Origin of the sequence: Rhizobium sp. WYCCWR 11128 (genome assembly GCF_013416305.1) — a bacterium.
Classification (GTDB): domain Bacteria; phylum Pseudomonadota; class Alphaproteobacteria; order Rhizobiales; family Rhizobiaceae; genus Rhizobium; species Rhizobium indicum.
Genome location: NZ_JACCEZ010000002.1, coordinates 170,585 through 281,268, shown reverse-complemented (window position 1 = coordinate 281,268; position 110,684 = coordinate 170,585). Strand labels below are relative to the sequence as shown.

Annotated in this window: 116 protein-coding genes, 1 tRNA gene and 1 pseudogene (2 of these 118 running past the window's edge); 71 read left to right on the top strand and 47 right to left on the bottom strand. The window is 61.4% G+C overall.

Features of this window, described 5'->3' with window-relative positions:
* The 9 genes and pseudogenes from HX898_RS09015 to rsmI all read right to left on the bottom strand — a co-directional run.
* Window positions 1-928: the 5' portion of a site-specific integrase gene (locus HX898_RS09015; protein WP_180194480.1), read on the bottom strand. Its footprint begins 509 nt before the window's first position; 928 of the gene's 1,437 nt are visible here — the first part of the coding sequence; it begins with the start codon at window positions 926-928; the stop codon falls past the left edge of the window.
* A 2-nt stretch (window positions 929-930) separates the two neighbouring features.
* Window positions 931-1,347 carry a hypothetical protein gene (locus HX898_RS09010; protein WP_180194479.1) on the bottom strand — a complete coding sequence of 139 codons (417 nt, stop codon included), beginning with the start codon at window positions 1,345-1,347 and terminating at the stop codon, window positions 931-933.
* Window positions 1,337-3,544: a hypothetical protein gene (locus HX898_RS09005; protein WP_180194478.1), complete on the bottom strand. Its 2,208-nt coding sequence runs from the start codon at window positions 3,542-3,544 to the stop codon at window positions 1,337-1,339. Before HX898_RS09005 ends, HX898_RS09010 begins: the two co-directional genes overlap by 11 nt.
* Window positions 3,544-5,403, bottom strand: a complete 1,860-nt coding sequence (locus HX898_RS09000) for a hypothetical protein (RefSeq protein ID WP_180194477.1) — start codon at window positions 5,401-5,403, stop codon at window positions 3,544-3,546. Before HX898_RS09000 ends, HX898_RS09005 begins: the two co-directional genes overlap by 1 nt.
* 689 nt (window positions 5,404-6,092) lie before the next feature.
* Window positions 6,093-6,320: pseudogene (locus tag HX898_RS08995) on the bottom strand (magnesium chelatase domain-containing protein); the annotation flags it as partial.
* Between the two features lie 221 nt (window positions 6,321-6,541).
* Window positions 6,542-7,489, bottom strand: coding sequence for a glutathione synthase (gene gshB, locus HX898_RS08990; protein ID WP_180194476.1), 948 nt, complete (start codon window positions 7,487-7,489; stop codon window positions 6,542-6,544).
* Window positions 7,490-7,584: 95 nt separating this feature from the next.
* Entirely contained in the window at window positions 7,585-8,091 is a 507-nt protein-coding gene (locus HX898_RS08985) for a cupin domain-containing protein (RefSeq protein ID WP_180194475.1), read from the bottom strand.
* A gap of 133 nt (window positions 8,092-8,224) precedes the next feature.
* Complete coding sequence (locus HX898_RS08980; protein WP_180194474.1) at window positions 8,225-8,593, bottom strand: YraN family protein; 369 nt, start codon at window positions 8,591-8,593, stop codon at window positions 8,225-8,227.
* Window positions 8,583-9,500, bottom strand: coding sequence for a 16S rRNA (cytidine(1402)-2'-O)-methyltransferase (gene rsmI / locus HX898_RS08975; protein WP_180194473.1), 918 nt, complete (start codon window positions 9,498-9,500; stop codon window positions 8,583-8,585). Before rsmI ends, HX898_RS08980 begins: the two co-directional genes overlap by 11 nt.
* A 259-nt stretch (window positions 9,501-9,759) precedes the next feature.
* Here rsmI and dnaN point away from each other — a divergent pair, with 259 nt between their 5' ends.
* From dnaN to HX898_RS08935, 8 genes are all read left to right on the top strand, one after another.
* Entirely contained in the window at window positions 9,760-10,878 is a 1,119-nt protein-coding gene (gene dnaN / locus HX898_RS08970) for a DNA polymerase III subunit beta (RefSeq protein WP_003544738.1), read from the top strand.
* Between the two features lie 54 nt (window positions 10,879-10,932).
* The gene (locus HX898_RS08965; RefSeq protein ID WP_180194472.1) at window positions 10,933-11,844 is read left to right on the top strand and encodes a DUF72 domain-containing protein; all 912 of its coding nucleotides are present in this window, start codon (window positions 10,933-10,935) and stop codon (window positions 11,842-11,844) included.
* A gap of 95 nt (window positions 11,845-11,939) precedes the next feature.
* Entirely contained in the window at window positions 11,940-12,539 is a 600-nt protein-coding gene (pmtA, locus tag HX898_RS08960) for a phospholipid N-methyltransferase PmtA (protein WP_017990040.1), read from the top strand.
* A gap of 1 nt (window position 12,540) precedes the next feature.
* Window positions 12,541-13,122, top strand: coding sequence for a histidine phosphatase family protein (locus tag HX898_RS08955; RefSeq protein ID WP_138388387.1), 582 nt, complete (start codon window positions 12,541-12,543; stop codon window positions 13,120-13,122).
* Between the two features lie 6 nt (window positions 13,123-13,128).
* Entirely contained in the window at window positions 13,129-13,836 is a 708-nt protein-coding gene (pyrF, locus tag HX898_RS08950) for an orotidine-5'-phosphate decarboxylase (protein ID WP_138332241.1), read from the top strand.
* 28 nt (window positions 13,837-13,864) lie between these two features.
* Complete coding sequence (locus HX898_RS08945) at window positions 13,865-14,152, top strand: DUF1330 domain-containing protein (protein ID WP_012759832.1); 288 nt, start codon at window positions 13,865-13,867, stop codon at window positions 14,150-14,152.
* A 217-nt stretch (window positions 14,153-14,369) separates the two neighbouring features.
* Window positions 14,370-15,350 (top strand): complex I NDUFA9 subunit family protein, encoded by a 981-nt coding sequence (locus HX898_RS08940; protein ID WP_138388388.1) that lies wholly within the window; start codon window positions 14,370-14,372, stop codon window positions 15,348-15,350.
* Window positions 15,351-15,634: 284 nt separating this feature from the next.
* Window positions 15,635-15,787 (top strand): hypothetical protein, encoded by a 153-nt coding sequence (locus HX898_RS08935; RefSeq protein WP_003544729.1) that lies wholly within the window; start codon window positions 15,635-15,637, stop codon window positions 15,785-15,787.
* A gap of 245 nt (window positions 15,788-16,032) precedes the next feature.
* Here the strand turns inward: HX898_RS08935 and HX898_RS08930 are convergent, their stop codons facing one another.
* Window positions 16,033-16,830: an undecaprenyl-diphosphate phosphatase gene (locus HX898_RS08930; RefSeq protein WP_138388389.1), complete on the bottom strand. Its 798-nt coding sequence runs from the start codon at window positions 16,828-16,830 to the stop codon at window positions 16,033-16,035.
* Between the two features lie 232 nt (window positions 16,831-17,062).
* Between HX898_RS08930 and HX898_RS08925 the strand changes: the two genes are divergently transcribed.
* The 9 genes from HX898_RS08925 (at window position 17,063) to HX898_RS08885 (ending at window position 27,261) form a co-directional block, all read left to right on the top strand.
* The gene (locus HX898_RS08925) at window positions 17,063-17,755 is read left to right on the top strand and encodes a glutathione S-transferase family protein (RefSeq protein ID WP_003544722.1); all 693 of its coding nucleotides are present in this window, start codon (window positions 17,063-17,065) and stop codon (window positions 17,753-17,755) included.
* Between the two features lie 12 nt (window positions 17,756-17,767).
* A complete protein-coding gene (gene queG, locus HX898_RS08920) occupies window positions 17,768-18,925 on the top strand; it encodes a tRNA epoxyqueuosine(34) reductase QueG (RefSeq protein ID WP_171599858.1) in 1,158 nt (385 codons plus the stop codon).
* Window positions 18,925-19,797, top strand: coding sequence for an SDR family oxidoreductase (locus tag HX898_RS08915; protein WP_138388391.1), 873 nt, complete (start codon window positions 18,925-18,927; stop codon window positions 19,795-19,797). Before queG ends, HX898_RS08915 begins: the two co-directional genes overlap by 1 nt.
* 406 nt (window positions 19,798-20,203) lie before the next feature.
* Window positions 20,204-20,566, top strand: coding sequence for a septal ring lytic transglycosylase RlpA family protein (locus HX898_RS08910; RefSeq protein ID WP_003544717.1), 363 nt, complete (start codon window positions 20,204-20,206; stop codon window positions 20,564-20,566).
* Window positions 20,567-20,710: 144 nt separating this feature from the next.
* Complete coding sequence (locus tag HX898_RS08905) at window positions 20,711-22,000, top strand: RsmB/NOP family class I SAM-dependent RNA methyltransferase (RefSeq protein WP_138388392.1); 1,290 nt, start codon at window positions 20,711-20,713, stop codon at window positions 21,998-22,000.
* Between the two features lie 213 nt (window positions 22,001-22,213).
* Window positions 22,214-23,491 (top strand): imelysin family protein, encoded by a 1,278-nt coding sequence (locus HX898_RS08900; RefSeq protein ID WP_138388393.1) that lies wholly within the window; start codon window positions 22,214-22,216, stop codon window positions 23,489-23,491.
* A 47-nt stretch (window positions 23,492-23,538) separates the two neighbouring features.
* Complete coding sequence (locus HX898_RS08895; RefSeq protein WP_180194471.1) at window positions 23,539-25,077, top strand: di-heme oxidoredictase family protein; 1,539 nt, start codon at window positions 23,539-23,541, stop codon at window positions 25,075-25,077.
* Entirely contained in the window at window positions 25,077-26,177 is a 1,101-nt protein-coding gene (locus HX898_RS08890; RefSeq protein WP_180194470.1) for an imelysin family protein, read from the top strand. Before HX898_RS08895 ends, HX898_RS08890 begins: the two co-directional genes overlap by 1 nt.
* A 4-nt stretch (window positions 26,178-26,181) precedes the next feature.
* Window positions 26,182-27,261, top strand: a complete 1,080-nt coding sequence (locus tag HX898_RS08885; protein WP_180194469.1) for a DUF1513 domain-containing protein — start codon at window positions 26,182-26,184, stop codon at window positions 27,259-27,261.
* A 56-nt stretch (window positions 27,262-27,317) separates the two neighbouring features.
* Here the strand turns inward: HX898_RS08885 and HX898_RS08880 are convergent, their stop codons facing one another.
* Window positions 27,318-28,394 (bottom strand): DUF2252 family protein, encoded by a 1,077-nt coding sequence (locus HX898_RS08880; protein ID WP_180194468.1) that lies wholly within the window; start codon window positions 28,392-28,394, stop codon window positions 27,318-27,320.
* A 267-nt stretch (window positions 28,395-28,661) separates the two neighbouring features.
* Here HX898_RS08880 and HX898_RS08875 point away from each other — a divergent pair, with 267 nt between their 5' ends.
* The 3 genes from HX898_RS08875 (at window position 28,662) to guaA (ending at window position 31,401) form a co-directional block, all read left to right on the top strand.
* Window positions 28,662-29,111 carry a PaaI family thioesterase gene (locus HX898_RS08875; protein WP_003544704.1) on the top strand — a complete coding sequence of 150 codons (450 nt, stop codon included), beginning with the start codon at window positions 28,662-28,664 and terminating at the stop codon, window positions 29,109-29,111.
* Window positions 29,108-29,746: a 5'-methylthioadenosine/S-adenosylhomocysteine nucleosidase gene (locus HX898_RS08870; RefSeq protein WP_138332231.1), complete on the top strand. Its 639-nt coding sequence runs from the start codon at window positions 29,108-29,110 to the stop codon at window positions 29,744-29,746. The genes HX898_RS08875 and HX898_RS08870 overlap by 4 nt, the downstream gene beginning before the upstream one ends.
* Before the next feature lie 92 nt (window positions 29,747-29,838).
* The gene (gene guaA, locus HX898_RS08865) at window positions 29,839-31,401 is read left to right on the top strand and encodes a glutamine-hydrolyzing GMP synthase (protein ID WP_017962899.1); all 1,563 of its coding nucleotides are present in this window, start codon (window positions 29,839-29,841) and stop codon (window positions 31,399-31,401) included.
* 303 nt (window positions 31,402-31,704) lie between these two features.
* Here the strand turns inward: guaA and HX898_RS08860 are convergent, their stop codons facing one another.
* A complete protein-coding gene (locus HX898_RS08860; RefSeq protein ID WP_180194467.1) occupies window positions 31,705-32,304 on the bottom strand; it encodes an NADPH-dependent F420 reductase in 600 nt (199 codons plus the stop codon).
* A 119-nt stretch (window positions 32,305-32,423) separates the two neighbouring features.
* Window positions 32,424-33,158, bottom strand: a complete 735-nt coding sequence (locus tag HX898_RS08855; protein ID WP_180194466.1) for an SDR family oxidoreductase — start codon at window positions 33,156-33,158, stop codon at window positions 32,424-32,426.
* Between the two features lie 263 nt (window positions 33,159-33,421).
* On the opposite strand from HX898_RS08855, the gene HX898_RS08850 reads away from it, so the two are divergent.
* Window positions 33,422-34,318 (top strand): LysR family transcriptional regulator, encoded by an 897-nt coding sequence (locus tag HX898_RS08850; RefSeq protein WP_180194465.1) that lies wholly within the window; start codon window positions 33,422-33,424, stop codon window positions 34,316-34,318.
* Between the two features lie 79 nt (window positions 34,319-34,397).
* Here HX898_RS08850 and HX898_RS08845 read toward each other — a convergent pair whose 3' ends face one another.
* The 4 genes from HX898_RS08845 to HX898_RS08830 all read right to left on the bottom strand — a co-directional run bounded on the left by HX898_RS08845 (window position 34,398) and on the right by HX898_RS08830 (window position 37,858).
* Window positions 34,398-34,928 carry a dihydrofolate reductase family protein gene (locus HX898_RS08845; RefSeq protein ID WP_180194464.1) on the bottom strand — a complete coding sequence of 177 codons (531 nt, stop codon included), beginning with the start codon at window positions 34,926-34,928 and terminating at the stop codon, window positions 34,398-34,400.
* A 380-nt stretch (window positions 34,929-35,308) separates the two neighbouring features.
* Window positions 35,309-35,854, bottom strand: coding sequence for a YbhB/YbcL family Raf kinase inhibitor-like protein (locus HX898_RS08840; RefSeq protein ID WP_180194463.1), 546 nt, complete (start codon window positions 35,852-35,854; stop codon window positions 35,309-35,311).
* Window positions 35,855-35,892: 38 nt separating this feature from the next.
* Window positions 35,893-36,747 carry a helix-turn-helix domain-containing protein gene (locus tag HX898_RS08835; protein ID WP_180194462.1) on the bottom strand — a complete coding sequence of 285 codons (855 nt, stop codon included), beginning with the start codon at window positions 36,745-36,747 and terminating at the stop codon, window positions 35,893-35,895.
* 184 nt (window positions 36,748-36,931) lie between these two features.
* Window positions 36,932-37,858, bottom strand: a complete 927-nt coding sequence (locus HX898_RS08830; protein ID WP_180194461.1) for a LysR family transcriptional regulator — start codon at window positions 37,856-37,858, stop codon at window positions 36,932-36,934.
* Between the two features lie 78 nt (window positions 37,859-37,936).
* On the opposite strand from HX898_RS08830, the gene HX898_RS08825 reads away from it, so the two are divergent.
* Window positions 37,937-38,461 (top strand): hypothetical protein, encoded by a 525-nt coding sequence (locus tag HX898_RS08825; RefSeq protein ID WP_180194460.1) that lies wholly within the window; start codon window positions 37,937-37,939, stop codon window positions 38,459-38,461.
* A gap of 97 nt (window positions 38,462-38,558) precedes the next feature.
* Window positions 38,559-38,849 (top strand): AbrB/MazE/SpoVT family DNA-binding domain-containing protein, encoded by a 291-nt coding sequence (locus HX898_RS08820; protein ID WP_168291189.1) that lies wholly within the window; start codon window positions 38,559-38,561, stop codon window positions 38,847-38,849.
* On the opposite strand, the gene HX898_RS08815 is transcribed toward HX898_RS08820, so the two are convergent.
* Window positions 38,846-39,739 carry a LysR family transcriptional regulator gene (locus HX898_RS08815; protein ID WP_180194459.1) on the bottom strand — a complete coding sequence of 298 codons (894 nt, stop codon included), beginning with the start codon at window positions 39,737-39,739 and terminating at the stop codon, window positions 38,846-38,848. The two genes, HX898_RS08820 and HX898_RS08815, sit on opposite strands and share 4 nt — an antisense overlap.
* 105 nt (window positions 39,740-39,844) lie before the next feature.
* On the opposite strand from HX898_RS08815, the gene HX898_RS08810 reads away from it, so the two are divergent.
* A complete protein-coding gene (locus tag HX898_RS08810) occupies window positions 39,845-40,219 on the top strand; it encodes an Atu4866 domain-containing protein (protein ID WP_180194458.1) in 375 nt (124 codons plus the stop codon).
* A 142-nt stretch (window positions 40,220-40,361) separates the two neighbouring features.
* Entirely contained in the window at window positions 40,362-41,096 is a 735-nt protein-coding gene (locus HX898_RS08805; RefSeq protein ID WP_180194457.1) for an SDR family oxidoreductase, read from the top strand.
* 31 nt (window positions 41,097-41,127) lie between these two features.
* Here HX898_RS08805 and HX898_RS08800 read toward each other — a convergent pair whose 3' ends face one another.
* The gene (locus tag HX898_RS08800) at window positions 41,128-41,691 is read right to left on the bottom strand and encodes a methylated-DNA--[protein]-cysteine S-methyltransferase (protein ID WP_138388407.1); all 564 of its coding nucleotides are present in this window, start codon (window positions 41,689-41,691) and stop codon (window positions 41,128-41,130) included.
* A 272-nt stretch (window positions 41,692-41,963) separates the two neighbouring features.
* Between HX898_RS08800 and HX898_RS08795 the strand changes: the two genes are divergently transcribed.
* The 4 genes from HX898_RS08795 to ybaK all read left to right on the top strand — a co-directional run bounded on the left by HX898_RS08795 (window position 41,964) and on the right by ybaK (window position 44,742).
* On the top strand, window positions 41,964-42,563 hold the full coding sequence (locus tag HX898_RS08795; protein ID WP_180194456.1) for a 2'-5' RNA ligase family protein: 600 nt from the start codon (window positions 41,964-41,966) through the stop codon (window positions 42,561-42,563).
* Window positions 42,564-42,666: 103 nt separating this feature from the next.
* The gene (locus HX898_RS08790; RefSeq protein ID WP_138332216.1) at window positions 42,667-43,728 is read left to right on the top strand and encodes a succinylglutamate desuccinylase/aspartoacylase family protein; all 1,062 of its coding nucleotides are present in this window, start codon (window positions 42,667-42,669) and stop codon (window positions 43,726-43,728) included.
* 160 nt (window positions 43,729-43,888) lie between these two features.
* Window positions 43,889-44,239: an ArsC family reductase gene (locus tag HX898_RS08785; protein WP_138388409.1), complete on the top strand. Its 351-nt coding sequence runs from the start codon at window positions 43,889-43,891 to the stop codon at window positions 44,237-44,239.
* 29 nt (window positions 44,240-44,268) lie between these two features.
* Window positions 44,269-44,742, top strand: a complete 474-nt coding sequence (gene ybaK / locus HX898_RS08780; RefSeq protein ID WP_130703749.1) for a Cys-tRNA(Pro) deacylase — start codon at window positions 44,269-44,271, stop codon at window positions 44,740-44,742.
* A gap of 50 nt (window positions 44,743-44,792) precedes the next feature.
* On the opposite strand, the gene HX898_RS08775 is transcribed toward ybaK, so the two are convergent.
* Window positions 44,793-45,236, bottom strand: a complete 444-nt coding sequence (locus tag HX898_RS08775) for a helix-turn-helix domain-containing protein (protein WP_180194455.1) — start codon at window positions 45,234-45,236, stop codon at window positions 44,793-44,795.
* A gap of 83 nt (window positions 45,237-45,319) precedes the next feature.
* Between HX898_RS08775 and HX898_RS08770 the strand changes: the two genes are divergently transcribed.
* A complete protein-coding gene (locus tag HX898_RS08770; protein WP_180194454.1) occupies window positions 45,320-46,003 on the top strand; it encodes a glutathione S-transferase family protein in 684 nt (227 codons plus the stop codon).
* 124 nt (window positions 46,004-46,127) lie between these two features.
* Complete coding sequence (locus HX898_RS08765) at window positions 46,128-47,381, top strand: aminopeptidase (RefSeq protein WP_138332211.1); 1,254 nt, start codon at window positions 46,128-46,130, stop codon at window positions 47,379-47,381.
* Here the strand turns inward: HX898_RS08765 and HX898_RS08760 are convergent.
* Complete coding sequence (locus tag HX898_RS08760; protein ID WP_138332210.1) at window positions 47,329-48,240, bottom strand: EamA family transporter; 912 nt, start codon at window positions 48,238-48,240, stop codon at window positions 47,329-47,331. The two genes, HX898_RS08765 and HX898_RS08760, sit on opposite strands and share 53 nt — an antisense overlap.
* Window positions 48,241-48,320: 80 nt before the next feature.
* On the opposite strand from HX898_RS08760, the gene HX898_RS08755 reads away from it, so the two are divergent.
* Window positions 48,321-48,821: a MarR family transcriptional regulator gene (locus tag HX898_RS08755; RefSeq protein WP_011650088.1), complete on the top strand. Its 501-nt coding sequence runs from the start codon at window positions 48,321-48,323 to the stop codon at window positions 48,819-48,821.
* Between the two features lie 3 nt (window positions 48,822-48,824).
* Here the strand turns inward: HX898_RS08755 and HX898_RS08750 are convergent, their stop codons facing one another.
* Window positions 48,825-49,418 (bottom strand): NAD(P)H-dependent oxidoreductase, encoded by a 594-nt coding sequence (locus HX898_RS08750; RefSeq protein ID WP_138332209.1) that lies wholly within the window; start codon window positions 49,416-49,418, stop codon window positions 48,825-48,827.
* Between the two features lies 1 nt (window position 49,419).
* Complete coding sequence (gene xseA, locus HX898_RS08745) at window positions 49,420-51,000, bottom strand: exodeoxyribonuclease VII large subunit (RefSeq protein WP_138332208.1); 1,581 nt, start codon at window positions 50,998-51,000, stop codon at window positions 49,420-49,422.
* Window positions 51,001-51,340: 340 nt separating this feature from the next.
* On the opposite strand from xseA, the gene HX898_RS08740 reads away from it, so the two are divergent.
* Complete coding sequence (locus HX898_RS08740) at window positions 51,341-51,586, top strand: hypothetical protein (RefSeq protein WP_138332207.1); 246 nt, start codon at window positions 51,341-51,343, stop codon at window positions 51,584-51,586.
* Window positions 51,587-51,705: 119 nt separating this feature from the next.
* On the opposite strand, the gene HX898_RS08735 is transcribed toward HX898_RS08740, so the two are convergent.
* A complete protein-coding gene (locus tag HX898_RS08735; RefSeq protein WP_138332206.1) occupies window positions 51,706-53,574 on the bottom strand; it encodes a hypothetical protein in 1,869 nt (622 codons plus the stop codon).
* Window positions 53,575-53,734: 160 nt separating this feature from the next.
* Between HX898_RS08735 and HX898_RS08730 the strand changes: the two genes are divergently transcribed.
* Both HX898_RS08730 and HX898_RS08725 read left to right on the top strand, forming a co-directional pair.
* Complete coding sequence (locus HX898_RS08730) at window positions 53,735-54,745, top strand: glycosyltransferase (protein WP_138332205.1); 1,011 nt, start codon at window positions 53,735-53,737, stop codon at window positions 54,743-54,745.
* Window positions 54,742-55,119: a GtrA family protein gene (locus HX898_RS08725; protein WP_138332204.1), complete on the top strand. Its 378-nt coding sequence runs from the start codon at window positions 54,742-54,744 to the stop codon at window positions 55,117-55,119. Before HX898_RS08730 ends, HX898_RS08725 begins: the two co-directional genes overlap by 4 nt.
* A 103-nt stretch (window positions 55,120-55,222) precedes the next feature.
* Here the strand turns inward: HX898_RS08725 and HX898_RS08720 are convergent, their stop codons facing one another.
* Window positions 55,223-56,209, bottom strand: coding sequence for a Gfo/Idh/MocA family oxidoreductase (locus tag HX898_RS08720; protein ID WP_138332203.1), 987 nt, complete (start codon window positions 56,207-56,209; stop codon window positions 55,223-55,225).
* A 178-nt stretch (window positions 56,210-56,387) separates the two neighbouring features.
* Between HX898_RS08720 and HX898_RS08715 the strand changes: the two genes are divergently transcribed.
* Together HX898_RS08715 and HX898_RS08710 are read left to right on the top strand one after the other, a co-directional pair.
* Window positions 56,388-57,335 carry an aldo/keto reductase gene (locus HX898_RS08715; protein ID WP_138332202.1) on the top strand — a complete coding sequence of 316 codons (948 nt, stop codon included), beginning with the start codon at window positions 56,388-56,390 and terminating at the stop codon, window positions 57,333-57,335.
* 14 nt (window positions 57,336-57,349) lie between these two features.
* Complete coding sequence (locus HX898_RS08710; RefSeq protein ID WP_138332201.1) at window positions 57,350-57,793, top strand: GNAT family N-acetyltransferase; 444 nt, start codon at window positions 57,350-57,352, stop codon at window positions 57,791-57,793.
* Window positions 57,794-57,801: 8 nt separating this feature from the next.
* Here the strand turns inward: HX898_RS08710 and HX898_RS08705 are convergent, their stop codons facing one another.
* Entirely contained in the window at window positions 57,802-58,455 is a 654-nt protein-coding gene (locus HX898_RS08705; RefSeq protein WP_138332200.1) for a hypothetical protein, read from the bottom strand.
* Between the two features lie 113 nt (window positions 58,456-58,568).
* Between HX898_RS08705 and HX898_RS08700 the strand changes: the two genes are divergently transcribed.
* Window positions 58,569-59,066 (top strand): ferritin-like domain-containing protein, encoded by a 498-nt coding sequence (locus HX898_RS08700; RefSeq protein ID WP_072639965.1) that lies wholly within the window; start codon window positions 58,569-58,571, stop codon window positions 59,064-59,066.
* Between the two features lie 45 nt (window positions 59,067-59,111).
* On the opposite strand, the gene HX898_RS08695 is transcribed toward HX898_RS08700, so the two are convergent.
* Complete coding sequence (locus HX898_RS08695; RefSeq protein ID WP_138332199.1) at window positions 59,112-60,020, bottom strand: LysR family transcriptional regulator; 909 nt, start codon at window positions 60,018-60,020, stop codon at window positions 59,112-59,114.
* A gap of 125 nt (window positions 60,021-60,145) precedes the next feature.
* On the opposite strand from HX898_RS08695, the gene HX898_RS08690 reads away from it, so the two are divergent.
* Window positions 60,146-61,141, top strand: coding sequence for an aldo/keto reductase (locus HX898_RS08690; RefSeq protein WP_180194453.1), 996 nt, complete (start codon window positions 60,146-60,148; stop codon window positions 61,139-61,141).
* A 91-nt stretch (window positions 61,142-61,232) separates the two neighbouring features.
* A complete protein-coding gene (locus tag HX898_RS08685) occupies window positions 61,233-61,592 on the top strand; it encodes a nuclear transport factor 2 family protein (protein WP_180194452.1) in 360 nt (119 codons plus the stop codon).
* A 54-nt stretch (window positions 61,593-61,646) separates the two neighbouring features.
* On the opposite strand, the gene pheT is transcribed toward HX898_RS08685, so the two are convergent.
* The 5 genes from pheT to infC form a co-directional block, all read right to left on the bottom strand.
* A complete protein-coding gene (gene pheT / locus HX898_RS08680; RefSeq protein ID WP_180194451.1) occupies window positions 61,647-64,070 on the bottom strand; it encodes a phenylalanine--tRNA ligase subunit beta in 2,424 nt (807 codons plus the stop codon).
* A 16-nt stretch (window positions 64,071-64,086) separates the two neighbouring features.
* Window positions 64,087-65,169 (bottom strand): phenylalanine--tRNA ligase subunit alpha, encoded by a 1,083-nt coding sequence (gene pheS, locus HX898_RS08675; RefSeq protein WP_180194450.1) that lies wholly within the window; start codon window positions 65,167-65,169, stop codon window positions 64,087-64,089.
* 150 nt (window positions 65,170-65,319) lie between these two features.
* Window positions 65,320-65,724 (bottom strand): 50S ribosomal protein L20, encoded by a 405-nt coding sequence (gene rplT, locus HX898_RS08670; protein ID WP_003544622.1) that lies wholly within the window; start codon window positions 65,722-65,724, stop codon window positions 65,320-65,322.
* A gap of 38 nt (window positions 65,725-65,762) precedes the next feature.
* Window positions 65,763-65,966, bottom strand: a complete 204-nt coding sequence (gene rpmI / locus HX898_RS08665) for a 50S ribosomal protein L35 (RefSeq protein WP_012759782.1) — start codon at window positions 65,964-65,966, stop codon at window positions 65,763-65,765.
* A 310-nt stretch (window positions 65,967-66,276) separates the two neighbouring features.
* Window positions 66,277-66,813: a translation initiation factor IF-3 gene (infC, locus tag HX898_RS08660; RefSeq protein ID WP_072640862.1), complete on the bottom strand. Its 537-nt coding sequence runs from the start codon at window positions 66,811-66,813 to the stop codon at window positions 66,277-66,279.
* Between the two features lie 177 nt (window positions 66,814-66,990).
* Between infC and HX898_RS08655 the strand changes: the two genes are divergently transcribed.
* Entirely contained in the window at window positions 66,991-67,830 is an 840-nt protein-coding gene (locus HX898_RS08655) for an alpha/beta hydrolase (RefSeq protein WP_180194449.1), read from the top strand.
* 165 nt (window positions 67,831-67,995) lie between these two features.
* Window positions 67,996-68,595: a transglutaminase-like cysteine peptidase gene (locus tag HX898_RS08650; RefSeq protein WP_062941438.1), complete on the top strand. Its 600-nt coding sequence runs from the start codon at window positions 67,996-67,998 to the stop codon at window positions 68,593-68,595.
* A gap of 294 nt (window positions 68,596-68,889) precedes the next feature.
* Here HX898_RS08650 and mbfA read toward each other — a convergent pair whose 3' ends face one another.
* Window positions 68,890-69,873: an iron exporter MbfA gene (mbfA, locus tag HX898_RS08645; RefSeq protein ID WP_138388424.1), complete on the bottom strand. Its 984-nt coding sequence runs from the start codon at window positions 69,871-69,873 to the stop codon at window positions 68,890-68,892.
* A gap of 172 nt (window positions 69,874-70,045) precedes the next feature.
* On the opposite strand from mbfA, the gene HX898_RS08640 reads away from it, so the two are divergent.
* Window positions 70,046-70,513, top strand: coding sequence for a truncated hemoglobin (locus tag HX898_RS08640; protein WP_138388425.1), 468 nt, complete (start codon window positions 70,046-70,048; stop codon window positions 70,511-70,513).
* Window positions 70,514-70,558: 45 nt separating this feature from the next.
* Here HX898_RS08640 and HX898_RS08635 read toward each other — a convergent pair whose 3' ends face one another.
* The 3 genes from HX898_RS08635 to HX898_RS08625 form a co-directional block, all read right to left on the bottom strand.
* Window positions 70,559-71,470 carry an EamA family transporter gene (locus tag HX898_RS08635; RefSeq protein ID WP_138388426.1) on the bottom strand — a complete coding sequence of 304 codons (912 nt, stop codon included), beginning with the start codon at window positions 71,468-71,470 and terminating at the stop codon, window positions 70,559-70,561.
* Between the two features lie 72 nt (window positions 71,471-71,542).
* The gene (recX, locus tag HX898_RS08630) at window positions 71,543-72,118 is read right to left on the bottom strand and encodes a recombination regulator RecX (RefSeq protein ID WP_180194448.1); all 576 of its coding nucleotides are present in this window, start codon (window positions 72,116-72,118) and stop codon (window positions 71,543-71,545) included.
* 9 nt (window positions 72,119-72,127) lie between these two features.
* Window positions 72,128-73,153, bottom strand: coding sequence for a histone deacetylase family protein (locus tag HX898_RS08625; RefSeq protein WP_180194447.1), 1,026 nt, complete (start codon window positions 73,151-73,153; stop codon window positions 72,128-72,130).
* 133 nt (window positions 73,154-73,286) lie between these two features.
* Between HX898_RS08625 and HX898_RS08620 the strand changes: the two genes are divergently transcribed.
* Window positions 73,287-73,898: an HAD-IA family hydrolase gene (locus tag HX898_RS08620; protein WP_180194446.1), complete on the top strand. Its 612-nt coding sequence runs from the start codon at window positions 73,287-73,289 to the stop codon at window positions 73,896-73,898.
* Between the two features lie 15 nt (window positions 73,899-73,913).
* Here the strand turns inward: HX898_RS08620 and HX898_RS08615 are convergent, their stop codons facing one another.
* Both HX898_RS08615 and HX898_RS08610 read right to left on the bottom strand, forming a co-directional pair.
* Window positions 73,914-74,432 carry a GNAT family N-acetyltransferase gene (locus HX898_RS08615; RefSeq protein ID WP_180194445.1) on the bottom strand — a complete coding sequence of 173 codons (519 nt, stop codon included), beginning with the start codon at window positions 74,430-74,432 and terminating at the stop codon, window positions 73,914-73,916.
* A gap of 24 nt (window positions 74,433-74,456) precedes the next feature.
* Entirely contained in the window at window positions 74,457-75,023 is a 567-nt protein-coding gene (locus tag HX898_RS08610) for an XRE family transcriptional regulator (protein WP_168314699.1), read from the bottom strand.
* Between the two features lie 138 nt (window positions 75,024-75,161).
* On the opposite strand from HX898_RS08610, the gene tenA reads away from it, so the two are divergent.
* The 3 genes from tenA (at window position 75,162) to HX898_RS08595 (ending at window position 78,210) form a co-directional block, all read left to right on the top strand.
* Window positions 75,162-75,860 carry a thiaminase II gene (gene tenA, locus HX898_RS08605; RefSeq protein WP_138388430.1) on the top strand — a complete coding sequence of 233 codons (699 nt, stop codon included), beginning with the start codon at window positions 75,162-75,164 and terminating at the stop codon, window positions 75,858-75,860.
* Between the two features lie 76 nt (window positions 75,861-75,936).
* Window positions 75,937-77,769: a translation elongation factor 4 gene (gene lepA / locus HX898_RS08600; RefSeq protein ID WP_180194444.1), complete on the top strand. Its 1,833-nt coding sequence runs from the start codon at window positions 75,937-75,939 to the stop codon at window positions 77,767-77,769.
* Window positions 77,770-77,970: 201 nt separating this feature from the next.
* Window positions 77,971-78,210, top strand: a complete 240-nt coding sequence (locus tag HX898_RS08595) for a type II toxin-antitoxin system CcdA family antitoxin (protein ID WP_032992288.1) — start codon at window positions 77,971-77,973, stop codon at window positions 78,208-78,210.
* Window position 78,211: 1 nt separating this feature from the next.
* On the opposite strand, the gene HX898_RS08590 is transcribed toward HX898_RS08595, so the two are convergent.
* The 3 genes from HX898_RS08590 to HX898_RS08580 form a co-directional block, all read right to left on the bottom strand.
* Window positions 78,212-78,664: a GFA family protein gene (locus tag HX898_RS08590; RefSeq protein WP_138332182.1), complete on the bottom strand. Its 453-nt coding sequence runs from the start codon at window positions 78,662-78,664 to the stop codon at window positions 78,212-78,214.
* 192 nt (window positions 78,665-78,856) lie between these two features.
* A complete protein-coding gene (locus HX898_RS08585; RefSeq protein ID WP_180194443.1) occupies window positions 78,857-79,405 on the bottom strand; it encodes a sugar O-acetyltransferase in 549 nt (182 codons plus the stop codon).
* Between the two features lie 11 nt (window positions 79,406-79,416).
* Window positions 79,417-80,193: a type 1 glutamine amidotransferase gene (locus tag HX898_RS08580; RefSeq protein WP_180194442.1), complete on the bottom strand. Its 777-nt coding sequence runs from the start codon at window positions 80,191-80,193 to the stop codon at window positions 79,417-79,419.
* 204 nt (window positions 80,194-80,397) lie between these two features.
* Between HX898_RS08580 and HX898_RS08575 the strand changes: the two genes are divergently transcribed.
* Complete coding sequence (locus HX898_RS08575) at window positions 80,398-80,691, top strand: SelT/SelW/SelH family protein (protein WP_003544579.1); 294 nt, start codon at window positions 80,398-80,400, stop codon at window positions 80,689-80,691.
* Window positions 80,692-80,700: 9 nt separating this feature from the next.
* Here HX898_RS08575 and HX898_RS08570 read toward each other — a convergent pair whose 3' ends face one another.
* On the bottom strand, window positions 80,701-81,123 hold the full coding sequence (locus HX898_RS08570; RefSeq protein ID WP_180194441.1) for a BA14K family protein: 423 nt from the start codon (window positions 81,121-81,123) through the stop codon (window positions 80,701-80,703).
* Window positions 81,124-81,291: 168 nt separating this feature from the next.
* Between HX898_RS08570 and HX898_RS08565 the strand changes: the two genes are divergently transcribed.
* The 10 genes from HX898_RS08565 (at window position 81,292) to HX898_RS08525 (ending at window position 89,369) form a co-directional block, all read left to right on the top strand.
* A tRNA-Leu gene (locus HX898_RS08565) sits at window positions 81,292-81,378 on the top strand.
* A gap of 724 nt (window positions 81,379-82,102) precedes the next feature.
* The gene (locus tag HX898_RS33515) at window positions 82,103-82,387 is read left to right on the top strand and encodes a poly(hydroxyalkanoate) granule-associated protein (RefSeq protein WP_138388439.1); all 285 of its coding nucleotides are present in this window, start codon (window positions 82,103-82,105) and stop codon (window positions 82,385-82,387) included.
* A gap of 547 nt (window positions 82,388-82,934) precedes the next feature.
* Window positions 82,935-83,708: a glucose-1-phosphate cytidylyltransferase gene (rfbF, locus tag HX898_RS08560; protein ID WP_180194440.1), complete on the top strand. Its 774-nt coding sequence runs from the start codon at window positions 82,935-82,937 to the stop codon at window positions 83,706-83,708.
* The gene (gene rfbG, locus HX898_RS08555) at window positions 83,699-84,763 is read left to right on the top strand and encodes a CDP-glucose 4,6-dehydratase (protein ID WP_180194767.1); all 1,065 of its coding nucleotides are present in this window, start codon (window positions 83,699-83,701) and stop codon (window positions 84,761-84,763) included. Before rfbF ends, rfbG begins: the two co-directional genes overlap by 10 nt.
* Window positions 84,760-85,995, top strand: coding sequence for a class I SAM-dependent methyltransferase (locus HX898_RS08550; RefSeq protein WP_180194439.1), 1,236 nt, complete (start codon window positions 84,760-84,762; stop codon window positions 85,993-85,995). The genes rfbG and HX898_RS08550 overlap by 4 nt, the downstream gene beginning before the upstream one ends.
* Window positions 85,992-86,534, top strand: coding sequence for a dTDP-4-dehydrorhamnose 3,5-epimerase (gene rfbC, locus HX898_RS08545; RefSeq protein ID WP_180194438.1), 543 nt, complete (start codon window positions 85,992-85,994; stop codon window positions 86,532-86,534). The genes HX898_RS08550 and rfbC overlap by 4 nt, the downstream gene beginning before the upstream one ends.
* Window positions 86,531-86,656: a hypothetical protein gene (locus HX898_RS33420; protein ID WP_281411922.1), complete on the top strand. Its 126-nt coding sequence runs from the start codon at window positions 86,531-86,533 to the stop codon at window positions 86,654-86,656. The genes rfbC and HX898_RS33420 overlap by 4 nt, the downstream gene beginning before the upstream one ends.
* Window positions 86,657-86,732: 76 nt before the next feature.
* Window positions 86,733-87,881 carry a DegT/DnrJ/EryC1/StrS family aminotransferase gene (locus tag HX898_RS08535; RefSeq protein ID WP_180194437.1) on the top strand — a complete coding sequence of 383 codons (1,149 nt, stop codon included), beginning with the start codon at window positions 86,733-86,735 and terminating at the stop codon, window positions 87,879-87,881.
* A gap of 32 nt (window positions 87,882-87,913) precedes the next feature.
* Window positions 87,914-88,672, top strand: coding sequence for a CmcI family methyltransferase (locus tag HX898_RS08530; RefSeq protein WP_180194436.1), 759 nt, complete (start codon window positions 87,914-87,916; stop codon window positions 88,670-88,672).
* A gap of 22 nt (window positions 88,673-88,694) precedes the next feature.
* The gene (locus tag HX898_RS08525) at window positions 88,695-89,369 is read left to right on the top strand and encodes a GNAT family protein (protein ID WP_180194435.1); all 675 of its coding nucleotides are present in this window, start codon (window positions 88,695-88,697) and stop codon (window positions 89,367-89,369) included.
* A 6-nt stretch (window positions 89,370-89,375) separates the two neighbouring features.
* On the opposite strand, the gene HX898_RS08520 is transcribed toward HX898_RS08525, so the two are convergent.
* Both HX898_RS08520 and HX898_RS08515 read right to left on the bottom strand, forming a co-directional pair.
* Complete coding sequence (locus HX898_RS08520) at window positions 89,376-89,708, bottom strand: hypothetical protein (RefSeq protein WP_180194434.1); 333 nt, start codon at window positions 89,706-89,708, stop codon at window positions 89,376-89,378.
* Between the two features lie 184 nt (window positions 89,709-89,892).
* Complete coding sequence (locus HX898_RS08515) at window positions 89,893-91,512, bottom strand: GumC family protein (RefSeq protein ID WP_180194433.1); 1,620 nt, start codon at window positions 91,510-91,512, stop codon at window positions 89,893-89,895.
* A gap of 135 nt (window positions 91,513-91,647) precedes the next feature.
* On the opposite strand from HX898_RS08515, the gene HX898_RS08510 reads away from it, so the two are divergent.
* From HX898_RS08510 to HX898_RS08455, 12 genes are all read left to right on the top strand, one after another.
* Window positions 91,648-92,697, top strand: coding sequence for a glycoside hydrolase family 5 protein (locus tag HX898_RS08510; RefSeq protein ID WP_180194432.1), 1,050 nt, complete (start codon window positions 91,648-91,650; stop codon window positions 92,695-92,697).
* 2 nt (window positions 92,698-92,699) lie between these two features.
* Window positions 92,700-93,980: a hypothetical protein gene (locus HX898_RS08505; RefSeq protein ID WP_138332168.1), complete on the top strand. Its 1,281-nt coding sequence runs from the start codon at window positions 92,700-92,702 to the stop codon at window positions 93,978-93,980.
* Between the two features lie 160 nt (window positions 93,981-94,140).
* Window positions 94,141-95,160: an acyltransferase gene (locus HX898_RS08500; protein WP_180194431.1), complete on the top strand. Its 1,020-nt coding sequence runs from the start codon at window positions 94,141-94,143 to the stop codon at window positions 95,158-95,160.
* A gap of 209 nt (window positions 95,161-95,369) precedes the next feature.
* Window positions 95,370-96,254, top strand: a complete 885-nt coding sequence (gene purU, locus HX898_RS08495; RefSeq protein ID WP_138388450.1) for a formyltetrahydrofolate deformylase — start codon at window positions 95,370-95,372, stop codon at window positions 96,252-96,254.
* 113 nt (window positions 96,255-96,367) lie between these two features.
* Window positions 96,368-99,289 (top strand): aminotransferase, encoded by a 2,922-nt coding sequence (locus tag HX898_RS08490; protein ID WP_138332165.1) that lies wholly within the window; start codon window positions 96,368-96,370, stop codon window positions 99,287-99,289.
* Between the two features lie 521 nt (window positions 99,290-99,810).
* On the top strand, window positions 99,811-100,005 hold the full coding sequence (locus HX898_RS08485) for a hypothetical protein (protein ID WP_003544544.1): 195 nt from the start codon (window positions 99,811-99,813) through the stop codon (window positions 100,003-100,005).
* Between the two features lie 229 nt (window positions 100,006-100,234).
* Window positions 100,235-101,230 carry a P1 family peptidase gene (locus tag HX898_RS08480; protein ID WP_180194430.1) on the top strand — a complete coding sequence of 332 codons (996 nt, stop codon included), beginning with the start codon at window positions 100,235-100,237 and terminating at the stop codon, window positions 101,228-101,230.
* Between the two features lie 56 nt (window positions 101,231-101,286).
* A complete protein-coding gene (locus HX898_RS08475) occupies window positions 101,287-102,207 on the top strand; it encodes a LysR substrate-binding domain-containing protein (RefSeq protein ID WP_180194429.1) in 921 nt (306 codons plus the stop codon).
* A gap of 149 nt (window positions 102,208-102,356) precedes the next feature.
* Window positions 102,357-103,883: an ABC transporter substrate-binding protein gene (locus HX898_RS08470; RefSeq protein ID WP_180194766.1), complete on the top strand. Its 1,527-nt coding sequence runs from the start codon at window positions 102,357-102,359 to the stop codon at window positions 103,881-103,883.
* A 274-nt stretch (window positions 103,884-104,157) separates the two neighbouring features.
* On the top strand, window positions 104,158-105,105 hold the full coding sequence (locus HX898_RS08465; RefSeq protein ID WP_138332160.1) for an ABC transporter permease: 948 nt from the start codon (window positions 104,158-104,160) through the stop codon (window positions 105,103-105,105).
* A gap of 3 nt (window positions 105,106-105,108) precedes the next feature.
* Window positions 105,109-105,972 (top strand): ABC transporter permease, encoded by an 864-nt coding sequence (locus tag HX898_RS08460; protein ID WP_138332159.1) that lies wholly within the window; start codon window positions 105,109-105,111, stop codon window positions 105,970-105,972.
* Window positions 105,973-106,008: 36 nt separating this feature from the next.
* Window positions 106,009-107,400 (top strand): amidase, encoded by a 1,392-nt coding sequence (locus tag HX898_RS08455; protein WP_180194428.1) that lies wholly within the window; start codon window positions 106,009-106,011, stop codon window positions 107,398-107,400.
* Here HX898_RS08455 and HX898_RS08450 read toward each other — a convergent pair whose 3' ends face one another.
* The 3 genes from HX898_RS08450 to HX898_RS08440 form a co-directional block, all read right to left on the bottom strand.
* Window positions 107,401-108,258, bottom strand: coding sequence for an NlpC/P60 family protein (locus HX898_RS08450; RefSeq protein ID WP_180194427.1), 858 nt, complete (start codon window positions 108,256-108,258; stop codon window positions 107,401-107,403).
* A gap of 11 nt (window positions 108,259-108,269) precedes the next feature.
* Entirely contained in the window at window positions 108,270-108,620 is a 351-nt protein-coding gene (locus tag HX898_RS08445; protein WP_003544522.1) for a MarR family winged helix-turn-helix transcriptional regulator, read from the bottom strand.
* Between the two features lie 178 nt (window positions 108,621-108,798).
* Complete coding sequence (locus tag HX898_RS08440; protein ID WP_138332156.1) at window positions 108,799-110,190, bottom strand: M17 family metallopeptidase; 1,392 nt, start codon at window positions 110,188-110,190, stop codon at window positions 108,799-108,801.
* 144 nt (window positions 110,191-110,334) lie between these two features.
* Here HX898_RS08440 and HX898_RS08435 point away from each other — a divergent pair, with 144 nt between their 5' ends.
* On the top strand, window positions 110,335-110,684 hold the 5' portion of the coding sequence (locus tag HX898_RS08435; protein WP_138388459.1) for a tetratricopeptide repeat protein. It continues 487 nt past the right edge of the window; only the first 350 of its 837 coding nucleotides appear in the window; its start codon is at window positions 110,335-110,337; its stop codon lies off the right edge, out of view.

Below are 110,684 nucleotides of genomic sequence, written 5' to 3'. Positions count from 1 at the left end.
GAAATAAATCGACACTTATCGGAAGCCCACGCGACCTACAGCCTTTCTCTAGCACTGTTGCAAATAGGAACTTCCGCCCTTTTTCTTGTAGGTTCTTTAGATCATCAATAATTAATCTTCGCGTTGCATCATTTCCTGGGTCACTCCCGCAAAGCTGAGTAAGGTTTTTGATGTTAGAATATTCGGGGCGGTGAAATTCTTCCAGGAAGGCGGCAGTCATGGACGAGCCAGTAAGATCGCATGCGCCACCCGCACGCGCTCCGCCGAGGCTCTTTAGCGATGCTATAAGATAATAAGTGGGTGCGGACATCTCCGTCCCCACCCATTCCAACGCAGCATCCCTAATCTTTTTCGCTTCGTCGCTACTTGGTGTTGGTCTTTCTCTGCGGCTCCGTTCTTTATTTTGACGGATTGCCGCACGGATGTCTTGTTCCTGGAACGAACCCTCTACGCCGAGACTTGGCTCAACACGGTTTCGCCAAGACAGCATCCCGGACCTTACAGGCTCTTTGACGCCGATCACGCCTTGTATCAGCTGCAGACGATGCTCTAGGACGAAAAGGAACGAGTAGATTACGTTTCGCTTGCGCCGAAGCGTCTTCAGGAAACTTACGCGGGCATCCTGCGGTCGAAGATAAACCACAGCTGCGTCTCGCTTCGCTCCCTGATCGAGATACCTAACTAAATCGCTTTCTATAATGGTGTGGCAGGAGATGGAATTAGAGGACAAATAGTCCCAGAACTCTGCGAGCCAAATGCTTTCTTGCCGCAGTGTCTCTCTACTTTTTCCGTTTTTTTTTCGGTGTGCAAGATACGCTGCAATGAGCAGAACGACCCCGCTCGTTTGGTTGACAACAGCTGGATGATCCTCGGAGAAAAGGCCTTCGATAGTCGAGTCGTTCCGGACCACATGAGACAGAGATGGCAAGGTCACTTCCGGTACAGTTGAATGATGTTCGAACGATCATTGGCATCCAACCTTCCAACGACCTCCAGTTTGTCGGAAAGCTCCCGGATCAAGCTTTCCATCTCTGTGTTTTGTTTTGCCAACGCAGAAATTTCTCTGGCCTGCGCTCGAATTCTCATCCGCAACCCTGTGATCGAGTATTTGTCGATTTTCTCGAACACGGTTCGCAGTTCCTGAGCCAGTTCTGGATAGTTTCCGCTTGGCGCGTCAACAGACTTGCTGATCCAGCTTTCAAACTCTCCGGGGCGCTCCCAACTCCGAAACTCATCAATCGTTTCCGGATACCAATGTGTTGGGCGTTTCCCGTGCTCCAGCAAATCGGCGACCTTACTGAGTTCCGCAATCTTTAATTCTAGAGACTGACGTTTGCTAATCGCCATCATCAAACTCCGATAGAATCTCCAACAGATACTGCTTGCGGCTCTTAGCCTGATCACGGACTTCGGATGTGCTAGACCGAATGGCCGCTTCGGCATCTTCAACTTGGCGGTCCCAGTAATGTAGCAGTTGCTTCAGCCGGACGTTCTTCGGGCAACCGGCGCAGACCTCTTCGTCCGCAAAACCGTAATCGGCTCCCGGTTCGGCGCTTGGCGAGGCTCCCGTCAAACGCTGTTTTAGAGCAAGGCATCCAGCCACTTCTTTGTCTTGAAGACTCGCTCCGCAGGTACAAACGCTGTGGCCTTCTGGGTGCACCTGCATTCGTAACGACGAAATAAGCTCCTCAAGGCTGTCGTTAAACGACTGTAACTGCGTCGGGACCGAAGTTATCTCCAATTTAGCTGATACACGCCTTTTAAGGTCATTGTAGAGGGTTCTTCCCCCGACCCCTCCCAACTTAAGTTCGCCACGGAGAGCAGCTTCGCAGACATGACGGACGAACGCCTGTTCTTCCTCCTGCAGAGCGGTCAGCCGGTCCTCGGCAGACCAAATCAGCGCGATCTTCGCGTGGCGCTTTATTTCCCGATTTTCGTGGAGTCTTAAAGCCTTCCCAGCCTCCATTTTGCAGTAACCAATAGTGGTACCTTTATCGAGCTGCCGCAGCTGGTGATTAAGTACCAAAAGTTCGGGGAAAAAATATCGCCATTGATGAGCAACAGCAAAGAACTTGCGGAATTGGTGCGACGCAAACTCCCAATAAGTACCGTCTCCAAGAGGCGGGACGTTGAGCCACTTTGACAAGCGCTTTAATGCAGGATTAATTTCAAAATTTACGTTGCCAAGATTATCGCGGTACTCAAGAAGCCACTCTCTCTCGCCAAATCTTTCTGTATTAGTTCGAATTTTTTCCAGTATATCTACCGCGCGTGCGACAGAATTATTAGCCGGAGCCCGCGTTGTGTATCGTTGACGTTTTGATATCCAAGTCTCCAGCCACAGTTCGCCGTACTTGTCACGCGTTACGCTTCCTGGTCGAAGCGACATTAACTCGCCGTTCCTTCTAGCGGAGAACGCCGCTATCACAACCACGCAACAACCAACCAAAATTGTAAATAATAACTCACGCGAAGTTGTCGTCAAAGCGGTCGAATTCCGCAGCTTCCCCAGGCGGCTATAGACCGGAGAAACCGGGTCGAATCCCATGGAAGCAAGTTCCTCAGCTACGTCAGCGAAATCGCTCCCCGGTTCCTCACCGGAACCCATCCTTAGACAAATGTCGATAATCCGCTCGGGTAGACTGGAGAGAATGATCGATAAGCAGGAGTTGATGAGAACAGATGTCTGATAAGCCGGGCTATCGTCGGTGCGAGCCGTATTCTTGACCCATCCGCCCAAGGAGGTCGACAGCTCACGGGCATCGGAGTAGGCATCATAACCTATGGGATCGTGCTTCAAATGATCGCGAAGGCGGCCCAGGTGATAAAAGACGGATAGATCGGCGTATGCGGACACCTTTCGTCGCGACGCGTAGTCTGGCGGAGATAGCTCCGTGCGTGGAGAGCGATTGAAGCGCAATTCTTTTGCACGCGCGTAGCTGACAAACACCTCAACAACCTCAGGAGGTGTTTGGTTTCTCGATAAGCCGAGAAGCGCCTCAATCCCTTCATGAAAAAAATATTTGCGTGGGTGCTCTGGTAAGATCACCGCCCCGCTTTCTATCCCGGCAACCAGTTTTTCAGCCTTCTGCCGAAGGTCGAGTAGTCCCTCCAGGCCCGCCCTTCTGTACCGCTTTTCATAATCGCGGTGGTGCGCAGGACCCACAAACCGATTTCCTTTTAAGCCACGATCAACTCTCCATCGAATATAATTGAGATGACGCCGATGGAATGGGCCTACGCTCGACGCAGTCTTCATCCAACCGATGGGTTTCGGCTCAAGCGATAAAAACATTAACAGTTTTGCGGAGATCAGATCGTCTTCAAACTCCGCGTCGTTCAAACGAGCTGCATGCGGCCAGCCTCTGATTGGGACATCAAACCTCAATTCGACAGGTTTGGCTCGCTCCTGCTCCTCGCGTTCTGTATTTATGGGCCAGATATCCTCCAGCAGCGATTTCCCTTTGAACCAAGGCCGGTGGGGGAGAGTGCCGATGATTTCATCATGCCTCGTTCGGGGGGCTGGTTTCTCACTTAGTCTCATCAATATACCAACGGCAAAGCGTCTTGCTCGGCTGAGAGTCGCTTCTCTACTCGTTCTTTGGCAGCGCGAAATTTTCCCCGGAGCCTGCTTTTTTCAATTAGTTCACAGTAGCCTTCGACAACCACCTGCCACACCAGCCAGGACCGAACCCACCTACCGGGATTGCAGGCTAGCACCACAGAACCTTTCTCGTTGAGAGCAAGTCGGGCCAGATGGAGCTTTTCCATTGCTTCAGTGCTCACGACGAAAATTCGATCTTTCTTTGCTAAGTCAAAGGTGGCGGAGCCATCAACTTCTTCCACTTGCCTGGTCAGTGCGAAATCCAAACCACTCGCCAATCCAAGTTGCCGCTGCTTTTTCAGATCGTCGTCGGAAAGACCAAGATATCGCGCCGCGCCCTCGACAGTTATCGAAGCAACACTTTCCCAAAGATTCATAAATTTGCGCATCTTCGCCGCATAGACAGCGTGGATCGTCGTCTCGGTAAGATATTGCTGCGTGGTACCTTCAGAAGCGTGATCGGCGAGTGCCATGGGGAGCCTTATGTTAAAGACCCCCTCTGCCGCAGCAATGTTCGCAAACGTTTTTCTGATGGCCCGATGAGTGATCGGAAGTCCGCCTAAGCGTGGATGCGAACTGATCCTGTTCAAAAAGGCATACCACCAATCATTTTCAACGCTAAGCAAGTGACTGCTTGCGTTACCGTCGAACTGCGTTCGCCAAATCCATAGCCAGTTCGCAGCTGGATTCTGTTCTCGCGCGGCCTTTTCGCGGAGGAGGCTAGTCATTTCTAGCCAAGACTCGATCACAGCGACCCCTGAAAACCTGCCGTCTTTGTTTCGCATTTGTAAGTCTGCTTCAACCGCTGGATAATCCGTGAGCGATGCAATCACCAGAGAAGAATCCGCCCTAAACTTCACTGATCCAACGGATTTGAGTTTGCGTTTACCTCGCGAGGCCTTTCCTACGAAAGGATCAGTCAGAAGGTCACCGAGAGGCTGCAGGTTCCAACCGGTATCAATGAGAATAATGACAAATGCCGCATGGAGCCCTTTTGGCGTGGAGCCGAGATACGGACTCAGGGTTTTTTGCCCGCCAACTGAGCGTAAAAATAGCGCAGCCCTGTGCTCGTGGCATTGGCATGAAAAGTCCTCGTACATCATCGCGTTGAAAAGTTTGACCGCCAAATGAAGCCGGTGCTGACTCCCAACAGCGCCGAGTTTGGTGCTTTGCACGCCTTCGTTCGCCAATATTTCGTCAATTTGGGCAGGCGAGTATAGCGTGTGGTCCGTAATAATTCTCTGACCCTCTCGGAAAAGGTCAAGTTCGGAAACAAACTCCTTCTGAAGTTCGTCACGGAGAAGCTGCATTAACTCAATATTTTCTCGCGCATCCTGCTCCTCTGCTTCCGCCCAGGTACTGCAGGGAGGGAGGCGTCCCATTTCGCGAGCGAGATCGGCTAAGACAGGGGTCTTCGAGGCTCCAATCGTTGCAATCGCGCCCGGGGCAGTGAAAGGCGGAAGGAAATGCACTAGAGACAAGAAGTTACAAAATCTGCGAAGCGACAACCAAAGGTTTGATCGAGTTATATCGTTTGTCGTAGACGTAAACGAGAAGTCGTTTAAATCGGCAATGCGATGGTAGGTTTCCAGCAACGCTTGAGTGACATGCTCCCCTTCTATTTCCGTCTCGCGTCCGTCCATAATCAACTGGAAAACTGTGCTGCTTGGAGCCCCGGCTTCAGCGCTCAGAGCACCCTGCAGCATAAAACGTCGCCAACTTCGAAAATAGTTGTGAAACGTCTTCGAGCGCACCAATGCCGAAGCCTTGGGAAGGACGGAGCCAAGCTTCTCAACCACGCTTATCCCATACAAGGGCACGAGTACGCTCATATCGTAGGATGATCTGTGGCCTGGGATTTTCACGATGAACGATCTCGCGGGGACATCTTCGGGAGTGTCAATGTTTCTCAATCTGAGCCTCGAAGGAAACTTGATTAAAATATCAAATCGGCCAAATTGAAATTATTTTCCTTTATTTTTCATTTCATTTCCTTGGAGTGCGATTTGTTGCTTATCTTATAGAATATTATTCCATAAATTTTGCGACGTCAAGCGTGATTGCGCGGGTTTCCACATGCCCTTTCCGGTTGCATAAGCGGTTAATCGGCTCAGTCGTCAAAGGCGCAAAACGGCGAGACCAAAACATTAGCGATGTGGTATGTGTCTTTAAATTGCGCTGGGGCTGGCTCGGCCGTTTGGGCTTCACCGCATTTTTTTAGATTAAGCAGACCCGGCATCCATTGGACGAATTGTGAAGTCGGCAAGGAAATAGCAAAAAAATATCGGCGCTTTCAACGCACGCTTTTTCCGGATTTCCTTGGGAACATGGCGCATCACACCGAGAAAGCTCTCAGTGTGTATCAGCGCGTTGGAACGATGGAAAAGGAGCTGTCCGGGAAAGTGCGTACTCGTTAACAGCGAAGAAAGAGATAACAAAATCAAAGCGGTAAAGACAGTACGCATTTCCGATACCGGTTTCGCTTCACCTCTTTCGGCAGGTCGGCAGGCGCCAGATTGACCGTCACGCGCTTGGCCGGCAGCGCCAGGCCGGAGGCGTGGAGGGCGGCCTGCACGCGCTCGCGGCTTTCGGCAACCGCCTTGTCAGGCAGGCCGACGATCTGCATCCCGACCTTGCCGGGTGCAACCATGACCTGGACCTCGACCGGTACACCTTCGATGCCCTGAAATGCAACCGTACTGACACGCGCGACCATAAGCCCATCCCCTTGCCGCAAACTTTTATATACCGCCCCGCAGCCTTTATCGATGCACCCAAAACTGTTGCACAGTTTTGGGCGACATGCATTAAGGCCAGCGGTTGCAATCTGGCATGGACGCAGGAATAAAACAAGAACAATCAAAGAACATAGTCAGGCATCCGCTGTGACCTTGGTTGTGCTCGGTCGCGGGACCAGAACGGTCATGGGCGCCTGGCTCAGCCGCGCTTGCGCTCGATCGCATCCCAAAGCAGAGCTGCTATATCGGCGCCGCCGAACTTCTTGACCTCGCGGATGCCGGTGGGCGACGTGACGTTGATCTCGGTCATGTAATCGCCGATCACATCGATGCCGACGAGCAGGAAGCCGCGCTCCCTCAGCGCCGGGCCGATGCGGGAGCAGATTTCCTGTTCGCGCGGCGTCAGTTCGGTCGCCTCAGCGCGGCCGCCGACATGCATGTTGGAGCGGCTGTCGTGTTCGGCCGGCACGCGGTTGATGGCGCCGGCGAATTCGCCGTCGACCAGGATGATGCGTTTGTCGCCCTTGCGCACGTCGGGCAGATATTGCTGGGCGATGAAGGGCTCGCGGAAAAGCTGGCCGAACATTTCCAGCAGCGAGGAGAGATTGCGGTCGTCGCGGGTCGAATGGAAGACGCCGGCGCCGCCATTGCCGTAAAGCGGTTTCAGGATGATATCGCCCATCTCGTCGCGGAAGCGGCGGATCTCGGCGGCATCCTTTGTGATCAGCGTCTTCGGCATCAGGTCGGAGAATTCGGTGACGAAGATTTTTTCCGGCGAATTGCGCACCCAGGCCGGATCGTTGACGACGAGCGTCTTCGGATGGATGCGCTCGAGCAGATGCGTCGAGGTGATATAGGCCATGTCGAAGGGCGGGTCCTGGCGCAGCAGCACGACGTCCATGGTCGCGAGATCGACGCGCTCCGGCGCGCCGAGTTCGTAATGATCGCCCTTGACGTCGCGCAGCACCATCGGCTCGAGGCTGGCGTAAAGCTTGCCGTCGCGGAAGCTCAGGCGATCAGGGGTGTAATGGAAGAGCCTGTAGCCGCGCGCCTGCGCCTCCAGGCTCATGGCGAAGGTGGAATCACCTGCGATATTGATGCCTGCGACATGGTCCATCTGGACCGCTACATTGGTGATCTTGGCCATTTCCATCCCTCGCTGAATGCCGGACAGATGTAGGTCGGCCAGATATCAAACGCAACGGGCAATCAAGGGCTTCCGCCGGGCGACTGCAGCGAACTTCAGGCGGCGATGCCCTGGTTGCCGCTGTTGCGCAGCATGTTGCGGAGGCGGTAGGCGATCGCCAAGGGCTTCGGGAAGGGCTTGCGCAGGAAGGCGACCTTGCGGACGTAATTGTCGACCCGCCAGCTTGCCCAGGTCCCACCGGCGAAAAAGGCGACGTCGCCGGCGCGCAAGGTTCGTTCGGTGCCGTCCTCGGCGGTGATATGGACCTCGCCTTCGAGGATCATCACCGTCTCGTCCCAGCCGAAGCGCCAGCGGAATTCGCCCGCCGTGCAGTCCCAGATCGCCGTCAGCGATGCTTCGTCATGGCCGCGCGAATGTTCGGCGGTGCGGGCCTGCGGATTGCCGCTGATAACCCAGTCCGGATTGATCGGTGTGGATTTCAGCGGCAGCAGATCGCTCGCATGCGCGATGAAGGATTTTCCGGCCGGCTTCGCCACGGCAGCATACGGTACCGAGCGCGCGGCCATGGCGACCGCACTTGCAAGCATCAGCTTCCAGGCCATGAAACAATCCCCAATTGTTATCCCTACCGAGATTGTCGATAGCAGAAAGTCGTAAGGACCTCGTTCAAGCGGGGACTAAAATTTTAACGATCCGGAAATCCAACGGGTCGAAAGCCAACGGGTCGAAAGAAGGTCAGAAGGCATCCGGAAAGTGCCGCGGCAGCCGGCCCGGCATGATCGCGACGATATCATAGCGCTGGGAAAGGCGCGCCTGATCCGCCTGGCGGGCGAGCCAGAGATCGCTTGCCGCCCGTATGCGCTTCTGCGCGACGACAGTGACGGCATCAACGGCGGCGGCCTCGCCATGGCGGGCCTTGACCTCGACGAAGACGGCAAGATCGCCCTTGCGGGCGATGATGTCGATCTCGCCAAGCCTGGTGCGGTGGCGCAGCGCCAGGATGCGGTAACCCTTCAGCATCAGGAAGGCAGCTGCGACATATTCCGACATGCGGCCCCGGCGCAGCGCCTTCCTTCGGATGGCGGTGAGATCGCTATCGCCCATCGGCGTTCTTGAGCTCCAGCAGGCGCTGGTAGAGCACCTTGCGCGGCAGGCCGGTGAGGCGGGCGGCTTCGGTGGCGGCGCCTGCCGTCGGCATTGACTTCGACAGGTCGGCCAGCACGGCTTCGACATCGGCCTCAGACGTCTCGACCGGCTCCGGCGGACCGATCACCAGGACGATCTCGCCCTTGACGTTTTCCACCTGCTGATAATGCGCCGCAAGGTCGGCAAGCGTGCCGCGGCGGAACTCCTCATAGGTCTTGGTCAGCTCGCGGCAGACGGAGGCGGGCCGAGTGCCGCCCAGCACATCGGCGGCGGCCAGAAGCGTTGCGCCGATGCGATGCGGCGATTCAAAGAAGATCAGCGTCGCGGGCGCTGCTGCAAGTTCACCGAGGCGGTCGCGGCGGGCCTTGTCCTTGGCCGGCAGGAAACCGGCGAAAAGGAAAGCATCGTTCGGCAGGCCGGAGCCGACAAGGGCTGCGAGCGGCGCGGAGGCGCCGGGAATGGGAATGACACGGTAACCTGCCGCTATCGCCTGTTGCGCCAGCCGATAGCCGGGATCGGAGACCAGCGGCGTGCCGGCATCGGAAACCAGCGCCACCGATCGCCCGGCTTCGAGCGCCTGCAGCAGCCTCGGACCGGCCTCATCGGCATTGTGCTCGTGGTAGGCGAAGGGGCGGTTCTGGATGCCGTAGCGGTCGAGCAGCACGCGGGTGACGCGCGTATCCTCGCAGGCAAGCACATCGGCGCCGGCCAGCGTTTCCAACGCCCGCAGCGTGATGTCGCCGAGATTGCCGATGGGGGTGGCGACCAGATAGAGCGCCGGCTCCAGCGGCCGCGCCGGCACCGTTGCATTGTGCAGGCGGAAGCTTCGCCGGCTGGCGGCGTCCGCTGTCGTTTCCTCATTCATGCCATTTGCTTTCGTCCCGCCGGCTCGTCGCCGGCATCGAACCCTTATGGGCGAGCCGCACCGCTTCGGCAAGGGTTCGGATTTCTGTGAGCATTGCTCTGGAAAACCGCAAATGCAGGGGTGCCGACGTCCATGCCTCTTGCAAAGCAATGCTGAAGTCTGCCATTTTGCCCGTCCACTCCCCCGGCCTCAAGCCGGGACAGCATTCTTCGGGTGCTCGACGCGCCCGGACAGTCACGGTCGAAAGCGGTAGCATCCCATGCGTATTACTATTGAGCGGTCAAACCTGTTGAAATCGCTGAACCACGTCCACCGCGTGGTCGAACGTCGCAACACGATCCCGATCCTGTCCAACGTATTGCTCAAGGCCGACGGCCAAAAGCTCGACATGAAGGCGACCGACCTCGACCTCGAAATCACCGAGGCGACCCCTGCTAGCGTCGAGCAGCCCGGCGCCACCACCGTTCCCGCGCATCTCCTCTACGATATCGTGCGCAAGCTTTCCGACGGCTCGGAAGTGCTGCTTGCCACCAGCCCGGATGGCGGCGCGATGACCGTGCAGTCCGGCCGCTCGAAATTCTCGCTTCAGTGCCTGCCGGAATCGGACTTCCCGGATCTCACAGCCGGCACCTTCACCCATTCCTTCAAGCTGAAGGCGGCCGATCTGAAGATGCTGATCGACCGCACGCAGTTCGCGATCTCGACGGAAGAGACGCGTTATTATCTGAACGGCATCTTCTTCCACACGATCGAGAGCAACGGCCAGCTGAAGCTGAGGGCGGTTGCGACCGACGGCCACCGGCTGGCGCGCGCCGATGTCGATGCGCCCTCCGGCTCCGAGGGCATGCCCGGCATCATCATTCCGCGCAAGACGGTCGGCGAGTTGCAGAAGCTGGTCGACAATCCCGAGGTGATGGTGACCGTCGAGGTCTCCGACGCCAAGATCCGGCTGACCATCGGTTCGATCGTCATGACCTCGAAACTGATCGACGGCACCTTCCCGGATTATCAGCGCGTCATCCCCACCGGCAACGACAAGGAAATGCGGGTCGACTGCACGAGTTTCGCACAGGCCGTCGACCGCGTCTCGACGATCTCCTCCGAGCGCGGCCGCGCCGTAAAGCTGGCGCTTTCCGAGGGACAGCTGATGCTGACCGTCAACAATCCCGATTCCGGCAGCGCGACGGAAGAAGTTGCCGTCGGCTACGACACGGATGCGATGGAAATCGGCTTCAACGCCAAGTACTTGCTCGACATCACCGCCCAGCTTTCCGGCGAGGAAGCGATCTTCCTGCTTGCCGATGCCGGCTCGCCGACGCTGATCCGCGACACGGCGGGCGACGATGCGCTCTACGTGCTGATGCCGATGCGCGTCTGACCGGAACGAAGGCCGCCCATTGCCGTTTTTCCTCCTGTCAAAACGGAGGATCCCATGACCAAAAAGACGGGAGCGGTGCGCATCGGCATATCCGGCTGGACCTATGCGCCCTGGCGCGGCCAATTCTACCCGAAGGACCTGCCGCAGAAGCAGGAACTTTCCTATGCCGCCCGGCACTTCCGGTCGATCGAGATCAACGGCACCTTCTACGGATTGCAGCGGCCCGAAAGCTTCGGCCGCTGGCGCGAGGAAACGCCGGAGGATTTCGTCTTCGCGGTCAAGGGACCGCGCTTCATCACCCATATGCTGCGGCTGCAGGATATCCAGACGGCGCTCGCCAATTTTCTCGCCTCCGGCGTTTTGCGGCTCGGCCCCAAGCTCGGGCCGATCCTCTGGCAATTCCCGCCGAACATGGCCTTCGACCCATCCCTTTTCGAGAGCTTTTTGTCGCTGCTGCCGCACGACCGCGACGCGGCGATAACGCTTGCGAAGCGGCACGACTGGCATATCAAGGGACCGGCCTGGCTTAAATGCGACGGGCACCAGCCGATCCGGCATGCGCTGGAGATTCGCCACGAGAGCTTCCGCTCACCCGCCTTCATCGAGATGCTCAGGCGTCACAGAGTCGCTCTCGTCTGCGCCGATACGGTGAAATGGCCGCTGCTGATGGATGTCACCGCCGATTTCAGCTACTGCCGCCTGCATGGCTCGGAAAAGCTCTATGTCAGCGGCTACGAGGACGAAGCGCTCGACATATGGGCGCAACGCATCCGCGCCTGGGCCACGGGCGGAGAACCGGAGAATGCGACGCGGGTGCTGGCGCCCGTAGCGGCGCGCAGCAAAGGTCGCGACGTCTATCTCTATTTCGACAATACCGATGTGAAGCTGCGCGCGCCTATCGATGCCGATCATTTGAGCGAAAGGCTCGCCGATCTCATGCCCGGTTCAGCGCCGAAAGCCGCATGAACTGTTGATGCCGATGTCCTTGTTGCGAAAATCCTTGTCCCTTAAGCGACAAGCGGCATATTAAGGCATTCGATCAACATGCGGATGGGTGGAGAATGAGCTTACGGGTCAAGGTGAAGGAACGGTTCGGGAAGAGGTTCGACGACGAGATCCGCTTCTTCCGGGGCATGATGCAGGGGCCGAAGACGGTGGGCTCGATCGTGCCGACCTCCTCGATCACGGCCAAGCGCATGGCAAGCGTCGTCGACATCCATTCCGGGCTGCCGGTGCTTGAACTCGGACCGGGCACGGGCGCCATCACCAAGGCCATTCTCGGCCGCGGCGTCCGTCCGGAAAATCTCGTCGCAATCGAATATTCGACGGATTTTCATAAACATCTGCAGCGGACCTATCCCGGCGTGCACTTCATCAACGGCGATGCCTTCGATCTTCAGGCCACCCTTGGCAATTTCAGCGGTCTCACCTTCGATTCCGTCGTCTCGGGCATTCCGCTGCTGAATTTCCCGATGGCGAAGCGCATCTCGCTGCTCGAAAGCCTGCTCGATCGACTGCCGGCCGGCCGGCCGATGGTGCAGATTTCCTATGGCGCGATCTCGCCGATCGCCGCCAATCCCGACCGCTACCATATCCAGCATTTCGACTTCGTCATGCGCAATATTCCGCCGGCGCAGCTCTGGATCTATAAGCGCGGCTAAGATGTTCGGGATCTACATCACTCATCCGCAGGTCAGGATCGACGCCAACGTGCCAGTGCCGAAATGGGGACTTTCCGATGTCGGCGCGGCGCGCGCCCGCAAAGCGGCAGAGAGCGGCTGGGCCAAGCAATTGCGGCGCATCGTCTCCAGCGACGAGACGAAGGCGATCGAGACGGCCGAAATTCTGGCGAAAGCTTCCGGTGTGACCGTGGAGATCGTCCACGCGACCCACGAAAACGACCGCACGGCCACCGGCTTCCTGCCGCCGCCGCAATTCGAAGAGGCGGCCGACTGGTTCTTCGCCCATCCGGAACAAAGCTTCAAAGGCTGGGAGCGCGCCGTCGACGCGCAGGCCCGCATCGTCGAGGCCGTTAATGCCGTTCTCGCCACGCATGATGCGACAGCGCCGATCGCCTTTGTCGGCCATGGCGGCGTCGGCACGCTGCTCAAATGCCATCTGGCGGGCAGCCCGATCGCGCGCGACCGCGACCAGCCCGGCGGCGGCGGCAATCTCTATGCTTTCGGTCTTGCGGATCGGCGCCTAACATGCGACTGGACGCCCATCGAAGACTGGCAGGGGTGACTTCAGATGGACGCACGCGAGCGGTTGATCGTCGGCCTGGATGTTCCAACGATCGGCGAGGCGGAAAGACTGGTTTCCACGCTCGGCGACGACATTCTCTTCTACAAGATCGGCTATCAGCTGGTCTTTGCCGGCGGCCTGGAATTCGCCCGTGATCTTGCCGCCAGCGGCAAGAAGATCTTTCTCGACATGAAGCTGCTCGACATCGACAACACCGTTGCCTCCGGCGTCGAGAACATCGCCAAGATGGGCATGTCGATGCTGACGCTGCATGCCTATCCGAAAGCCATGAAGGCGGCGGTCGAGGCCGCGGCCGGCTCCGGCCTCTGCCTGCTGGGCGTGACCGTGCTGACCTCGATGGATGCCGACGACCTCGCCGAGGCCGGCTACAGCCAGGATCCGCACAGCCTGGTGCTGCGCCGCGCCGAACAGGCGCGCACAGCCGGTATGGGCGGTATCGTCTGCTCGGCGGAGGAAGCGGCTGCGGTGCGCGAAATCGTCGGACCCGACATGGCGATCGTCACCCCCGGCATTCGCCCTGATGGTAGCGACAAGGGCGACCAGAAGCGGGTGATGACGCCTTTCGACGCGCTGAAGGCAGGAGCGACGCATCTCGTCGTCGGCCGGCCTGTCGTCAAGGCGCCGGATCCCCGGGATGCCGCCCGCGCGATCCTCAGCGAGATGGTGACGGCACTCTGGCCGGCAAACCGCTAATAGTTTCAACGACAAAAGGGAGAAGATCATGGCCAAGGGATATTGGATCGCCCGCGTCGATGTTCGCGATGCCGAGCGCTACAAGGATTACGTGGCGGCGGCCAAGCCGGCCTTCGAAAAATATGGCGCGAATTTCCTGGCGCGCGGCGGCGCCTTTACCGAACTCGAGGGCAAGGCGCGCGTCCGCAACGTGGTGATCGAATTCCCGTCGATGCAGCATGCGGTCGACTGCTATAATTCGCCGGAATACCAGATCGCCGCGAAAATCCGCCAGGAAGCCGCGGATGCGGAAATGGTCGTCGTCGAAGGCGTCTAGAGCGCCGTGCGTCTTTCGGACGCACAAAGGACGCTCTAGCACTTTAAATCTACTCATCGTGCCTTCCGAAATCGATTCCGATTTTTGGAAGGCACGATGCGTTAGGCGCCCTCGCATTCGCAAAAAACTGACGGCGTGATGGGCCTTCCCGTCGCGCAGGGATTCGGCTAAGACGGAGCCAATCAAGCATTCCGCAAAGCCTTTCGAGGAGCCTGCCATGACCCTTGCCAACCTGCCGCCGCTCGTCACCGTGTTCGGAGGGTCGGGCTTCGTGGGCAGGCACGTGGTTCGGGCGCTGGCCAAGCGCGGCTATAACATCCGCGTCGCCGTGCGCCGTCCCGATCTCGCCGGCTTCCTGCAGCCGCTCGGCAATGTCGGCCAGATTTCCTTCGTGCAGGCGAACCTGCGCTACCGCGGCTCGATCGATCGCGCCGTCGACGGTGCGAGCCACGTCGTCAACTGCGTCGGCATTCTGCAGGAGACCGGCCGCAACACTTTCGACGCCGTGCAGGAATTCGGCGGTCGTGCGATTGCTGAGGCGGCGCGCAGCGCGGGTGCGACGCTGACGCATATTTCGGCGATCGGCGCCGACGCGAAATCCGATTCGGACTATGGCCGCACCAAGGGTCGCGCCGAAACGGCCATCCTCTCGGTCAAGCCCGATGCGGTGATCTTTCGTCCGTCGATCGTCTTCGGACCGGAGGACAGCTTCTTCAACAAGTTCGCCCAGATGGCGCGCATGTCGCCGATCCTGCCGCTCATCGGCGGCGGCAAGACGAAATTCCAGCCTGTCTATGTCGAAGATATCGCCGAGGCCGTCGCCCGCGCCGTCGACGGCAAGGTTGCCGGCGGCAAGGTCTATGAGCTTGGCGGGCCTGAGGTGCTCAGCTTCCGCGAATGTCTCGAGACGATGCTGAAGGTAACGTGCCGCAAGAACCCGCTGGTATCCCTGCCCTTCGGCATCGCTTCGATGATCGGCAGCATCGCTTCGCTGGTCCCCTTCATAACGCCGCCGATCACGCCGGATCAGGTGCGCATGCTGAAGCGCGACAATATCGTCTCCCCGGAAGCCGAGGCGGAAGGCCGCACGTTGAAGGGCCTCGGCATTGCGCCCACCATGGTGGCATCGGTGCTCGGCTCCTATCTGGTGCACTATCGTCCGCACGGCCAGTACACCGGCACCGGCAAGGCCGCCTGACCATCTTTTCCAACCGATGAGATTGGCCGTCTGCGGATCCCGCGAGCGGCCTTTTGGCGTTGCCGTGTCCTGCAAAGCCCGGCGCAAGTTTGAAGTGTTTTGGTGCTCGGCATATTCAGCGGCGTTGCATAAAAGACGCATCGGAAATTTTGTGGAATTAACACCAAATTTAGCAGGAACGTTTATTGCTATTTGTCATTCCACTGACTACCAAACCCGCGCGTCTTCCAACGGACTCAACGCCTGCGGTCGCGCGCGGCAATCACTGTGAAAGGCAATTCTCAATGGGCAAGTCAATCGCGCTCCTGTTTGCGTGTGCGGCGCTGGTTATCCTTGCAGGCTCTTTCGTTGCGCCCGGTTCGGTCGCGGCGGTAAAGGGCGATTGCTCGCCGGCCTACGGCGTCGATCCTTGCTCGACGGCTTCGATCATCCATTGACGAAAAGCCCGGCCCTGCGCCGGCATCCTGCTCCAAGCAAGCAGTCGATCGAAACGCCTGATACAGGGCGCTTCTAGATCATCGCTCAGTTTCGCCTGCTTCAAAGCGGCGGTGGGAGCGTTTCCCCTCAATGACCAACTGAAAAATTCGGCGCCTTGCCGGTAATCGGGTGCCTGTTTGTGCGGTCCGACGGGGCATTTGCATTCGCGCCGGGAGTTGCGCGAATGCAATGCAGGGCGGGTGTCTCAGGCAATCAAGCCGGTCGCGGCCATGCCGAGCAGCAAAACACCGAGAATGATGCGGTAGATGGCAAACAGGGTAAACCGGTTGCTCCTGATATAGGCAAGCAGCCATTTGACCGCGATGAAAGCGACGACGGTGGAGACAACGAAGGCGATGCCGAGCGCCGTCCAGTCTTCGCCTGCCGCTCCGCCATCCCTGAAGGTCTTCAGCAATTCATAGGCGCTGGCCGCGTACATTGTGGGAATGCCGACGAGAAAGGCAAACTCGGTCGCCGCGGCCCGGTTGCCCGTGCCTGCCAGCATGGCGACGAAGATCGTGGCGCCGGAGCGCGAGGTTCCCGGGAAGACGCCGGCAACGATCTGGGCGATGCCGACCAGGATGGCGACAAGCCAGGTAATCTCTTTATGCGGCGGCCTGCGGGCGGCCGCCCATTCGGCAAAGATCATCCAGATGCCGCCGATGATGAGCGCCCAGGCGATCGGTGTCGCAGTCTCCGGCAGTTCAAAGCCGAGCTTCTTGACGACCAGTCCGAGAATGGCGGTGATGAGAAAGGCGACGATCAGCTTGGCGGCATAATCGCGGTTGGCGGGGTCGCGCCAGCCAAGCACCAGATCCACCAAGCGACGCCAGTAAATGATGGTGACGGCGAGGATGGCGCCCGCCTGAATAACGATGTTGAACATATCCGACCGATGTCCGAGCCATTGCTCGGCAATGATCAGGTGGCCGGTGCTCGAGATCGGCAGGAACTCGGTGATCCCTTCTATGACGCCGAGAATTGCAGCATTTATATAATCCATACATTGTCTCCGGTTTAAAGTTCGGCCGGGTCTGAGCGCTTGGGTCGATCAGGCCGCCGTTTCCAATCATTCGTTAGACCGTGTTTCGCCATTATCAGATGGCCTGAAAAATCCGATTCGCTTGTATTGGCGGGGCCAAGCTCCTATAGCTTCAACCAATGAGTCATGACTAGGGCGCTATAATCGAGCTGCCACACAGTCCTGTAACAGCAATCACAAAGCCCGAGTATCTATGCCCACGCTTTATCATCATCCCATGTCATCCGCATCTCGCTTCGTCCGGCTGATCCTGGCGGAATACGGCTATCAGGCGGATCTGATCGAGGAGCAGACATGGGAGAAGCGCCGGGATTTCCTGGCGCTCAATCCGGCCGGCACGCTGCCGGTCTATGTCGACGACAGCATGCGCGCGCTCTGCGGCGCGAGCGTCATTTCCGAATATCTGGACGAGACGCACGGCGTCTTGAAACGCGACCGGCGGCTGCTCGCCGAAGACCCTTTCCAGCGGGCGGAAATCCGCCGGCTGACCGAATGGTTCATGCAGAAGATGGAAAACGATGTGACCAAGCCGCTCGCCCGCGAGCGTGTCTATAAGTTGCAGATGACCGCCGATCAGGGCGGCGGAGCGCCGGATTCGAAGGTTCTGCGCACGGCCCGCGCGAATATCCGCCAGCATATGCGCTATCTCACCTGGCTTGCCGGCTCGCGTCAGTGGCTGGCGGGCGAGCGGATGAGCTATGCCGACCTTGCCGCCGCGGCCTCGATCTCGATCCTCGATTATCTCGGCGAGATCGAGTGGGCGGATTCGCCAGTCGTCAAGGACTGGTACCAGCGGCTGAAGTCGCGTCCGTCCTTCCGGCCGATGCTGACCGAGCGCGTGCGCGGCCTGACACCGGTTTCACACTATGCCGATCTGGATTTCTGACGAGGGCTCTTCATGCCCGAACCTGACAATGACGACAAAGAGCGCCGCCGCCGCGACAATTTGACCGAGTTCGTCCGGGCAGAATCTGCCGCCAAGGGCTTCGATCTCTGCCGCATCACGCGCCCGGATGCGATCCCGCAAGCGAAAGAGCGCCTCGGCCAGTTCATCGATGCCGGGCGCCACGGGACGATGGATTGGATGGCGGAGACGCGCGACCGGCGCGGCGATCCCCTGACACTCTGGAGCGAGGTGCGCTCCGTCGTCGTCTTCGGCCTCAATTACGCTCCGGAAGAAGATCCCCGCGCTATCCTCGACAAGCCGGACAAGGCAGCGATTTCCGTCTATGCCCGCAACCGCGATTATCACGACGTCATCAAGGGCCGGCTGAAGGAGATCGCCACGCGCTTTGCAGCGCGGGCAGGCGCCGACGTGAAAGTGTTCGTCGATACGGCGCCGGTCATGGAGAAACCGTTGGCGGCGGCGGCCGGGCTCGGCTGGCAGGGCAAACATACCAATCTCGTCAGCCGCGTTCACGGTTCCTGGCTGTTCCTCGGCACGATGTTCACCACCGCCGATCTTGCCGTCGACGCGCCGGAGATCGATCATTGCGGCTCCTGCCGCGCCTGTCTCGACATCTGTCCGACGGCTGCCTTCCCGGCGCCTTACCAGATCGACGCGCGGCGCTGCATCTCCTATCTCACCATCGAGCACAGGGGACCGATCGACGCCGATTTGCGCGTATTGATCGGCAATCGCATCTACGGCTGCGACGACTGTCTTGCCGCCTGTCCCTGGAACAAGTTCGCAAGCTCCGCCTCCGAGATGAAGCTCAAGGCGCGGGAGGATCTGAAGGAGCCGTCGATCGCCTTTCTGCTGACGCTTGACGATGCCGCCTTCCGTGCCTTCTTCAGCGGCTCGCCGGTGAAGCGGATCGGCCGCGACCGTTTCGTCCGCAATGTGCTGATCGCCGCCGGCAATTCCGGCGACAAGGCGCTCATCGGGCCGTGTCGCGGGCTTTCGGAGGATCCCTCGCCCGTGGTGCGCGGCATGACGGTCTGGGCGCTTTGGCGGCTGATGGAGGCTGGCGAATTTGCGGCCTTTGCCGCACAAAGGGCGGACGAGAGAGATGACGACGTCCTGAACGAATGGCGATTGGCGGGAGTGGGCTGATGCATGTGATGATCTTTGGCTGCGGTTATTCCGGCACGGCAATCGCCAAGGCCTTTGCCGGCGACGGCGTGCGGGTTTCCGGCACCACGCGCTCGCCTGACAAAGTGGAAGCGCTCCGCCAGAACGGCATCGAAGCATTCCTTTTCGACGGCGAGAGCATGGAAGAGGGGTTGCGCCAGGCTTTGGACGGCGTCACCCACCTGGTTCAATCGATCGCCCCTGGAAAGGCCGACCCGCTGCTGCGGCTGCTTGATAAAGACGGCGCACGCCTGCTGCCGAAGCTTGAATGGATCGGTTACCTCTCCACCGTCGGCGTCTATGGCGATCACCAGGGCGCCTGGGTGAGTGAGGAAACGCCGTGCCTGCCCGTTTCCGGACGGTCGACCGAGCGGCTCGAGGCGGAAGAGGGCTGGCTGGCGATGGGCCGGGAGCGCGGCGTGCCGGCGGCGGTGCTGCGCCTTTCCGGCATCTATGGGCCGGGCCGCAACGCCTTCTGCAATCTGGACAAGGGCACGGCGCGACGGCTGATCAAGAAGGACCAGGTGTTCAACCGCATCCGCGTCGAAGATATTGGCGCAGCGACACGCTTTCTGTCGGAGCGCGGCCTCGGCGGCATCTATAATGTCACCGACGACCGGCCCGGCCCGCCGCAGGATGTGATCGTCGAGGCAGCCCGCCTGATGGGCGTCGAACCGCCGCCGGAGCAGGCGTTCGAGACCGCCGAATTGACGCCGATGGCGCGCACTTTCTACGGCGAGAACAAACGGGTTTCGAATGCAAAACTCAAGGCCGCCGGCTTCGCATTTTCCTTCCCGAACTATCCTATGTCGCTTGCGCAATTGTGGCGGGATGGATGCTGGTGGGGGGAGTAGAACTCAGTCCTGTTTGCGACGGATGCGATCACCCAAAATGAGTAGGAAATTCCTACTTTCCCGCTTTGGCCGGATAATTTTCGCCGCATATTATGGTTAACGGCCTTTGAATTTGCCCAAATGTGGCAGTAAATATGGCGAAATCGGAAAAATATTTTCGCGATTTTCGTGAACGCCGAGGCGTTAACTATCCCTTCGGAAAATTCGTTCGGATTTTAGCTGATTTTATTAGGTTTTTTCTACCTTTTGGCGCGGCGCTCATTCCTGGAATCCCGACATTACCCTCACGAATGTTACGGATTGTAATAATCCGTGAACTGGCGCGGCACTTTTTCGCCACTTTTTCACAGATTTAAGCCCCGCCGCCTGCAAGGGCGTGAGTTCAATAGTTGAGGGATACTCTGTTTTGAAGAACATACGTCGTTCTATTATCGCCGCTGTAACTATTGTAGCCTGTTCTTCCATGCTTCCGGCAGAGGGTTTTGCTGGCAATGGCTGTGGCGGTGCTTCATGGTACGCACTTCGCTCCAAAACTGCTTCCGGGGAACGTATGAATCCTGCCATCTTGACTGCTGCACATCGTTCGCTTGCTTTCGGCACCAAGGTGAAGGTCACCAACCGCAATAATGGCCGCACAGTCGTCGTTCGCATCAACGATCGTGGTCCGTTCATCCGTGGTCGTGTGATCGACCTGTCGCGCGCCGCCGCCCAGAATATCGGCATGGTGAGCTCCGGCACTGCGAAGGTCTGCTACCAGGTCGTCAGCTGAGGCCGCCACTGACTGTGCCGGAAGCGGCGCTTGCTCTTACCGTCAATCGCGGTTACCACCCGGTTGAGACTTGTGAACAATTGACTGCGTGACACTCGCGTTTGCGCTGATCGTTCACACGCCACGGCAACAGGAGACATGTGAATGCGTCTGGGCGGCCGCCTCGAAGGGGCGATTTCTGTGCTCGCGGACATCGATGCCCGCAAGCGGCCCGTCGCCGACGCGCTGAAGGACTGGGGCCTCGCGCACCGCTTCGCCGGCTCCGGCGATCGTGCAGCGATCGGCAACATTGTCTATGACGCACTGCGCATGCGGCTTTCCCATGCCTGGCTGATGGATGACGACAGTCCTGCTGCCATTGCCCATGGCGTCATGTTCCGCCAATGGGGTTTTTCACCTGACAGTCTTGCCACTGAGCTGGCGGACGACAAGTTTGCGCCGGCGCCACTTTCAACCGACGCTGTTGCGGCCTTTCAAAGCCGCTCGCTCGACGATGCGCCGCCGCATATCCGCGGCGATATTCCCGAATGGGTCCAACCCTCCTTCGAACAGGCCTTCGGCGCCGCCTGGCTTGCCGAGGCACAGGCGCTCGCCGCCCGCCCGACGCTCGATCTGCGCGCCAACCTGCTCAAAGCCTCTCGCGACAAGGTCGTCAAGGCGCTCGAAAGAGCCAACGCGCATGCAGCGAAGATCGCCCGCTACGGCATCCGGATTGCCGCTGGCGAAGGCGCCTCGCGTCTTCCCAACGTGACTGCCGAGCTTTCGTTCCAAAAAGGTTGGTTCGAAGTTCAGGATGAGGGATCGCAGATCGTCGCCGACCTGGTGCTCGCCCATGATGGCGAACAGGTTCTCGACTATTGCGCCGGCGGTGGCGGCAAGACGCTCGCCATGGCGGCGGCCATGCAGAACAAGGGACAGGTTCACGCCTATGATGCCGACCGCAAACGGCTGGCGCCGATCATCGAACGGCTGAAGCGGGCGGGCACGCGCAATGTCCAGGTGCATGACGACGCCAGGGCGCTCTCCGCCCTTGCCGGACGCTGCGACAAGGTGCTGGTCGACGCGCCCTGCACCGGCACCGGCACGTGGCGCCGCCGCCCCGATACGAAGTGGCGGCTGACGGCGAAGAACCTCGACGAGCGCATCGCCCAGCAGCAGGACGCGCTGGCGCAGGCGAGCGGCTTCGTCAAACCCGGCGGCGATCTGATCTATGTCACCTGCTCGGTCCTGCCCCAGGAAAACGAGGAGCAGGCGCGCCGCTTCACGGCCGACAATCCTGATTTTCAGCTCGTCAGCGCCCTGCCCGCCTGGGAAGCCCTGTTCGGCAAGGACGCCCCGCGTCCGCATTCGTCCGACGGCCTGACGGTGACGCTGACGCCCGCCTCCACCGATACCGACGGCTTCTTTTTCTGTCGTATGCAGCGGAAGGGCTGACGCGGTTTAGCGAAGGCCCGCTACGGATCGTGATGCCGCGGCGGAATGCGCGGTTGCTGCCAATTTTTCAAGCGGATGCCGTTCAAAAAAGCCAGGTTGGCAACGTCTGTCCGTTCTTAAAACCATTCCAAACTAGAGCGTTTGACACAAGTTTGCTTTTGCGCGAAGAGACGGAGCCCGATTAGACGGAAAATCCCGTCACAGGAGAGGATCATGAAGCTCAACCGCAAATTCCGCGCAGCCGTGCTGGCGATCGCCCCCGCCGCCCTGCTCGCCCTTCCCGCGCATGCCGAGACTGATGCTGCCGCCGTGGTGAAACACTATGCCGGTGTGGCACATGCGAAATACGAGGACTCGCTGACGACGGCCAAGGCGCTCGACGCCGCGATCGACGCCTTCCTGAAGGCGCCGACCGATGCGACGCTCAAGGCCGCCAGAGACGCCTGGATCAAGGCGCGCGTCCCCTACCAGCAGACGGAAGTCTATCGCTTCGGCAATCCGATCGTCGACGACTGGGAAGGCAAGGTCAATGCGTGGCCGCTCGATGAAGGCCTGATCGACTATGTCGACGCTTCCTACGGCACCGAGAGCGACGAGAATTCTCTCTATGTGGCAAATGTCATCGCCAACAAGACGATCAAGATCGACGGCAAGGATGTCGACGCTTCCAAGCTGACGCCGGAATTCCTCTCCGGCACGCTGGCCGAGGCCGGCGGCATCGAAGCCAATGTCGCGACCGGCTATCATGCCATCGAATTCCTGCTTTGGGGTCAGGATCTGAACGGCACGGGACCCGGCGCCGGCGACCGTCCGGCAACCGACTACGACCTCAAGAACTGCACGCACGGCAATTGCGACCGCCGCGCCGAATATCTGAAGTCCGCCTCCACCCTGCTCGTTTCCGACCTGCAGGAAATGACCGACAACTGGAAGCCGGACGGTGCAGCGACGAAGAACGTCGAAACCGATCCGAAGGCCGGCCTCGTCGCGATTCTGACGGGCATGGGTTCGCTTTCCTACGGCGAGCTTGCCGGCGAGCGGATGAAGCTCGGCCTGCTGCTGCACGATCCCGAGGAAGAGCATGATTGCTTCTCCGACAACACCTACAATTCGCATCTCAACGACGCGATCGGCATCGCTGCCGCCTATACCGGCAACTATACCCGCGTCGACGGCACCAAGCTCAGTGGCCCGTCGCTGCATGATCTGGTGGCCGCCAAGGACAAGGCGCTCGATGCCGAAGTGGAAGGCAAGCTCAACAAGACGCTCGAAGCGATGAATGCCATGGCAAAGCGCGGCGAGACCGTCGAGAAGTACGACCAGATGATCGGCGAAGGCAACAAGGAAGGCAACGCCGTCGTTCAGGCCGCTATCGACGGGCTGATCGACCAGACGAAATCGGTGCAGCGCGTTATTGCCGCACTCGATCTCGGCACGGTTCAGCTTGAAGGTTCCGACAGCTTGGATAATCCTAACGCCGTCTTCAAATAAGCAAAAAGGCGGGCCGCTTCGACAGCCGGAGCGGCCCGGACCCTGAAATGTCGCATGCCCCGGCCCGCCGATTTTTCGCCAGCGCAACGCTCTGCGCCACGCTTGCCGGCTTTTCCGTCAGCATCGCAGCCGGTTTCGATCTGCCGACGAAACGCACCGACCTCTCCGAATCCGATCTGCAACGCGTCGCCGACGTCACCCGGCCGACAGCGGATTTTTCCAAAGCCGAACAATACGAAGCGATGCAGGCAGGGGCTACGACCTCGATCGACCCTGTCACCGAGGACAGCTTCTCGCATATTTCGGCCAACATCCCCTTCGAGGAAGAGCAGAATTTCAAACTCGGCAACGCGCTCTTCCGCAAGCTCTGGGTGTCCGCTCCCTCCTCGACGCAGGCTTCCGATGGTCTCGGGCCGCTGTTTAACGCCCGCTCCTGCATGAGCTGCCATGTCAATGACGGCCGCGGCAAACCGCCGGAGGGAGGCCCGAGCGCCACCTCGATGTTCCTGCGGCTTTCCCGCGCCGCCACGACGCCGGAGGACGAAAAGGCGATCGCACAGGCTGATGTCGTCAATTTCCCCGATCCGGTCTACGGCCATCAGCTGCAGGATCTCGCCGTTCCTGGCCTTGCCGCTGAAGGGAAGATGGCGATCAGCTACCGCGAAGAGAGGGTGACGCTCGGCGACGGCGAGACCGTGTCGCTGCGCCGGCCGAGTTATGCGGTGACGAACCTTGGCTATGGGCCGCTCGACCCCGCGACGACGATTTCGCCGCGTGTCGCCTCGGCGATGATCGGCCTCGGACTGATCGAGGCCATTCCCGAGGCCGACATCCTTGCCCATGCCGATCCTGATGATGCCGACGGCGACGGCATCTCCGGCAAGGCGGCGATGGTCCGCGACCACCGCAGCGGCAAGATCGCGCTTGGCCGCTTCGGCTGGAAGGCGCAGAACGCCACGGTGCGCGACCAGAGTGCGGATGCCTTCGCCAATGATATCGGCATCTCGACGCCCGATCACCCGGATGCGCAGGGCGATTGCACCAAGGCGGAAGAGAGATGCCTCGATATGCCGACCGGCGTGCAGAAACGGCTGGGCGCGGAAGAAGCGCCGGGTCCCATTCTCGACCTCGTCACCTTCTATTCCGAAAATCTGGCCGTTCCGGCACGGCGCAAGGCGAGTTTCCCCGAGACGCTGCACGGCAAGCGGATCTTCTACGAAAGCGGCTGCATTTCCTGCCATGTGCCGAAATTCGTCACCCGGAGGGATACGCCGGACAAGGCACAGTCCTTCCAGCTGATCTGGCCCTATTCCGACTTTCTTCTGCACGACATGGGCGACGGGCTTGCCGACGGGCAGCAGGTCGGCCTTGCAAGCGGACGTGAATGGCGCACGCCGCCGCTATGGGGTATAGGACTGACCCGGACTGTCAGCGGACACAGCTTTTTCCTGCATGACGGCCGTGCGCGGAGCCTCACCGAAGCGATCCTCTGGCATGGCGGCGAAGCTGAAAAGGCCCGCAACGCTTTCTCCTCCCTGTCGACAGACGACAGGGCGGCCCTGATTACATTCCTGGAGTCACTTTGATGCGCCTTTGGCACCCCCTGCTCTGCCTTACTCTGATCGGCCTCGCGACATCAGCGGCCGCCCAGACGGCCACTCCCCCGGCAGGGCTGAACGAGGATGCCGTTCCCGCCGTCATGCAGCGCGCCGTCGACGAGGTGATCCGTCCCGGCTATCGCAACATGCAGCAATCGGCCGCCCGGCTGACGACGGCGATGAAGGACCTTTGCGCCGACGGCACGCAGCAGACGCTCGACAAGGCGAAGTCCACCTTCGACGACACGATCCGCTATTGGTCGATCATCGAGATCGTCCAGACCGGACCTGTCATCCAGGACAATCTCTTCGAGCACATCCTGTTTTATCCCGACCGCAAGGGCGTCGGCCTCAAGCAGGTGCAGGCGCTGATCGCCAAGGCCGATCCGAACGATGCGACCGTTGATGCGATCGCCGGCAAGAGCGTTGCGTTGCAGGGCCTGACGGCGCTGGAATACGTGCTTTACGGCAATGGCTCCGACGATCTCGTCGGGCAGAAAGGCAGTTTCCGCTGCCTTTACGGCGAGGCGGTCGCCGGCAATATCCAGCGTGAGGCCGGCGAAGTCGTCGCCGCCTGGGAAAAGCCCGACGGCGTGCAGGCGAGTTGGAAACATCCAGGCCCGCAGAGCAACGACTTCATGGACAACAAGGAAGCGGTGACCGCGCTGCTCGGCATTCTCGTCCATGGCGCCGAGAATGTTCGCGACCAGCGGCTGGAGCAGTTCTACAAAGGCAAGGACACCGCGCCGCGGCCGCGCATGGCGATTTACTGGCGCTCCAAAAACACCTGGAAATCGATGACCGCCAATCTGGAGGGCCTGCGCACGCTCTGGCAGAAGGCCGGCATGGCCGAGCTACTGCCGCCGGACAAACAGCCGATCGCCGCCTCGATCGACGAGGACTTCAAATCGCTGCTCGACAGCGTGCCGAAGCTCAATCCCGACATCGACGTCGCCACAAGCGATACGGAGAAGGCCAAGCTCGATACGCTGCTTGCCGAAAGCCGCGACCTGATCACCCGGATCAGCGACGAATATGGCGCAGCCATCGGCCTTTCGGCCGGCTTTTCCTTTTCGGACGGAGATTGAGACGATGATGCAAAGTGCCGCGATCGACCGACGCAACTTCGTCAAGGCGGCCGGCCTTGGCTTCCTTGCTTCTTTGGCGCCGAGGTCGCTGATGGCACTCGAGCGGGCCGATGCGGTCTATGCCTCGGGCATTCGGGCAGCCGACGGCTCCTTTGCCTTTGCGACCGTGACCGAGCGCGGCGAGATCGTCGACCAGATGGCGCTTCCCGCCCGCGCCCACGGCATGGCCTTCAGCGCCAGCACCGGCAAGACTGTCGCCTTCGCGCGCCGGCCCGGCACCTATGCGATGATCTTCGATCCCTGGAACAAAAGCGAGCCGATCGTCATAAACTCCAGGGAGGACCGGCATTTCTACGGTCACGGCGCCTTCTCTCCTGACGGCCGTTTGCTCTACGCCAGCGAGAACGACTTCGACGGCAATCGCGGCATGATCGGCCTCTACGACGCCACCGACCGCTTCACCCGCATCGGCGAATTCGAGACCTACGGCATCGGTCCGCACGACATGACGGTGTCCGATGACGGACGCCTTCTGATCGTCGCCAATGGCGGCATCGAGACGCATCCGGATTTCGGCCGTACCAAGCTCAATCTCGGGGAGATGCAGCCGTCGCTTGTTCTGATCGATGCGGCGACCGGTGCGCTGGTCGAAAAACATGTGCTGCCGGCGGAATGGGCAGAACTCTCTACCCGCCATGTCGATCTCGACGGCGCGGGCCGCATCTGGTTCGCCTGCCAGTATGAAGGCCACCGCAAGGATTTGCCGCCGCTTGTCGGCCATTTCGCCAAGGGCGAAAATCTTACCTTCATCGACCTGCCGGAGGAGACGACGCGCCGGCTCGCCAATTACGTCGGAGCGATCGCCGTCAATCGCAGCGAAGGTCTCGTCGGCATCACCTCGCCGAAGGGCGGCGCCTCGGTGACCATCGACGCTAGGACGGGCAAGATGCTGGCCGAGACTTCCGTTCCGGATGCGGCGGGCATCGCGCCGGCAAGAAGCGGCTTTGCCGTTTCCTCCTATGATGGCGATTTCCTGTCGATCCGCAGCGATGTCGCCTGGGACCAGCACATCGTGCGGATCTAAATCAGAGAAGCGCAATTCCGGACGCAAAACCGCTGTACACTTTTGCTGGAATTGCTTTAGCCGGCGCGGGAATAGGCTTTCTGCTCGGTGCTGATGCTCGATGCCGCGGCCCTTGCCGCCTCATGCAGCCATTCGTTTCCCCGCGCCGCCAAATCCTTCAGGATCGCCGCAACCGCCGCCGCATCGTCGCAATGGCAATTGGCGATCTCGAAGCCCATCAGTTCCAGCATCGTCGGCGAAAGCAGGATCTCGGGGTGTCGGTCGATTTCGACCTTGCAGCCGTTCGGCGAGAGCCGGCGCACAAGGGTGCGGCCGGAAACCCGGTAATGCGGATCGGCTGAGCGCGCCCGCCCATTGGCGATCTCGCTTGCATGGATCGCCACGTCCTGCGGGTTGTGGCGAAGCGACCAGGCGGACGGCACCAGTGCCTTTGCCTCGCGCAGCACCGGTCCACCTTGCCATTCGGCATAGGCGACGAAACGCGGCCGGCCGAGGCTGCCGGTACCGCCGCTGCGCGGCTTCGCCACGAAAGGTCCTGATCCCAACGGCAGCGCGTCTGCGAGCGCCTTGACATAGGCTGATGGTGCCGGCTTCTTGCCGGGCTGCAACATTTCATATTTCTCCCAGAATTCCCGGCGTTCGGAATTCGGCAGCAGCAGCGCCTTGCGCAGCCATTTGTGGTCGCGCTCGAGGATGACAGGCAGCGGATTTTCAAGGCCCCGGCGATAACCGCTCAAGATCAATTCGCCGATCATGCGAACCGAGGGACCGTCACCGCCGCGGGCCAGGACAGCGCTTGCGGCAAGGCGAACGAGATCCAGCGCATAAGGCATCACCGCCGCGTCGTCGAAATCATTGACGCCCCAGACGAGCCGGCCCTCGACATCGCGCCAGGTGCCGAAATTCTCCAGATGCGTATCGCCGATCGCCAATACCTCGGGAGCGCGGCCGAGTTCCGGACAGATATCGAGGATGATCTCGCACCAGCGCCAATAGGTGGCGCGCAGGAAGACGAAATCGTCGCTTCGCATCTTCTCGTGCTTCTCCCGCAGATCGTCCTTGACGAGATCGTCGCCGAGTTCGCCGGCCAGCCAGGTCTCGAAAATCCGCACCGATTGCGATATCGTCATCATGCCGGCGCTCCATCATTTCGCGACCCGATGCGGAGAATACGCGTGCCGCGCGAAGCTGCAATCGTCTTCGCATCGGATCGCCACAATCGAGCGGTACTGGCCAGCGGTACCGGCCAGCTGTGCCGGCTTGCACGGCGGCGGAAAGGTGAAGGGTTGCCCCGGCGACACGGTCCCGGGTTTCCATCGCCGCCCGGACCGATTTCAACAATGTCCAGCTTGTCGAATGCGGCGCGCCATGCCACTTTCGCGGCTGCAAGAGGGGCAGACATGAGCGAGACTGACAGGGGCGATTTCCGCGCGCGAATCCGCCGCAATTTTGCGCGCCAGGCGGCGATGGAAACGATCGGCGCAGAGCTGACGCGCGTCGAGCACGGCGTCGTCGAGATCGAGCTTCCCTTCGACGTCAAACTGACACAGCAGCACGGCATCCTGCATGCGGGCATCATTTCCGCAGCGCTCGATTCGGCTTGCGGCTTTGCAGCCTATAGCGTCATCGACCCGGAAGCCTCGATCCTGACGATCGAGTTCAAGGTCAATCTCATGTCGCCGGGGCGTGGCGATCGTTTTCTGTTTCGCGGGGAAATCACCAAACCCGGCTCCACCATCATCGTCGCCGACGGACGAGGCTACGCGATCAGCGACGGGCCGGCGAAACTCATCGCCTCCATGACCGGAACGATGATGGTGATCCGCGGTAGAGAGGGCATTACGGGATGAAGTTCGAACTGAAATCGGTCGCGGGGAAATCCATCCTTTTCGTCATGGCCGCTGAGGCCGAATACGGTCCCTTCCTGCGCTCGCGCATCGAACCTTTGATGACCGGCGTCGGCCCGGTCGAGGCGGCCATCGCGCTGAGCAAGACATTGGCGCGGCTGGATGCAGTCGACGACCTGCCCGATCTCGTCGTGTCCCTCGGCTCGGCCGGCTCCGCCAAACTGGAGCAAACCGAAATCTATCAGGTGACCTCGGTTTCCTACCGCGACATGGACGCCTCGCCGCTCGGCTTCGAAAAGGGCAAGACACCCTTTCTCGACCTGCCCGCAACGCTCGATCTGCCGCTGCGCATTCCCGGCATAGCCGAAGCAAGTCTTTCCACCGGCGGCAACATCATTTCGGGCGCCGCCTATACCAATATCGACGCCGACATGGTCGACATGGAGACCTATGCGGTGCTGCGCGCCTGCCAGGGTTACAAGCTGCCGCTGATCGGCCTTCGCGGCATTTCCGACGGCGCCGTCGAGCTACAGCATATTTCGGGCTGGACCGAATATCTGCACATCGTCGACCGCAAGCTCTCTTACGGCGTCGACAGCCTGTTCACGGCGCTGGAGGACGGGGTTTTCTGGTTCTGAGCCGCTGAATGCGGGACAATTGGAACAATAAAAACCTGATGCCGCCGATTTCCCGGATTGCAAGGCGAGGCGCTTTTCATTAAAGCCTCGCCATGACCCAGACAGCACATCCCGACTCCGTTCTCATCGTCGATTTCGGCAGCCAGGTGACCCAGCTCATCGCACGACGCGTGCGCGAGGCCGGCGTCTATTGCGAGATCGTTCCCTTCCAATCGGCCGAAGAGGGCTTCCACCGCCTGCAGCCGAAGGCCGTGATCCTGTCCGGCAGCCCGGCTTCCACGGTGGACGAGGGATCGCCGCGAGCGCCCCAGATCATCTTCGACAGCGGTCTGCCGGTGTTCGGCATCTGCTATGGCCAGCAGACGATGTGCATGCAGCTCGGCGGCAAGGTCGAGAGCGGCCATCACCGCGAATTCGGCCGCGCCTTCCTCGAGGTCGACAGGGACTGCCAGCTGTTCGAGGGCCTCTGGTCCTCCGGCTCGCGCCATCAGGTCTGGATGAGCCATGGCGACCGCGTCACCGCGCTGCCGGATGGTTTCGAAGTGGTCGCCACCTCCTCCAACGCGCCCTACGCCTTCATCGCCGACGAGAAGCGTAAATATTACGGCGTGCAGTTCCACCCGGAAGTCGTGCATACGCCTGATGGCGCCAAGCTGATCGGCAATTTCATTCACAACATTGCCGGCATCAAGGGTGACTGGTCGATGTCGGCCTATCGCCAGAAGGCGGTCGAGCAGATCCGCGCGCAGGTGGGCGACAAGCGCGTCATCTGCGCGCTTTCGGGCGGCGTCGACAGTTCCGTCGCAGCGCTCCTGATCCACGAGGCCGTCGGCGACCAGCTGACCTGCATCCTCGTCGACCACGGGCTGATGCGCAAGGATGAGGCGGCCGGCGTCGTCGCCATGTTCCGCGAGCACTACAATCTGCACCTGCTGCACGTCGATGCCGCCGATCGCTTCATCGGCGAACTCGAGGGCGTCAGCGATCCGGAAACCAAGCGCAAGATCATCGGCCGGCTGTTCATCGAGACCTTCGAGGAAGAGGCAAAGAAGCTTGGCGGCGCCGACTTCCTCGGCCAGGGCACGCTCTATCCCGACGTGATCGAGAGCGTTTCCTTCACCGGCGGCCCTTCGGTGACGATCAAATCGCACCACAATGTCGGCGGTCTGCCGGAGCGCATGAAGATGCAGCTCGTCGAGCCGCTGCGCGAACTCTTCAAGGACGAGGTGCGCGCGCTCGGCCGCGAGCTCGGCCTGCCCGACAGCTTCATCGGCCGCCACCCCTTCCCGGGCCCTGGCCTGGCGATCCGCTGCCCCGGCGGCATCACCCGCGAAAAGCTGGAGATCCTGCGCGAGGCGGATGCGATCTATCTCGACGAAATCCGCAAGGCGGGCCTCTACGACGCCATATGGCAGGCCTTCGCCGTGCTGCTGCCCGTTCAGACCGTCGGCGTCATGGGCGATGGGCGCACCTATGAATTCGTCTGCGCGCTGCGTGCCGTCACCTCCGTCGACGGCATGACGGCGGACTTCTACCACTACGACATGGAATTCCTCGGCCGCGCCGCCACCCGCATCATCAACGAAGTGCGCGGCATCAACCGCGTGGTCTACGATGTTACGTCGAAGCCGCCTGGTACGATCGAGTGGGAGTGAAGAGGAGTACCTAGCAGTCGATAGATGCTAGGCGACCCGCAGATCTGCCGCTCTGTCGGGCGTCTCCCCGCTCTTCGAATGGCGCCATACGCCCACCCCAACCTTCGCGACTTTGTGACCTGCAAATATTCGGTCGCGCGCTGCTCGAAGACGTTAGAGTGGTTCAGCTTTTCACAGAAGCGCAGAACCGCTCTAACCTTTTGTTTCACGCAATTCCGGACGGAAAACCGCTTCGCACTTTTCCTGGAATTGCTCTAGCACGCGCGACCAGTTCTCGTCGTCGATCGCACGGTCGTAGACCGATTACTGCTCCTTCTTGAACAAATCCTGGAAGATGAGCTGGCCCCAAGTGCGGCCGTGTGCGTGCACCAGCGCGCCACCCTCGTTGAGCTTTCCCAGCTTGACGGGTGCGAAGCCGAGTTGTTTGGCCAAGTCCGCCACGGGAGCGATCGCGTCCTCGTCGTCGCTCGACAGAAAGACGACCCGGTGCCCACCCTCGACGATCGGATCGGCAGCCAGGGTGGCGGCAATCAGGTGATTGAACCCTTTCACGAACTTGGCGCCGGTGAACGATTTCGCGACGAAGGCGGAGGACGGGAGGCCGTCCAGCTCTTCAGGGACGGGAAATGCGTTCATCGCATCGATGACCGTCTTGCCTTTCCAGCTCGGCAAGGCCTTCGCAACCTCGCGATGCTCCCCGAACGGGACCGCCAGGATGATCGTGTCGGCCTCGAGTGCATCCCGCAGCGACCTGGCGACGACGGTGGGTCCAATCGCCCGAGCCTGCGGCGCCAACGCCTCGGACGGCCGGCGGCTCGCGACTGTCACCTCGATGTTTTTACGGGCGAAGGCGTGGGCGAGGGCCTGGCCTATCTTACCGAATCCTACAATTGCGTAGCTCATAATACTTCTCCGATATTGTGTTGATATTGATTTCCTGGCCCTGAACGGCGCTGGGTTATCTACCGAGCCCTACGGAGCTCCGAAAAAATCGAATGGAGCGCCTGGCCAGGTGCAGCGCGTCAGAGTTGCGCAAGGCCGCCGTCAACCGCGACCTCGCTGGCGGTCATGAAGCTGCTGTCCGACGACGCGAGAAAGGCAGCCGCCGCCCCGATCTCCGCCGGATCGGCCATACGCTGGAGCGGCGTCATCGCCCCGTAGGCCTTCTGGCCTTCCTCGCCCAGCGCCTCCTTCGCAAGTTCGGTCGCCGTCGCCCCGGGCGACAGCACGTTTACCCGGATGCCGGTGCCCTTCAGGTCCTCCGCCCAGGTCCGCGCGAGGTTACGCACTGCCGCCTTGCTTGCGCTGTAGGCCGTAAATCCCGGTGCGCCCGTGGTGCCGGCGCTCGATCCGGTCAGGATGATCGAACCGCCCTGGCCCATCAGCGGCAGCGCCTTCTGGACCGTGAAGATCGTACCTTTCACATTGGTGTCGAAGGTTTCGTCAATGTGCTCGGCGGTGATCTTGCCGAGCGCAAGCTGGCTTCCCGCCCCGGCATTGGCGAAGACGATATCCAGGGTTCCACGCTCGGCCTTCACCGCCCCATAGAGTCGGTCGAGGTCGGCCAGATCGGAGACCGAGCCCTTCACCGCGCGAGCATTGGGCCCGAGGTCGGCCACAGCGGCGTCGAGCGCTTCCTGCCGGCGGCCGAAGATGAAGACGAAGGCGCCCTCCTCGATGAAGCGCTTGGCTGCGGCGAGGCCGATGCCGGTAGCGCCACCGGTGATCACGGCGGTCTTTCCATTCAGTCTGTTCATGTCATGCATCCTTTGATCATTCGGGGACGCCCCCGAGACCGTCGAAATGGGTCCACCGGCATCAGTTGTTGAGTGCGGAAGTGCGCACATCGGTGGTGCAAAATCGATCCGGCTGGACGACCGACGCCAGCCGCGACGATCGGTGTCCGCCGTTCGGAATTTGGCCGCTATCGTCGACGCAAGCTGGGATGACCGCCCGTATTGCTGTACGATGCGTTCGATACGAGCTTTGGAAGACGCACCGCGCGGTGCAGGATTGCACCATGATCGACTGGGATGACATTCGCTACTTTCTTGCGGTGGCGCGCGGAGGCTCGGTGCGGGCTGCCGCCGAGGGCCTCGGGGTGTATCACTCGACCGTGCTGCGACGCATCGCACAGCTCGAGGAACGCCTCGGGGCGCAGATGTTCGAAAAGCTGCCTTCAGGCTACCGCTTGACGGCTGCGGGCGACGAGGTCCTTGAGCTCGCGAACCAGATGGAAGCGTCGTCACACCAGCTGGAGACGCGCGTCTTCGGGCGCGACCAGAGCGTGCGCGGGCTGCTGCGGGTGACGTTGGCTCCGACCCTCGCGACACACCTCCTCATGCCGGACCTCGCCGATTTCGCGCGTCTGCATCCAGACATCGAGATGGAAATCGTGTCGTCCGGCGAGCTGGCAAACCTGACCAACCGAGAGGCCGACGTGGCGATCCGCGTCGTTTACGACCGCAAAACCCTGCCGCTCAATCTTCACGGCCTGAAGGGACCGGAGCTGTTCGGCGGCGTCTACATGTCTCGCGATCGACTGGCCGCGTGGCGTGCGGGCGCGCCGGATCCCATCCGGTGGATCGTCATAAGCATGCATGGCATTCCGGATTGGGCCAGCGAGGGCGAGGTTCGCACCACGGGGGTTCCATTCAGGACCACGGACGGCGAGGCGCAGATCGTTGCGGTACGGCAAGGGCTCGGGATCACGACACTGCCGTGCTTCGTCGGAGATGCCGACCCCCTATTGGTGAGGGTACCGGGCAGCGACCTGCACATGCATGGAACGCTCTGGCTTCTCACGCAGGGGGAGACACGCAAGACGAAGCGCGTCCGGCTCTTCACTGAGTTCGTATCCAGCAGGCTCTCCGCCTACGCTCCGCTTCTCGCGGGGCTCTCCATATCGCGCGACTGACGCCCGGCGGGTCGCCGGCGACGCCTGCCGTCATCCCATCGGAAGCCGAGCGGCGATTTTCATCTGGCGAGATGCGAGATCAAGCCGGAACGTAGGTCAACCTGATCACATCCTCGCCAATCCGGTCATGAGCCATCAGGCGGAGCGGCGGCCGGGGTCCGGCGAAATATGGCTTGCCGTGACCGAGCACGACGGGGTGCAGGTAGATTCGATACTCATCGATCAGGCCAAGTTCGGTGAGGCTTTGCGCCAAATTGGGGCCGGCAACTTCGATCTCCCCGTCGCGTTCCGCCTTCAGCTTGCGGATCGCGGCCTCAAGATCTTCCCCAACAAGGCTGGCGTTGGGACCGACCGACTTCAACGAGCGCGAGACGACCCATTTCGGCTGGCTGCGCCACGCCGCCGCGAAAGCCTGTCGCTCTGCATCCCATTCAGGATGTTCGTCGTCCCAGTAACGCATGACCTCATACATCTGGCGACCGTACACACTGCCCGCCTGCCGCTGAGCCTCCTCAATGAAGTGGCGGAAGAGCGTGAGGCTTGGCGCAAACGCCATATGATCGACGTAGCCGTCCAGGGACTGGTTCATTCCGAACACAAGCTTAGCCATCCTCACTTCCTTTCCTTAAACGGCATATCCGCAGGTCTGATTGCATTATGCAATCGGTTTCAAGTTAGCTCAACTGGTTTTATATCGCAATTGGTTTTTGAGGTGCACGTAAATCCGCGACCTGATGGTCGCCAACCGAGCCGCCTGGAGCGGACAACGGCCTGTCCGCTTCCGGCGATCCGAATGGACAAGCCGCCGTCACAGGGCGCTATTTCAGCGGCAAAAACGATGCCGAAGACGGTCCGTTGATCTGCTGGGAAGCAATGACCGTTTAGGTTTGCAGGCCAGGGAGCCCCAAACAGGAAACGGCCGGCCGAGGTTCAATCACCTTGGCCGGCCGTTGTCATGGAGGGTTGACGCCTGCGGATACGAAGCCGGCTTCAGCGGCCGTAAGTGACCTCGACGGAGGCCTTGTCGAGCGTATTTGCCCTGACATAGAAGCCAACCATGGCGCCCGGCGCAGTATCGGGAAGCGGAAGCTTGTCGACCGAGAGCGCATAGACGGTGAACTGGTAGTGGTGCGGCGCATCGCCGGCCGGCGGGCATGCGCCGCCATATCCGGACATGCCAAAATCCGTGTGACCTTCGACAGCGCCTGCGGGAAGCTTTTTGTCACCGCTTGCGCCAGTGACAATCTCCGAGGCATTTGCGGGAATGTTGAAGACCGACCAATGCCACCAGCCCGAGCCTGTGGGAGCATCCGGATCGTAAGCCATGATGGCGAAGCTCTTGGTCGCCTCAGGCGCACCCGACCAGGTCAGTTCCGGCGAGATGTTCTTGCCGGCGCAGCCGAAGCTGCTGAAGACCTGCGCGTCGGCCATGGACTTGCCGGCGGCCAGATCCTTCGAGGTGAGCTTCATTTCGGCCTGTGCGGCCGTCGCGCCGAAGACGGACGTAGCGAGAAGTACTGCTGTGATGAAACGCATGCTGTTTTCCTGCGGTTGATAATGCCGGAAAACTATCGTCACCGCGCAAGCGCATCTGCCCCGCTACGCTCAACTTCTGCCCCGATCCGCTCAAAACGCTCAGAGCCACCCCGCACATGGCGCGGATTGACGCCAAACCGCTCTTTGAACCGCGCCGCGAATTGAGAAGGAGAGTCGTAACCGACCTCAAGCGCAATCTGCGCCATCGGCAGGGTTGTGGTTTGAATGAGGCCCAAGGCGCGATTCATTCTTGTATCGCTCAGGATCTCACTGAAGCCGGTATTCTCGGCGGCGAGCTTGCGCCTGAGTGTCGCTTCACTCATGTTGAACGAGCGCGCCGCATGGCCCAGCGTCCAATCAAAGGCCGGATCGCTTTCGATCATCTGCCGCAGCCGGTCCTCGAGCCGAGGACTTTGGCATTGGCCCAGCACCGCTCCACCGAGTGCAAACCAGGTGATGAGTTCGATCAAACGCGCCTTGGCAATGGCGCCGGGAAGCCTCGTCAGATTGCCGGGCTGACAGCAATAGTCGAACAATGCCGCTGCTTCCTCCGGCAGGTCCGACGTGCCCGCCGGGACAGGCCTTGATGGAACGGCGATCGATCCCATCCTGATATAGGCTTCCTCGAACAGCTGTCGCGGAACGGGAAGCGCCAGGGTCTGATACTTCTGCGGCGCCTTGGGAATGTTCTCCATCGTCAACGGTCGATAGTCTGGCAGCAAGCCATAGGCGCCGGCTTCGAGGCGCAAAGCCTTGTCATCTGCCATGACAATCTTCGTTCCCGATTGCACCTGTATCAACAAGGGGCTCGTATTGACGAGACGATAAAAACAGGCCCGCCCGCCCTGGCGGATCAAGGCCCTGGTCGGAATGGGAAAGACCTCGTCCAGCATATGTTCTCCGACAACAGGATGGATGATCGTGGGGCTCCGGCTGCCCGGTCGTGAGACTGAAGCCATGATCGGTAGAACCGGCATGAAGACGCCCGCCTCGCCCCACCGATCCCTTGAGGATCGGGAATATCAAAAACCGCGGGTGATGGGCAATCTTGAGCGTCATTTAGTCGTCGATGTGAATTCAGGTTTTGCCGGCAGCGTCCGCCCGGCTTTTCACGTGATCGATGAAGGCCCGCAGCTTCGGCATCACCTGATGACGGCTGGGATAGTAGAGGAACACACCCGGCGCCATCGGCGCGAACGCCTCCAGGACGCGGACGAGTTTTCCTGCCTTCACGGGTCCGGCGGCGATTGGCTCCGGCACTTGCGCAAGCCCCATATCTTCGACGGCGGCTCCCAGCATGGTGGGGAAATCATGGGCGATCAGCGGCCCGGAGACGACAGCCTCGATCGGCTTTTTGCCGCTGACAAACGACCAGGGCGCGATTGAGCCGTTCGAGCGGCGCATGCGGATGCAGGCATGCTGACGCAGATCGTCGATACGGTCGGGCCGCCCTCTCCGGCGCAGATATTCGGGACTGCCGACGACCGCCAGCGGGAACGGCGGCGTCAGCCGGACCGCGACCATATCGGCTGCGATGAACTGGCCGAGCCGGATGCCGGCGTCAAATCCTTCCGCGGCGATGTCGACCAGTCCCTCATTCGCGGCGACCTCTACCTCGATCTCGGGAAAGGCCTGGCAGAAGGATGCGATCAGTGGCTCCAGCAGGATCGGCACCACTGCCGGCGGCACTGTGAGACGCAACAGTCCAGCCGGTCTCTGCCCGAGCTCACGCGCAACCGCGCTTGCGGCAACCAGTTCCTCGAAAGCGGGCTTTGCGCGCGTCAGGAACCGCTCGCCGGCTTCAGTCAGACCGACACTGCGCGTCGTGCGGATGAACAGAACTGCGCCGACACGCTCCTCGAGCGCACGTACGGCCTGGCTGATTGCCGATGGGGTTACCCCGAGTTCGCCAGCTGCCCTGCGAAAACTGCGGTGCCGGGCAACGCTCAGAAACGCCTCAACGCCATCGAGCGCGCCTTGCCTGACTGTGAAGTTCTGCTTCATACCGCATCGATATTATCGCGAATAGTCGATCGCGGGAAGCGGCCGTACATCTGGATCCCACAAATCAGGAGTGCCCCGATGTCGACGGAATCCATCTTCCGAACCCATCTCATCCTAGGCTATGTCGCGTGGCTGCTTTGCTTCGGCGCCTATATTCTGCCCTGGGTCAAATCGATGGACAGGGTCAAGGCGCACCGCGCCATCGCCACTCTGCACAGCTTCCGCTTCTTCGGGCTCGTCTTCATTCTGCCTGGCGTCGTCGGCCCCAACCTGCTCGCCAGCTTCGCCACCTTCGCTGCCTTTGGCGACCTTGCGGCCGGGCTGCTTGCCATGCTGGCGCTCATCACGATCAGGATACGCCCAGTCTTCTGGCAATTCGTCGTCGCCTTCAATCTCGTGGGAATGGGCGATCTCGTCCTTGACTACTATCACGCGATCCGGGCCGGCCTTCCCGCACAGGCGGGGGAATTGGGCGCCGCATACGCGATCCCAATCATTTACGTGCCCCTGCTGATGATCACCCACGTCTTCGCATTCTATTTGCTGCTGGGTCCTCAGCCGAAGGCAACCCGGGCCCTCGCTGGCGAGGCTGCGGTATCTTAGGACTCCGCCGTCTCAAGCCATGGATCCGCGATAGTGTGGTGACGGAACCATCTGCCTCGCATATCTTGTCTTTGTGTTACCTGCGGGACTCAAGCTGATGGCTCACTCCGAAAACCTCATTGCAACGGTCTCGACCAAAGGGCAGATCATTCTCCCAAAAACGATCCGGCAGCGGCGGAAATGGGAGGCTGGTACTCGGCTGATCGTTGAGGAAACTGCGGAAGGCGTACTTCTAAGGCAGGCTCCTGCCTTTTCTCAAACCAAGCCGGACGATGTGTTCGGCATGCTTCCTTTCAGCGGTGAACCGAAAACTCTGGAAGACATGGAAGCCGGCGTATTGGCCGAAGCCCGCCGCCGTGACGGCCTCGAATTCGCAGATGGCATCTAACCCTTAGACTTGCGGACATAATCGACCAATGCGCGCAGCTTCAGCGGCTGCCTCTGGCGCCTGGGATAGTAGAGATAGAAGCCCGGGAAGGGCGGACAGAAATCCTCCAGCAGCGGCACGAGTTCACCGCGGTCGATATAGGGCTGGAAGGTTTCCACCATGCCGAAGGTGACGCCTGCCCCCGCGCAGGCCATGCGGATCATCATTCCCATATCGTTGGTCGTGACTGTGGGATCGACGGCGACGTCGAAGTCGCGATCATTCTCGGTGAACTCCCAGCGATAAGGCGCCGTATCCGGGCGCGGCCGCCATCCAATGCAGGCATGGTTCTGCAGGTCGCGGGGGTGGCGGGGGTGGCCGCGGCGCTCGAGATAGCCGCGGGATGCGGCGGCGCATTGTCGCTGCTCTTCGGAGACTGATATGGCGATCATGTCCTGTTCGATCACTTCGCCCAGCCGGACGCCCGCGTCGAAGCCGGCCTCGACGATATCGAATTCGTCATCGGTGATGGTGATATCGAGCTTGATGTCAGGGCAGGCTTCCATGAAGCCGGCCAGCAAGGTGCCGGAGAGGAAGTTCTCGGCGATCGAGGAAACGGTGATCCGCAGCAGGCCGCTCGGGCGCGCCTGCATTTCCCGCACCGTCTGCATCGCACCCTTGACCTGTCGGACCGATGGACGAACTGCGTCGAAGAACACTTCGCCGGCTTCGGTCAGGCTGACGCTGCGCGTCGTGCGCTGGACCAGGGCGACGCCGACCCGATCCTCCAGGCGCTGCAGGGCCTGGCTGACGGCGGAGCGGGTGACGCCAAGCCGCTCGCCGGCGAGCCGGAAGTTCCGCGCCTCCGCCACCGCAAGAAAAACCGAAATGCCTTCGAGATCGTCGACCATTGGTTAGCATTTCTAACCAAGGCATCCTGGATTGGCAACTTAATCACTCGGGCTCTCCGTATTATCTTTCAGTCGAGGTCAACGAAGGCTTCGAAAGGCAAGGCAATGCGAAGGATTTTCAAAAGCCCCGTCCTGCAGTTTTTCACGGCGGTCACCCTGGCTGGGGCGGCGTCCAGTTCGTCCACCGCCGACACCGTGAACGACCGAGAAACTCAGCAGCAACAAACAAGCGAGAACACAATGCAGCAACATCCCTATATCGGCATGTGGGTGACGGATGACGGCCGCGTCCGCCACGAACTTCTGCCTAATGGCCGCTACGACGAGGCCCGCGGCAGCCGGGAAAGCGCCTATCGAGGACGCTACGAAGTCACAGGAAGCCACATCGAATATTGGGATGACACGGGCTTCACGGCCGACGGCGATTTCGTCGACGGCAACACCCTCCATCATGGCGGCATGGTGCTTCGGCGCAAATGATGTGCCGCCTGAAAGGCAACGATGCGCTGCGCGCAAACTTCGACGCCTGGGCGGAAACAACGCTCAGCGCCGATTTTCCCACCTGACCACCAAAAAACCTCAGCCGCATCGCCAGGCGAGCGGCGTACACATGGAGCTTGAAATGTCTGATATCAAAGGAAAAGTCATTGCCATCACCGGCGCCAGCAGCGGCATCGGAGAGGCGGCGGCAAAGGTGCTGGCTGCCGCAGGCGCCCATATCGTGATCGGCGCCCGCCGCACCGAGCGCCTTGAGGAACTCGCCGGCGAAATCGCCGCAACGGGCGGGACGGTGCGCCTGCGACAGCTTGATGTCACCGACCGTTCCCAGGTGGAAGCCTTTGCAGGCTTTGCCCGCGCCGAATTCGGCCGGCTGGATGTCATCGTCAACAATGCCGGCGTCATGCCGCTGTCGCCGCTCGACGCCCTCAAGGTCGACGAGTGGGACCGGATGGTCGACGTCAACATCAAGGGCGTTCTCTACGGCATCGCGGCAGCGCTTCCGATCATGAAGGCGCAGGGATCAGGGCAGATCATCAACCTGTCTTCGATCGGCGGCCACAGCGTCTCGCCGACGGCGGCCGTCTATTGCGCGACGAAATTCGCGGTGCGGGCGATCTCGGACGGATTGCGGCAGGAGACCGATCGTATCCGCGTGACTGTCATCTCTCCCGGCACGACGACATCGGAACTGGCCGACACCATCACCGATCCCACGGCGCGGGACGCCATGAAGGCTTTCAGGGCGATCACGATCAGCCCCGAGGCGATCGCCAATTCGATCCTCTACGCCGTCAGCCAGCCTGATGATGTCGATGTCAGCGAGATCATCATCCGGCCGACAGCCAGCCCCTATTGATCGGCTTGCGGAAAAACGAAAAAGCCGCCGCCTAAAAACCCAGCGACTGCTGGGCGGGCGGCGGCGGTGCAAGGTTGACGCCTTCGAGCTCCAGCATGCGGGCCTTCGATGACGACCCGCCGGGCGCCGAGAAGCCGCCGATCTTGCCGCCGGCCGCGAGTACGCGGTGGCAGGGGATGATCAGAGCGACAGGGTTCTTCGCCATTGCCTGGCCGACGTCGCGGGCGGCTTCCGGCCCGACGCCGAGCTCCTTCGCCAGCGCGCCGTAAGTGGTGGTGCGGCCCCAGCCGACGCGCCTTGCCGCCGCATAAATATCCCGGAAGAAGGCATCCTGGCCGGCAAGATCGAGTTCGACGCCGGAAAAATCCGTCTCCTCACCCTGGAAATAGCGTTTCACCGCCGCGACCGTCTCCAGCACAGCAGGCGTCGGCGTGCCGGCTTCGGCATCCGGCAGGCGGCGCAGCAAGAGCCGTTCGGTCGCTTCTGCTGCTTTGGTCGGCAGTTGGAAGCGGGTGATGCCGGCATCGCTCCAGGCAATGCCGCAGAAACCGCCCGCGGTTTCGAAGATGAGATAGTGGTGCGTTGTCTCAGCCATGACACAGCCTCCGCGTTTTCGATGACCCTCAAAATCGTATGGGACGGCCGCTGTTTCAACCCGTTTCTTGCGCGCGCCGGGCTTTCGGGAAAGATCGCGATCCCCCCAGGAAACGTACATTCCATCCGGCCCCGGGGGTGATGATCTGATTAGTTCGACGGCCAGCATATTGGGAGATTATGTTCTCTTTCTGTTCTTGCTTTTCTTTCTTTCGGGAATATCCTGCTTGCTTTTTGGAGACGACGAGGAGGGTCATGACGACCTGAAATTCTATGAATCAGATGCTCCTCGAGTTCGGAGACGACAAAAAAAGGCGCAGACGGCCGGGCAAGACTCACGATGCTAAACACCGACTTTTCTTCGCCCTCTATCCTCCTGACGCCATCGAGCAGCAGGCGGCGTCGATCGCCCGTGACTATTGTCGAGCCTTCTCCCTTTCCGGCAAGCCGCGGCTGACGACATTGCATGTAACGATCATCTGGGTCGGCGACTATGCGAGGCTGCCGGAGGATGTGGTCTTCGCAGCGCTACAGGCCGGCGCCGCAGTCGAGAGTGCCCCGATCGCAATGAGCTTCGATCGGATCATGCGATTCCCGCAGGCCCGAGCGCTTGTGCTTTGCGGCGAAGGCGGTCGGAAACCGCTCACCCGACTGCGTGTTCAACTTGGCGTCAGCATGCACAATGCCGGATTTCCCCACAATATTGGCGGCAATTTCAAGCCGCACATGACACTGCTCTACGACCGCAAAGCCGTGCCACCGGCGACCCTCGACACACTCGTTTCATGGACGGCGTCCGAATTCCTGCTCATCCACAGTGTTCTCGGAAAAACCGAACATCGGATCATCGATCGCTGGCCGTTGCTCGGCTGAGGAAAGCGAGATCCGCGGATCTCGGCTTGCGCTTGCCTGATTTCCGCGCATAAAGCTCCGAAAGCCTGTTCCGGCATTGGTGCAAACGGGGAGCGAAATCAGCATGGACGTTTCAGAGATCATCATCCCTGGAGATACGCCGGGAACGGAGTGGCGGTTGCCGGTGCTGCGCTTTAAGGGCCGCGATCCGAAGGCGCCGAAGACCTATATCCAGGCGGCTCTGCATGCCGGCGAGCTGCCTGGAACGGTGCTGCTGCATTTCCTCTGCGAGCGGCTGCGGCAGGCGGAAAGCCAAGGCGGGATCGCCGGCGACATCACCATCGTGCCGCAGGCCAATCCGATCGGTGCGGCGCAATCGCATTTTGGCGAGCTGCAGGGTCGTTTCGATTTGGGCTCACGCACCAATTTCAACCGGGATTTTCCGCTGATCTCCATTGTCGATCGCGCGACGCTGATCGAGGATCTTGATGATTACCCGGCTACCGATAGATTGAAGCGGCAGCTGCTGCATATGGCGCTTGGGGCTGATCTCGTGCTCGACCTTCATTGCGACGACGAATCCCTGCAATATGCCTATATCGACGAGGCCTTTTGGCCGGAGGCGGCCGATCTCGCCGCCGCGCTAGACATGGAGGCCGTGCTGCTTTCGGATGGCGAAAGCTCGGCCTTCGAGGAGGCCGTCGGCTTTGCGTGGAAATATGAAGTTCCAGGCGAACGCCGGCCCCGGCTGCCCGGCAAACTCTCCGTCACCGTCGAGCTGCGCGGCAAGCGCGATGTCGATCCGATGCTGGCGAAAAAGGATGCGGACGGGCTCTGGCACTTCCTCGCAACACGGGGGATCGTTGGCGACGAAAAGCCGGCGGCAACGGCATTTTCCGGTCCGGCCGTGCCGCTCGACAATGTCGAGATCATCCGCACACCAGAAGGCGGCGCCGTGCTCTTCCACCGCGATATCGGCGAGAGGATTGCGGAAGGTGACCGCCTAGTGACGATCGTCACCCGGCCGGGGCAGCCGGGCGGCAGCATCGAGCTCACCGCGCCGCAGGACGGGCTGATCCTGACCCGGACCTCCGACCGGCTGGTGCGGCGGCGCGGCGACCTGATGAAGATCGCCTGCGACGAACCCAGCAAGGCTTCCCGCAAGGCCGGCACGCTGGAGAATTGAGCCGCGACGGCTCTGCCGGCGTTGATCGCTGCCTGAGATGCCAATCAATCCGGAGCTGTTACCATGCTCGCCAACGCGCTCGGGGATAAAACGTCGCACGGCGTTTGCGCCGGCCTTCGTGCATGTTATCTCGCTGCTATCACAGGGAGATCGATCGGGTATGGCTGTCACCATCTATGGCATCAAGAATTGCGACACGATGAAGAAGGCCCGCAGCTGGCTGGAAGAACATAGCGTCGCCTATGAGTTTCACGACTACAAGGCGCTCGGTATCGACCGCGCCCATCTCGAAGCCTGGATCGACCAGGCCGGCCTCGATACCGTGCTCAACCGCGCCGGCACCACCTTCCGCAAATTGCCCGATGCGGAGCGCGAGAAGCTCACCCGGGAGAAGGCGATCGCCCTGATGCTCGACCAGCCGTCGATGATCAAGCGGCCGGTGCTGGAGGCGAAGGGGAAATTGCTGGTCGGCTTCAAGCCGGAGATTTACGCCGGTGCATTCGGTGACTGACAGGCGCCGCTGAACTCACGAGGGAAGAGATGTCCAAGACCACGCGCGCGACACAGCTTCTTTCGCAGGCAGGCGTCGCCTTCACCGTTCATGCCTATGACTACGACCCCAATGCCGAGCGCGTCGGGCTGCAGGCGGCCGAAGCGCTCGGCGAGGCGCCGCACCGGGTGCTGAAGACGCTGATGGCGGAGGTGGACGGCAAGCCGGTCTGCGTCGTCGTGCCGTCGGACCGCGAAGTCAGCATGAAGAAGCTTGCCAGCGCCTTTCACGGCAAATCGGCCAACATGATGAAGCCCGCCGATGCCGAGCGGCTGACGGGCTACCATGTCGGCGGCATTAGCCCGTTCGGCCAGAAGAAGACGGTGCCGACCGCGATCGAGGAAGCCGCGCTTGGCGAACCGCTGGTCTATATCAATGGCGGGCAGCGCGGGCTGCAGGTGCGGCTCGATCCGAAGGCTGCGTTGAAGGCGCTGAAGGCTGTCGCCGCGCCGCTGATTGCCTGATCGGAGCATGATGCCGAAAACTGCAAGCGGTTTTCGGCATCATGCTTCTGCTATAAGAAGCGGTCGAGCAGGCCGGCGATCGTCTTCGCCTCGCTTTCGGCAAGCTTGCAGCCGATATGGGTCTCGATCGATCTGGCATAGACAGTCCACATGCGCTCGCGAAGCTTTCGGCCGGCATCTGACATCACCACCCAGCGGCCGCGTCCATCCTCGGCGAAGGCCTCGCGCCGGACCAGGCCCTCTTTTTCCAACCGGTCGAGCAGCCGGGAAAGATTATACTGGGCCAGCAAGGTCCGCTCCTCAATCTCGTAGGGCCGCAGCCTGCCGTCTTGCGAGCGCGCCAATTCCCACAGCACATCGTACCAGGCAAGCGGCGGGAGGCCGGCCGCTTTCAGGTCGGCTTCGATGGCGCCGAGCAAGCTCTCGCGGGCGCGCATGATGCTCGTCCAGGCAGAGGTGACCGCTTCGCTCGGATTCGACGTTTTTTCGGACATAAATGCAATTACATCTATCTTGAATTCCGCTGCAAGCGATATTAGATGCATCTACATCTATCATCATTGCCAAGGAGACCCCCATGAGCAAGCTTACCCTCGTCAGCCATCATCTGTGCCCCTATGTGCAGCGCGCCGCGATCGCGCTGCTCGAAAAGGGTGTACCCTTCGAGCGCATCAACATCGATCTTGCCGACAAGCCGGACTGGTTCCTGAAGATCTCGCCGCTCGGCAAGGTGCCGCTGCTGCGGATCGAGGAGGAGGATGGCAGCCAGGCCGTGCTGTTTGAAAGCAGCGTCATTTGCGAATATCTGGAGGAAACGCAGCCAGGTGTGGCGCTGCATCCGAGAGATGCGCTGACGCGTGCCCGCCATCGCGGCTGGATGGAATTCGGTTCCTCCGTGCTTTCCGATCTCTGGGGTTACGAGACGGCTGAGGATGCCGCGCAGTTGGAGGCCAAGCGCAAGGCGCTCATCTCCAAATTCGCGACGCTCGAGAAGGTGTTGACGGACGGCCCCTATTTCGCCGGCAACGACTTCAGCCTCGTCGACGCCGTCTTCGCGCCGGTCTTTCGGTATTTCGATCTCTTCGACACGCTCGGCGACAGCGACATCTTCGAAGGGCTTGAACGGGTGAAGCGCTGGCGCAAGACGTTGTCCGAACGGTCAAGCGTCAAGGCCGCCGTTGGCGAAGACTACCCGCAGCGGCTGATGGAATTCCTCGAAAAACATAACTCGATCCTGCTCAGGTTACCTGCGGCCGCTTAAGTCTCCGCACTCAACCGGCCAGACATAATCCGGCCGCTGCAATTCGGCAGCGGCGCGCTTCATTTTCGCCGCAAACGGGTCTAAGTCTTCCAGCCTCCGTCGATGACAGAAGGCAGGTTGCACCATGACTTTCATGCCCCAGAGCCAGAACACCGTTGATCCCGTCAAGCTGGAAAAGCTTGCGGAAGTCGCCGTCAAGGTCGGGCTGCAGTTGCAAAAAGGTCAGGACCTGGTGATCACCGCGCCTGTCGTGGCGCTGCCGCTGGTTCGCCTGATCACCAAACACGCCTATCTGGCCGGCGCCGGACTGGTCTCCGCCTTCTATTCCGATGAGGAAACGACGCTGGCGCGCTATCAGTATGGCAGCGACGAGAGCTTCGACCGCGCCTCCGGCTGGCTCTACGAGGGCATGGCCAAGGCCTATGCCAACGGGGCGGCCCGTCTTGCGGTTGCCGGCGACAATCCGATGCTGTTGTCCGAGCAGGATGCCGGCAAGGTCGGCCGCGCCAACCGCGCCAACTCCACCGCCTACAAGCCGGCGCTGGAGAAAATCTCGAATTTCGACATCAACTGGAACATCGTCTCCTACCCGAACCCCTCCTGGGCCAAGGTGGTCTTCCCTGACGATCCGGAACCGATCGCGATCGCCAAGCTCGCCAAGGCGATCTTTGCCGCCTCGCGCGTCGATGTCAGCGATCCCGTCGCCGCCTGGGCCGAGCACAATGCCAATCTTGGCAAGCGCTCCGCCTGGCTGAACGGCGAGCGCTTCGCCTCCCTGCATTTCCGGGGACCCGGCACCGACCTGACGATCGGCCTTGCCGACGGGCATGAATGGCACGGCGGCGCTTCCACCGCCAAGAACGGCATTACCTGCAATCCGAACATCCCGACCGAGGAAGTCTTCACCACGCCGCATGCGCTGCGCGTCGAAGGCCATGTGTCGAGCACCAAGCCGCTTTCGCACCAGGGCACGCTGATCGACAATATCCAGGTGCGCTTCGAGGGCGGGCGGATCGTCGAGGCCAAGGCCTCGCGCGGCGAAGAGGTCTTGAACAAGGTGCTCGATACCGACGAGGGCGCGCGCCGGCTCGGCGAAGTGGCGCTCGTGCCGCATTCCTCACCGATCTCGGCCAGCGGCATCCTGTTCTACAACACGCTGTTCGACGAAAACGCCTCGTGCCACATCGCGCTCGGCCAGTGCTATTCCAAATGTTTCCTCGATGGCGCGACATTGAGCCAGGAGCAGATCAAGGCACAGGGCGGCAATTCCAGCCTGATCCATATCGACTGGATGATCGGCTCCGACAAGGTCGATATCGACGGCATCAAGCCGGATGGTTCACGGGTTCCGGTGATGCGGCAGGGCGAATGGGCCTGAGCGGCATCATCGTGCGCTGACTGAGCCACACGCTGGCAAGCACCATAGCCAAACCGCCGATCTGCACCGGCGTCAGGCTCTGGCCGAGCGCCAGCCAGCCGAGCAGGGTCGCGACCAGCGGACTAAGGAAGCCAAGCGAGGCAACCGCCGAGGGCTCGATGCGCGACAGGCCACGGAACCAGAGCAGATAGGTGAAGGCTGCGCCGATCAGCCCGAGATAGGCAATGCCGGCAATGTTTGCGGCGGTCGGCATCGGCAGCGCCGGTTCCAGGAAAAAGGCAAAAGGCACCAGCAGCATGCCGCCCGCCGTCAATTGCCAGGCGGTGAAGGTGAGGTTTGAGACCGGCGGCGTCCAGCGGCGCGTCAGCACCGTGCCGAAGGCCATCGAGATCGCGCCGGCCAGACCGGCAGCGACACCTATCGGATCGAGCCCTGCCTTCGGCGTCAGCACCAGCAGTCCGACGCCGGCCATGCCGGCGAGCCCGGCAAGTACGGCAAGCGGCCGGACCGGCTTGCCGAGAAAAAGCTGCGACAAAGCGATAACGATCAGCGGCTGCACGGCGCCGACCGTTGCGGCAACGCCGCCTGGCAGCCTGTAGGCCGAGACGAAGAGCATCGCCCAGAAGAACGAGAAGTTAAGCGCGCCGAGAACGAAAGCCCTTCCCCACCAGATGCCGAAAGGCAGCTTTCTGACCAGGAAGAGAAGCAGCAAACCGGCCGGCAAGGCGCGCAGCATCGCCACCGTCAGCGGATATCCGGCCGGCAGGAAAGTGGTGGTGACGATATAGGTGCTGCCCCAGATGGCGGGTGCGAGCGCGGTTGTCGCAAGATCGGCGACGTAACGTGAATTTGTCTTCATATCGAGAATCTCTATTTCAAGATAAATCATTCTACACCCTCTTATCTTGACGTCAAGATAATGAATGATATCGATGGAGCATGAGCGAAGACGGCAAGATGGACCATGTCGACAAGATCCTGGCGCAATGGCGACGGGAGCGGCCGGACCTCGACGTCGAACCGATGGGCATCCTCGGGCGTCTGAAACGCCTGAGTACCCATCTCGGCCGCGAAGTGGAGGCCGTGCTCATGAAGCAGGGGCTTTCGTCCTCCGCCTTCGACGTGTTGGCGACGCTGCGCCGCGCCGGCGCGCCCCACCGGCTTTCGCCGGGGGAGCTTCTGGAGATGACCATGGTCAGCTCCGGCACGATGACGAACCGTATCGACCAGCTGGAGAAGGCGGGCTACGTCGAACGTATCCTCAATCCGGAGGATCGCAGGAGCGTGCTCATCGCGCTGACGGAAAAAGGGCTTGCGACGGTGGAGACCGCCGTCGATGCGCATGTCGTCAATCAGCACCGGCTGTCGAAAAATCTGAGCGCGGCCGACAAGGCGGAACTCGACAGGCTGCTGCGCAAGTTTCTTGCGGACTTCGAATAGCGCCTAGCGGATTGCCGATAGCAGCTTGCGCATGCGATCGAGATGCGCCCTGCGCTTTGCATCGGTGGCGCGGTCCATGTCGTGCAGGCTGAGCATGCGGAAATTCAATCCCTTCGAGCAGAAGGCGGCGATCCCGCGTTTCAAGAGCCGGCGCACCGGATCGCCCATATAGAGACGTACCAGCCACCAGGGCGAGCCTGTCGTCGTCAGCGCATAGAGCAGCCTGATATGGGTCAGCTGCGGCACGATACGGCCGCCGGCAGCATCATGGCTGAAGGCGACGCCCGGGGCGAAGACGCGGTCAAAGAAACCCTTGAGGATTGCGGGGAAATTGAACCACCATTGCGGAAAGACGAAGATCAGGCCGTCGGCAGCCTTCAGGCGGGCAACGATATCGGCAACGGCTGAGGTGTCATAAGGCACGTCGAAATAACCGCCGCGCTCGGCCTTCGAAAGGCGTGGATCGAAATCTTCGCGGTAGAGATCAAGCAGGTCGACCACGTGGCCTGCCGCTTCCAGCGCCTCACGCGCCGTCCTTGCCACGGCAGCGGCGAAACTGTCCTCCAACGGATGGGCAAGCACCAGCAGGATCCGCATGTCAGAACAGGCTTCCCTGCTTCGGCGGATCTGCGGGTCTTGTGCTGCGCTTCTTGGCACTAGCCGGCGGTGTACCGCCTTCCGTGGTCATGGCGCCGACTCGGCCGTCGGCGAATTCGATGGCGATGCCCATGCCGGCGGAGAGGTGAGCAGCCTGCGAGACCGGCCTGTTATCCTCGTCGCGAATGACGGCGTAGCCGCGCTTCAGCACATTCTTATAGGAGAGCGACTGCAGCACGCGGTCCTGCGAAGAAAGCTCGGCGCGCGCACGGGTCAGCTGGTGGCGGATCGCCGTGTCGGCATGGCGCGAAAGATTGCCGAGGCGTTCGCGGCCGCGGTCGGTCTGGGTCTTCAGCCGGGCAGGCAGCGATGCGAGGATGGCTTCGGCGCGGTCGACGCGCGACTTCGAGCGGTCGATCAGCCGCTCGACCATGCGCTCGGCCCGGGTCATGCGCTCGTTCAGCGTCTGGCGGCGCTCGGCGATGCGGCCGGACAGCAGATCGGGGCGTAGATGCGCGCCGACGCGCTCGAAGCCGCGGCGCTTGTTGATGGTGTTGAGCTCCAGCCCGCGGCCGAGACCGGTCGCCGCCTCGTCGAAACGGCGGCGCGGCAAGGCGAGAAGCTGATCGAGCGACGGCAATGCCCGCATCAGCGCACGCACCGACTGGCGCCGCTGATCCATCTGCCGGTTCATGCAGCCCTGCAGGCGCGCGGCAAGAGCGGCGGCCTGCGCCTCAAGCTCCGCCTTGACCGGCACCGCCATTTCGGCAGCCCCCGTCGGCGTCGGAGCGCGGATATCGGCAGCATAGTCGATCAGCGTCCAGTCGGTCTCATGGCCGACGGCCGAGATCAGCGGTATCCGGCTTTCAGCCGCAGCACGCACGACGATTTCGTCGTTGAAGCTCCAGAGATCTTCCAGACTGCCGCCGCCGCGCGCGACGATCAGCACATCCGGGCGCGGGATGGCGCCTGAAGGTTCCAGCGCGTTGAAGCCGCGGATGGCGTTCGCCACCTCCTCACCGGATCCCTCGCCCTGGACCTTCACCGGCCAGACGAGGACGTGCACTGGAAAACGATCGGAGATGCGGTGAAGGATATCGCGGATCACGGCGCCCGTCGGCGAGGTGACGACGCCGATTACGCCGGGCATGAAGGGCAGCCGCTTCTTGCGGGCGGCATCGAACAGGCCCTCGGCGCCGAGCTTGCGCTTGCGCTCCTCGATCAGTGCCATCAGCGCGCCGGCGCCGGCCGGCTCCAGCGTCTCGATGACGATCTGATATTTCGAAGAGCCCGGAAAGGTGGTGACCTTGCCGGTGGCGATGACCTCCATGCCCTCTTCCGGGCGGAACTTCAGCCGTGAGAAGGTGCCCTTCCAGATGACGGCGTCGATGCGGGCGCGGTCGTCCTTCAGCGCGAAATAGGCATGGCCCGAGGAGTGTGGCCCACGATAGCCGGAAATCTCGCCACGCACGCGAACCTGGTCGAAGGCGGTTTCGACGGTGCGCTTGATCGAGCCGGAAAGCTCCGAAACCGAATATTCGGCAAGGTTGGTCGGCGAATCGCCGTCGAAGACGTTGCTCATCCCTCTTTGTATGTCGATCATCGATAAACAGGAAGGTCGGCATTGGTGCAGGAACCGGTTTTCCCCGCCGTCAAAATCGTTGGCGGGAGGGTTCATCACCGGTGCGTCGAGCGCACTCGTCTCAACGCAGCCTGCACATGCACTCGTTGCAGCCAGGTGGACAAACAACAAAATCGTGTAAATCTGTTTTGTTGCGGAACGGATAGTTAGAATATGCGTTTTAGCCGAAAGGGATTGCTAACCACCGCAATACAAAGGCTTTTCGGCGAAGATCGCCGGTAAATCTTTGTTAGTTGGCGCTTCCTATGCTTCCCCTCGTTATCTCTGGGAAGGTGCTGAAATGATTATTCTCACAGCAGCAGCATTGGGCGTCAGCGCCGGGCAGACGCGTTCGGCTGGCGTGATCGCGCTGGTCGCCGCGCTGATCGGAATCACATTCGCGTTGGCGGCGATAACCTCGCCCGGGCCGGTGTCTATTCTCGCATTCATCTATGCCGTGCTCGGCTATAATGGTGGCCTCATGCTCTTCGTGCTCGGGCTCTATGCCAATCAGCGCCTTCGCCGCGCCATGCGTGTTTCGCACTGACAGCGCGTTTTCACACTGATAAGCGCGTCGCGATCTTTTAGATCGGCTTCCCGTGCTTGCTTTGTTTTTACGCATGTCGTTATCGCTACATGCTTTATCCTATCCTGAAGATGCCGGCGTCAGTTCGTCGCCGGCCGATAGCGAAAGAACTGAACGCCCACGTCCGCCGTCTTCGGAAGCGGTTCCAGATAGGGCGGGATATTGCCCTTGCCGAGCTCAGCATAGAGCCCATCCGGCTTCAGTTTGGTGATCTCGCGGGTCTGCAGGTCGCCGGGGCAGAAGGCAAGCACCGTCACGCCGGTCCCCTTCAGGAAGGCTTCCGCCTCCTGCGGCTCGGCCATGCCGATATGCAGCTCCGTCAGCATGCCGCCCTGATTGCGATGATAAGGCGCGGAGAGAACCCGGTTCGCGGTGAAGCGGAGGATGGGAACGCCCATTTCCGACGGCGCCGAGACCAGTCCGACCGGTAGCCCGGCGAGCGGCGCCAGCGCCGCTCGCGATGCGCAGGAAATCTTCTTTGCCGGCTCTGCCGCTTTCTTCTGCGCAGCATTCTCCATCTGCAGCGAGACAAATCCGCCGCCGACCGCCCAGGCGGCCGGAGCACTGGCGAGCACGGTGACGATGTAGACGAAGGCTGCTGCGACATTCTCGCTGTCGCCGTTGGAGATGCGGCGGACATCGATAATCAACAGGGCAAGCGGCAGGATGGAGATCAGGTTCGAGAACGTTGAACCGCGCACCTGGACCAGCGCGATTGCCCAGCTCGTCATCAGCAGGAAGAGCAGGACCAAGTGGATTTGCATGCGGTCACGCTGAACGACGCGGAAGATGCAGACGGCGATGCCGAACAGGCCGGCCGCATAGAAGCCACCGATCGAGAAGAGATCGGTGCGTCCGAGAGCGAAAATCGACTGCGCTTCCGAAACATTTCTCAGCCAGAGTTCGACCAGCATCGGGTCGAGACCGGCCAGCGGATCGCTCAGGCATTGCGGTGCGATCACGATCGCCGAACCGAGAACGCCGGCGCCGACAACGGCGAGTGCGGCAAAGCGCAAGGGCCGGCGCAGGTGGCTGGCAAAAACCGCCGAAAACAACAGCAACCCGCCGCCGATCGCCGCCAGGCTGTAGTAGCCGAGCGAGAGATTGTCACAGGTGACCGTCGAATAAAGCCGGGGCGGCACCGTTGCAAAGAAGAGGATGCTGATCGCAATCGCCAGCGCCAGCCCGAAGGCCTTGGCGGCGGCGGCGAAATCTTCGCCTTCCCATGCCCAGAGCAGGGCAATGGTCAGACAGACGGCGGCGACGAAGGGGGTCGTCTCGGCGCCGATGGCGATAGCAACGGCTGCCGCGATGCCGGCAACCGCATAGCTCCAGGCGCGACGCTCTGGATCCAGCAGCATCGCGATCATCGTCGCAACCAGCGCCAGCTGCGCATTGTGATGATCGATGGCGCCCGGCGCGAAACGGTTTCCGGTGTAGATCGCAAGACCGGTCAAGCCGAGACTGATATGCATGGCGGCAACCCCGCCGATGCGCCGGCCGGCAACCGCCATGGCGAGCATGGCGGGCAGGATGAGCGATACCGGCCAAACGGCGAGCGCCAGCGCTTCGGCCGTCTCGCGGGGCGCAAACAGGCCGAAGAACCAGATCAGCGAGGCGATCGGCAGATCGATCAGCCGCGACCAATGCATCAGCGTACCGCCGTCGAGGCCAAGACGGTATTGCATCAGATCGAACCAGCCCTGCCCGGCCAGAAAATCGCGAACCTCGATGAGACGCATTCCGTCATCATTGTCGGGGCCGACGTAATCGGTGGCGCTGGAAAGCTTGGTGATGAGGATGGCGGCGTCAAGGATGACGCAATAGGCGATGACGGTTGGCCAGAGACGCGTCAGCAGGTCGCGCACCCCGCCCCTGGGAGCGGGCAGCCCGCCCCTGGGAGCGTCGATCGCGGAGGATGCATGGGGGATCGGCTGCACAGCGTTCATTGTGGTTAGCGCTTCGTTTCGATATCCGAACTTTAGCCGCCGCCGATCAAGAAAGTGTAAAGCCGTATGTGGCAGCCGCCGATTTTGCCTGCGTCATAGGGTCTTATTAACGGCGCATGATTTAGGCTGAGCGCGGCTTTCAAGTGTAACGAGTAGAGTCATGGCCCGATCGCGTACCGATAATCTGAATATTGCCGTCCTGCTCCCCTGCTACAATGAAGCGGCGACGATCGGCGCTGTCGTGCAGGGTTTCCGGGCGACGCTGCCCGATGCTGCGATCCACGTCTACGACAACAATTCCACCGACGGCACCGCGCTGCAGGCGATGCTTGCCGGCGCGCATGTCGTGCGCGAGCGGCGTCAGGGCAAGGGCCATGTCGTGCGCCGCATGTTTGCCGATATCGACGCCGACATCTACATCATCGCCGACGGCGACGGCACCTATGCGCCTGAGGATGCCGAGGAACTGGTGCGCACGCTGCTCACCGAGCGCGCCGACATGGTGGTCGGCACCAGGCGCGGTGTGCACGCCGATGCCGGCCGTCAGGGCCATGCGATCGGCAACCGGCTTTTCAACCTGCTCTACCGGATGATCTTCGGCCCCGACTTCACCGATATCTTTTCCGGCTACCGCGCGTTTTCGCGCCGCTTCGTCAAGAGCTTCCCGGCGGTATCAGGCGGCTTCGAGATCGAAACCGAGATGTCCGTGCATGCCTCGCGACTGAAGCTGCCGGTCAGCGAGCTGGAGCTCGACTATGGCCGCCGGCCGGAAGGCTCGCATTCCAAGCTTTCGACATTCCGCGACGGCGCCAAGATCCTCTGGATGTTTGCGATGCTGATGAAGGAAACCCGGCCCTTCGCCTTTTTCAGCGCGATCAGCGCCACCTTCATGCTGGCGAGCCTCGGCTTCATGGCGCCGGTGCTGGCGGAATATTTCGAGACGGGTCTCGTCAGCCGCATGCCGACCTGGGTGCTGTCGACGGCGCTGATGATGATTTCCTTCATGCTGTTTACCGCCGGGGTCATCCTGGATTCGGTTGCACGTGCCCGCGCCGAACAGCTTCGTATCCATTATATGGGCCTGGAAAGGCCGAGCGCGTTGAAGGCGCCGCTCGGCGACGCAGGGCCGGTCTCGTCGCGCGCGCGTCCCGGCAAGGCGGATGCGGCATGAGGAAGCTCGTCCGCTTCACCATCGCCGGCGGCATCGGCTTCCTCGTCGATGCCGGCATCCTGTCGGCGCTGCTCGATCTCACGCCGCTCGGGCCGTTTCTGGCGCGGCTCGTGGCGATCGCCTTCGCGATGGCGGCGACCTGGGCTTTCAACCGGCGCTTCACCTTCGATCGCTCCGGCCGTTCGCTTGCCGCCGAAGGCTTCCGCTACGGCTCGGTCGGTGTGACGGCGGCGCTCGTCAATTACGGGCTCTATTCCGCGCTTCTGCTGTCGCTGCCGGCACTTCAGCCGCTGGCGGCCATGGTGATCGCCAGCATCACCTCGATGATCTTCAGCTTCTTCGGCTATTCGCGCTTCGTCTTCCGCGCCGAGTGATTAGAGCGCCGCGCGTCCAAAAGGACGCGCCAAGGACGCTCTAACACTTTAAAGTGGCGCATAATCCTTTCCGAAAATCGATCCCGATTTTCGGGGTTATGCGCTAGACTGCTTCCCAGCCGTCCTTCTCGCTGGCCCGGTAGATCGCGTCGATCACCTTCTGGTTCAGCTTCGAATTTTCGAGCGTGACGATCTCTTCCTTGCCGTTCGTCACCGCCCGGGCGAAGGCCTCGACCTGCCGCCTGTACTGGCGGCTGTCCTGAAAGCGGAAAATGCGCGATTCACAGTGGCTGCGGTCGGCAAGCTCGATCTCTTCCGGCCCCCAGCGATTGGCGTTGAACGGCGACTTGACTTCGATGTAGCCTTCGGTGCCGTGGAAGACCATGACCTGGCGGTTGGCCATCTGCGTCGAGATATAGAAGCTCAGCTCGAAATCGCCGAAATCGGCCTTGACGCTCGAATAGATATCCGTGCCGAAATCCGCATCGCGCTCGGTGATCGCCTGGATCCAGAGCGGCTCCTTGCCGGTGGAAAAACGCGTGCCCATGACGGGATAGACGCCGATATCGGGAAGGCCGCCGCCGCCGAGCTCGGGAACGTTGCGCATGTTGGCGGGGTCGCGGTTGAAATAGGTGAAGGCGCCCTGCACATGCCGGAGCGAACCGATGGCGCCCTCGTCGATCAACGAGCGCACCTTCTGCCAGACCGGCGAATAGGTGATCATATAGGCTTCGCTGACCACCACCCGGTTGCGGTCGCGGGCGGCGATCACGTCGTCGATATCTTCTGCCTTCAGCGCCAACGGCTTTTCGCAGAGCACGTGTTTGCCGGCATCCGCCGCCTTGATCGACCATTCGATATGCTGCGAGGTCGGCAGCGGGATGTAGACGGCGTCGATGAGGTCGGAGGCCAGCATCTCCTCGTAGGAGCCGAAGGCATGCGGCACCGAGAAGCGGTCGGCCATCTCCCTTGCGCGCTTGAGATCACGGCTGGCAATCGCCGTGACGACGCAATTTTCCGCATCCTGGATCGCCGGAACGACATTGTCGCGGCCGATCTTCGCCGTTGAAATGATACCGAAACGCAGCATGATCCAAGTCTCCCGAACTGATTTCCGCGAACCATATTCAGGCCCCAGCTGCGGCGCAATGGTGCAATCTGAAATCACGGAAGTTTGCCTTCCCGGATGCGCGGATAGCACTAAGTTGGTCAGGGCGGCGTTCTGCCGTATCCGCGATTTCAATTCCTTCACACTTCTGGAGAGCGTCATGGAAATGCGCCGGCTTGGAAAAACAGGTCTATCGGTCGCGCCGATCGTCATCGGCGGCAATGTCTTCGGCTGGACGGCCGACGAAAAAACATCCTTCGCCATTCTCGACGCCTTCTTCGACGCGGGCCTGAACACGATCGATACGGCCGATGTCTATTCCTCGTGGGTTCCCGGCAACAAGGGCGGCGATTCCGAGGAGATCATCGGGCGCTGGCTAAGCCACGCCAAGGTTTCCCGCGACAAGGCGGTCATCGTCACCAAGGTCGGCTCCGACATGGGACAGGGAAAGACGCTGAAGGAGACCTATATCCTGAAGGCGGTCGAGGATTCGCTGCGCCGGCTACAGACCGACTATATCGACGTCTATCTCTCGCACTGGCCGGATGCCGATACGCCGCACGAGGAAACGCTCGGCGCCTTTGCCAAGCTGAAGCAGCAAGGCAAGATCCGCGCCATCGGCTGCTCGAACTATGATGCGAAACTGCTTCAGGCATCCTTCGACGCTGCCGAAAAGGCCGGCCTGCCGCGTTATGATGTGTTGCAGCCGGAATATAATCTCTATGAACGCTCGAGCTTCGAGGGGCCGCTTGCCGACCTCTGCGTCAAGGAAGACATCGGCGTCATCACCTATTTCAGCCTCGCCGCCGGCTTCCTCACCGGCAAATACCGCAGCAAATCCGATACGCAAGGCCGCGCACGCGAAGGCCGGGTTTCGAAATATCTTGACGACAAAGGCCTGCGCATCCTGGCCGCGCTCGACAGGGTTTCGGCCGAGACCGGTGCCAAGCCGGCGGAAATTTCGCTCGCCTGGCTGCTGCGCAAGAAGGGCGTGACGGCGCCGATCGCCAGCGCGACCAGCCTTTCGCAGCTTGAAAGCCTGGCGAAATCGGCGACACTTGTGCTTTCCGATGACGCGATGGCGCTGCTCGACGAAGCCGGTGCCTGAAAGAAGGATGCACCATGACCGTGACGATACGTGATGCCCGCCCCGAGGACGAAGCCCGCTGGCGCGAGCTCTGGGCGGCCTATCTCGTCTTTTACGACGTCACGGTCGATGCCGATATCACCGATCAGACATGGCGCCGGGTCTTCGATCCGGCGTCGGCAATCGCGATGCGTGTCGCCGAAATCGATGGCAGGGTGATGGGCTTTGCGCTCTATCTCACCCATGAGGGCACATGGATCCGCGGCAGGGACTGCTATCTCGAAGACCTGTTCGTCGATGCCGATGCGCGCGGCAAAGGCCTCGGGCGGGCGCTGATCGACGATCTCATCGCAACCTGCAGAGCCAAGGGCTGGTCGCGGCTCTACTGGCATACGAGCGAGCAGAACAGAACCGCGCGAGCACTCTACGACAGCTATGTCGAAAGCGACGGCCATATCCGCTATCGCATCACCTTCTGAGCACCGCATCAGTTTCTGAGCGGGGGAAATCCTTCGTAAAGGGCGGCGTGATCGCCTTCCCAATTGGCCATACCCGCCTTGGTCAGGATACCGCGCGGACTGATATAGCTCTGGATCACTCGTTTTGGCCGTTCGTGCCACTGGATATTGAAGGCCCAGAGCTTCGGGAAAAAGCAGAGCGAGGCATAAGGCAGGTGGTCGTGAATCCACCAGGCAAGCCGCTGCCAGTCGCTTTCATCGTGGTAGTGGTCGACCATCCACGGCACGGCAATGCAGACGGCTGCACCCATGCAGCCGTCAAAATCCCTCATATCCCAGATGTGATGCGCGGCGGTGGCGGCATTGGTCGAGCAGTTCAGCTTGTTCTCATTGCCGAACCTGTTGACCGCGGGCGAACGATAGCCGGAACGGATATGCAGGCGCCCGAACGTCGCCTCTAGCGGCTCGAGCAATTCCTCGCAAAGCCTCTTGCCCGCTTCGATCGCCAGATCCGGATCCTCGGGGATATTGGGGATGCGATAGAAATCGGCGATTTCGGAATGCAGGAAATCGCGAAGGAAGAAGTTTTGCGAGAGCCGCACGCGGCCGAGATCCTCCAGACCCTTCATCGAATTCGGCTTTCGCATGACGTCATTCTCCTGCGCATCGACGGCAGGAATCATCGCCCGGCACCGATTTCCAGTCCACCCGAAATCGATCGGGAACAATTAGCGCGATCTTCGCTTCTTAATGTGTCGCCGCATTCGCGGTTTTCCCCAGAACAAGGATAGAGAAAATGGCCAAGGAAAAGACGTTGGAAGATCTATTCCACGACACGCTGAAAGACATCTACTTCGCTGAACGGCAGATATTGCGCGCCCTGCCGAAGATGGCGCGCGCCGCTCAATCCCCGGAATTGAAGAAGGGCTTCGAAAAACACCGCGAGGAAACCGAAGCTCAGGTCGAGCGCCTGCAGCAGGTTTTCGAGCTGATCGGCAAACGCGCCCAGGGCAAGACTTGCGAGGCGATCCAGGGCATCATCGCCGAGGGCGAGGAAATCATGGAGGAATTCAAGGGCACGGTGGCTCTCGATGCCGGCCTGATTTCGGCCGCCCAGGCCGTCGAGCATTATGAAATCGCCCGCTACGGCACGCTGAAGACCTGGGCCGCGACGCTCGGCCTCAAGGATGCCGTCCGCCTGCTCGATCAGACGCTGCAGGAGGAAACGGCCACCGACAAGACCCTCTCCCAGCTCGCCACCACGGCGGCAAACCAGAAGGCAAAGGCTGCCTGATGCACACGGCGCCCTAGTAAGAACGGGCGGCCCGGTTCCCATTCCTTACCGGCCGCCCGTATCCTGCTCGCTGTATCTGAAGAAATCGATGAAGGCGCGCAACGCCGGGCGCATCTGTCGCCGGGTGGGATAATAGAGAAACGGCCCGGCATAGGGCGCGCACCAATCTTCCAGCACCCGCACAAGTGTGCCGCCCGCCAGTTCGTCATAGACCCGCATGTCGAACAGATAGGCAAGGCCGGCGCCGTTCAGCGCCGCAAGCAGGGCCAGCCGATCCTCGCTGACGATCAGCGGCCCATCGACCGAAACGACGAGTTCCTGCCCGTTCTTTTCGAATTCCCAGCGATAGATCGAGCCGTTGGTGAAGCGCCGCTTGATACAGCGGTGATGGACGAGATCGCGCGGATGCTCGGGCTTTGGATGACGCTCGAAATATTCGGGCGAAGCGGCGATCACCGTCGTCAGATTAGGCGAGATCCTGACCGCGATCATATCGGCTTCCAGGCTCTCTTCCAGCCGGATGCCGGCATCGAAACCCTCCTTGACGATATCGGTGAAGCCGTCCTCATTGGCGATCTCCAGGGTGATATCGGGATAGAGGTTGAGAAAGTCGCCGAGCCGCGGAGCGAGCAGCAGATCGGAGGCGAAGCGCGGCGCGGTGATACGCAGGTTTCCGGCCGGCTTTGCGCGCGTATCGCGGACGGCCTCCAAGGCAATATCGATCTCCTCGAGTGCGGGACGAAGTCTTTCAAGCAGCAGGCGCCCCTCTTCCGTCGGCGCGACGCTGCGAGTGGTCCGCGCCAGAAGCCGCACCCCCAGACTTTCCTCAAGGCTCGATATCGCATGGCTGATGGCCGAGGGCGCGACGAGGAGTTCCTTCGCCGCCGCCCGGAAGCTGCGATGCTCCGAGACGGCGGCGAGAACGGCGAGTTGCGAGAGCTGTGTTCTGTTCATTGATCGAAATGATAGAACAACCTGTTAGAAACTGCATGTATTTTCTGATTGATAGCGCAGCGATATGGTCTGGCGGTACCGCAACCATCCGTTAGCGGCTCAAAATCAGCTCAGAGGAGCACATCATGAAAACCCGGAAACTCGGAAACGATCTGACCGTCTCTGCCGTCGGTCTCGGCTGCATGGGCATGAGCTTTGCCTATGGCGCCAGCGACGATGCGGAATCGATCAAGACACTGCATCGCGCCATCGATCTCGGCGTCACTTTCTTCGATACCGCCGAAGTCTATGGTCCCTTTACCAACGAGGTTCTTCTTGGCAAAGCGCTGAAGCCGTTCCGCGACCGCGTGGTGATCGCCACCAAATTCGGCTTCAAGATCGATGCCAGCAAGCCGGGTACTGCCGCCATCGCCGGCGTCGACAGCCGCCCCGAGCATGTACGAGCGGTCGCCGAAGCCTCGCTGAAACGCCTCGGCATCGACACCATCGACCTCTTCTACCAGCACCGGGTCGATCCCAACGTGCCGATCGAAGAGACGGTCGGCGCCATGGCGGAACTGGTGAAGGAAGGCAAAGTCCGGGCGCTCGGGCTTTCGGAAGCCGGCAGCGCCACCATTCGCCGCGCCCATGCGGTCCATCCGATCGCAGCCTTGCAGAGCGAATATTCGCTCTGGACGCGCGATCCCGAAGAGGAGGTGCTTGCCACATGCCGCGAACTCGGCATCGGCTTCGTGCCCTACAGCCCGCTCGGCCGCGGCTTCCTGACCGGAGCGATCCGCAAAGTGGAGGATCTCGACGCGGACGATTTCCGCCGGCAGGTGCCGCGGTTCCAGGCGGAAAATTTCGACGCCAATGCCGCCCTCGTCTCAACGCTCGAGCGGCTTGCCGCCGAGAAGGGCGTGACGGCGGCGCAGCTGGCGCTCGCCTGGGTGTTGAGCCAGGGCGACGACATCGTGCCGATCCCCGGCGCCCGCAAGCTTCACCATCTCGAACAGAATGCGGCCGCTGCCAATATCGTGCTGAGCCCGGCGGAACTCGAGCAGCTCAGCGAAGCGATCCCCGCCGGACAGGTGGCCGGCAAGCGTTATTCGGACGCCTCACTCGCCATGACGAACATCTGAACCTGAAAAGCCCGGTCGGCCACAACCGGCCGGGCTTGCCTTCGGGGCTGGCGAAACTATCTAACGCCATCTCTGAGAACGGGATGACAATATGTCGGACAGGCAGGCAGTCGAACAGACGGTTCATCTCTATGTCGAAGGCATGGCCTTCGCCAATGAGGCAGCCTTGAAAAAGGCCTTTCATCCGAAAAGCTCGATCATCGGCCATTACGAAAATGCGGTCGAGTGGCTGACGCGAGACGAGTTCATCGCCGCGATCCTGCAGGAGGAGCCAGCGCCGCCCGGCACGCAGCCCTACATGGATATCCAGAACGTCGACGTCGAGGGCGATGCAGCAAGCGTCAAGGTCACCGACGACTTTGCCGGCATGCGATTTACCGATTATCTCTCGCTGCTGAAGATCGACGGCCGCTGGACGATCGTCAGCAAACTCTTCCATCTGCATCGGTGAAAAGACCGGCCGCAATTCGCGACCGGTCCATTATCTGGAAACGTTAGATGAAGCTCAGCTTCTGAGGACACCGCCGGTGAATTTCGCAACACTGGCGACGATCTTCTGCGTCAGCGCCTCGAAATCCTCGTCCGTCAGCGTGCGCTCGACCGGCTGGATCTGAACCTCGATCGCCACCGATTTCTTGCCGTCGCCAACCGATGCGCCCTCGAAGATATCGAAGACATTGACGCCCGTCACCAGCTTGCGGTCGGCGCCGGTGGCGGCCTTGACGATGGCGCCGGCTTCCACCGTCTTGTCGACGACGAAGGCGAAGTCGCGCCGCACCACCTGGAAGGGCGACAGCTCGAGCGCCGGCTTGGTGCGCGTCGCCTTGCGCTTGGCCTCCGGCATGGCGTCGACATAGACCTCGAAGCCGCAGAGAGCACCGGAGACGTCGAGCGCTTCCAGCGTCAGCGGATGGAATTCGCCGAAATAGCAGAGCACGACCTTCGGCCCCATCTTGATCGTGCCGGAGCGGCCGGGATGATACCATTCCGGTCCGCCCTGCTCGATCTGGATATTGCCCATCGGCAGGCCGCAGGCTTCGATGACGGCAAGCGCATCGGCCTTGGCGTCGAAGACGTCGACCGGCTTGCCGCCGCCCTTGGCGGTGTTCGACCAGGCGCGACCGGCGCCGGCAAGCGAGGCCGTGCCGCGGCGAATGCCGCCGGCCACGCGGCGCTGACCGTCAGGCCTGTCGTTCTCATAAGTGCCGGAGACCTCGAAGAGCGCGACGTCGCCGTAACCCTTGTCGGCATTGCGCTGGGCTGCGGTCAGCAGGCCCGGCAGAAGCGACGGGCGCATATCCGACATTTCGGCGGCGATCGGGTTGGCAAGCTTGAGCGTCGGCGAACCGCCGCCGAACAACTTTGCCTGGTCTTCCGGAATGAAGGACCAGGTGACGGCTTCGAGCATGCCGCGCGCGGCGAGCGCCCGCTTAGCGAGGCGGCTGCGGATCTGCAGCGTCGTCAGGATCTTGCCGTTGACGGCCGCATGGCTTTCGAGCGGCGCCGGCTTGATATTGTCGACGCCGTGGATGCGCATGACCTCCTCGACGAGATCGGCCTTGCCATCGACATCCGGGCGCCAGGAGGGAACGGCAACGGAGACGCGCTCGCCGGAACCGGAGACGGTGAAGCCGAGACGTGTAAGAATCGAATTGCTTTCCTCATTCGAAACGTCGAGGCCCGTCAGGCGCTTGACCTCCGAATAGGGGAAATCGACGATCTTCGGTTCGTAACCCTGGTAGCCGACGATCTCGGCCTTGGCGGCCTTGCCGCCGCAAAGTTCCAGCACCAGTTCCGTCGTGCGTTCGAGACCGGGGACCATATAGTCCGGATCGACGCCGCGTTCGAAGCGGTAGCGGGCATCGGTGATGATGCCGAGGCCGCGGCCTGACTTGGCGATGTTCATCGGGTCCCAGAGAGCGGATTCGATCAGCACGTCGACGGTGTTTTCGTCGCAGCCGGAATGTTCGCCGCCCATGATGCCGCCGATCGACTCGATGCCATTCTCATCGGAGATGACGACGTTGCTCGGCGAGAGCTTGTATTCGCGCTGGTCGAGCGCCAGCACCGTCTCGCCTTCGGCGGCACGGCGGACGGTCAGGTTGCCGTTGATCTTGGCGGCATCGAAGACGTGGATCGGCCGTCCCTGATCGAAGGTCATGTAATTGGTGACATCGACCAGAGCGTTGATGGGGCGCAGGCCGATGGCGATCAGCCGCTGCTGCATCCAGCGCGGGCTCGGGCCGTTCCTGACGCCGCGTACGAGGCGGAGCGCAAAGCCCGGGCAAAGCTTCGGATCATCGAGATCGAGCGTCAGCTTCACCGGCGTCTCACCTTCGACGACGAAGGACGGTGCGGGCCGCGTCTTCAGCGCGCCGAGACCGGAGGCGGCGAGATCGCGGGCGATGCCGTGGATCGAGGTGCAGTCCGGCCGGTTGGGCGTCAGGTTGATCTCGATGAGGGGATCGTCAAGATGAGCGTAAGTCGCATAGCTCGTGCCGACAGGCGCGTCGTCCGGCAGGTCGATAATGCCGTCGTGACTGTCGGAGATCTGCAGCTCCTTTTCGGAGCACATCATGCCGTGGCTTTCGACACCGCGGATATTGCCGACGGCGAGCGTCACGTCGATACCGGGAACATAGGTTCCGGGCGCTGCGAAGGCGCCGACGAGGCCGGCGCGCGCATTCGGGGCGCCGCAGACGACCTGGACCGGCGCGCCGGAACCGGTATCGACCATCAGCACCTTCAGGCGATCGGCCTGCGGATGTTTTTCGGCCGAGACGACCCTGGCGATGACGAAGGGCTTGAAGGCCGCCTTGTCGTCGACGTCCTCGACCTCCAGCCCGATCTCGGTGAGGCGCGTGCAGATTTCATCGAGGCCGGCATCCGTTTCCAGATGCTCTTTCAGCCAGGAGAGCGTGAATTTCATCGTCCCAATTCTCCGTTCAAGCGCTGAGGCCGCCGAACAGCGTCGGCATGTCGAGCGGGCGGAAGCCGTAATGCGTCATCCAGCGGACGTCGGCGTTGAAGAAGTCGCGCAGGTCGGGCATGCCGTATTTCAGCATGGCGATGCGATCGAGGCCCATGCCCCAGGCAAAGCCCTGATATTCGTCCGGATCGAGCCCGCCGTAACGCAGCACGTTCGGATGGACCATGCCGCAGCCGAGGATCTCCATCCAGTCGGTACCCTCGCCGAACTTGACGATCGGGCCGGAGCGGTCGCACTGGATATCGACCTCGAAGGACGGCTCGGTGAAGGGGAAGAAGGACGGGCGGAAACGCATCGTCACGCTGTCGACCTCGAAGAAGGTCTTGCAGAATTCTTCCAGCACCCAGCGGAGGTTGGCGACATTGGCCTTCTTGTCGACGACCAGGCCTTCGACCTGATGGAACATCGGCGAATGCGTGGCGTCCGAGTCCTGGCGATAGGTCTTGCCGGGAATGATGATGCGGATCGGCGGTGTCTGCGTCTCCATGGTGCGCACCTGCACCGGCGAGGTATGGGTGCGCAGGACCTTGCGCTCGCCATTCTCATCCGGATTGAAGAAGAAGGTGTCGTGCATCTCGCGGGCCGGATGACCTTCGGGGAAATTCAGCGCGGTGAAATTGTAATAATCGGTCTCGATGTCGGGACCTTCGGCGATCGAGAAGCCCATGTCGGCGAAGATCGCGGTGATCTCGTCGACGATCTGGCTGATTGGATGGATGCGGCCGCGCTCGGCCGGCGAAGAGCGCACCGGCAGGCTGACGTCGACCGTCTCGGCCTTCAGCCGCGCATCGATTGCCGCTTGCCGGAGCGTCGCCTTACGGGCGGTAAGCGCCTCGGTCACGGCGGTCTTCAGGACGTTGATCGCAGCGCCCTTGCTTTGGCGCTCTTCCGGCGTCATGGCGCCGAGCGTCTTCAACAGTTCGGAGACGGAGCCCTTCTTGCCAAGGGCGGAAACGCGCACGGCTTCGAGCGCCGTCTCGTCATCGGCGGCGGCGATTTCGGCGAGCAGCGATGTGTTGAGCTGGTCGATATCTGACATTGTCACTTCTTTCCGTCCAGTATCAGGCGGGCGATCGGGAGGCGGGCGGCGCCGACCGGCGCCAGGAATATAAAGAAAGAAAAACCCGCGCTAGCCCAAACCAGCGCGGGTTTCCCAAAATCATAAATTCAAAAGCTTGGGAAGCGCTGGTTACTTGACCGCGCCTTCAAACTCGTTCGCCGTGCCGGCTTCCTTGAGGTATTCAAGAGCCTTCTTGGCAGCGCTGACCAGCGCGCCGAATGCTTCCGGCTCGTGGATCGCCATGTCGGAGAGAACCTTGCGGTCGACTTCGATGCCAGCCTTGTTCAGGCCGTCGATGAAGCGGCCGTAGGTCAGGCCGAATTCACGCACAGCGGCGTTGATACGCTGGATCCAAAGCGCACGGAAGTTGCGCTTGTTGACCTTGCGGTCGCGGTAGGCGTACTGCTTCGAACGATCGACAGCAGCCTTGGCGGTACGGATGGTGTTCTTGCGGCGGCCGTAAAAGCCCTTTGCGGCCTTCAGAACCTTCTTGTGCTTGGCGTGAGAGGTGACGCCTCTTTTTACACGTGCCATATCATGATCTCCTTAAATCTAGCGTTCGCGGACGAGTCTCAGAGACCGTTCGGCAGGTAATTCTTGATAACCTTGCGGCCATCCGGTTCTGCGAGAACCATGGTGCCACGTGCATCGCGAATGAACTTGTTGGAACGCTTGATCATGCCATGGCGCTTGCCGGCAGCGGCAGCCTTGACCTTGCCTGACGCGGTGATCTTGAACCGCTTCTTGGCCGAGGACTTCGTCTTCATCTTGGGCATTTTGCTACTCCTTCTGTCCTCCCTGCGCGCTTTATCAAAAAGCCCTTCCCGCGAAGTCCGGTTCTCCGGCCATCGCAACAAGGTGCGGGAGCGTTTGTTGTTGATCTGCGGCATCGGCGACGAACCGTTCCGCAAGCATTCGAAACTGCCACGGCATGCCCTGCCGGTCAGTTCGGACGCGCGCTTATAACCGCGGCGTCATGAAAGTGCAACGGGGCGGCGGAGGAATCTTCGCGCATCCCAAAATACACCGGCAGAAAGCACAAAAGCCGCCCTTGCGGACGGCCTTGGGCGAAAAACTGCCTGGCGCTTATTTCGGCGCCAGCACCATCATCATCTGGCGGCCTTCGAGCTTGGGTTCAGCTTCGACCTTGGCGAACTCGATCGTATCGGCCTTGACCTGCTGCAGAAGCTTCATGCCGAGTTCCTGGTGGGCCATTTCACGACCGCGGAACTTCAGCGTCACCTTGACCTTGTCGCCTTCGTCGAAGAAGCGACCCATCGCCTTCATCTTCACCTCATAATCATGGGTGTCGATGTTCGGGCGCATCTTGATTTCTTTGACTTCGACGATCTTCTGCTTCTTGCGCGCCTCGGCAGCCTTCTTCTGGTTAGCATATTTCAGCTTGCCCAGATCGAGGATCTTGCACACCGGCGGTTCGACATTGGGGGAAATTTCGACGAGATCGAGGCCGGCTTCTTCCGCCATTTTCAAAGCCTGGTCGGTGGGCACGATGCCGACATTCTGTCCATCAGCTCCGATCAGCTGAACTTTGGGAATGCGGATTTCACGGTTCGAGCGCGGTCCGTCCTTCACGGGCGCATCGGTTTTAAAAGGTCTGCGAATGGTCGTATTCTCCTCGCGTTGTTTTCGGAACGTTGCAGCATCGCGCTCCCGATTAGGGGCACAAACGTGTCGCGTCATCGCTGCAACGGAGTCAATATCATCCTTTAGCGGAAAAATCACCCGCTGTCAGCCTGCCAAGAATCTGTTTTATAGGCCAAAACAACAGGAGTTTCGCCGATGTCCGATCAGATGCCCGATTCCGCACCGCAGTTCCTGACGGTCGGCGAGGGCGAAGCGGCGCGTGAGATCGCCATGCTCGTCCGCCCGGCGCAAGCCGGCAATGGCGCGCTGGCGCTTGTCTGGCTGTCCGGCTACCGCTCCGACATGAGCGGCACCAAGGCGGTGGAACTCGATGGGCTGGCGGCGGAACTTGGGCTCGCCTGCATCCGCTTCGACTATTCCGGCCACGGACTTTCCGGCGGCAGCTTCGGCGACGGCACGATCTCGCGCTGGCTGGAGGAGGCGCTGGCCGTCATCCGTCATGTCGCCCCCGATCGGGTGATCTTCGTCGGCTCGTCGATGGGCGGCTGGATCGCGCTCAGGCTGGCGCAGGAGCTTGCGCGGCAGGGCGGCCCGAAGCTCGCAGGGCCAAAGCTCGCAGGGATGGTGCTGATCGCACCGGCCCCCGATTTCACCTCGGAGCTGATCGAGCCCAACCTCAAGGCCAAAGAGCTGAAGTCGCTGGCCGAGCGCGGCTATTTCGAAGAGCGTTCGCAATACAGCCCGGAACCCAACATCTATACGCGGGCGCTGATCGAGGACGGTCGAAAGAACCGGGTGCTCGACGGCATCATCGAAACCGGCTGCCCGGTGCATATTCTCCAGGGCATGAAAGACGCCGATGTGCCGCATGCGCATGCGATGAAACTGGTCGAACATCTTCCCGCCGACGACGTGGTGCTGACCTTCGTCCGCGACGGCGACCATCGCCTTTCGCGCCCCGGCGATATCGCTCTTCTCCTGAGTGCCGTCAAAGGTATCATCCGTTCATCAACAAATAGGCAGATGCCCACTTGAACGGCAGAGGCGGATAAATTCGCCTGATGCAGGTCCCCAACCCGTTGCATTTTAACCATGTCGGCGAGTCGTAAGGTCCCCCCAAGAAGTAACGATTGACTCTTTTGGGCCCTCTCCATTAACACTTTGTTAATAAATAAGGGGCGATGCAAGGAAAGAGCGGGCGTGCGGATCAAGGGTATCTTTGTGGCCATGATGGCCGTGTTTGCGATGGCGACGGCCGCCATACCGGCCCCAAGCAGAAATGCTTCAATGGTAACGGGCAATGCCACTTCACAGCCGATCGGCCACTACGATTTCTGTCAGATCCACCGCAGTGAATGCGGCGCAAACCGCAATGCAGGCCCGGTCGCCATGAACCCGGGGAAGTGGTCGCTCGTGCGTTCGGTCAACGCCACGGTCAATCGCACGATCACGCCGATGACCGACAAGGAAATCTACGGCAAGGATGAGGTCTGGGCCTATCCGACCACCGCCGGCGACTGCGAAGATTTCGCGCTCTTGAAGCGCCGCATGCTGATCCAGCGCGGCTTTTCGGCTGCCGACCTGCTGATGACCGTCGTGCGCAAGCCTGATGGTGAAGGCCATGCGGTGCTGACGCTGCGCACCGCCGAGGGCGATTTCGTGCTCGACAACCTCGCCGCCGACGTCAAGCCGTGGTTCGGGACCCCCTATTCCTTCGTCAAGCGCCAGTCGAGCTACAATGCCGGCCGCTGGGTCACCATCGAGAACGGCCGCGACGTCCTGGTCGGCGCGCTGCGGTAAGGGTTGCAATAGAGAATGTGGAAAGGCCGGCGGTTTGCCGGCCTTTTTGTTTTTGCGTCTCTCCGTTCGCGCCAGGTCAGTTTTAGAGGCGAGTTGTCCGCCGTTACTTGCCTCTCGCTGCGCTCAAGGCGTTCGTCGCTACCGCTCCTCACCCCCCTCATCTGTCCTTCGGACATCTTCTCCCCGCTGGGGAGAAATGTGCCGCACCGTCTCCCGGCCCTTCGCTTTGGGCTCAGGGCGTTCGTCGCTGCAATCGATTCACTGGATCGATTGCTCGGCTTCGCCGACCGCGCCTCACCCATTCCCAATCAAAATCCCCGCGCCGAGCACCAAGCCGCCACCCAGCACCACCTGGAAGGCAGCGCGCAGGAAGGGGGTTTCCATGTAGCGGTTCTGGATGAAGGCGATTGCCCAGAGTTCGAAGAAGACGACGACGGCGGCGGTGATCGTCGCCGTCCAGAAGTGCGGGATCAGATAAGGCAGTGCGTGGCCGAGGCCGCCGAGCGCCGTCATGATGCCGCAGGCAAGGCCGCGCTTGACCGGCGAGCCTCTGCCGGAGATCTTGCCGTCGTCATGGGCGGCTTCGGTGAAGCCCATCGAGATGCCGGCGCCGACAGAGGCCGAAAGACCGACGAGAAAGGTCTGCCAGGTATCCTGCGTGGCAAAGGCGGCAGCGAAGATCGGCGCCAGGGTCGAGACCGAGCCGTCCATCAGTCCGGCAAGACCCGGCTGCACATATGTCAGCACGAATTGCCGATGCACCGTCGCGTCCTCGTCGTGCTTGACGTCTTCGGGCGTATGTTTGTCGCCCAGCATGCGGGCGATATCCTCATGCCCCTGTTCGGCGAGGGCGAGATCGCCGAGAAGCTCACGCGTCGAGGCGTCCGAGGTCCGTTTTGCCGCCTCGACATAGAAACGATAGGCCTGCTCCTCCATCGCCTCGGTTTCCTGCCGCATCGCATCCAGCGAAAGGTTTGCCCTGAGCCAGTCGGGCTTGCGCTCGTAGAAGCCCTGCACATGCTCGCGCCGGATCAGCGGGATGCGCTCGCCGAAACGCTGGCGATGAATCTCGATCAACGACTTGCGATGCGTATCCTCGACCTCGGCCATATCCTCGAAGACCTTGGCCGAGGCCGGAAATTCGCGGCGCAGCCTGTCGGCATAGGCAAGATAGATGCGGGCATCGTCTTCCTCGGAGGCGATCGCCAGGGCGAGAATCTCCTGCTCGGTCAGCGATCCAAACGATCGTTTCGAGGATCTGAAAAACCGCGCCAGCATGACCTTCTCCAATTTTTAGAATTATTCTAAATCTAAATAAGGAGGCGGTAACGGTCAAGTGCGCGGGGCAGGCTGCTGACAGATTGCCGCAAGCGGGCACGCACGACTTTGGCGCGCTGCGATAAACACCTATATGAGAGGGCGCCGCATCACGCGGCGCCGGGGTTTTGGAATGGACAATGACATTCAGGGCCGCCCTGCTCATGTCGCGGCGATCCGCGAAAGGGCGGAGGCCGAGATGCGGGAGATGGGCGTCGACGCGGCCTTCATCGACAGGCTGGTCGAGACCTTTTACGCGCGCGTGCTAACGCATCCCGATCTTGGCCCGGTGTTCGACGCCAAGCTGTCCGGCCGCTGGCCGGAGCATATGACGAAGATGAAGAGCTTCTGGTCGGCCGTCGCCTTCCGCAGCGGCGCCTATGGCGGCAAGCCGGTGCAAGCGCATACGGGTGTCCAAAACCTGACACCCGATCTCTTTCCCAAGTGGCTGTCGCTGTTTGCCGCGACGCTCGATGATATCGCGCCAACGCCGGAGGCCAAGGCCTGGTTCATGGCGACGGCCGAACGGATCGCCAAGAGCCTGACGCTGTCGCTGTTCTACAATCCGGCACTCGACGATCCCGCGCGCAAACCCGCCTGACCCATCTTGTAGAGACGGTGTTCCCCGAAAAACGCTGACACCTTTCTAGGTCTTCGCCGCCGAGGCGGTGGCACCGGCGCTGGCCGCCACCACGAGCGCGGTACCCAGCATCTGCAGCGCGGTCATCGGCTGGGCCAAGATCAGAAAGCCGGCCAGCGCGCCGAGCGCCGGTTCGAGGCTCATCAGGATGCCGAAGGATGCCGACGGCATGCGCCGCAGAGCCACCATCTCCAGCGCATAGGGCAAGAGCGGCACAAGGATGGCAAGGCCGAGAACCTCCACCAGTCCCTCCACCGTGAAGGCGCCCCCCGTCTCGGCCAGACCGAAAGGTGTCGCGACGAGGCCGGCAACGATCAGCGACATGGAGAGACCTTCCAGCCCCTTGAAGGCAGCGCCAACCTTCTTCGTCAGCAGGATATAGACCGCCCATCCCACAGCCGAGCCGAGGGCGAAGAGGACGCCTGAGGAATTGCCGACCCAGCCTTCGCCGTCATGGGCGAGGAAGAGAATACCGGCCGCAGCGATCAACGGCCAGGTAAGCCGCCAGCTCAGGCCATAGCCGAAGACGGCGACCGAGAGCGGCCCGAGGAAATCGATGGCGATCGCCAGGCCGAGCGGCAGCCGCTGGATCGCCGCGAAGAAGCACAGCGTCATGGCAGCCGTCGTCGTGCCGAGCAGCAACGTCGCCCGCCATTGGGCGCCGCTATAACGCAGCACCGAAGGCCTGACGACGGCGGCAAGGATGATTGCCGCGAAAGCGAGCCGCAGCCAGGTAGCGCCGGCAACGCCATAGGTCGCAATGGCTGACGAAGACAGTGCCGCACCGAACTGGATCGACGACATCGACATCAGGCACATGGCGACACCGGCGGCCAAACCGCCCGAAGTCGGCGATATGCCCGGCTGCGCAATCAAGGCTGCGCCGTCCGTCCCGGTCTCGATATTCTTGATGTCCATGTGGCCCCCGATCCTGGTGCGGTTCTAGGCCGAAGACGGGTGAGAACCAAATTCAAACTTTTCATGCCGGGATCAAGAGCGCTGATGCTGAGGCGCCGCAGATCGGCCGGCAAGGATGACCTCTTCGGCATCTTCGAAGCTCATGTCGAAGATCTTCCTGCCGATGTCGAAGCTGAAGCCGTTGCGGGCGAAAGCCGAAAGCTCTTTCGCCTTTCGCTTTTCGTCGAGCTCGACCCTCCGGAAGGGGCCGAAGGCGCGCTTGCGGGCAAATATAGCTGCCGCATAGAGATCGTCTGCCTCCTCAAGCGCCGCCTCTACCTTGTCGCTGGAGACGCCCTTGGCAGCAAGCTTCTGGGCGATCGCGCGCTTCGATTTACCGCCGCGCACGGCAGAGCGCGTGCTGATCTCCGCATAGGCGCTGTCGTCGAGCACCTTGTTGTCAGAGGCAAATTTGACCGCGAAATCGGCGATGGCCTTGAGTTGCGCCGCGCTGATTTCCTCGAATTTCTCCTTCGCCTTGCGGGTGATGGCGTCAAACAGCTGCTTTTCCGTCATCATCCGCCGCTCCAGGCGATAGATAGCGGAGTTGCGCGCCCAGCTCAGCATGCGTGATGTCGGGATATCGGATGGAACGGTCTCGTCGGTCATCGGCAGGGATCAGGCTTCCAGACCTTTGAGGACGTTGGCGACGTTGAGGCCGATCTCCGGCACACCGTAGCCGCCCTCCATGCAGGCAAGCACCGGCAGGCCGGCGGCTGATATCATCGCGCCCATGCGCGTGAAATCGTCCGAGGTGAGGCTGAAGAAGGAGATCGGATCGCGCTCGAAAGTGTCGACGCCGAGGGCCACGACGATCGCCTCGGCGCCGAAGGCCTTGATGCGGGTGAGCGCATCGGCAAGGGCCGAAGACCAGATATCCCAAGGCGTGCCTGGCAGCATCGGATAGTTGCGGTTGGCGCCTGCACCCTCGCCCTCGCCTTCCTCGTCGGCATGGCCGAGGAAATAGGGAAAGGCATGCATGGGATCGCCGTGCAGCGATGCGGTGAAGACATCGCTGCGGCGATAGAACAGATCCTGCGTGCCGTTGCCATGGTGGAAATCGACATCCAGCACCGCGACTTTCCTCGCACCGCGGTCGAGCAGCCGCTGCGCCGCGACGCCCGAATTGTTGATGAAGCAATAGCCGCCGAAGAGATCGATGCCGGCATGGTGGCCGGGCGGGCGGCAGAGCGCGAAGGCGAAGCGATTGCCGGCATTCAGCCAGTCGGCGCCTGTGATCGCGCAGCGCATCGAAGCGATTGCCGCCTCGTAGGAACCCTTGGTGATCGAGGTGTCGGCGGCATTGGCGTAATGGCCGATCGCGCCGACGATATTGTCGGGCACGCGCTGGCTGGTGCGGCGAACGGCGAAGGAATTGGCGATCGCCTCGCCGGTGAAACCGGCCGCCACCCAGCGGTCCCAGACGGTGGCGAGGAAATCCAGATAGGCGGGATCATGCACTTTTCGAGCCGTTTCCAACCCGTGCACATCCGGTGCCACCACGTCGGCAAAGCCCGCCTCCTTGACCGCCGCCAGGATCCATTCGGCGCGGAACGGCGCCTCGAAGGGCGTCACCAGCTGACCGGCGTGCAGCTCGGTCCTGGCATCGCGCAGCTTGTGATCCTCGGAATAGATGACGCGCATTTCAGATCCTGCCCTTGATTGACAATGGAGATTTACACGGCTCGGCCCCGACAAAAAAGCGGCACGGGCTCTTGATCGTCTGGAATAATGACGCCACCTTCGCCGGTGTTTTGAGAATGAGGAAATTTTCCGCATGAAAGTGCTGATGGTCGATGTCGACGGCGTGCTCATTCATGGTCGTCCGACCGATGGCCTGCCTCTCTTCACCTACCTTGAGCGCGATCTCGGCCTGCGCCTCGACCTGCTGCAGCAGGAATTCTTCCAGACCCATTGGGGCGATATCATCATCGGCCGCGAGGCGCTGGAACCGCGGCTCGCCGACGTGCTCGCAAAGATCGCACCCCACCTCAGCGCCGAAACACTGATCGACTACTGGTTCGAAAACGATTCCCGTCTCGACCGCAATCTGCTGGAAGAACTCGCTGCTCTCAGGCAAAGCGGCATCACTCTCCTGCTGGCGACCAACCAGGAGCATAGGCGGGCGCGCTACCTGATGGAGCAGATCGGCCTTAACGCGCATTTCGACGATATCATCTATTCCGCAGCACTCGGGCACCGCAAGCCTTCTCCCGATTTCTTCCGGCTGGCGACCGAGCGGGCCGGCGTGCTGCCCGGCGAGATCGCTTTCATCGACGATATGGCCGAAAATATCGAAGCGGCGCGGCAGTTCGGCTGGAATGCGGCGCAATGGACGGAGGGCGCGACGCTTGGCGGCGCGCTTCCGGTCTTCGCCCGGCCGGCCTGAGCGAGCCGGGCGCAATCAGGCGAGCCGCTTGTAGAACAGGGTGGTGGCGCAGAAGCCGCCTTCCGGCCACAGCGCATAATCGGGGATAACGCCGACGCGCTGCCAGCCCAGGCGCGGATAGATCGCCTCGGCATCGCTGCCGGTTGCGGTGTCGAGCACGAGCAGGGTCTTGCCACGGCTTGCCGCCTCACGCTCAGCAGCATCCATCAGCAGCCGGGCGAGCCCCTTGCCGCGGGCGGAGCGGTGCACCAGCAGCTTCTTCAGATCGCCGCGATGCGGCTGGTTCGGCATCTGCGCCGCACCCACCTGCACCGTGCCGACGATCCTGCCGTCGAGTTCGGCGACCAGCAGCAGATTGCCGCCCGCGGCGACGGCATCGGCGACATCGCGCCAATAGGGCTCGGCATCCTCAGGCCCATAGGGCTGCATGAAGCCGACGGAGGCGCCGCCAGCGACGCAATCGACAAGCACCTCCGAAAGGGCCGGAATGGCAGCGCGGGCCTCTTCGGCGGAAAGGTTACGAATAGCAGGCATGCTGTTCTCCTGAAATGAAAGCTGTTATCGGCCGCCGCGATCGAGCACGACGCAATATCGCGCCGGCATATTGCCGGGATTGTGGAAGACGTGACCCTCGCCGACCGGCATGAAGAGGCAATCGCCCGGGCGCAGCCGGTAGACGGTCTCAGCCGCCGTCATCTCCAGCTCGCCGTCGAACAGCCAGATATGCTGCGTCATGCCATGGGCGCTCGCATGCGGGGGGAAGCTGACGCGGGCGCCTGCCGGGAATTCGACCTCGACGATATCGACATCGGAAGCCGTGCCCGGGGGTGAAACAGAGCGTCTGAGATAACCGGTTTCCGGATCGCGCCAGACCTGCTGTTCCTGCCTCCGGGCGAGCGGCGAGGCCTGCCCCTCTTCCGCAAAGAAGACCGACAGCGACAGGCCAAGTGCTGCGCAGATCCTTGCCAGCAGCGAAGCGGTCGGGCTCGCCTCCGCCCGCTCGATGCGCGAGATCATCGCCCGGCTGACGCCGGAGGCCGCAGCAAGATCATCGAGCGTCAGAGCCTTTTCCTGCCGCAGCGTGCGGATGCGGATGCCGATCGCCTGTTCGAGTTCCGGTTCCATTTTCCAGCTCCATGATTCTACTATAAGAGAAATACATTATCCGATGATGGAATCAAGTGGCTACGAAAAGCGGCCAAACGCGCCTTGCTTTCGCCGCTGCGCCGTCCATATATGGCGGCGTAATCCGAGGAGAGAGTGATGGACGCCAGCACGCAGAGCACGGAACCGACGGGAAGCTTCACGGCTGCCGCCTGGGACAGGATCGCGCCGATCATGGCTGAAATCGAGGCCTTGCCGCTGCTGCAACGGCTTTCGGACGGCACCTTGCCGCCCGAGGTTTTCCGCCATTACATCCTGCAGGATGCGCTTTATCTGAAGCATTATGCGCGATGCCTTGCGATCGTCGCGGCCAAGGCACCCGACAATGCGCAGGTCCTGCGCTTCCTCGGTTCGGCGCAGAAGGCGATCACCGTCGAGCAGGGCCTGCATGCAGGCTTCCTCACCCAATTCGGCATCAGTTCCGCCGACGTCACGTCAGCTGAGCCCTCGCCTGCCGGCTTTGCCTATACGAACTTCCTGCTTGCCACCGCCTATCACAGCTCCTACGCGGTGGCGCTGTCTTCCATCCTTCCCTGCTTCTGGATCTACTGGCATGTCGGCGAAGCGATCAAGAACCGGCCTGTTATCGAGGGCAATGCCTTCCAGGCCTGGATCAACACCTATGGCGATCCGCAATTTGCCGCCGGTGCCCGCGAAGTGATCGCGCTGACCGACATCGCCGCCCGCGCCGCATCGCCGGTGGAACGGGCGCAAATGACCGATGTCTTCGTGCGCGCCTCGCAATATGAATGGATGTTCTGGGATTCGGCCTGGCGGCTGGAGACGTGGCCGGTCTGATAGACGCCCGACACAGGACGAAATAGCGTAAACAGCGGGATAATTACCGCTTTGCGGCAGGGGGCGGCGCTGCTATATGGCGCGCATGAGCACCAATTCCACCACTCCGCTGTCCCATATCCGCAACTTTTCGATCGTGGCCCATATCGACCACGGCAAATCGACGCTGGCCGACCGCCTGATCCAGACGACGGGCGGTCTTGCCGAGCGCGAAATGTCCGAGCAGGTGCTCGACAATATGGATATCGAGCGCGAGCGCGGCATCACCATCAAGGCGCAGACCGTGCGCCTGCACTACCAGGCGAACAACGGCGAGAAATACATTCTCAACCTGATCGACACGCCCGGCCACGTCGACTTCGCCTATGAAGTCTCGCGGTCGCTGTCGGCCTGCGAGGGCTCGCTGCTCGTCGTCGATGCCAGCCAGGGCGTCGAAGCGCAGACGCTCGCCAACGTTTACCAGGCGATCGACAACAATCACGAGATCGTCACCGTCCTCAACAAGATCGACCTGCCGGCGGCCGAACCCGACCGCATCAAGGAGCAGATCGAGGAAGTGATCGGCATCGACGCTTCGGAGGCGGTGCTGATTTCGGCAAAGACCGGCCTCGGCATTCCCGACGTGCTGGAAGCGATCGTCCACAAGCTGCCGGCGCCGAAGAGCTCCGGCGGCGAGAAGGCGCCGCTGAAGGCGCTGCTCGTCGACAGCTGGTACGACGCCTATCTCGGCGTCATGGTTCTGGTCCGCGTCATCGACGGCGTGCTGACCAAGGGCCAGACGGTGCGGATGATGGGCACCGATGCGAAATACCAGGTGGAGCGCGTCGGCGTGCTGACGCCGAAGATGGTCAATATCGACCGCCTCGGCCCCGGCGAGATCGGCTTCATCACCGCTTCGATCAAGGAAGTGGCCGATACCCGCGTCGGCGATACGATCACCGAGGACAAGCGGCCGACGGCCCAGGCGCTGCCGGGCTTCAAGCCGGCGCAGCCGGTGGTGTTTTGCGGCCTCTTCCCGGTCGATGCCGCCGATTTCGAGGATCTGCGCGCCGCCATGGGCAAGCTTCGCCTCAACGACGCCTCCTTCTCCTTCGAAATGGAGTCATCGGCGGCCCTCGGCTTCGGTTTCCGCTGCGGCTTCCTCGGCCTGCTGCATCTCGAAATCATCCAGGAACGGCTGGAGCGCGAGTTCGACCTCGACCTCATCGCCACCGCACCCTCGGTCGTCTACAAGATGTACATGACCGACGGCTCCGAGCGCGAGCTGCACAATCCGGCCGACATGCCCGATGTCGTCAAGATCTCGGAAATCCACGAGCCGTGGATCCGCGCGACGATCCTGACGCCCGACGATTATCTCGGCAGCATCCTGAAGCTCTGCCAGGATCGGCGCGGCATCCAGATCGAGCTCACCTATGTCGGCACGCGCGCAATGCTGACCTACGACCTGCCGCTCAACGAAGTCGTGTTCGATTTCTACGACCGGCTGAAGTCGATCTCGAAGGGTTATGCCTCCTTCGACTATACGCTGACTGACCACCGCGAGGGCAACCTCGTGAAGATGTCGATCCTCGTCAACGGCGAACCGGTCGACGCGCTGTCGATGATGGTGCACCGGACGGCTGCTGAAAAGCGCGGCCGCGACATGTGCGAGAAGCTCAAGGAGCTGATCCCGAAGCACATGTTCAAGATCCCGATCCAGGCGGCGATCGGTGGCAACGTCATTGCCCGCGAGACGATCTCGGCGCTGCGCAAGGACGTGACCGCGAAATGCTACGGCGGCGACGCCACCCGCAAGCGCAAGCTGCTCGACAAGCAGAAGGCCGGCAAGAAGCGCATGCGCCAGTTCGGCAAGGTGGAGATTCCGCAGGAAGCGTTTATCGCAGCGTTGAAGATGGGCGACGAATAGGTTTTTGCGGAGCTTCTTTTGACGAGGAGACGTAGGTCTCCTTAGATGTTGACGAGCCTCGCTCTTTGTTCGCCGTCATCCTCGGCCTTGTGCCGAGGATCTGCTACATATCAAACGGCTGCAGATGCTCGGGACAGGCCCGAGCATGAAGAAAGAGAAGTGGTTAGGCCGTCAACAGTTATCTCCGAGGGGGATTCTGCGATGAACGATGAAAGCCGAACGACTGGCAAACCGGGATCGGTGAAGGGTGCAAACACTGATTCCAAGATCGAAAAGGACTGCAAAGCTCCGACCTTCGATCAAAAAACAAGCGATGATGAAACGCTGCCTCGCGAAGAACGCGAAAGACTTTGGCGAATTGAAAACGCCGAGGCGATCGCGGAGCAAAATGAGTATGTCGCGAAGCATGGCTTGCCATTTGCGAAATACAGGCAGTTTTGACTTATCCCCTGCCCATATACTCCTTCACCAGCCCTTCATACGCGTCCATCTCAGGCAGCGCCTCATAGCTGTACACCGCGCCAGTCTCGGCGAAGGACAGCTTCTCGCTCGTCCAGGTCTCGATGAAGGGCGTGAACCAGCTGGGGTCGTCGAGCATGGTCACGCGGAGATTGACGAACCAGTCCATGTCTTCCGACCGAGTGAACATCCAGCTCATGCAGTGCGGGCAGAAATAATGCTTGGTCAGGCCGTGCAGGCCGCCGATGACCGGCTCGCCTTTGGTGACCTCGAAGCCTTCGCTCGGGATGGCGGCGCTCAGCGAATAGGCGCTCGCGGTCATCTTCTGGCACCCCGTGCAATGGCAGGCCATGGTGAGCAGCGGCGGGGCGCTGATCTTCAACCGCACTTGGCCGCAACGGCAGCCGCCTTCCATGGGTAAAGTTCGCTCGCTCATGATTTCCCCCCGTTTCGCCTTCTGATCTAGCGGAGCTTTTCGTTGCTGTCGAGGTGGCGAGGTCATCGCGGAATGGCGGCCTTGCCGGCGTTAGAGCATTTCCGTTTTTCTCCGAATCACGGAAATGCTCTATCTCTTTGTTTTCACACAATTCCAGACGCAAAATCGCTATGCACTTTTGCTGGAATTGCTCTAGCGGATGCGGGCTGGATTGCCGACCACGGTTGCGCCGGCCGGCACATCCCTCGTCACCACCGCACCGGCGCCGACGATCGCACCGTCGCCGATGGTGATGCCGCCGAGGATGACAGCGCTGCCGCCGATCCAGACGTCACTGCCGATGACGACCGGCCGGGCGATCTCGATGCCTGTGCTGCGAAGTGCTGCATCCTTGTGATGCTCGGCGCAATAGATCTGCACGCCCGGGCCGAACATGCTGCGGTCGCCGATGCTCACGCGGCCGGAATCAAGAATCATGCAGCCGGCATTGAAATAGACGCGTTCGCCGAGAATGATATTGATGCCGTAGGAGCAGTGAAACGGCGCTTCGATGAAGATATCGGATGCAGCCTGCGTAAAGAGCGCCCTCAGGGCCGGCGCGACGGCGCCACGCTCGTCCGGCGGCAGCGTGTTATGCGCGTGGACCGCGGCACGCGCCTGCCGGCGCAAGAGATCGAGCTCGTCATCGAGGCAGCAATACCATACGCCTGCCGCCATCTTTTCGCGTTCGCTCGCCGGCATCGCATCACCCCTCAAGCCGAGGCCTGCGACAGCATTTCGACCTCTTCCCGTTCGATCAGGCTGACCCAGGCGCGCGCGATGGCAAGGCCCGCGGCATCGGCGGCACCGGCGTGTCTTGCTGCCAAATCGGCATGGTTCTCCAGCCAGCCCGGCGCGATACGCGCGATCGTATCGGGGAATTCGGCCTTCCATTGCGCGACGACCGCTGAATTGGCCTCGAAATGGAACTGGGTGCCATAGACGGCGCGGCCGATGCGGAAGGCCTGGTTCTCGGCAACGGCGCTCGAGGCAAGACGCACAGCGCCCTCAGGCAGGGAGAACGTATCGGCATGCCATTCGAAGATGGTGAATTCGCCGCCAAGCGCCGACAGCAGCGGATCGGCCCGGCCCTCGGCGGTGACGCCGATCCCGTGCCAGCCGAATTCGCAGGCGATTCCCAAGTGATTGTCGGCGCCATAGGCACGGGCGAGGATCTGGCTGCCGAGGCAGATGCCGAGCACCGCCTTGCCGGCATCGCCGAAGCGGCGCGTGAGCCGGACCAACTCCGGCAGATAGGGGTGGGTTGCGTCATCCAGCGCGCTTTGCTCACCGCCGAGAACGACCAGCGCGTCATGGCCGGATATGTCTAGCGGCAGTATGCCATCCTGCCACACCCGGAACCACTCGATCTCTGCGCCTGCCTCGTCGAGGGCCGCGGCAAGCGCGCCGAGGCCGGTATTCCGCATATTTTCGATGACTGCGACGCGCATAGGCTCTTCCTGGTATGGCCGACCACGGGAAGAGACCATGCTGGAGGACGGCGCGCAAGACGCCAGAACAGGATTCAGGCTTTAGGCCGGTTCGGCTCAAAATCTGAATCCTGTTCTTAATTAAATAGTTAGAGCATGATGTCGCCCGAAAACCGCTCACACTTTTCGGCATCATGCTCTAGCGAGGGCGATTGCGCGCGCGCGCCACAGAGCTTAAATCTCAGCAAACGAAAGGACATTGCCATGACCGAAAAAGCCCGCGTCACGATCCTCTACTGCACCCAGTGCAACTGGCTGCTGCGCGCCAGCTGGATGGCGCAGGAGCTGCTGCACACATTTTCCGACAGTCTCGGTGAAGTGGCGCTGATCCCAGCCACCGGCGGCAATTTCGAGATCCGCGTCAATGGCGATCTGATCTGGGAGCGCAAGCGCGACGGCGGCTTTCCCGGGCCGAAGGAGCTGAAACAGCGGGTCCGCGACATCGTCGAGCCCGGCCGCGATCTCGGCCACGTCGACCGCGCCTCGCTCGAAAGCTGATCACGACGATCAGCGGTAGGGCGAGCGGCAGGTCTTGTAGATGCCCTCATACGTCAGGAAACGATCCGTCCTCGGATTGTAGGAACGGTACTCGTTGCTGCACCAGGCGGCATGGCTGTTCATGTCACGCGGCTTCGGCTGCACCCGGCGCACCGGCGGCGGATCATAGGTCAGCTGCGGCCGGCCGGCAGCCCCCGGCTGGTAATAAGTCGGCCCGGTCGCGCCGCGCGGACGGTAATTCGGCTGGACATAGGCGGGACGATGCCATTGCTGCGGCCCGAAACCGAAGCAGCCGCGAAAATCGCAAAGCGTCGAGCCGGTGTTGAGCGGCCCAACCCCCGGTTTGCCGAGCTTCAACGAATCAGCCCCGGCGATTGCGGGCGTGAGAATGGCGAGAAGACCGGCGAGCAGAAGCGTGCGAGCAGCGGGCATGAGGCGTTCCTTTCGGTATTTCCTTTATATAGGGCGTGACCACCGAAGCGCTATGCCCACCCTCCGGCGCTCCCGCCCATGTGATCGGCTGCTTTTTCACTAACTGTCAGAAAAACTTCAAAAACCCAGTTGACAGTCAGGGGCCACCCCCTTACATCGCTCTCCGTCGCCCAGATGGCGGAATTGGTAGACGCGCCAGCTTCAGGTGCTGGTACCCGAAAGGGTGTGGAGGTTCGAGTCCTCTTCTGGGCACCATTCCATTTTATCCCCTTTGAAATTGTTGAATATTCACCCTTTCAAAGGGGTGGCCGTTCTCGACTGCTACACCGGCCCACACTATGGTGCTACGATTTCACGGGCCATGGCTAATTTGGGACGAAGTAAGCAATATGCGAAGGCAATTGGGTTCGGCCATGACGCTTCCTGCCGGCATACTAGGCGCGAGCCTTCTTTCAGGCTGTTACCTACCTATCGTCTTCTCAGAAGATCACTCATATATAATCTTTGAACGCTCGCAGATCACCTACCGTAGGCACGACAGACCCGAGACAAAGTGTCGGCCTGATGCCGCGCAGCAAGTGATGGCATGTGAGGACGGCACGACATCGAAACTGCAAAGGGTTCGGCTTCCAAATAGCGAAGACGAAGTGACCGAGTTCGATGGTCGCCGATTTTGCCGTATGTTCTTCAATGCAAACCAAGCGGATGGTTCACGCAAACTAGTTTGCTACGACCGGATGGGGTTCGAGCTGGATGCCGCAACAGCGGTGCCGATGAAATGACGGTGCAAGGTGCTCGGCCCCTCAACTCCAAACGTGATCCCCCACGAAACAATTGTCTCCCCAGGATGGGCTTGAGTCCGAATGGGCCGCGCTAGCTGAATTGTAGATCCAGGATCGTCCCCGCCCGAGATTGCTGGCCTCCATTGACTCCCTCACCCCCAAATGCGAACATAAAGCGAACAAAATGGAGTCTTGCGATGATCCGATACGCCACGTCCGCAGCCAGCAACCCCGAGCCTATAAAGGCCCGCGAGGTGTCAGCTGCCAAACCGGCCATTGAAATGCCGCCCCCGAAGCCGGTCATTGAGGTAGCCGCTGCGGCGCCTGCGGCCGGCCTGCTGCTACCCAGCACCGAGGCAGACGAGCTCGGCTCCGACACTCGACCGAAAACCACCAAGCCAGCACGCCGTGCGGCAACAAAGCGTAAGCCCAAGGTCGTCGAGGCAGACGACACTTCCCTCCAGCTTAGTCTGGAGGCTTAACCGCAAACGATCCGGCCGAGGTTTGGCGGCGCGGAGGGACTCCCACCATAATCTATATAGCACTTCGGAATCCCGAAATTGGTTGCGGGATTAAAATCATTGGATGTTTCTCCACGACGACCGCCCGCGAAAGGCGGCGAATTTCGGGATTCCGAAGCGGAGGGATTTCGGGATTCCGAAGTGGGATTTTTTCTTTCTGCCGAGGCGCCCGCCTTTGTCGGCAGCAATTGGCGGGCAGTATCTGACGCTCTCCTATCAGGATCAGCCGCTTTCTGTTCGGATGAATTGGGCCGCTTGGTGCTCCTCGTAAAACTGGAAGGACGTACCTTCGGCCAACCGGGATGTGCCGAATGGCAAGTCGTTCCATTGCTCAACGCACGGCCTGCGAAACGCGCGGCTGCCAGTTCCGACACCTCCGCAAGCCTCGCACAAGAACGAAATCGGATACCGGGGCAAGGATGAACATACGGCCGTTCCGCCTGTAGAGAGCCGGGCGGCTCTGAGGGTGGTCGGGAAACCTGACTAGACACTCTGGAGTTCGCTTGGGATGAAAGTCGTAATTCTCGCCGGTGGCCTTGGCTCGCGCCTTGCCGAGGAAACCAGTATCCGACCCAAGCCTCTGGTCGAAATCGGCGGCATGCCGATCCTCTGGCACATCATGAGCATCTACGCCCATCACGGGCTCAATGATTTCATCATCTGCGCCGGCTACAAGGGCTATTTGATCAAGGAATATTTCGTAAACCTTGTTCTGCACCACAACGACATCACCGTCGACCTTGCCTCCAACAGCATCAACTATCACGGCGGCACACGACCGAACTGGCGCGTGACGGTGGTCGATACCGGCATGCATTCGATGACCGGCGGCCGTCTCGGGCGCATTCGCGACCATCTGCCGCCAGGCGAACCCTTCTGCATGACCTATGGCGACGGCGTCGGCGACATCGATATCGCCGCCGAGGTCGCGTTCCATCGCAGCCATGGCCTCAAGGCGACGATGTGCGCGGTAACCCCGCCCGGACGTTACGGCGCCACGAATATCGAGGGGCAGTTCATCACCTCCTTCGTCGAGAAACCGAGAGGCGACGGCCAGCGCATCAACGGCGGCTTCTTCGTGCTCGACCCTTCGGTGGTCGATCTCATCCCGGGCGACGACACGATCTGGGAAGCCGGCCCGTTGGAATGGCTCGCCGCCAACAACCAGCTCGCCGCCTTCAAGCATGACGGTTTCTGGCAGCCCATGGACACGCTGCGCGAGCGTAACCAACTCGAGGAGCTCTGGAGTTCCGGAAAGGCACCGTGGAAGCTATGGGCCTGACGGACTTCTGGAATGGCAGGCGCGTGTTCCTGACGGGACACACTGGGTTCAAGGGATCCTGGCTGTCGTTGTGGCTGGAAAAGCTCGGTGCGGAAGTGGCGGCGGTCTCGCTCGAACCCGAGACCAATCCCTCGCTCTATGGGCGACTTGCGCCCTGGAACGGACAGGGCCACCACATCGCCGACATCCGCGAAGCGGCGACGTTCAGGCAGCATTTCATCGATTTCGAGCCTGAAATCGTCATCCACATGGCAGCGCAGGCGCTGGTGCGGCGCTCCTATGAAAACCCGGCCGAAACCTTCGAGACCAATGTGATGGGAACGGCGAACGTGCTGGACGCGGTGCGGGAAACGCCCTCGGTCAAGACGGTTCTCGTCGTCACTTCCGACAAGGTCTATGCCAACAACGGCAGCGGTGTTCCCTTCATCGAGACGGATGCACTCGGCGGCAAAGACCCCTATTCCAACTCCAAGGCCTGCACCGAACTCGTCGTCCAGAGCTACCGCGACAGCTTCTTCAAGGGGCGCGACATCAGCGTTGCGACGGTGCGCGCCGGCAATGTCATCGGCGGCGGCGACTGGTCGAAGGACCGGCTGATCCCGGACTTCATCCGCGCCTTCGAAAGCGGTCAGCCGATCCTGCTGCGTTATCCCGAAGCGATCCGCCCCTGGCAGCATGTGCTGGAGCCGCTCGGCGGTTATCTCGCCTTCGCCGAGGCCCTGGCGCTTGCCGGCGAAAGGGAACTGCCTGAAGCGCTCAATTTCGGTCCCGATCCGCAGAGCTTCGCGACGGTCTCCGAACTGGCGGAAGCGCTCGGACGCGCTCATCGCGTCGAAGACGTGTGGCGGCTTGCGCCGGGCGAGCATCTGCCCGAAGCGCCGGCGCTGACGCTGAGTTCCGCTCTGGCTCTCGACACCATCGGCTGGCGCCCGCGGCTCAGCCTGCAACAGACCATCGACTGGACAGCCGCCTGGTACAAAGCCAACCGCGAGGGAGCCGACATGCGCGCCTTCTCGCTCGGGCAGATCGCGGCCTATGAGGAAACAGTATCATGACAGCGCATAATTGCCGGTTCTGCAACGCTCCGCTGAAACATCGTTTCGTTGATCTGGGCTCGACGCCGCTCGCCAATGCCTATCTGACGGAGGAGCAGCTCAAACTGCCCGAGCCATCCTATCCGCTGCGCGCCTTCGTTTGCACGGAATGCTGGCTGGTGCAGGCCGATGCCTTCGTTCCGCCGGAGGATATCTTCAGCCACTATGCCTATTTCTCCTCCTACAGCGACGGCTGGGTGGAGCATGCCCGCCAGTTTACGATCATGGCGCGCGAGCGCTTCGGCCTCAGCGAGACATCGCAGGTGATCGAGGTGGCGAGCAATGACGGTTATCTGCTGAAGCATTTCGTCGAAGCCGGCGTGCCGGTGCTCGGCATCGAGCCGGCCGAGAACGTCGCGGAAGTGGCGCGGCAGATCGGCGTTCCCACGGAAGCGCGCTTCTTCGGCAAGGAAACGGCTGCCGATCTCGTCTCCCGCGGCCTTGCCGCCGACATTGTCATCGGCAACAACGTGCTGGCGCACGTGCCTGACATCAACGATTTCGTCGGCGGGCTTTCGGCCGTGCTGAAGCCTGACGGCGTCGTCAGCGTCGAATTCCCGCATTTGCTGCGGCTGATGGAAAACATCCAGTTCGACACTGTCTACCACGAGCATTTCTACTATCTGTCGCTGCTCGCCGTCGAAAAGGTGTTCGCGGCGCACGGCCTCAAGGTGTTCGACGTGGAAGAATTGCCGACCCATGGCGGCAGTCTCCGCGTACTGGCCTGCCGCACAACATCCACGGCTCACGCAACCGGCCATGGCCTTGCCAAGGTGCGCACTGAGGAGGCCGCCGCCGGCTTCGACAAGGTCGAGATCTACGAGGCCTTCCAGAGCCGCGTGGCACCGATCAAGGATGGGCTGCTCGCCTTCCTCGAACAAGCCAAACGTAGCGGCAAGAAGGTCGCCGCCTATGGCGCTGCCGCCAAGGGCAACACGCTGCTGAATTTCTGCGGCGTCGGCACCGACCTCATCGAATATGTCGTCGACCGCAATCCGCACAAGCAGGGGCATTTCCTGCCGGGCAGCAAACTGCCGATCTACGCGCCGGAGAAGATGGACGAGACGCAGCCGGATTATGTCCTCATCCTGCCCTGGAACATCAAGAACGAGGTCGTTGCGGCCAACAGCAGGATCGGCAGCTGGGGTGGACGCTTCGCCGTTGCCGTGCCGGAGCTGACGGTGCTCGGATGAAATTCCTTCCGACAGCGGTTTCGGGCGCCTTTGTCGTGGAAGTCGACGCACGCTCCGACGACCGGGGAATGTTCGCACGAACCTTCGACGCGCAGACCTTTGCGGCGCAAGGTCTCGTGCCCGTCTACCCGCAGTGCAATGTCTCGCAGAACCACAAGCGCGGGACGCTGCGCGGCATGCATTACCAGGCCGAGCCGCGGCCGGAGATCAAGCTGGTGCGCGCCACGCGCGGCAGGGTCTTCGACGTGGCGGTCGATCTGAGGCCGGATTCGCCGAGCTATCTCAAATGGGCCTCCGTCGAGCTCGATGCCATCAGTCACAACGCCTTCTACATACCTGCCGGATGCGCGCACGGCTTCCTGACGCTCGAGGATGATTGCGAACTCTTTTACCAGATGTCGGAAACCTACGTACCGGAGCTTGCCCGTGGCGTCCGCTGGGACGATCCCGCCTTTTCCATCGCCTGGCCGTTGACGCCGAGCATCATCAGCGAGCGCGACGCCGCGCTTGAGAGCTACAGCCAGGAGACAAGCCTTTGAGCGGCATCAAACTCAGCATCTGCATCCCGACCTATAACCGCGAAGCCCATCTCAGAAACGCGCTGAACCTGCCCAATCTCGTGTTCCACCAGCACGATGTCGCCCGGCACATCATCATGTGAGCCTCGCGCCAGCTTCAAAAACTAGCGTCGTGGCGGGCGCCTGCGTCTTGATTTCAATTCAACAGAAATTAGCGGCATGACAAACAGGATCTTCTACACCAAGCCTTCGATCACCCAGCTCGAAACGGATTATGCGGCCGATGCCGCCGCCACCGGCTGGGGCGCGCGCTGCTACGACTATCTCAACCGCTTCGAACGCGACTTCAAAACCTATCTCGGCAGCGGCTTTGCGATCGCGACCTCGAGCTGCACCGGCGCCATGCACATGGGGCTTGCAGCGCTCGGCGTCGGCGCCGGCGATGAAGTGATCCTCGCCGATACGAACTGGGTTGCGACTGTTTCCCCGATTGTCCATCTCGGCGCAATACCCGTTTTCGTCGATGTGCGCGCCGACACGTGGTGCATTGATCCCGAGCACGTCGAACGCCATATCACGCCGAAGACCAAGGCCATTATCGCCACGCATCTCTACGGCAACCTCTGCGACATGGATGCGCTGCTGGAGATCGGCAAGCGGATGGGCATTCCGGTGATCGAAGACGCGGCCGAAGCGGTCGGCTCCGTCTGGCACGGCCTCCGCGCCGGCTCGATGGGCGCATTCGGCACCTTCTCCTTCCACGGCACCAAGACGCTGACGACAGGCGAAGGCGGCATGTTCGTCACCAATGACGCCGCCCTCTACGAAAAGGTGCTGACGCTCAGCAATCACGGCCGGGCTCGCGGACAGACGAAGCAGTTCTGGCCCGATGCGATCGGCTTCAAATACAAGATGTCCAACATCCAGGCGGCCATCGGCTGCGCCCAACTCGAGCGCATCGAGGAACTCGTCAACCGCAAGCGCGAAATTCTGGCCTCCTACATGATCCGGCTTTCGGCCCTGCCCGGCATCACGATGAACCCGGAATACACCGGCACGATCAACGGCGCTTGGATGCCGACCGCGGTCTTTCATCCGTCGACGGGCATTACCCGCGAGATGATGCAGCAGACCTTCGAGACCGCCAATATCGACGCGCGCGTCTTCTTCTATCCCCTCTCCAGCCTCTCCATGTTCGAAGATCGGCACGAGAACGTGAACGCCTGGAGCATTCCGGGCCGCGCGATCAACCTGCCGAGCTATCACGACATGAGCGAAGCCGATATCGACCGGGTAGCGGCAACGCTGCTCGATATGGCGGCCGGGCGGATCTATCACAACAGCACGGCATTGCGGCAGTCGGTCTAGGACAGCCCTACAGCGAAGGACAAAGAACAGTCATGACCACGAAGGACGATCGTCTCGAATTCGAAGCCCACAAGCGGGAAATGTCGCTTGCACTCGGCAAGGACGAGGCAAGTTTCCAACAATCGCTGAACACGCTGATCGGGCTCGACAAGTTCGACTATTTCTATCTCTGGTCATGGATGGGCGTGCCGATCATCCAGCTTCCGGTCGATATCCTGGCGACCCAGGAAGTCATCTGGGCGACCAAGCCCGATGTTATCATCGAAACCGGCATTGCGCGCGGCGGCTCGCTGATCTTCATGGCGTCGATCCTCGCCGCCATGGGCAACGACAAGGCCAAGGTCGTCGGCGTCGACATCGACATCCGCGCCCATAATCGCGAGTCGATCGAATCCCATCCGATGTCGAGCCGGATTAAGATGATCCAGGGCGGTTCCGTCGACGACGACGTGCTTGCCGCCGTGAAGGCCGAGATCCCGCCGGGCGCCCGCGTGATGGTGGTGCTCGACAGTGACCACTCCTACGAGCATGTTCTGGCGGAATGCCGCGCCTACGGTCCACTGGTGACGGAAGGCTGCTACCTCGTCGTCGCCGACACACTCATCGGCCATTTGACAGAGGAACAGGCCTTCACAAAGCGCTCCAAGGTCTGGCTGCGCGGCAACGAACCGCTGAAGGCAGTCACCGATTATCTGGCGGAAACCGACCGCTTCGAAGTCGATCCGGTTCTGAACGGCAAGCTCGTGCTGTCTTCCTCGCCGGGCGGCTACTGTGTCTGCCGCAAGGCGTGAGCGGAATCAGGGATAGTCGTTCATGGCGCAGGTCGATATCGTCAGCCTCAAGGACAATGCGGACCCCGCCATACGGCTCCGACTTCCGATCAGGGACGATAGCGGCAGGCACGTCGGCGACCTGCAATGCATCGACAGGTCGATGCTTGCCGATCCCGGCCTGATCGACGACCTGACGACGTGGCGCAACCAGTCGATGCCGTTTTTCCTCACCCAGTTCAGCGCCACCGAGGAACGCACGCGGCGGTGGCTCGAAACTATCTCGCTGCCCGCCGCCGACCGAATCCTATTCGTCATTTGCGATCCAGGCGGAAACCGGTTCGGCAATTTCGGCATCTGTAACATCCGGCCCGGCTCGGCCGAATTCGACAACGTCATCCGCGGCCGGGCGAGCGATACCCGCAATCTGATGTTCCATTGCGGCATGGCACTGCTGGAGTGGATGTTTTCCGGACTTGGGGTCGAAACCGCCGAGCTGCACGTCTTCTCCCACAATGAAAAAGCGATCGGCCTTTACAAGCGGCTGGGCTTTTCGGCGGCCGAAAGCCTGCCGCTGCGGCGCACGGAAGAAGAGGGCATGATCAAATATTCGATCGTCGATCGAACGGAAGCGAATGCCGGCTTCGACTATCTGAGGATGAAGCTTCCGATCGAACGTTTCCGGAAGGTGCATCCATCGGCTTTGCCGACCGCCTGAAGCCCCTCACCGCACCGGCTGATAATGGCCGCGGAGCGGAACCTTGTCGTCCATCGAGATGAAGCCGTCGCGTTCGCAGACATACATCAGCGTCGGCATGCCGCCCGAGCGGAAGATCTCGTCATAACGACGGCGGACCTGGACGGTTTGCGTGCGGCAGTTGTAGGATTCCTCTTCCTTCTTGTCCGGCTGCGCCTTGACGCCGGGAAGACCCTTGTAGGGATAAAGGGGTTGAACGCCGGAATCGACGGATTTCGTCCAGTCGACGGCAAAGGCGGACGCCGGGGCGAGGCTCGACACTGCAACGAGCGATATCAGAAGCATCATCATGAGCCGCATGGGAACTCTCCTGCCGGCTAGAGCGGTTCAGCTTTTCACGGAAACGCAGAACCGCTCTAACTTTTTTGTTTTACACAATTCCCGGCAAAAGCGCTTCGCGCTTTGCCTGGGAAAACCGCTTCGCACTTTTCCTGGAATTGCTCTATAGGCCGCTTCCCCGATGTAGGAAAACCGACGACCGTCATCAAGCGGCCGCAGCGGGCGACTTCCTGAAATAACTTCTGATGACGGGATGGCCGAAGAGGCCGGCAAGGATCGCAAAGCCGGCGCCGACGACAAAACCGGCAAGAAAACCGCCGATGATGCCGGCGACCAGCAGGATTTTCTTTCCCGGACCGTCGGCCTTGACCGGCGGCTCGGCCGGCGAGATGACGCGAATGTTACTCTGGTTGAGGTTCTGCTCCTCACTCGTCTGGCTGGAGCGTTTCAGCACCGTCTCGTAGATATCGCGCGCAGCCGTCGCCTTGCGCTGCAACTCGTTCAATTCCACCTGCTTGTCCGATGAACTGGCGTGCAGCGCCTTCTGCACGGCCAGCTCCTTGGCGATGCTGTCCTCGGCGGACTTGGCCTGCTCGTATTCGCCCCTTGCCGATGTGGCGAGACGCTGCAATTCGCCCCTGATTTCGCCTGATATGCTCTGCAGCGACGAGCGGGCCGCCTGCAGGCGCGGATGACGCGTGCCCATCTGGCTTTCGAGGCTGCCGACGGCGGCAGCCTGGGTGGCATATTGCTGACGCAGGCTGACGAGCGGCGAGGTGACGCCGCCTTCCGCCTGGTTGCCGGCGACGATGTCCTCGACGCGGAGATTGGCGACGGCATCGGCGCGCGCCTTTGCCTGGATGGTCTTTTCCTGTGCCGTCACCAGCATCGTGTTCAGCGAAACGAGCCGCTGGTCGGAGATCAGGTTACCCTCTGTCGCGGCCATGTCGTTGTCGGCGCGGAAGGTTTCGACAGCCTGCTCGGCCTCCAGCACCTTCTGGCGCAGGTCGTTGAGGCGTCCGTCGAGCGTCGAGGAGGTATTTTCGTAGATGCCGTTCGAAGCGCTGTTCTCCTCCTCGGTGAAGGAGGTGACGACCTGGTTGGCAAGCCTTGCGGATTTATCGGCATCATTGGTCGTGGCGGCAAGCGAGACGACATAGGTGCTGGCCTCACGGGTGATAACCAGTGCCTTCTGCAAAGTGCCGATCACGGCGGCGCCATCCGTGCGGCCGCCGGTGAATTCGGGATCCTGGTCGAGCTTCATGGCTTCGGCGACGCGCCGCAGCACATTGCCCGAGGTGAGGATCTGCACCTGGCTATCGATCAGCGCCGAGATCATTTCCGGCGAGGGACCCGAAGATTGCGCGCCGGGATCGGCAAGGCCGATCTGGCGCGGATCGAAATAGAGGCTGCTGATGGCCGTGAATTTCTGGGCGATGCGCGGCGCCACCGCCCCGCCGGCGAGGGCTCCGAGAAGCGCCAGACCCAGCACGATCAGCCGTCGGCTCCAGATCGCGGCGATACTCGAGCGGAGGTCGAGCAGCGGTGCGGCCGGCACGGACTCTACATTCGGCGGTGCGTCCGCGACAGGCTGTCTTGCAGGCTGAGGCTGAGGCTGAGGTGCCGGACGCTCATATTGGCGGGTTTCCGCAATGTTTGCCGGCGGCACGAAGGGGGGCGGGGCGGGTTCGGGCGATGGCCGGACGAAATCATCCGGGCGGACGACGGGACTGCGCACGCGCACGTCTTCCGGTGCAGTCTGAGATGGCTCAAAACTGCGCCAGCCAGGGAGCCGGCTTACCCTGTTCCTGTCATACTGGTTCATACGCGCACTCGTGTCCCGCCCAGCGTGAAAGACTGAAGCCGAGGTGCCGATACTTTAGAAATTCTTAGCTAACGGACCGTTAAAATAACCGCAGCGACGCCGATGTTGCGATTTGCCGCGATAGCGAGGATGCCCATGAAGACGACACGACATCTGACAGCGCTGCTGCTTGCGGCCGCTCTGATCCCGTCGCCGGTCCTTGCGGCTGAGGCCCCCTGCTACCGCGGCGTCAATTTGTCCGGCGGCGAATATGGCGAACGCGGCGGCACCTACGGCACCAACTACACCTATCCCAGCGAAGACACGATTGGCTATTTCGCCGAAAAAGGCATGACGATCATCCGGCTGCCCTTCCGCTGGGAGCGGCTGCAGCCCGCACTCGGCGGGCGGCTCGACGAGGATGAGCTCAAGCGAATCAAAGATACGATCGGCCTGATCCGCAAACACGGCATGGCGGTTCTGCTCGACCCGCATAATTTCGGCTATTACGACAAGACCCAGGTCGGCACGGCGCCGGCAACAGATGCCGCCTTCGGTGATTTCTGGGCAAGGCTCGCCGTCGAATTCGCCAATCAGGACGGAGTTCTCTTCGGCCTGATGAACGAACCGCACGACATCAAGGCGACGGACTGGCTGGATGCGGCCAATGCCGCGATCCGCAGCATCCGCGCCGTCGGCGCGCGCAACCTCATCCTGGTGCCGGGCACGGCATGGAGCGGCGCGGGCAGCTGGGAAAAGGATGTGATCGGCGGCGCCAACGGAACGGTGATGCTCGGCGTGCGGGACCCGCTCGACTTCTACGCCTATGAGGTCCATCAGTATCTCGACGCCGATTCCTCCGGGACCCATCCGACCTGCGAAGGTGCCGGCGCCGCGGTCGCGGCGATCAACGGCGTCACTGCCTGGCTGAAACAGAACCACAAGCGCGGCTTTCTCGGCGAATTCGGGGCCTCCGCCGACAAGGACTGCATGAGCGGGCTGACCGAAATCTACGCCACCATGTCTGATAATAGTGACGTCTGGCTCGGCTGGTCCTATTGGGCGGCCGGCGATTGGTGGCCGGCGAACGAGCCGTTCAATGTCCAGCCGCGCAAGGGCCCTGAGCGGCCGCAGATGCAGCTTCTTGCCGAGGTGGCAAAAGCCGGTGCCGGCACTTGCTCCGCCGTCAAGCCTGCGGGGAAATGAGCATGGCGGTCGTCGATCAGAGGACAGCAACATTCACTGTAGCCGGCAACCGGCTCGATGCCGCCCGCGAGGCATCGCGCACCGATCATACAGTGCTCTGGCTCGGCCTGCTCTCCGTGCTCTATAACGGCATTCTCGCCTTCATCAACCACAACATCGTGCCGCTTTCGATGACGCATGTCGCCGCCAGCGAAGGCCTGATCATGGCGAGCGCCATCATCTATATCCTGCATAAGGGGATCTACGAGACCGATCTTCCGGCCTTCCTGTTCCTGCTGTTCACGCTCGTCGTGACCATCTATGTCAGCGTGCTCAACCGCATGCTGTTCATCGATCACTTCCGCAACGTGCTGATCATCTTCTGCTTCACCGGGCTCGGGGGCTGGAGCAATGAGAAAACGATGAAGCTCGCCTTTCGCTGGGCAAGCCTTGCCGTCATGATCTTCCTGATCTTCGAGATCGTCAGCGTGCCGTTCTACGTCAGCATCGTCCATCCGTCCGATTATTTCGCCAATACGCGCGGGCTGCTGCCGCTGAGCTATAATACGACGGGCCTCTTCCAGAACGCCCTCGGCTTTCCCGAGCGCTTCTCCTTCGGCATCATCGACCACCGTTCCTCGTCGATCTTCCTCGAGCAGGTGTCGCTCGCCAATTTCTGCGGCGTGATCGCGGTCTACCTGATTTCGATGTGGGAAAAGCTTGGGCGCTGGGACAGGCTGCTGATGATCGGCACGGCCGTGCTGATCCTGGTGACCAACGACACGCGCACGATGCTGATCTTCTGCTTTGCCTGCATCGTCGGCTATTTCGTCTTTCCGAAGATCCCGAAGAATTTCAATCTGGCGCTGATGCCACTGATCGTCGCCGCGGGCTTCCTCGTCTACGTCCTGAAACCCAACGCGACCGGCGACAACTTCACCGGCCGCATCAATCTGACGATGAAGAAGATCATGGAGCTCGATCCGCTCGCCGTCCTTGGGCTTTCGGTCGACCGGGTCGCCGAATTCGCCGACAGCGGCTATGTCTACCTTATCTACGCGGCGACGATCTTCGGCGTCATCGCCTTATGGCTGTTCGTCTGCCTCTTTCCCGCCGGGCGCACGGCGGCGCAGCGGCGCTGCGCCCATTCACTTTCTCTTTTCATTTTTCTGAATATGATGATCGGAGGAACCGCGGTCTTCTCGATGAAGATCGCCGGTCTCCTCTGGTTCGTCGTCGGATATATGCGTTTCCACGACAGCCCGCGCATCCGGCAGGGTCGTCCGGCAGATGTATTGAGTTGACCGCAGCGGCACCTCGCCGCGTGAGCCCTAGAACAGGATGATTTTAGGCCGGATCGGCCTAAAATCTGAATCCTGTTCTCAATTAAAGAGTTAGAGCATGATGTCGTCCGAAAACCGCTGCACACTTTTCGGCATCATGCTCTAGGGAGCAAGACGCTCGATGCTTGTCCAGCTTCAATATCTGCGCGCCATCGCGGCGCTGATGGTCGTCTATTTCCACGCGGTATTGCAGCTTGCCAAGGTCAATCCCGCAGTCGACGCCACCGCCTTCGTTTATGGCGAAACCGGCGTCGACATCTTCTTCGTCTTGAGCGGCTTCGTGATGTGGCTGACGACGAGCGGACGCGCGATGAGCCCGATCGATTTCGCCCGCCGGCGCATCAAGAGGATCGTGCCGCTCTACTGGCTGGCAACGCTGTTTTCAGCGACAGTGGCGCTGGTCGCTCCATCATTGCTGAAATCGACGGTGTTCGACCTGCCGCATCTCATTGCCTCGCTGTTCTTCTTGCCATGGGCCAATCCCGCCGATCCGAGCACGATCACGCCGGTGGTCGTTCCCGGCTGGACGCTGAATTACGAAATGTTCTTCTATTTCGTCTTCGCGCTGCTATTGCCGCTACAGGAAGCTCGGCGCATCCCGGTGATGTTTGCCGTCTTTGCCGTCATCCTGATCGCCTGCCGACTGCTGCCGGAAACGACTGTGACCCGGTTCTACGGCGAACCGATCATGCTGGAGTTCCTCGCCGGTGTCGTGCTCGGCTGGCTCTATGGGCAGAAGGTGCTTCTGCCGAACCGCTGGGCTTGGGCGGCCCTTGCCATGGGCTTTGCGTTTCTCTTCATCAACGAGGCGCTGATGCCACCGGAAAGCCGGTTCTATGCCTGGGGAATCCCGGCGATCTTCATCGTCTACGGCGCGATCTCCATCGATTTTTCCAGGCTACCGCTGATCGGATGGCTGAACTATCTCGGCGACTGCTCCTACAGCATCTATATCACCCACGCCTTCACCCTGGCTTTTCTTAGGGTCGTCGCCGATCGCCTGCCGATCGGCATCCTGCAGCAGCCCGTGCTCTTCGTCATCCTCTCGCTGGTGCTCTCGTCGATCGGCGGTGCGATCATCCATGAGATTACCTCACCGCGCCGCCGGAAGGTTGCGGTGGCGAGCCGGCCGCCGGCCTAAAGCGCGTCGAAGGCGAGAATACGCATCCAAGCGGCGCTGACGGTACAGTTTTTCGCGCAACTTCTCCTAAGCTTCAGACTGAGCAATGACAGAACTTGCACAAACGTGATGGTTTGTCTTGCAATTTGTCGCATGAATGAAAGTGCGCCGGCCTATTCGCGGTCCGGGCTTTGATCTAAGCACAACGGCGGCCTTGGAGAGGGAAAGACATGACAAGTTACGTATTGACGGTATCCTGCAAGTCGACGCGCGGCATCGTGGCGGCGATTTCGAGCTATCTGGCCGACAAGGGCTGCAACATCATCGATAGTTCGCAGTTCGACGATCTCGATACCGGCAGGTTCTTCACGCGCGTCAGCTTCATCTCCGAGGAAGGCGTGCCGCTTGCCGAACTCAAGGAAGGCTTCGAGCCGATCTGCAAGCGGTTCGCCATGAATGCCGAGATCCATGACGGCAATGCCCGCATGAAGGTGCTCTTGATGGTGTCGCGCTTCGGCCATTGTCTGAACGACCTGCTTTACCGCTGGAAGATCGGCGCGCTGCCGATCGATATCGTCGGCGTCGTCTCCAACCATTTCGATTACCAGAAGGTCGTGGTCAACCATGACATCCCCTTCCACCACATCAAGGTGACGAAGGAGAACAAGCTGCAGGCCGAAGGCCAGATCATGGATATCGTCGAACAGACGGGCACCGAACTGATCGTGCTGGCGCGTTACATGCAGGTGCTTTCGGATGCGATGTGCCAGAAAATGTCCGGGAAGATCATCAACATCCACCATTCCTTCCTGCCGAGCTTCAAGGGCGCCAACCCTTACAAACAAGCCTATCAACGCGGCGTGAAGCTGATCGGGGCGACGGCGCATTACGTCACCGCCGATCTCGACGAAGGCCCGATCATCGAGCAGGATACGGCGCGCATCACCCATGCGCAGTCACCCGACGACTATGTCTCGATCGGCCGCGACGTCGAAAGCCAGGTGCTGGCGCGTGCCATCCACGCCCATATCCATCACCGCACCTTCCTAAACGGCAACCGCACCGTGGTCTTCCCGGCAAGCCCGGGCGGCTACGCCTCCGAACGCATGGGCTGAGCGCAGCCCTGCATCTCTTTTGCTGGCAAACGACAATCCCCGTTGCCTGCTAGCGGCAAGTACTTGATTATCTCGTTCAATAGGTAATCGAATCATGCTGCGGGAGGGGTGTCATGACCGACGAGGCGCTTGTTGATCGCATGGCGCTGCCGCGCCCCGACGTGACCGCCATCGACGCGGAAGAGATCCTCCTTGCTCATTACAGCCTCTCCGGCACGCTTGCCGAACTCGGCAGCCAGCAGGATCGAAACTATCGCGTCGATAGCGACAGGGGTCGCTACGTCCTGAAGATCTGCCATGCCGCCTATGAGATCCGCGAGCTCGAAGCACAGAATGCGGCGATCCGTCACCTCAAAAGCAGGCAAGGTGCGCCGCGCGTTCCGAAGGTGATCGCCACCAATGACGGGCGGGAGATCGTCGTCCTTACCGTGCGCGGGCAGGGCTATCAGGTCCGGCTGCTGGAATATCTGGAAGGCCATGGGCTGACGGAGCTGACCTATCTGGCGCCGGCTTCCGTTGCAGCCCTCGGCGCGCTCTGCGCCAGGCTGGCGCAGGCGCTTGCCGATTTCGACCATCCCGGTCTCGACCGCAGCCTGCAATGGGATCTCAGACGGGCAGGTCCTGTTGCCGTGCAGCTGCTTTCGGCCATCACCGACGGTGCGGCGCGCGACCGGATCGCCAAGACCATGGTGATGGCCGTTCGCCGCATCCAGCCGTTGGCGCCGTCGCTTCGGCTGCAGGCCGTGCATCACGACGTCACCGGCGACAATGTCGTCGGCCACCGTGACGCCCGTGGCCATATCATCCCCGACGGGGTGATCGATTTCGGCGACATCATCCGCGGCTGGCTGGTCGGCGACCTCGCCGTCACCTGCGCTTCGCTGCTGCATCAGGCAGATGGCGACCCTTTTCATATCCTGCCCGCCGTCACCGCCTATCAGGCGATCTATCCGCTGAGCGACGAGGAACTGAAGGCGCTCTGGCCGTTGATCGTCGCACGCGCGGTCATTCTGGTCGCCAGCGGCGAGCAGCAGATTTCGGTCGATCCCGACAATGACTATGTCCGCGACAATCTCGACCGCGAGCGGGCGATCTTCGATACGGCGATGTCGGTTCCCTTCGATCTCATGGAAGCCGCGATCCTCAAGGCAGCCGGCGCAGATGTCGCCGCGCCGGAAACATCGGGATGGCTGCCGTTGCTGCCCGACATCGATCCCGCCGGGATCGCCTATGTCGATCTTGGGGTGCGGAGCCCGCATTTTTCCGCCGGCAACTGGCTGAATACCGACATGGACTGGCGGTTGCTTGCCCGCATGGCAACTGAAAACGGTACGGCGGCGACGCGCTACGGCGAATATCGGCTTTCCCTCGCGGGAACCGCGAAGGGACAGGCGACCTGCGCCCTGCATGTCGACATATGCCTTGCCGCAGGCAGCGCGATTGCCGCGCCCTTTGCCGGCCGCATCGGCTGGAAGGACCAGCATCTGACGCTCGCCGGCGACAACATGACCCTGCATCTCGATGGGCTCGACCTCTCGGTCGACGATGGAGCCGAGATTGCCGCCGGCGATTCGCTCGGCACGGTTTTCGGAGAGGCGTCGTCGCTCGGCGGGCTGCGCGTCCAGCTTTGCAGCGTCGCCGGTCTCGAACCGCCGCTCTTTGCCTCACCGCGCGCGGCGGCGGCCTGGTCGGTGCTCTGCCCTTCGCCCTCGCTGCTTCTCAGCCCGCAAGCAGATGCGCCGCAAGCTGAAACCGCCGAGCTCTTCGCCAGGCGGCGGGTGCATCTCGCAAGGCCGCAGAAGAATTATTATGCCGCGCCGCCTCAGATCGAGCGCGGCTGGAAGGAACATTTGTTCGATGTCGAGGGCCGCGCCTATCTCGACATGGTCAACAACGTCACCATCCTTGGCCATGGCCATCCCAGGTTCGCGGCAGCAATCCACGCCCAATGGCTGCGGCTCAACACGAATTCACGCTTCCACTATGCCGCGATCACGGAATTTTCCGAACGCCTCGCCGCCCTGTCGCCGGACGGGCTCGACGCGGTCTTCCTGGTCAACAGCGGCTCGGAGGCGAACGATCTGGCGCTTCGGCTGGCGCAAGCCCATAGCGGCGCGCGCAACATGCTCTGCCTGCTCGAAGCCTATCATGGCTGGTCGGCGGCGAGCGATGCCGTCTCCACCTCGATCGCCGACAATCCGCAGGCACCGACCACCCGGCCGGACTGGGTGCATGCCGTCGTTTCACCGAATACCTATCGCGGCGCATTCCGTGGTCCCGATACCGCGGCAAACTATCTCAGCACGGTAACGCCGGTGCTGGAGGCGATCGACGCCGGCGGCAACGGCCTTGCGGGCTTCATCTGCGAATCGGTCTACGGCAATGCCGGCGGCATTCCACTGCCGGACGGTTATCTCAGGGAAATCTATGCGCAGGTGCGCGCCCGCGGCGGCCTTTGCATCGCCGATGAGGTGCAGGTCGGTTATTCCAGGCTCGGACATTATTTCTGGGGCTTCGAGCAGCAAGGGGTGGTGCCCGATATCATCACCATCGCCAAGGGCATGGGCAACGGCCATCCGCTCGGCGCCGTCATCACCACGCGGGAGATCGCGCAATCGCTGGAGAAGGAGGGTTATTTCTTTTCCTCCACCGGCGGCAGTCCGGTCAGTTGCATCGCCGGCATGATGGTGCTCGACATCATGGCCGAGGAAAAGCTGCAGGAAAATGCCCGGACGGTCGGTGATCATCTGAAGGCGCGGCTCGCCGCGCTGATCGACCGCCATCCGATTGCAGGCGCCGTGCACGGCATGGGCCTCTATCTCGGCCTCGAATTCGTCCGCGACAGAACGACGCTGGAGCCGGCGACGGAAGAGACGGCTGCAATTTGCGACCGGCTTCTCGAACTCGGCGTCATCATGCAGCCGACCGGCGATCACCAAAATGTGCTGAAGATCAAACCACCGCTCTGCCTCAGCATCGAAAGCGCGGATTTTTTCGCGGACATGCTGGAGAAGGTGCTCGAAGAAGGCTGGTGACCCAGGGCTTCCAGCATTAACCAAATCGGTCATTTCGAGGCATTTCGATTTTTAATGAAACGGGGCATTGCCTGATACAGCAAGGCTTCCTATGTCTGCCGCGGTGATCGATCGAACTTCGATTCTGTCATGCGAATTTAACGAAGAGCTGATATGTTTCTTTCTGTAAGTTCGGGCTACGACGGAATTAATTTTTTCGGATGGTCGATATTTTGACACGTTTCGGAATATGTTTCTGACAGGCTACCGGGTAATCTCTACCAAGTTAGTAGATTATCGAACGCAGCCTTCACCGGCCCCGGGCTCTACCGGGACCCCTCAAGTGCAACGCCAACACAAGGAACGAGCATGATAGACATCGATATTCTCGCCGATCTCCTTGGGCGATCTGTGCTTGGCAATGACCGTCCGGGCGCCCTCTCCCGCCCGAACTGTCGAATGTGACGTTCGTCCTCCTTTCAACGGTACCAGACAAGTCAATTCGCCATGGCTGCGCATGTCGCGCGGCAGGAGTTCTATCTATGAAGAAGCAAGTTATCGAATATGCAGGCGTTCCCGTCGGGATCGTCATTCCCGATGAAGACCGGCTGAAGTTCATCGCCGTGAAATTTCATGTCCACGACCTCGACGAGCAGCGTTTCGGCTCGCCGGACGAGGTGCGGCTGGCCATCCATGACCTGATGACCCGCCGTCATCCGAAGCCGCTTCATGCCTGAGGCATGAGGCCGCGATTAGCATTCACGGCTTTTCCCGATGTCCGACCGGTCCCGCCAAATGGGGCCGGTCTTGTTTTTTAGGACATTACAGCGGCGCGCGTCTTTATCAGACGCGCAAAGGACGCTGTAACACTTTGAATTGCTGCATAATTTTATCCTTAAATCGATTCCGATTTAAGGAATTATGCAGTACAGTCCTACCGGCCGCCTTCCGCATAAGGATCCGCCCTTGCCCGATCTTCTCAACCTCCTCACCGACATCGAAGGCGTTTCCGTCGGCCATGCGACCGACGTTGCGCTCGGTTCCGGCGTCACGGTCATCGTCTTCGACGAACCGGCCGTCGCATCCGGCACGGTGCTCGGCGGTGCGCCCGGCGGGCGCGACACCGGCCTGCTCGATCCGTCGATGACCATCAATGCCGTTGATGCCTTCGCGCTTTCCGGCGGCTCGGCCTTCGGGCTGGATGCCGCCGGCGGCGTGCAGGCGGGCCTGCGCGAACTCGGCCGCGGCTTTACCGTCGGGTCGGTGCGCATTCCGATCGTGCCGCAGGCGATCCTGATGGACCTGCTGAACGGCGGCGACAAGGATTGGGGCCTTCACTCGCCCTATCGCGACATGGGTTATACGGCACTGCAGGCCGCGGCCAAAGGCACATTCGCGCTCGGCACGACAGGTGCCGGGACGGGGGCGACGACGGCCACCGTCAAGGGTGGGCTCGGCTCGGCCAGCGCGGTCAGCAGCGCCGGGCATCGTATCGCGGCGATCGTCGCCGTCAATGCGCTGGGTTCGGCAACGATCGGCGACGGGCCGCATTTCTGGGCGGCACCCTTTGAAAAAGACGCGGAATTCGGCGGGCTCGGCATGCCTGCGGTGGCCGACCATAGGATGCGGCTCAAGGGCATGAACACGCCGGCAACGACGATCGGCGCTGTGGTGACCGATGCGCAGCTGACGAAGGCCGAGGCGCACCGGCTATCGCTCGCCGGCCATGACGGCCTTGCCAGGGCACTGCTGCCGGCGCACCTGCCGCTCGACGGCGATACCGTCTTTGCCGCTTCGACGGCCAGGCATCGAAGAGACGACATGGCCAGCCTGATGGAGCTGTGCCACCTTGCGACCATCGTCATGGCGCGGGCGATCGCCCGTGGCGTCTACGCTGCGACCGCGCTGCCGGTCGAGGGCGCGCAAAAGGCATGGCGCGACCGCTATCCGAGCAGCGGTTGATTGAATAGGGTCAGACTCTCTAAAGATCTAATATGCCGAATGGCGGAGAGACGTGAATGCAGATCCGGGCGCTGATGTATTTCGACGAGCTGGTCAGGACCAATTCGATGCGCCAGGCGGCCGAGAACCTCAATGTCGCGCCGACGGCGATCAGCCGGCAGATCGAGAACCTCGAATATCATTTCGGCGCGCCGCTCGTCGAACGCAGCGCCCGTGGCGTCAAGCTGACGGCGGCCGGCGAGCTGCTTGCCGCCCGCGCCGGCCGGACGCTGCGCGAGCTCGATCATGTGCAGCAGCTGATCGAAGACCTGAAGGGCTTGCAGCGCGGCCGCGTCAGCATCTATGCCAATGGCGCCACCGTCGCCAATCTGCTGGCGCCGGCGCTTGCCGAATTCAGCCTGAAATATCCGAAACTGCGTTTTACCGTGACAATCACCAGTGCGCGGCAGGCGATCGATGCCGTCAACAGCGCCGAGGCGGATATTGCGGTGACGCTCTTTGCGCCTCCCATGTCCGGCACCAAGGTGCGGCTGCGCTCCGAGATCGCCTATGATCTCATCGTCACGCCGCAGCATCCAGCCGCCGCGCATACCGAGATCGCGGTGCGGGAGCTCGCCGACCATGCGCTGGCGCTGCCCGACCAATCCTTCGGCTTTCGGCAGGCCTTCGACGCGTTGTTCGAGAAGGAAGGACTGAGCCTCGATCCCGTCTTCGTCACCAGCTCGCTCGAAATGCTGAAGGAACTCGTGCTCAGCGGGGCTGCGGCCACGCTGCTGCCTGCGCTCACCGTCCGTCGTGAGATCGAGGCGGGTCAGCTACTTGCCATTCCGCTGGCCGGCAAGACCGGCATCCGCACCCATGTCGATCTCTGCGTTGCCCCGGATCGGCAGCTGTCCTTCGCCGCGACGAAACTGCTCGACTTCATCGAGAGGTTCATGCGTGAGCGCACGAACCGCCGGAGCGAGACGAAAGACTGACGCTTCAAGCTTGCATTGCCCACGAATTTCAGGTGTAGCTTTTTCGGCTACACTGAGCACACAAAATCGTCGTTGTGTGTGCACTGGCATAATGCCACGTTATTCGCAAAAGGCCTTCGCCCATCGAGCATGGCCAGACAGGGGACATGATGATCAAACTTTCGTTTGCGCCTTCGCGTTTCGTCCGGCGGCTTTCGCTCGGTGCCGCGCTTTCGGCCGGCCTGGTGATGACGGCGATGACGCCGGCCGAGGCGGCGAAGACCACGCTCAATCTCGGCATGAGCGTCGAGCCGACCGGTCTCGACCCAACGATCGCAGCACCGGTCGCAATCGGCCAGGTGACCTGGCAGAACGTGTTCGAGGGCTTGGTGACGATCGACCAGGCCGGTAAGATCCAGCCGCAGCTGGCAAAAAGCTGGGAGATCTCTCCCGATGGCCTGACCTATACGTTCAAGCTGCAGACCGGCGTCAAATTCCATGACGGCGAGGCCTTCGATGCCGCGAGCGCCAAGTTTTCGCTCGACCGCGCCCGCGGTGCGGATTCGGTCAATCCGCAGAAGCGCTTTTTCGCCTCGATCGCCTCGATCGATACGCCCGATGCCGAAACGCTGGTGCTGCATCTCTCGGCCCCGACCGGCAGCCTGATCTACTGGCTCGGCTGGCCAGCCTCGGTGATGGTCGCACCGACGACGGCGGCCGGCGACAAGACGACGCCTGTAGGTACCGGTCCCTTCAAATTCGCCAGCTGGGCGAAGGGCGACAAGGTCGAACTGGAAAAGAATGCCGATTACTGGAACAAGGATGCGGCCGCCAAGCTCGACAAGGTGACCTTCCGCTTCATTGCCGATCCGCAGGCGCAGGCGGCAGCGCTGAAATCCGGCGACCTCGATGCCTTTCCGGAATTTGCAGCACCCGAGCTGATGAGTTCGTTCGACGGCGATGCGAGGCTCGTCACCAAGATCGGCAATACCGAACTCAAGGTCGTTGCCGGCATGAACAATGCCAAGAAGCCGTTCGACGACAAGCGTGTCCGCCAGGCGCTGATGATGGCGATCGACCGCAAGACGGTGATCGACGGCGCGTGGTCCGGCCTCGGCACACCGATCGGCAGCCACTACACGCCGAACGATCCGGGTTACCAGGACATGACTGGCGTGCTGCCCTACGACGTCGAAAAGGCGAAGGCGTTGCTCACCGAAGCCGGCTACCCCAATGGCTTCACCTTCACGATCAAATCGCCACAGATGGCCTATGCGCCGCGCAGCGCCCAAGTGATACAGGCAATGTTTGCCGAGATCGGCGTGACGATGAATATCGAGCCGACTGAATTTCCGGCGAAATGGGTCCAGGACATCATGAAGGACCGCAACTTCGACATGACAATCGTCGCCCATGCCGAGCCGCTCGACATCGACATCTATGCCCGCGATCCCTATTATTTCAATTACAAGAACCCTGCTTTCAACGCGCTGATGAAGAAGGTCCAGGAGACGGCCGATCCTGCCGCGCAGAATGCGATCTATGGCGAAGCGCAGAAGATCCTCGCCGAGGACGTGCCGGCGCTCTACCTCTTCGTTATGCCGAAACTCGGCGTCTGGGACAAAAAGCTGAAGGGCCTGTGGGAGAACGAGCCGATCCCTTCCAACGTGCTGTCTGGTGTTTCCTGGGACGAGTGAGAGGGTTAGGTCAGGCGCGATGTGATGAGGTGATGGCCTTGGCGCCGGAAGCAGAACAGTCGGATATGGTCGACTCACGCGAACCTCTCGCTCCCTCATTCCTGTGCTTGTCACAGGAATCCAGTGCGCCCAAGTCTTTGGGCGCGGGAGAAGCACCTACTCATCGCATGAGAGTTATTCACGGCGCAGACGCGCCGTGGCTGGATTCCTGTGACGAGCACAGGAATGAGGGAGTGCGGGGAAGCCGCCGTTCCACATCGAAAGCGTGGCACGCATGATCCCACTCCTCGCCCGCCGCTTCGCCGGTCTCATCGTCACGCTCGTCGTCGTCTCGCTGCTGATCTTCGCCGTCATGGACCTTCTGCCCGGCGATCCCGCCTCGATCATGCTCGGCACCTCGGCAACACCGGAAACCCTTGCAGCGCTCCGTGACAGTCTCGGCCTCGACCAGCCGCTGTTGCTGCGCTACGGGCAATGGTTGGCCGGCGTGCTCTCCGGCGATCTCGGCAATTCCCTGACCTATGGCGTGCCGGTGGCAGGATTGATCGTCGAGCGGCTGGCGGTAACACTGCCGCTGGCGCTGATGGCGATCGTGCTTTCGGTGGCGATTGCCCTGCCGCTCGGCGTGCTGGCCGCCTCGCGCCGCGGCGGTATCTTCGACGTCATCGCGACGCTGTTTTCGCAGATCAGCATCGCCGTGCCCGCCTTCTGGGTGGCGCTGCTGTTGATCATCCTGTTTTCGACGATGCTCGGGCTGATGCCGGCCGGCGGCTTCCCGGGCTGGAGCTCCGGTCTGATGCCGGCATTGCAGGCGCTGGTTATGCCCGCCGTCGCGCTAGCGATGCCGCAGGCGGGCGTGTTGACGCGGGTGGCGCGCTCGGCTGTGCTTGACACGATGCACGAGGATTTTGCCCGCACCGCGGTCGCCAAAGGGCTGTCACGCAGTGCGGTGCTTTGGCGCCATATCGTGCCGAATGCGCTGATCCCGATCCTGACGATGATCGGGTTGCAATTCACCTTTCTCGTCGCCGGCGCGGTGCTGGTGGAAAACGTCTTCAACCTGCCCGGCCTCGGACGGCTCGCGCTTCAGGCGCTCTCCCAGCGCGACATCATCGTGATGCAGGATGTCGTGCTGTTCTTCGCAGGCCTGGTCATCGTGATGAATTTCATTGTCGATCTCTCTTATCTGGCGATCGATCCCAGGATGAGAAAGGCGGCCTGACGCATGGCACCGATCGCATCCACCGCAATTGCCAGCCGCCGTCGGGTCTTTATACTTAGCCGGCGAATGAATCTGATTTCAGGAGCTGTGATCATCGGCCTGCTCACCACCGTTGCGCTGCTGTCGCTCGTCTGGACGCCGCTGCCGCCGGCTAAAATGCAGATCATCCACAAATTGCAGCCGCCGCTTGCCTTCGGTCTGCTCGGCACGGACCAGTTCGGCCGCGATGTGCTTTCGATGCTGATGGCGGGCTGCTGGAATTCGCTGTCGATCGCCATCACAGCGGTTACGATCGGCGGGACGCTCGGCTCGATCGCCGGCATTTCGGCGGCGGCAATCCGCGGTCCCTTCGAAGCGCTGCTGATGCGCATTTGCGACGTCATCTTCGCGCTGCCGCCGATCCTGTCGGCCATGGTGCTCGGCGCCTTTCTCGGGCCAGGGCGGTTCACCGCGATCACCGCAATCGCCGTCTTCATGATCCCGGTCTTTGCCCGCGTCACACTCGCGACTTCGCTGCAGGCCTGGAGCCGCGACTATGTGACGGCGGCGCGCGCGATCGGCAATACGCGCCTGACCATTTCGCTGCGCCATGTGCTGCCGAATATCGCCAGCCAGATCATCGTGCATGGCGCGATTCAGCTGGGGCTGGCGATCCTGACCGAAGCGGGTCTCAGCTTCCTCGGACTCGGCATGGCGCCGCCGGCGCCGACCTGGGGCCGGATGCTTGCCGATGCGCAAACCTATCTGGCGCTCGCCCCCTGGCTGGCGATCCTGCCCGGCCTTGCCATCGCGCTCACCGTCTTCGGCTTCAACATGCTCGGCGACGGTCTGCGCGATCTGCTCGACCCGCGCGAGGCGAGCCGCTGATGTCCTCCCAAGACGAAAAGCCCGAAAGACCATGCCATGACCGAAACCGATCTTACCATCCGCGAACTCAGGCAGCGCTTCGCCGATAAAAGCCTCTCCCCTCTCGACTACTGGCTCGCCCTCGAAGACCATATCGCCGCCTGGGAGCCGTCGATTTCGGCGCTCTACCTCTACGATCCGGAATCGGCGCGCGCCCAGGCGAAAGCGTCGACGGAGCGCTGGGCGAAGGGAGAAACGTTCGGCGCCCTGGACGGCATCCCGGTGACGCTGAAGGAACTGATCGCCACGAAGGGCCAGCCGGTGCCATCAGGCACGAGGGCAGTGGAACTGAAGCCGGCAGAGGCCGACGCACCGGCCGCCGCGCGGCTGCGGGAAGACGGCGCGGCGATCTTCGCCAAGACCACCTGCCCCGATTACGGCATGCTTTCCTCCGGACTTTCGAGCTTTCATCCTCTCAGCCGCAATCCCTGGAACACCACACAGAATCCCGGCGGATCGAGTGCTGGGGCTTCCGCGGCGGCGGCGGCCGGCTACGGGCCGCTGCATATCGGCACCGATATCGGCGGCTCGGTGCGCCTTCCCGCCGGCTGGACCGGCATCTTCGGCTTCAAACCGAGCCATGGACGCATTCCGGCCGATCCCTATTATGTCGGGCGCTGCGTCGGGCCGATGGCGCGCACGGTCGAGGATGCGGCCTTTTCGATGGCGACGCTGTCACGGCCGGACTGGCGCGACGGCACCAGCCTGCCGCCGAACGATTTCAACTGGATGGATCTCGACATCGACCTGTCGGGCATGAAGATCGGGTTGATGCTCGATGCCGGCTGCGGGCTTGCGGTGGACGACGAGATCAGGGCCGCGGTCGAAACGGCGGCGAAACAATTCGAGGCGGCTGGCGCGTCGATTCTATCGGTCCAGCCAGTGCTGACACGCGCGATGCTGGATGGGCTCGACAATTTCTGGCGATCCCGGCTCTGGGGCGATATCGCCGATCTCGACGACAACAGGCGCAACAGCATCCTGCCTTATATCAGGGATTGGGCGAAGGGCGGCGCCGACATCCGCGGCATCGATGCGGTCAGAGGCTTCAACCAGACGATCGAGATGCGCAAGAGCTGCGGACGGCTGTTCACCGAGGTCGACGCCCTGCTTTCGCCGACCAATCCGATCATCTCCTATCCGGCCGAATGGGCATCTCCGACCAATGATCCGGCCCTGCCGTTCGAACATATCGGTTTCACGGTGCCGTGGAACATGTCGGAGCAGCCGGCCGCCTCGATCAATTGCGGTTTCTCCCGCTCGGGCATGCCGATCGGGCTGCAGATCGTCGGGCCGCGCTTCGACGACATGCGGGTGCTCAGACTGTCGAAGGCCTTCGAGGATTGGACGGGTGGAGTGAGATCGTGGCCGCAGCCTCCGATCGGCTGATCAGCTGATCGGGCGGCGATAGCCGGTGGGTTGCTCGTAGAGCCAACCGATGCGCTCGACCGCGGCCTCGAAATTCTCGCGCGCTACCGTCATGCTATGGCCGTTGGCGTGCAGAATGGTTTCCTGATCTTCGAAGACGGCGACATGACCCTTCCAGAATACCAGGTCGCCGCGGCGGACTTCGGAGCGAGCGATCGGCTGGCCGAGACCTGCCGCCTGCAGGTCGGCATCGCGCGGCGCGGCTCTGCCCGTCATCAGCATCGCCAGCTGGACGAGGCCGGAGCAATCGATACCGAGGCCGGAACGTCCGCCCCAGAGGTAGGGCGTTTCCAGGAAACGGGCGACGATCTCCACGTAATCGGCGCCATCGAGAGCGCCGATCGGCTGGACGTGCTTGGCAAAGATCGCCGTTCCGTCCTCGAGCACGACGTAGCGATTGCCGCGCGCTTCCGCCTCGCCGGCGACATGAACGCGGCTTCCCATCGACACGATGGCCTGGTGGGGCTTGCGCAGTTCCGGTTCGGGATAGAGGAAGGTGCGCTGGACGGTGACGATATGGGTCGGCGCCGGGCTGCTTTCTAAGAGCGCGTCCGCCGCGACATAACCGACATAACCGTCCGAGGCCGCCTTCACCCAGCACCAGCCGTCGGCGCGATCGAAAACCGTCACATCCTCGCCGAGAAGCAGTTCCGTATCGATGCCGCGGGCAAGGTCCGGTTCAGGGCGCACGGCCAGGACAGGAACGGCGACACGCGCCGGCGCGCCTTTCACAAAGCGCAACGCCTCGACCTTGCCTTCGAGGCCGGCTTCCGCGAGATCGGGCCGGTAGGCATGTAGGCGGCGGTCGAGCATCGTCATTCGCATTCCTTTCAGATCGGCAGCCGGCGGGCCTGATCTCGGATGAGATCGCCGAGCTTTTCCAGGTAGAGCGCGCCGCCGACGGTGCGCTTGATGATCACGTTGCGCCGGTCGGCATCGTCACGCACACGATCGACCAGGCCCATCTCGCCCATCGTATCCAAGGCACGGGTAATGACCGGCTTGGTGACATCGAGCGTAGCGGCAAGCCCGCGCACCGTGTGCGGCGGCGGCACCAGATAAATATGCAGCAGGATCGCCATCTGGCGCAACGTCAAATCGCGATCGTCGTGGCGGACCTGATCGAGCGCCGCGCCATGCCAGAGCCCCAGCGCCTGCGAGGCGGTCAGTTCGATCGGCACGGCCCCTCCGGAAGATCGTTACGCTAACGTTTCATTTTCCGGTAGTTGCCATGCACATGCAAGAGGCGCTGGAAATTGCCGCCCGGCAGGGTGAATAAAATTCTAACGATCGGCAGCGAGGCGCAGCGCGTGGACAGAGATCATGCGATGCGCCTCAACGCTTGTTTCTGACAGGGCGTCAGCGCAAGCTTTCGCGGATATGGTGAAAGAGCGCGCGGATCGCCTGTGCCTCGCCGCCGCCCGGCGAATGTGGTCGTTCGGCTTGAGCCCAGCCGTAAATGTCGAAATGCGCCCAGCTCTTCGCCTTGCTGACGAAACGCTTAAGGAAGAGGGCTGCGGTAATCGCCCCCGCCATGCCGCCGGCGGGTGCATTGGTAAGGTCGGCGAATTTGGTGCGGATATCCTTTTCGTAGCCGGAATAGAGCGGCAGGCGCCAGATCGGATCGTCGGTTTCCAGGCTCGCTTCGGTCAGGTCATGCGCCAGATTGGCGTCATCGGTGAAGAAGGGCGGGAGATCCGGGCCAAGGGCAACGCGGGCAGCGCCGGTCAGCGTCGCCATGTCGATCAGCAGATCGGGCTCTTCCTCGTCGGCATAGGCAAGCGCATCGGCAAGGATCAAACGGCCTTCGGCGTCGGTATTGTCGATCTGGACGGTCAGGCCTTTGCGGCTCCGATAGATGTCGCCGGGCCGGAAGGCATTGGACGAGATCGCGTTTTCTACGACAGGGACGATGACGCGCAGGTCGACCTTCAGCTTGGCGTCCATGATCATCAGGGCAAGCCCCATGACATTCGCCGCCCCGCCCATGTCCTTCTTCATCAGCAGCATCGAGGCGGCAGGCTTGATGTCGAGACCGCCGGTATCGAAGCAGACACCCTTGCCGACGAGCGTCACCTTGCGATGGCCCTTCTTGCCCCAGCGCAGCTCGAGAAGGCGCGGCGCATCGGCGCTGGCGCGGCCGACGGTATGGACCAGCGGAAAGTTCTGCTTGAGCAGGTCGTCGCCCGATATAACCGATATCTCCGCCTTGTAATGTTCGGCCAGGCCGCGGAAAACGGCCTCGAGCTGGTTCGGCCCCATATCATTCGTCGGTGTATTGATCAGGTCGCGGGCGAGAAAGACGCCGGCAAGCTGGCGCTTGATGTCGGCGGCGTCGGCATCGCGGGGGATCATCAGCGTCGCCGCCGGCGATTTTTCGGATTTGTAACGGTCGAAACGGTAGCTGCCGAGGCCAAAGCCGAGGGCCAGGCGATTTGCCGTCAGCGGCGCGGTCTCAATGTGCCAGTCGCCGGCCGGCAGCGCACGGGCGAGCCTGCCGGTAATGTAAGGCTGCTCCGATGGATTGGTGCCGAGGCCGTAAAGCGCGCCGCCGAGATGGCCTTCGGCCGTCGGAATCAGCAGCAGCGACCCGCTTTCGGCCTTGTAGCCTGCCCTGCGCGCCCAATTGAGCGCGATCGGATCGATCGTGCCGGTCTCGATATGGGCAGGCGTAACGGCAAAGATCGGCAGCGTCGAACCGCCCTTCGTGTTGAAAGGAGTCGGTCTCTCGATAAACTGATAGGGGGCCATGATTGTCCTTCGGCGGTCGCAAGGAATCGTTCCTTAACGGTCTGTTAGGGTTAACAGACTATTGCTGGAGCGAAGATTACGCGTCAAACCTTTCCCTGTTCCGCTTCGAGGTCAGGCGCCGATTTCGGAATCCAGGAACGCGCCATGCCTGCCTCGCTCACCACCACATTCACGAATCGTATCCTGCAGGGCGCTGCGGCATCGCTGCTGGTCCTGGCACTTGCCGGTTGCTCGACGACCAAGGACCGGATGACAACGGGCTCGGTACCGAAACTCACCAAGCCGGTCGAAGAGATGGACGCGACCGAGCTGCGCTCGGCGACGGACCGGCTCGGCCAGGCCTATGAAAAGAACCCGCGCGATCCCGTCACCGGCGTCAACTACGCCAATCTGCTGCGCATGAACGGTCGCGACACGCAGGCGCTCGCCGTCATGCAGCAGGTGGCGATCGCCAATCCCGGCGACCGCAACGTGCTGGCCGCCTACGGCAAGGC

What these genes read in the sequence shown, in the direction of transcription:
- HX898_RS09010 (WP_180194479.1), bottom strand. Translation starts at nt 1,347, where the DNA reads ATGGCGATTAGCAAACGTCAGTCTCTAGAATTAAAGATTGCGGAACTC.
- HX898_RS09005 (WP_180194478.1), bottom strand. Translation starts at nt 3,544, where the DNA reads ATGAGACTAAGTGAGAAACCAGCCCCCCGAACGAGGCATGATGAAATC.
- gshB (WP_180194476.1), bottom strand. Translation starts at nt 7,489, where the DNA reads ATGGCCAAGATCACCAATGTAGCGGTCCAGATGGACCATGTCGCAGGC.
- HX898_RS08985 (WP_180194475.1), bottom strand. Translation starts at nt 8,091, where the DNA reads ATGGCCTGGAAGCTGATGCTTGCAAGTGCGGTCGCCATGGCCGCGCGC.
- HX898_RS08980 (WP_180194474.1), bottom strand. Translation starts at nt 8,593, where the DNA reads ATGGGCGATAGCGATCTCACCGCCATCCGAAGGAAGGCGCTGCGCCGG.
- rsmI (WP_180194473.1), bottom strand. Translation starts at nt 9,500, where the DNA reads ATGAATGAGGAAACGACAGCGGACGCCGCCAGCCGGCGAAGCTTCCGC.
- dnaN (WP_003544738.1), top strand. Translation starts at nt 9,760, where the DNA reads ATGCGTATTACTATTGAGCGGTCAAACCTGTTGAAATCGCTGAACCAC.
- HX898_RS08965 (WP_180194472.1), top strand. Translation starts at nt 10,933, where the DNA reads ATGACCAAAAAGACGGGAGCGGTGCGCATCGGCATATCCGGCTGGACC.
- pmtA (WP_017990040.1), top strand. Translation starts at nt 11,940, where the DNA reads ATGAGCTTACGGGTCAAGGTGAAGGAACGGTTCGGGAAGAGGTTCGAC.
- HX898_RS08955 (WP_138388387.1), top strand. Translation starts at nt 12,541, where the DNA reads ATGTTCGGGATCTACATCACTCATCCGCAGGTCAGGATCGACGCCAAC.
- pyrF (WP_138332241.1), top strand. Translation starts at nt 13,129, where the DNA reads ATGGACGCACGCGAGCGGTTGATCGTCGGCCTGGATGTTCCAACGATC.
- HX898_RS08945 (WP_012759832.1), top strand. Translation starts at nt 13,865, where the DNA reads ATGGCCAAGGGATATTGGATCGCCCGCGTCGATGTTCGCGATGCCGAG.
- HX898_RS08940 (WP_138388388.1), top strand. Translation starts at nt 14,370, where the DNA reads ATGACCCTTGCCAACCTGCCGCCGCTCGTCACCGTGTTCGGAGGGTCG.
- HX898_RS08935 (WP_003544729.1), top strand. Translation starts at nt 15,635, where the DNA reads ATGGGCAAGTCAATCGCGCTCCTGTTTGCGTGTGCGGCGCTGGTTATC.
- HX898_RS08930 (WP_138388389.1), bottom strand. Translation starts at nt 16,830, where the DNA reads ATGGATTATATAAATGCTGCAATTCTCGGCGTCATAGAAGGGATCACC.
- HX898_RS08925 (WP_003544722.1), top strand. Translation starts at nt 17,063, where the DNA reads ATGCCCACGCTTTATCATCATCCCATGTCATCCGCATCTCGCTTCGTC.
- queG (WP_171599858.1), top strand. Translation starts at nt 17,768, where the DNA reads ATGCCCGAACCTGACAATGACGACAAAGAGCGCCGCCGCCGCGACAAT.
- HX898_RS08915 (WP_138388391.1), top strand. Translation starts at nt 18,925, where the DNA reads ATGCATGTGATGATCTTTGGCTGCGGTTATTCCGGCACGGCAATCGCC.
- HX898_RS08905 (WP_138388392.1), top strand. Translation starts at nt 20,711, where the DNA reads ATGCGTCTGGGCGGCCGCCTCGAAGGGGCGATTTCTGTGCTCGCGGAC.
- HX898_RS08900 (WP_138388393.1), top strand. Translation starts at nt 22,214, where the DNA reads ATGAAGCTCAACCGCAAATTCCGCGCAGCCGTGCTGGCGATCGCCCCC.
- HX898_RS08895 (WP_180194471.1), top strand. Translation starts at nt 23,539, where the DNA reads ATGTCGCATGCCCCGGCCCGCCGATTTTTCGCCAGCGCAACGCTCTGC.
- HX898_RS08890 (WP_180194470.1), top strand. Translation starts at nt 25,077, where the DNA reads ATGCGCCTTTGGCACCCCCTGCTCTGCCTTACTCTGATCGGCCTCGCG.
- HX898_RS08885 (WP_180194469.1), top strand. Translation starts at nt 26,182, where the DNA reads ATGATGCAAAGTGCCGCGATCGACCGACGCAACTTCGTCAAGGCGGCC.
- HX898_RS08880 (WP_180194468.1), bottom strand. Translation starts at nt 28,394, where the DNA reads ATGATGACGATATCGCAATCGGTGCGGATTTTCGAGACCTGGCTGGCC.
- HX898_RS08875 (WP_003544704.1), top strand. Translation starts at nt 28,662, where the DNA reads ATGAGCGAGACTGACAGGGGCGATTTCCGCGCGCGAATCCGCCGCAAT.
- HX898_RS08870 (WP_138332231.1), top strand. Translation starts at nt 29,108, where the DNA reads ATGAAGTTCGAACTGAAATCGGTCGCGGGGAAATCCATCCTTTTCGTC.
- guaA (WP_017962899.1), top strand. Translation starts at nt 29,839, where the DNA reads ATGACCCAGACAGCACATCCCGACTCCGTTCTCATCGTCGATTTCGGC.
- HX898_RS08860 (WP_180194467.1), bottom strand. Translation starts at nt 32,304, where the DNA reads ATGAGCTACGCAATTGTAGGATTCGGTAAGATAGGCCAGGCCCTCGCC.
- HX898_RS08855 (WP_180194466.1), bottom strand. Translation starts at nt 33,158, where the DNA reads ATGAACAGACTGAATGGAAAGACCGCCGTGATCACCGGTGGCGCTACC.
- HX898_RS08850 (WP_180194465.1), top strand. Translation starts at nt 33,422, where the DNA reads ATGATCGACTGGGATGACATTCGCTACTTTCTTGCGGTGGCGCGCGGA.
- HX898_RS08845 (WP_180194464.1), bottom strand. Translation starts at nt 34,928, where the DNA reads ATGGCTAAGCTTGTGTTCGGAATGAACCAGTCCCTGGACGGCTACGTC.
- HX898_RS08840 (WP_180194463.1), bottom strand. Translation starts at nt 35,854, where the DNA reads ATGCGTTTCATCACAGCAGTACTTCTCGCTACGTCCGTCTTCGGCGCG.
- HX898_RS08835 (WP_180194462.1), bottom strand. Translation starts at nt 36,747, where the DNA reads ATGCTGGACGAGGTCTTTCCCATTCCGACCAGGGCCTTGATCCGCCAG.
- HX898_RS08830 (WP_180194461.1), bottom strand. Translation starts at nt 37,858, where the DNA reads ATGAAGCAGAACTTCACAGTCAGGCAAGGCGCGCTCGATGGCGTTGAG.
- HX898_RS08825 (WP_180194460.1), top strand. Translation starts at nt 37,937, where the DNA reads ATGTCGACGGAATCCATCTTCCGAACCCATCTCATCCTAGGCTATGTC.
- HX898_RS08820 (WP_168291189.1), top strand. Translation starts at nt 38,559, where the DNA reads ATGGCTCACTCCGAAAACCTCATTGCAACGGTCTCGACCAAAGGGCAG.
- HX898_RS08815 (WP_180194459.1), bottom strand. Translation starts at nt 39,739, where the DNA reads ATGGTCGACGATCTCGAAGGCATTTCGGTTTTTCTTGCGGTGGCGGAG.
- HX898_RS08810 (WP_180194458.1), top strand. Translation starts at nt 39,845, where the DNA reads ATGCGAAGGATTTTCAAAAGCCCCGTCCTGCAGTTTTTCACGGCGGTC.
- HX898_RS08805 (WP_180194457.1), top strand. Translation starts at nt 40,362, where the DNA reads ATGTCTGATATCAAAGGAAAAGTCATTGCCATCACCGGCGCCAGCAGC.
- HX898_RS08800 (WP_138388407.1), bottom strand. Translation starts at nt 41,691, where the DNA reads ATGGCTGAGACAACGCACCACTATCTCATCTTCGAAACCGCGGGCGGT.
- HX898_RS08795 (WP_180194456.1), top strand. Translation starts at nt 41,964, where the DNA reads ATGAATCAGATGCTCCTCGAGTTCGGAGACGACAAAAAAAGGCGCAGA.
- HX898_RS08790 (WP_138332216.1), top strand. Translation starts at nt 42,667, where the DNA reads ATGGACGTTTCAGAGATCATCATCCCTGGAGATACGCCGGGAACGGAG.
- HX898_RS08785 (WP_138388409.1), top strand. Translation starts at nt 43,889, where the DNA reads ATGGCTGTCACCATCTATGGCATCAAGAATTGCGACACGATGAAGAAG.
- ybaK (WP_130703749.1), top strand. Translation starts at nt 44,269, where the DNA reads ATGTCCAAGACCACGCGCGCGACACAGCTTCTTTCGCAGGCAGGCGTC.
- HX898_RS08775 (WP_180194455.1), bottom strand. Translation starts at nt 45,236, where the DNA reads ATGTCCGAAAAAACGTCGAATCCGAGCGAAGCGGTCACCTCTGCCTGG.
- HX898_RS08770 (WP_180194454.1), top strand. Translation starts at nt 45,320, where the DNA reads ATGAGCAAGCTTACCCTCGTCAGCCATCATCTGTGCCCCTATGTGCAG.
- HX898_RS08765 (WP_138332211.1), top strand. Translation starts at nt 46,128, where the DNA reads ATGACTTTCATGCCCCAGAGCCAGAACACCGTTGATCCCGTCAAGCTG.
- HX898_RS08760 (WP_138332210.1), bottom strand. Translation starts at nt 48,240, where the DNA reads ATGAAGACAAATTCACGTTACGTCGCCGATCTTGCGACAACCGCGCTC.
- HX898_RS08755 (WP_011650088.1), top strand. Translation starts at nt 48,321, where the DNA reads ATGAGCGAAGACGGCAAGATGGACCATGTCGACAAGATCCTGGCGCAA.
- HX898_RS08750 (WP_138332209.1), bottom strand. Translation starts at nt 49,418, where the DNA reads ATGCGGATCCTGCTGGTGCTTGCCCATCCGTTGGAGGACAGTTTCGCC.
- xseA (WP_138332208.1), bottom strand. Translation starts at nt 51,000, where the DNA reads ATGAGCAACGTCTTCGACGGCGATTCGCCGACCAACCTTGCCGAATAT.
- HX898_RS08740 (WP_138332207.1), top strand. Translation starts at nt 51,341, where the DNA reads ATGATTATTCTCACAGCAGCAGCATTGGGCGTCAGCGCCGGGCAGACG.
- HX898_RS08735 (WP_138332206.1), bottom strand. Translation starts at nt 53,574, where the DNA reads ATGAACGCTGTGCAGCCGATCCCCCATGCATCCTCCGCGATCGACGCT.
- HX898_RS08730 (WP_138332205.1), top strand. Translation starts at nt 53,735, where the DNA reads ATGGCCCGATCGCGTACCGATAATCTGAATATTGCCGTCCTGCTCCCC.
- HX898_RS08725 (WP_138332204.1), top strand. Translation starts at nt 54,742, where the DNA reads ATGAGGAAGCTCGTCCGCTTCACCATCGCCGGCGGCATCGGCTTCCTC.
- HX898_RS08720 (WP_138332203.1), bottom strand. Translation starts at nt 56,209, where the DNA reads ATGCTGCGTTTCGGTATCATTTCAACGGCGAAGATCGGCCGCGACAAT.
- HX898_RS08715 (WP_138332202.1), top strand. Translation starts at nt 56,388, where the DNA reads ATGGAAATGCGCCGGCTTGGAAAAACAGGTCTATCGGTCGCGCCGATC.
- HX898_RS08710 (WP_138332201.1), top strand. Translation starts at nt 57,350, where the DNA reads ATGACCGTGACGATACGTGATGCCCGCCCCGAGGACGAAGCCCGCTGG.
- HX898_RS08705 (WP_138332200.1), bottom strand. Translation starts at nt 58,455, where the DNA reads ATGATTCCTGCCGTCGATGCGCAGGAGAATGACGTCATGCGAAAGCCG.
- HX898_RS08700 (WP_072639965.1), top strand. Translation starts at nt 58,569, where the DNA reads ATGGCCAAGGAAAAGACGTTGGAAGATCTATTCCACGACACGCTGAAA.
- HX898_RS08695 (WP_138332199.1), bottom strand. Translation starts at nt 60,020, where the DNA reads ATGAACAGAACACAGCTCTCGCAACTCGCCGTTCTCGCCGCCGTCTCG.
- HX898_RS08690 (WP_180194453.1), top strand. Translation starts at nt 60,146, where the DNA reads ATGAAAACCCGGAAACTCGGAAACGATCTGACCGTCTCTGCCGTCGGT.
- HX898_RS08685 (WP_180194452.1), top strand. Translation starts at nt 61,233, where the DNA reads ATGTCGGACAGGCAGGCAGTCGAACAGACGGTTCATCTCTATGTCGAA.
- pheT (WP_180194451.1), bottom strand. Translation starts at nt 64,070, where the DNA reads ATGAAATTCACGCTCTCCTGGCTGAAAGAGCATCTGGAAACGGATGCC.
- pheS (WP_180194450.1), bottom strand. Translation starts at nt 65,169, where the DNA reads ATGTCAGATATCGACCAGCTCAACACATCGCTGCTCGCCGAAATCGCC.
- rplT (WP_003544622.1), bottom strand. Translation starts at nt 65,724, where the DNA reads ATGGCACGTGTAAAAAGAGGCGTCACCTCTCACGCCAAGCACAAGAAG.
- rpmI (WP_012759782.1), bottom strand. Translation starts at nt 65,966, where the DNA reads ATGCCCAAGATGAAGACGAAGTCCTCGGCCAAGAAGCGGTTCAAGATC.
- HX898_RS08655 (WP_180194449.1), top strand. Translation starts at nt 66,991, where the DNA reads ATGTCCGATCAGATGCCCGATTCCGCACCGCAGTTCCTGACGGTCGGC.
- mbfA (WP_138388424.1), bottom strand. Translation starts at nt 69,873, where the DNA reads ATGCTGGCGCGGTTTTTCAGATCCTCGAAACGATCGTTTGGATCGCTG.
- HX898_RS08640 (WP_138388425.1), top strand. Translation starts at nt 70,046, where the DNA reads ATGGACAATGACATTCAGGGCCGCCCTGCTCATGTCGCGGCGATCCGC.
- HX898_RS08635 (WP_138388426.1), bottom strand. Translation starts at nt 71,470, where the DNA reads ATGGACATCAAGAATATCGAGACCGGGACGGACGGCGCAGCCTTGATT.
- recX (WP_180194448.1), bottom strand. Translation starts at nt 72,118, where the DNA reads ATGACCGACGAGACCGTTCCATCCGATATCCCGACATCACGCATGCTG.
- HX898_RS08625 (WP_180194447.1), bottom strand. Translation starts at nt 73,153, where the DNA reads ATGCGCGTCATCTATTCCGAGGATCACAAGCTGCGCGATGCCAGGACC.
- HX898_RS08620 (WP_180194446.1), top strand. Translation starts at nt 73,287, where the DNA reads ATGAAAGTGCTGATGGTCGATGTCGACGGCGTGCTCATTCATGGTCGT.
- HX898_RS08615 (WP_180194445.1), bottom strand. Translation starts at nt 74,432, where the DNA reads ATGCCTGCTATTCGTAACCTTTCCGCCGAAGAGGCCCGCGCTGCCATT.
- HX898_RS08610 (WP_168314699.1), bottom strand. Translation starts at nt 75,023, where the DNA reads ATGGAACCGGAACTCGAACAGGCGATCGGCATCCGCATCCGCACGCTG.
- tenA (WP_138388430.1), top strand. Translation starts at nt 75,162, where the DNA reads ATGGACGCCAGCACGCAGAGCACGGAACCGACGGGAAGCTTCACGGCT.
- lepA (WP_180194444.1), top strand. Translation starts at nt 75,937, where the DNA reads ATGGCGCGCATGAGCACCAATTCCACCACTCCGCTGTCCCATATCCGC.
- HX898_RS08595 (WP_032992288.1), top strand. Translation starts at nt 77,971, where the DNA reads ATGAACGATGAAAGCCGAACGACTGGCAAACCGGGATCGGTGAAGGGT.
- HX898_RS08590 (WP_138332182.1), bottom strand. Translation starts at nt 78,664, where the DNA reads ATGAGCGAGCGAACTTTACCCATGGAAGGCGGCTGCCGTTGCGGCCAA.
- HX898_RS08585 (WP_180194443.1), bottom strand. Translation starts at nt 79,405, where the DNA reads ATGCCGGCGAGCGAACGCGAAAAGATGGCGGCAGGCGTATGGTATTGC.
- HX898_RS08580 (WP_180194442.1), bottom strand. Translation starts at nt 80,193, where the DNA reads ATGGTCTCTTCCCGTGGTCGGCCATACCAGGAAGAGCCTATGCGCGTC.
- HX898_RS08575 (WP_003544579.1), top strand. Translation starts at nt 80,398, where the DNA reads ATGACCGAAAAAGCCCGCGTCACGATCCTCTACTGCACCCAGTGCAAC.
- HX898_RS08570 (WP_180194441.1), bottom strand. Translation starts at nt 81,123, where the DNA reads ATGCCCGCTGCTCGCACGCTTCTGCTCGCCGGTCTTCTCGCCATTCTC.
- HX898_RS33515 (WP_138388439.1), top strand. Translation starts at nt 82,103, where the DNA reads ATGATCCGATACGCCACGTCCGCAGCCAGCAACCCCGAGCCTATAAAG.
- rfbF (WP_180194440.1), top strand. Translation starts at nt 82,935, where the DNA reads ATGAAAGTCGTAATTCTCGCCGGTGGCCTTGGCTCGCGCCTTGCCGAG.
- rfbG (WP_180194767.1), top strand. Translation starts at nt 83,699, where the DNA reads ATGGGCCTGACGGACTTCTGGAATGGCAGGCGCGTGTTCCTGACGGGA.
- HX898_RS08550 (WP_180194439.1), top strand. Translation starts at nt 84,760, where the DNA reads ATGACAGCGCATAATTGCCGGTTCTGCAACGCTCCGCTGAAACATCGT.
- rfbC (WP_180194438.1), top strand. Translation starts at nt 85,992, where the DNA reads ATGAAATTCCTTCCGACAGCGGTTTCGGGCGCCTTTGTCGTGGAAGTC.
- HX898_RS08535 (WP_180194437.1), top strand. Translation starts at nt 86,733, where the DNA reads ATGACAAACAGGATCTTCTACACCAAGCCTTCGATCACCCAGCTCGAA.
- HX898_RS08530 (WP_180194436.1), top strand. Translation starts at nt 87,914, where the DNA reads ATGACCACGAAGGACGATCGTCTCGAATTCGAAGCCCACAAGCGGGAA.
- HX898_RS08525 (WP_180194435.1), top strand. Translation starts at nt 88,695, where the DNA reads ATGGCGCAGGTCGATATCGTCAGCCTCAAGGACAATGCGGACCCCGCC.
- HX898_RS08520 (WP_180194434.1), bottom strand. Translation starts at nt 89,708, where the DNA reads ATGCGGCTCATGATGATGCTTCTGATATCGCTCGTTGCAGTGTCGAGC.
- HX898_RS08515 (WP_180194433.1), bottom strand. Translation starts at nt 91,512, where the DNA reads ATGAACCAGTATGACAGGAACAGGGTAAGCCGGCTCCCTGGCTGGCGC.
- HX898_RS08510 (WP_180194432.1), top strand. Translation starts at nt 91,648, where the DNA reads ATGAAGACGACACGACATCTGACAGCGCTGCTGCTTGCGGCCGCTCTG.
- HX898_RS08505 (WP_138332168.1), top strand. Translation starts at nt 92,700, where the DNA reads ATGGCGGTCGTCGATCAGAGGACAGCAACATTCACTGTAGCCGGCAAC.
- HX898_RS08500 (WP_180194431.1), top strand. Translation starts at nt 94,141, where the DNA reads ATGCTTGTCCAGCTTCAATATCTGCGCGCCATCGCGGCGCTGATGGTC.
- purU (WP_138388450.1), top strand. Translation starts at nt 95,370, where the DNA reads ATGACAAGTTACGTATTGACGGTATCCTGCAAGTCGACGCGCGGCATC.
- HX898_RS08490 (WP_138332165.1), top strand. Translation starts at nt 96,368, where the DNA reads ATGACCGACGAGGCGCTTGTTGATCGCATGGCGCTGCCGCGCCCCGAC.
- HX898_RS08485 (WP_003544544.1), top strand. Translation starts at nt 99,811, where the DNA reads ATGAAGAAGCAAGTTATCGAATATGCAGGCGTTCCCGTCGGGATCGTC.
- HX898_RS08475 (WP_180194429.1), top strand. Translation starts at nt 101,287, where the DNA reads ATGCAGATCCGGGCGCTGATGTATTTCGACGAGCTGGTCAGGACCAAT.
- HX898_RS08470 (WP_180194766.1), top strand. Translation starts at nt 102,357, where the DNA reads ATGATCAAACTTTCGTTTGCGCCTTCGCGTTTCGTCCGGCGGCTTTCG.
- HX898_RS08465 (WP_138332160.1), top strand. Translation starts at nt 104,158, where the DNA reads ATGATCCCACTCCTCGCCCGCCGCTTCGCCGGTCTCATCGTCACGCTC.
- HX898_RS08460 (WP_138332159.1), top strand. Translation starts at nt 105,109, where the DNA reads ATGGCACCGATCGCATCCACCGCAATTGCCAGCCGCCGTCGGGTCTTT.
- HX898_RS08455 (WP_180194428.1), top strand. Translation starts at nt 106,009, where the DNA reads ATGACCGAAACCGATCTTACCATCCGCGAACTCAGGCAGCGCTTCGCC.
- HX898_RS08450 (WP_180194427.1), bottom strand. Translation starts at nt 108,258, where the DNA reads ATGACGATGCTCGACCGCCGCCTACATGCCTACCGGCCCGATCTCGCG.
- HX898_RS08440 (WP_138332156.1), bottom strand. Translation starts at nt 110,190, where the DNA reads ATGGCCCCCTATCAGTTTATCGAGAGACCGACTCCTTTCAACACGAAG.